At 47.5% G+C, this 81869-nt stretch carries 69 protein-coding genes, 5 tRNA genes and 1 pseudogene; 16 read left to right on the top strand and 59 right to left on the bottom strand.

Annotation, left to right across the window (positions count from 1 at the left end):
- From EHS89_RS19895 to EHS89_RS19920, 6 genes are all read right to left on the bottom strand, one after another.
- On the bottom strand, positions 1-2890 hold a 2890-nt coding region (locus EHS89_RS19895), incomplete at its 3' end, for a calcium-binding protein (RefSeq protein WP_148091907.1).
- Positions 2891-2893: 3 nt separating this feature from the next.
- Complete coding sequence (locus EHS89_RS19900) at positions 2894-3268, bottom strand: hypothetical protein (RefSeq protein WP_124927929.1); 375 nt, start codon at positions 3266-3268, stop codon at positions 2894-2896.
- Positions 3268-4659, bottom strand: a complete 1392-nt coding sequence (locus EHS89_RS19905) for an HlyD family type I secretion periplasmic adaptor subunit (protein ID WP_124927930.1) — start codon at positions 4657-4659, stop codon at positions 3268-3270. Before EHS89_RS19905 ends, EHS89_RS19900 begins: the two co-directional genes overlap by 1 nt.
- A gap of 32 nt (positions 4660-4691) precedes the next feature.
- Positions 4692-6887, bottom strand: a complete 2196-nt coding sequence (locus EHS89_RS19910; RefSeq protein ID WP_170167556.1) for a type I secretion system permease/ATPase — start codon at positions 6885-6887, stop codon at positions 4692-4694.
- Positions 6888-7288: 401 nt separating this feature from the next.
- Positions 7289-8530, bottom strand: coding sequence for an MFS transporter (locus tag EHS89_RS19915; protein WP_124927931.1), 1242 nt, complete (start codon positions 8528-8530; stop codon positions 7289-7291).
- Between the two features lie 123 nt (positions 8531-8653).
- Entirely contained in the window at positions 8654-11389 is a 2736-nt protein-coding gene (locus EHS89_RS19920) for a bifunctional acetate--CoA ligase family protein/GNAT family N-acetyltransferase (protein WP_124927932.1), read from the bottom strand.
- 433 nt (positions 11390-11822) lie between these two features.
- Between EHS89_RS19920 and EHS89_RS19925 the strand changes: the two genes are divergently transcribed.
- The 5 genes from EHS89_RS19925 to EHS89_RS19945 all read left to right on the top strand — a co-directional run bounded on the left by EHS89_RS19925 (position 11823) and on the right by EHS89_RS19945 (position 17676).
- Entirely contained in the window at positions 11823-12401 is a 579-nt protein-coding gene (locus EHS89_RS19925; RefSeq protein ID WP_124927933.1) for a HupE/UreJ family protein, read from the top strand.
- A gap of 445 nt (positions 12402-12846) precedes the next feature.
- Positions 12847-14421, top strand: coding sequence for an ABC transporter ATP-binding protein (locus EHS89_RS19930; protein ID WP_124927934.1), 1575 nt, complete (start codon positions 12847-12849; stop codon positions 14419-14421).
- Positions 14418-15518, top strand: coding sequence for an ABC transporter permease (locus EHS89_RS19935; protein ID WP_170167557.1), 1101 nt, complete (start codon positions 14418-14420; stop codon positions 15516-15518). The genes EHS89_RS19930 and EHS89_RS19935 overlap by 4 nt, the downstream gene beginning before the upstream one ends.
- Positions 15515-16447: an ABC transporter permease gene (locus EHS89_RS19940; RefSeq protein ID WP_229753539.1), complete on the top strand. Its 933-nt coding sequence runs from the start codon at positions 15515-15517 to the stop codon at positions 16445-16447. The genes EHS89_RS19935 and EHS89_RS19940 overlap by 4 nt, the downstream gene beginning before the upstream one ends.
- Positions 16448-16599: 152 nt before the next feature.
- Positions 16600-17676 carry a BMP family ABC transporter substrate-binding protein gene (locus EHS89_RS19945; RefSeq protein WP_124927935.1) on the top strand — a complete coding sequence of 359 codons (1077 nt, stop codon included), beginning with the start codon at positions 16600-16602 and terminating at the stop codon, positions 17674-17676.
- 75 nt (positions 17677-17751) lie between these two features.
- Here the strand turns inward: EHS89_RS19945 and EHS89_RS19950 are convergent, their stop codons facing one another.
- From EHS89_RS19950 to pdxB, 4 genes are all read right to left on the bottom strand, one after another.
- Positions 17752-18003, bottom strand: a complete 252-nt coding sequence (locus EHS89_RS19950) for a hypothetical protein (protein WP_124927936.1) — start codon at positions 18001-18003, stop codon at positions 17752-17754.
- An 87-nt stretch (positions 18004-18090) separates the two neighbouring features.
- Positions 18091-19203 (bottom strand): ATP-NAD kinase family protein, encoded by a 1113-nt coding sequence (locus EHS89_RS19955; protein ID WP_124927937.1) that lies wholly within the window; start codon positions 19201-19203, stop codon positions 18091-18093.
- On the bottom strand, positions 19204-19926 hold the full coding sequence (locus tag EHS89_RS19960) for a flagellar brake protein (RefSeq protein ID WP_124927938.1): 723 nt from the start codon (positions 19924-19926) through the stop codon (positions 19204-19206).
- Positions 19927-20058: 132 nt separating this feature from the next.
- Positions 20059-21201, bottom strand: coding sequence for a 4-phosphoerythronate dehydrogenase PdxB (gene pdxB, locus EHS89_RS19965; RefSeq protein WP_124927939.1), 1143 nt, complete (start codon positions 21199-21201; stop codon positions 20059-20061).
- A 106-nt stretch (positions 21202-21307) separates the two neighbouring features.
- Here pdxB and EHS89_RS19970 point away from each other — a divergent pair, with 106 nt between their 5' ends.
- On the top strand, positions 21308-21556 hold the full coding sequence (locus tag EHS89_RS19970) for a hypothetical protein (protein WP_124927940.1): 249 nt from the start codon (positions 21308-21310) through the stop codon (positions 21554-21556).
- Positions 21557-21742: 186 nt separating this feature from the next.
- Positions 21743-22945, top strand: coding sequence for a tryptophan synthase subunit beta (trpB, locus tag EHS89_RS19975; RefSeq protein WP_124927941.1), 1203 nt, complete (start codon positions 21743-21745; stop codon positions 22943-22945).
- A gap of 69 nt (positions 22946-23014) precedes the next feature.
- Here the strand turns inward: trpB and hpaD are convergent, their stop codons facing one another.
- Complete coding sequence (gene hpaD, locus EHS89_RS19980) at positions 23015-23902, bottom strand: 3,4-dihydroxyphenylacetate 2,3-dioxygenase (protein ID WP_124927942.1); 888 nt, start codon at positions 23900-23902, stop codon at positions 23015-23017.
- Between the two features lie 190 nt (positions 23903-24092).
- Complete coding sequence (locus tag EHS89_RS19985; RefSeq protein ID WP_124927943.1) at positions 24093-25148, bottom strand: AraC family transcriptional regulator; 1056 nt, start codon at positions 25146-25148, stop codon at positions 24093-24095.
- A gap of 321 nt (positions 25149-25469) precedes the next feature.
- On the opposite strand from EHS89_RS19985, the gene EHS89_RS19990 reads away from it, so the two are divergent.
- Positions 25470-29000: a putative bifunctional diguanylate cyclase/phosphodiesterase gene (locus EHS89_RS19990; protein ID WP_124927944.1), complete on the top strand. Its 3531-nt coding sequence runs from the start codon at positions 25470-25472 to the stop codon at positions 28998-29000.
- Positions 29001-29093: 93 nt separating this feature from the next.
- Complete coding sequence (locus tag EHS89_RS19995; protein ID WP_124927945.1) at positions 29094-29564, top strand: nucleoside triphosphate pyrophosphohydrolase family protein; 471 nt, start codon at positions 29094-29096, stop codon at positions 29562-29564.
- A gap of 94 nt (positions 29565-29658) precedes the next feature.
- Here the strand turns inward: EHS89_RS19995 and EHS89_RS20000 are convergent, their stop codons facing one another.
- Both EHS89_RS20000 and EHS89_RS20005 read right to left on the bottom strand, forming a co-directional pair.
- Positions 29659-31656 (bottom strand): DNA topoisomerase III, encoded by a 1998-nt coding sequence (locus tag EHS89_RS20000; RefSeq protein WP_124927946.1) that lies wholly within the window; start codon positions 31654-31656, stop codon positions 29659-29661.
- Positions 31657-31781: 125 nt separating this feature from the next.
- Positions 31782-32150 (bottom strand): glutathione S-transferase N-terminal domain-containing protein, encoded by a 369-nt coding sequence (locus EHS89_RS20005; protein WP_124927947.1) that lies wholly within the window; start codon positions 32148-32150, stop codon positions 31782-31784.
- Between the two features lie 603 nt (positions 32151-32753).
- On the opposite strand from EHS89_RS20005, the gene EHS89_RS20010 reads away from it, so the two are divergent.
- Complete coding sequence (locus EHS89_RS20010; RefSeq protein ID WP_124927948.1) at positions 32754-33356, top strand: TIGR04211 family SH3 domain-containing protein; 603 nt, start codon at positions 32754-32756, stop codon at positions 33354-33356.
- Between the two features lie 76 nt (positions 33357-33432).
- On the opposite strand, the gene EHS89_RS20015 is transcribed toward EHS89_RS20010, so the two are convergent.
- Positions 33433-33909, bottom strand: a complete 477-nt coding sequence (locus EHS89_RS20015) for a Crp/Fnr family transcriptional regulator (protein WP_124927949.1) — start codon at positions 33907-33909, stop codon at positions 33433-33435.
- Positions 33910-34060: 151 nt separating this feature from the next.
- On the opposite strand from EHS89_RS20015, the gene EHS89_RS20020 reads away from it, so the two are divergent.
- Entirely contained in the window at positions 34061-34309 is a 249-nt protein-coding gene (locus EHS89_RS20020) for a GrxA family glutaredoxin (protein WP_124927950.1), read from the top strand.
- A gap of 117 nt (positions 34310-34426) precedes the next feature.
- Here EHS89_RS20020 and recD read toward each other — a convergent pair whose 3' ends face one another.
- From recD to EHS89_RS20065, 9 genes are all read right to left on the bottom strand, one after another.
- A complete protein-coding gene (gene recD, locus EHS89_RS20025; protein WP_124927951.1) occupies positions 34427-36385 on the bottom strand; it encodes an exodeoxyribonuclease V subunit alpha in 1959 nt (652 codons plus the stop codon).
- On the bottom strand, positions 36385-39927 hold the full coding sequence (gene recB, locus EHS89_RS20030; protein ID WP_244937406.1) for an exodeoxyribonuclease V subunit beta: 3543 nt from the start codon (positions 39925-39927) through the stop codon (positions 36385-36387). Before recB ends, recD begins: the two co-directional genes overlap by 1 nt.
- Complete coding sequence (gene recC / locus EHS89_RS20035) at positions 39917-43180, bottom strand: exodeoxyribonuclease V subunit gamma (protein WP_124927953.1); 3264 nt, start codon at positions 43178-43180, stop codon at positions 39917-39919. The genes recB and recC overlap by 11 nt, the downstream gene beginning before the upstream one ends.
- Positions 43181-43263: 83 nt before the next feature.
- Positions 43264-43572, bottom strand: a complete 309-nt coding sequence (locus EHS89_RS20040; protein ID WP_124927954.1) for a hypothetical protein — start codon at positions 43570-43572, stop codon at positions 43264-43266.
- 37 nt (positions 43573-43609) lie between these two features.
- On the bottom strand, positions 43610-45223 hold the full coding sequence (locus tag EHS89_RS20045; RefSeq protein ID WP_124927955.1) for a methyl-accepting chemotaxis protein: 1614 nt from the start codon (positions 45221-45223) through the stop codon (positions 43610-43612).
- 571 nt (positions 45224-45794) lie between these two features.
- A complete protein-coding gene (locus EHS89_RS20050; RefSeq protein ID WP_124927956.1) occupies positions 45795-46973 on the bottom strand; it encodes an MFS transporter in 1179 nt (392 codons plus the stop codon).
- 55 nt (positions 46974-47028) lie between these two features.
- The gene (locus EHS89_RS20055) at positions 47029-47634 is read right to left on the bottom strand and encodes a hypothetical protein (protein ID WP_124927957.1); all 606 of its coding nucleotides are present in this window, start codon (positions 47632-47634) and stop codon (positions 47029-47031) included.
- A gap of 164 nt (positions 47635-47798) precedes the next feature.
- Positions 47799-48176 (bottom strand): hypothetical protein, encoded by a 378-nt coding sequence (locus tag EHS89_RS20060; RefSeq protein WP_124927958.1) that lies wholly within the window; start codon positions 48174-48176, stop codon positions 47799-47801.
- A 128-nt stretch (positions 48177-48304) separates the two neighbouring features.
- Entirely contained in the window at positions 48305-50095 is a 1791-nt protein-coding gene (locus EHS89_RS20065; RefSeq protein WP_124927959.1) for an acyl-CoA dehydrogenase, read from the bottom strand.
- A gap of 282 nt (positions 50096-50377) precedes the next feature.
- On the opposite strand from EHS89_RS20065, the gene EHS89_RS20070 reads away from it, so the two are divergent.
- The gene (locus EHS89_RS20070; RefSeq protein WP_124927960.1) at positions 50378-50809 is read left to right on the top strand and encodes a MaoC family dehydratase; all 432 of its coding nucleotides are present in this window, start codon (positions 50378-50380) and stop codon (positions 50807-50809) included.
- 78 nt (positions 50810-50887) lie between these two features.
- Here EHS89_RS20070 and nadA read toward each other — a convergent pair whose 3' ends face one another.
- The 17 genes from nadA to EHS89_RS20155 form a co-directional block, all read right to left on the bottom strand.
- Positions 50888-51937 carry a quinolinate synthase NadA gene (nadA, locus tag EHS89_RS20075; protein ID WP_124927961.1) on the bottom strand — a complete coding sequence of 350 codons (1050 nt, stop codon included), beginning with the start codon at positions 51935-51937 and terminating at the stop codon, positions 50888-50890.
- Between the two features lie 378 nt (positions 51938-52315).
- Positions 52316-52391, bottom strand: a tRNA-Lys gene (locus EHS89_RS20080).
- Between the two features lie 54 nt (positions 52392-52445).
- Positions 52446-53129 (bottom strand): 7-cyano-7-deazaguanine synthase QueC, encoded by a 684-nt coding sequence (queC, locus tag EHS89_RS20085; protein WP_124927962.1) that lies wholly within the window; start codon positions 53127-53129, stop codon positions 52446-52448.
- 31 nt (positions 53130-53160) lie between these two features.
- Complete coding sequence (ybgF, locus tag EHS89_RS20090; protein ID WP_124927963.1) at positions 53161-53928, bottom strand: tol-pal system protein YbgF; 768 nt, start codon at positions 53926-53928, stop codon at positions 53161-53163.
- A gap of 23 nt (positions 53929-53951) precedes the next feature.
- Positions 53952-54452, bottom strand: coding sequence for a peptidoglycan-associated lipoprotein Pal (gene pal, locus EHS89_RS20095; RefSeq protein WP_124927964.1), 501 nt, complete (start codon positions 54450-54452; stop codon positions 53952-53954).
- A 175-nt stretch (positions 54453-54627) separates the two neighbouring features.
- Positions 54628-55914, bottom strand: coding sequence for a Tol-Pal system beta propeller repeat protein TolB (tolB, locus tag EHS89_RS20100; RefSeq protein WP_124927965.1), 1287 nt, complete (start codon positions 55912-55914; stop codon positions 54628-54630).
- Positions 55915-55919: 5 nt separating this feature from the next.
- A complete protein-coding gene (gene tolA / locus EHS89_RS20105) occupies positions 55920-56837 on the bottom strand; it encodes a cell envelope integrity protein TolA (protein ID WP_170167558.1) in 918 nt (305 codons plus the stop codon).
- A 6-nt stretch (positions 56838-56843) separates the two neighbouring features.
- Complete coding sequence (gene tolR / locus EHS89_RS20110; RefSeq protein ID WP_124927967.1) at positions 56844-57260, bottom strand: protein TolR; 417 nt, start codon at positions 57258-57260, stop codon at positions 56844-56846.
- A 19-nt stretch (positions 57261-57279) separates the two neighbouring features.
- Positions 57280-57960, bottom strand: coding sequence for a protein TolQ (gene tolQ / locus EHS89_RS20115; protein ID WP_211340384.1), 681 nt, complete (start codon positions 57958-57960; stop codon positions 57280-57282).
- A gap of 260 nt (positions 57961-58220) precedes the next feature.
- The gene (locus EHS89_RS20120) at positions 58221-58619 is read right to left on the bottom strand and encodes a TraR/DksA family transcriptional regulator (protein ID WP_124927968.1); all 399 of its coding nucleotides are present in this window, start codon (positions 58617-58619) and stop codon (positions 58221-58223) included.
- A 106-nt stretch (positions 58620-58725) separates the two neighbouring features.
- Entirely contained in the window at positions 58726-59739 is a 1014-nt protein-coding gene (ruvB, locus tag EHS89_RS20125; protein WP_124927969.1) for a Holliday junction branch migration DNA helicase RuvB, read from the bottom strand.
- A gap of 80 nt (positions 59740-59819) precedes the next feature.
- A complete protein-coding gene (ruvA, locus tag EHS89_RS20130; RefSeq protein ID WP_124927970.1) occupies positions 59820-60449 on the bottom strand; it encodes a Holliday junction branch migration protein RuvA in 630 nt (209 codons plus the stop codon).
- The gene (locus tag EHS89_RS20135) at positions 60446-61117 is read right to left on the bottom strand and encodes a trimeric intracellular cation channel family protein (RefSeq protein ID WP_229753538.1); all 672 of its coding nucleotides are present in this window, start codon (positions 61115-61117) and stop codon (positions 60446-60448) included. The genes ruvA and EHS89_RS20135 overlap by 4 nt, the downstream gene beginning before the upstream one ends.
- Positions 61118-61125: 8 nt before the next feature.
- Positions 61126-61641: a crossover junction endodeoxyribonuclease RuvC gene (ruvC, locus tag EHS89_RS20140; RefSeq protein WP_124927972.1), complete on the bottom strand. Its 516-nt coding sequence runs from the start codon at positions 61639-61641 to the stop codon at positions 61126-61128.
- Positions 61642-61758: 117 nt separating this feature from the next.
- Positions 61759-63522: an aspartate--tRNA ligase gene (gene aspS / locus EHS89_RS20145; protein ID WP_124927973.1), complete on the bottom strand. Its 1764-nt coding sequence runs from the start codon at positions 63520-63522 to the stop codon at positions 61759-61761.
- Positions 63523-63587: 65 nt separating this feature from the next.
- A complete protein-coding gene (locus EHS89_RS20150) occupies positions 63588-63815 on the bottom strand; it encodes an FmdB family zinc ribbon protein (RefSeq protein WP_124927974.1) in 228 nt (75 codons plus the stop codon).
- A gap of 277 nt (positions 63816-64092) precedes the next feature.
- Positions 64093-64545: an HIT domain-containing protein gene (locus EHS89_RS20155; RefSeq protein ID WP_124927975.1), complete on the bottom strand. Its 453-nt coding sequence runs from the start codon at positions 64543-64545 to the stop codon at positions 64093-64095.
- Positions 64546-64631: 86 nt separating this feature from the next.
- On the opposite strand from EHS89_RS20155, the pseudogene EHS89_RS20160 reads away from it, so the two are divergent.
- Together EHS89_RS20160 and EHS89_RS20165 are read left to right on the top strand one after the other, a co-directional pair.
- Positions 64632-65791 (top strand): annotated as a pseudogene (locus EHS89_RS20160) (GNAT family N-acetyltransferase).
- Positions 65792-65964: 173 nt separating this feature from the next.
- Positions 65965-66336 carry a group I truncated hemoglobin gene (locus EHS89_RS20165; RefSeq protein ID WP_124927976.1) on the top strand — a complete coding sequence of 124 codons (372 nt, stop codon included), beginning with the start codon at positions 65965-65967 and terminating at the stop codon, positions 66334-66336.
- A gap of 194 nt (positions 66337-66530) precedes the next feature.
- Here the strand turns inward: EHS89_RS20165 and EHS89_RS20170 are convergent, their stop codons facing one another.
- A complete protein-coding gene (locus tag EHS89_RS20170; protein WP_124927977.1) occupies positions 66531-66869 on the bottom strand; it encodes a hypothetical protein in 339 nt (112 codons plus the stop codon).
- A gap of 268 nt (positions 66870-67137) precedes the next feature.
- Positions 67138-67704, bottom strand: a complete 567-nt coding sequence (locus EHS89_RS20175) for a flavin reductase family protein (protein WP_229753536.1) — start codon at positions 67702-67704, stop codon at positions 67138-67140.
- A 274-nt stretch (positions 67705-67978) separates the two neighbouring features.
- On the opposite strand from EHS89_RS20175, the gene EHS89_RS20180 reads away from it, so the two are divergent.
- Entirely contained in the window at positions 67979-68251 is a 273-nt protein-coding gene (locus EHS89_RS20180; RefSeq protein WP_124927979.1) for a hypothetical protein, read from the top strand.
- A gap of 213 nt (positions 68252-68464) precedes the next feature.
- On the top strand, positions 68465-69595 hold the full coding sequence (locus tag EHS89_RS20185; protein WP_124927980.1) for a sensor domain-containing diguanylate cyclase: 1131 nt from the start codon (positions 68465-68467) through the stop codon (positions 69593-69595).
- Positions 69596-69597: 2 nt separating this feature from the next.
- Here EHS89_RS20185 and EHS89_RS20190 read toward each other — a convergent pair whose 3' ends face one another.
- The 16 genes from EHS89_RS20190 to EHS89_RS20265 all read right to left on the bottom strand — a co-directional run bounded on the left by EHS89_RS20190 (position 69598) and on the right by EHS89_RS20265 (position 81861).
- Positions 69598-70146 (bottom strand): hemerythrin domain-containing protein, encoded by a 549-nt coding sequence (locus EHS89_RS20190; protein ID WP_124927981.1) that lies wholly within the window; start codon positions 70144-70146, stop codon positions 69598-69600.
- A gap of 73 nt (positions 70147-70219) precedes the next feature.
- A complete protein-coding gene (locus tag EHS89_RS20195; protein WP_124927982.1) occupies positions 70220-70822 on the bottom strand; it encodes an HAD family hydrolase in 603 nt (200 codons plus the stop codon).
- Positions 70819-71631 (bottom strand): AlbA family DNA-binding domain-containing protein, encoded by an 813-nt coding sequence (locus EHS89_RS20200; RefSeq protein WP_124927983.1) that lies wholly within the window; start codon positions 71629-71631, stop codon positions 70819-70821. Before EHS89_RS20200 ends, EHS89_RS20195 begins: the two co-directional genes overlap by 4 nt.
- Before the next feature lie 63 nt (positions 71632-71694).
- Positions 71695-72081, bottom strand: coding sequence for a hypothetical protein (locus EHS89_RS20205; protein ID WP_124927984.1), 387 nt, complete (start codon positions 72079-72081; stop codon positions 71695-71697).
- 54 nt (positions 72082-72135) lie between these two features.
- Positions 72136-74781, bottom strand: a complete 2646-nt coding sequence (gene pepN / locus EHS89_RS20210) for an aminopeptidase N (protein ID WP_124927985.1) — start codon at positions 74779-74781, stop codon at positions 72136-72138.
- A 106-nt stretch (positions 74782-74887) separates the two neighbouring features.
- A complete protein-coding gene (locus tag EHS89_RS20215) occupies positions 74888-75715 on the bottom strand; it encodes a DUF2797 domain-containing protein (RefSeq protein WP_124927995.1) in 828 nt (275 codons plus the stop codon).
- Positions 75715-75981, bottom strand: a complete 267-nt coding sequence (locus EHS89_RS20220; RefSeq protein ID WP_124927986.1) for a YeaC family protein — start codon at positions 75979-75981, stop codon at positions 75715-75717. Before EHS89_RS20220 ends, EHS89_RS20215 begins: the two co-directional genes overlap by 1 nt.
- Before the next feature lie 146 nt (positions 75982-76127).
- The gene (locus EHS89_RS20225; protein ID WP_229753535.1) at positions 76128-76982 is read right to left on the bottom strand and encodes a rhomboid family intramembrane serine protease; all 855 of its coding nucleotides are present in this window, start codon (positions 76980-76982) and stop codon (positions 76128-76130) included.
- Positions 76979-77953: a metallophosphoesterase gene (locus tag EHS89_RS20230; RefSeq protein WP_124927987.1), complete on the bottom strand. Its 975-nt coding sequence runs from the start codon at positions 77951-77953 to the stop codon at positions 76979-76981. The genes EHS89_RS20225 and EHS89_RS20230 overlap by 4 nt, the downstream gene beginning before the upstream one ends.
- A gap of 12 nt (positions 77954-77965) precedes the next feature.
- Positions 77966-78847 (bottom strand): NAD(+) kinase, encoded by an 882-nt coding sequence (locus EHS89_RS20235; protein WP_124927988.1) that lies wholly within the window; start codon positions 78845-78847, stop codon positions 77966-77968.
- A 55-nt stretch (positions 78848-78902) separates the two neighbouring features.
- Positions 78903-79862, bottom strand: a complete 960-nt coding sequence (locus EHS89_RS20240; protein WP_124927989.1) for a 1-aminocyclopropane-1-carboxylate deaminase/D-cysteine desulfhydrase — start codon at positions 79860-79862, stop codon at positions 78903-78905.
- 206 nt (positions 79863-80068) lie between these two features.
- Positions 80069-80959 carry a GGDEF domain-containing protein gene (locus tag EHS89_RS20245; protein WP_124927990.1) on the bottom strand — a complete coding sequence of 297 codons (891 nt, stop codon included), beginning with the start codon at positions 80957-80959 and terminating at the stop codon, positions 80069-80071.
- A 307-nt stretch (positions 80960-81266) separates the two neighbouring features.
- Positions 81267-81343, bottom strand: a tRNA-Asp gene (locus tag EHS89_RS20250).
- Between the two features lie 31 nt (positions 81344-81374).
- Positions 81375-81450 (bottom strand) — tRNA-Val (locus EHS89_RS20255).
- 130 nt (positions 81451-81580) lie between these two features.
- Positions 81581-81657: transfer RNA gene (locus EHS89_RS20260), tRNA-Asp, on the bottom strand.
- A 128-nt stretch (positions 81658-81785) separates the two neighbouring features.
- Positions 81786-81861, bottom strand: a tRNA-Val gene (locus tag EHS89_RS20265).
- Between the last annotated feature and the right edge of the window lie 8 nt (positions 81862-81869).

Below are 81869 nucleotides of genomic sequence, written 5' to 3' on the forward strand. Positions count from 1 at the left end.
TGGCATTCAGTACATCATTACCTGCACCGCCGCGCAGGGTATTACGCCCGGATGTGCCGATCAAGGTGTCATCGCCGGCGCCACCATCCAACAGATCGTTGCCGCCTTTGCCGTTCAGGGTATCATTACCAGCATAACCATAGATCTCATCATTAAGGCGTATGCCTGTTAGCTGATCATCCTGATCGGTGCCATGCAGCGTAGCTGAGCGTTGCATCATTTCCGCGAATGTCAGGGTTGTTTGATCACTAAACAGTACTGATTCAATTGCATAGACACTCTGTCCAACAGCACCTTTAATTCGGATCTCATCCCCTGTTGGAGTTTTCGATTCATCAATCAGTGTAAGGATCAGATCGGCATCGGTACGGGTAAAACGGATATTATCCTGGGTGATACCTGCGCCGAAGATGATCTGATCAGCACCGGCGGTATCGGAGATTACATCTTTGCCATCTCCGATATTAAAGCGGTAGGTATCATCACCTGCACCACCGTAGAGTGTATCGTTACCGGTTAAGCCGCTTAGCTCATTGCCAGTAGCATCTCCATAAAGATAGTCATCACCTACCGTTGCCTGATTGGATATCTGTTCAGTAACTAGGTTACTCAGGGTGATAGGCTGACCATCTTTAAACAGTAGCTGCTCAATCGCGTTTGCTGAGGTATTGCCATCGAAATCGAAGTAGTGCTGGATTTCAATGCGATCGTTCTGCTCGGGATTTGCTGGATCATTAATGGTAATGATCAGTGAGGTCTGGGTGCGGCTTAGTTGAATATGTTCAGGCAGAATGCCCTCAGCAAAGCTGATCTGATCACTGCCGGCTGTATCAAAAAGATTATCACTGCCGTCCCCTCGCTCAAACAGATAGGTATCGTTACCAGCCCCGCCATTAAGACTATCATCCCCTTGACCGCCAGCGATAAAGTCGTCCTGGGATGAGCCACTCAGCTGATCCGCGATATCGGTACCGATAATGGCACGGGTGTTAACATAGGCGCCTAGCTCGGCATCCCCCTTCAGGGTATTCAACGAAGTTTGCAGTAGGGTTGAGTAGCTTGCCACACCGTTGAAGGTATTAAAGATCTTTATAGCATCGGTTTCGGACAGGCTACCCTGCTCAAGGCCATCAAGAAGATATTGCTTGAAGTCACTGAGGTCCGGCTCGAACTGGTCGGTATCGAAATTATAGGCCAGCCCGATCTGATCAAACGCCTCGGCATAGAGAGTCTGGCTCTGTAGCTGGGCATAGATATAGCTTTTTACACGATTATATTCTGCCCCTAAAACCCCGGCGGCCTGTGGACCCTGTACGTAATTACCGCCAAAGCGGTTGATGTATTGTTGACCAATTAGCTGCTCCAAAGCGGCGACTTTGCGGCCGTCCAGATAGAAAGTACCGAACTCATCCCGGCTGCGGGGATCAACATCATCAACACCGGCCCAACGCCAGATCAGCGCATCCATCAGTCCCAGGCGTTCGCCTTCAGAATCGCTATCGGTAAACTGCTGTACCAGTTGGGTCAGCTCCTCATCCCGGACCATCGCCTGACGCAAGCTGCGGACATTACCGAAAGCTACAGCATCGGGTAGCGCTGCCACCTCATCTGAGAGTTCCAGCAAATCCTGTTCAACGGTACGGGTTTTATTAACAGCGAACCAGATATCGGCGGTATCTGCAGTTGAGCCATCGGCCATGGTAGCGGTGGAGGTCTGGCGGGTGATATTGCCATAACCATCATCGCTGTTACTATTCTGATAGTCGGTATTGAGGGAAGCGATACCGGCCTGTTCCAGGGTTAGCAGCTCATCGGTCTGGCTCAGCCCATCGCCGTTCAGATCCTGCCAAATACGCAGATCGGCAAAGCTCGCGTCGTTACTGTCGATGACACCATCACCGTTATCATCCAGTGCTTTAAGTGCTTCGTAGCCATTGGCTGCAAGGGTGCCGTCAGCCAGTTCAGTATTATTACCGAATAGCTCACCGCCGTTATTTATTTGCCCATCGGCATTGCGGTCCAGCACCAGTAAGCCATCATCAGCAGCTATCCAACCGCTGCGCTCAGCCATACCATTTTTATCGTGATCGAAGAATACGTTGCCGGTTTTGGAAAGGGTTTCGATACCATCGCCATCAAGGTCAATAGCGATTGGGGAGCCTTTGGCGGAGGCTATTGGGAATGAAGCGGAAGGGTCGTGATCAAAACCCCAATCATTCCAGTTAAAATCTTCTCCATTATTCCAATTCACCAACTGTTCATATATTTTTACCCACTCTGGAAAAAGCTGGGCAAAATCTACGGATACCTCATCACTAGCAAGTTCACTAAAAATATCAATCAAACCATCGTAAGCCTGGCCTGTTACTTCCGCTATTTCGTTAACAAGCCCTAAAGCAGCCGCTATAGTATTTGAAATAGATTCTTGAAAACCTACTGGTTTTTCATCACTTGCAATCACAGAACCTACAGCTAAGACAACACTTGTTGCTGTCGCTACAACAGCAACGCCCAATGCAATGGCAACGGCAGCAGTGCCAGTTACAGCAAGGGCAATTGCCCCAGCTGCTGATGCGACCAAGGCAGACAAATCCGATTCAATAGAAAGTAGTGTTTCATGATTGATATGTTGTTGACTTTTCAGTTGATTATCGGCTTTTTTAAGATTGTTACCCAAAGAAACTGTACTGATAGCAGTACCAGCTCCAGGTACTGTTTTTCCCACTCCACTTAAGGCAGATTCAGCTGTATCTATAACACCAATAGCTATATCGATTCGATCCCCATCACCAGTAACATCATCAATTACCTGAGCTGCACTCACTGGGCTTTCAACAGCACTTACCAGTGCATCTTTAATTATTTTAGCTTGCTTAGTTTTTGCACTCATAAATTAATCATCCATAATTAATTTTATAGAATATAAATACCTGAGACCTGTAAACATATAGTATTCGACTATAAAGCAGTCACCCTCATAAGCCTCATCAAACAAAAAATCATTTGGTGTATTTAATTGATAATGTTGAATTTGTCCTTTATGTAAAACATTTACACCTCCTCGCTTACCTTGATCAAATTCAAAAAAGCACCCTTCTTCATAGAACTTACTTTCAATAGAAACATTTAGCCTCCACCAATACATAATTGAAAATGAAAGCAGTATTAACGATCCCATTTTCAATACAGAATTTGTAAATCTTTTTTTAACAAAGACCATCGAAGCGACAAAAAAAGCCATTGTCAGAAATAGAAGAAAATTACTCATCACCTCTCCCTCACACTCTCATTCTTATATCGAAGCAGTGGTGTCAGGATAAACTCGATCAGATAGCGTTTTCCGGTTTTCATTTCAGCGGTGACGCTCATGCCGGGCACTAAATCGACCTCCCGACCATCCACCCAAAGCGATTTCTTATCCATTAACAGGCGTGTTTTGTATATCAGCCCTCGCTGTTCATCCGCAACGGCATCGCTGGAGACATTGTCGACCTGTGCGTCGATGATTCCGTATTTAGTAAAGGGAAAAGTGTGTATCTTTATTTCCGAGTTCTGCCCCTGGTGAACGAAGCCGATATCTTTATTTTCCAACCAGGCTTCAACCATCAGCTGCTGGTTTTCGGGAATTATCTTCATTAACTCCTGCGCGGGGGTAACGACACCACCAATGGTGTGTACCGCTAGTTCCTGAACTACACCATTAACCGGTGCATGTAGTACCTGTTTATGGTTCAGGTCGCGCGCTTTATTTAACTCTTCTGACATAGAAGCGAATTGACGATCATATTCGATCAACTGTTGTAAATTATCGCTGCGGGTTTGTGCCAGAAGTGAGTGCTGTTGTTGGCGTAACTCTTCCAGTTGCGCCGCCAACTGAGCAGCTCGTGCCTTGGCAGACACTAAGTCATGTTTTTGTTCAACCCGCTCCTGCTCCAGTTCCAGATACTGGACCCGGGCCGCCATTTTTTTCGCCATTAGTGAGCTGACAGCATCAACCCGTTGACTAATTAATGGCAGCGTTGATTGCAGCTTACTGATCACCGCTTTATTCATATTTCGTTCTGCGTCTTTATCCAGTATGCGCTGATCCAGGCGGTACATTTCAGCACGAAAAACAGCTACTTGCTGTTTTAGCAATGAGGTTTGTGTCGCCCTTTCAGCTTTAGTAATGCGCGCAGGCCAATTCACCTGGGGGATAGCATCAGCTTTAAACTGCTGATTAAGTAGCTCCACAAAATAGCGTGTACGCTCAGCATTCAAGCGATTCTGATGCACCTCCTGAGTCATACGGTGCAGATCAGCACCCGTCTGGGTGCGATCAAGCACAATAAGTGGATCGCCTTGTTTTACCAGCTGACCTTCAGTTACCAGAATTTCCGCCACAACGCCTCTTTCGTAGGGCTGAATCTGTTTTACCTGGCCATATGGAACGATCTTACCCTCCGCCGTTGCCACAATATTAACCTGACCAAAACAGGCCCAAATAACGGCAATCGTAAATAGTATGATCAGTAGCCAGGACGTTATACGGCCCAGTGGGTGGGGAGGCCTCTCCTGAATTTCTAATGCCGCTGGTAGAAAATCAAGTTCCTGAGTTTGCAGCTTTTCATCTCCCAGTGTTGACCGGGATTGCCATGCATGAATGAGTTTTTTGAACATCCTTATTCTCTTCTCTTTTCAGATGTAACCGGTTATTGGTGGCTATGCGCAGCTTCTTTTCGAATCGCCGGTACTCCAGACTGATAACCATGCAGAGTTGAGTAATAACCTTTCATTGCCAGTAACTGATCATGGGTCCCCGATTCAACAATCTGGCCTTTATCTACCACAACAATCCGGTCACACTGACGCACAGTTGAAAGGCGGTGAGCGATGATGAACACGGTTCGGTTTCGACAAATAGAGGTCATATTATTCTGGATTATGCGCTCTGATTCATAATCCAGAGCACTGGTTGCTTCATCAAAAATAAGTACACGGGGATCGGTAATCAACGCCCGGGCTATCGCTATTCGCTGCCGCTGACCGCCGGACAAGTTACATCCATGTTCTCCGACAGGGTTGTCATAGCCTTCTGGCAGTTCAAGAATAAATTCATGGGCGCCTGCCAATTTTGCAGCATGGACTACCGCGTCCATCGGCAAACCTGGATTAGCCAGTGCGATATTTTCTCTAATTGAACGGTTGAAGAGAAAGTTCTCTTGCAGAACAACACCGATATTACGGCGTAGCCATGCGGTATCAACCATCGCCAGATCAACGCCATCAACCATTACCCGGCCACTTTCGGGGACATACATTCGCTGAACCAGCTTAGTCAGTGTACTTTTACCTGAGCCTGATCTACCCACGATGCCTATCACTTCACCAGGTTTTATATCCAGTGATACGTTGTTTAGAATCTGCGGTCCGTCCGGGCGATAGCGAAAACTGGTATTTTCAAAACTGACCCGCCCTTTTAGTTCGGGCAGCGTACTGCGATTAGGGTTATAACCCGGCTCTTTTGGGGTATTCAGAATATCACCCAGACGCTTAACGGAGATGCCTGCTTGCTGAAAATCCTGCCAAAGTTGAACCAGCTTTAGAATCGGGCCTGATACCCTGCCGGCAATCATATTAAAGGCAACCAACTGACCGACTGATAAAGAGCCATCGATAACCAGATGTGCACCCCACCAGATAATCAGCAGCGTGGTTATTTTATTCACAAAACCGGCTATCTGATTAGCAACGTTGTTCAGGTTATTGGCCCGGAATGATGCAGTTACGTAACTGGATAATTGATTTTCCCATTTCCGTTGCATTTGAGGCTCAACGGACATCGCTTTGAGGGTTTCAATCCCGGTTACCGCTTCGACCAGAAACGCCTGATTCTCGGCTCCATGTTTGAACTTTTCATCCAGTCGATGACGCAGTATCGGCGTAATATAAACCGACAGCGCTATATAGAATGGCAACGTCCCTAGCACAATCAGCGTTAGTGTCGGGCTATAAAACCAGAGCACCGCAAAAAATACGAAGGTGAACAACAGATCAATCACCAGGGTTAACGCTGAACCCGTTATAAAATTACGTATCGTTTCCAGCTCCCGCACCCGGGCAACACTCTGGCCGACCTGACGCGATTCAAAATACGCCAGCGGCAGGGAAACAAGGTGGTTGAATAATTTAGCCCCTAGCTCTACATCCACCCGATTGGTTGTATGGGCAAAAATATAGGTTCGCAGGCCACCCAACACCGCGTCAAACAGTGCCACCACCACAAAACCGAATGCCAGCACATCCAGGGTCGTAAACCCCTTATGTACCAGCACTTTATCCATGACTACCTGAAAAAATAGCGGAGTAACCAGTGCAAATAGCTGCAGAAAGAAAGATATCAGTAAGACTTCACCAAATAACTTTCGGTATTTAACCAGCGAAGGAATAAACCAACTAAGATCAAATTCTTTAAAGCTATCCAGCAACCCTCCCCGTTTGGTCACTAAGATGAGCTGACCACTCCAGATTGATTCTAGCTCGGACCGGGACATGGCGACTGGCTGAGAAGCTCCCGCCCGTAAAATAAGCACTTTATCCGCATCAGCGCTCTTTTCGGTTCCAGCCTCATGGCTGGATACCCGTGCCAAAACAAAAAACTCACCATCATTATCGATACCAATCGCCGGCAGGCTGGCATTATTAAGACGGCTGAACGACGTTTCAAGTTGACGGGCTTTAAGACCCAGTTTTTTAGCCGCACGAAGAAGCTCCTGCGAACCAAGTGGTTGGCCGGGCTTTGCAAATTGATGTTGAAGTTGTTCAGGTTCGGCTGGCATACCTTGCACGCGCAAGATAGTTACAAGCGAAAAGAGGCCACTATCCATAGCGGTTGATGTCTGATCCATAGACAATTTAATCCCTAAATTTTTGTTGGGAGCGTACAGCTTCCTATGGCTTAACTTTAGCCTTCCCCGTCGCTAAACCGTTTGCGTTAGTGGTTTTCTCTTCGGGACAATACTTTTATCAATTTTTTCTTTACAAGTCAAAACCTTAGATAATATAACCTGGCTATTACACAGCTCTGACTAAACGATTGAGGAAATCAGCCCAATATAATTATTATCAGAGGGTTGCTGCTAGCTGCATGGGATTTAAAGCATTCTTTGACTTAGATAAGTACTGAATCCTTTACCTCCCCCTTGCTCATTTGCAATTATCGACATAAAAAAGGGCTTAATAATAAGCCCTTTTTAAATCCATTTTTTCTAGCCTTAATTGACTCTACTATTCAGTAGTTGACAGATGATTAACCGGTTCCCGGCCCCATAATCGGTGTTTTTCTGACTTCAATAACGTACATCCAGATCAGCGACACCCAGGTAACGCCAAACATCAGCATGAAGGCGGAAGAGCGCACCGCAGTCAGATCAAGTAACGCACCAAACATTATTGGCAATACAAAGCCACCCAGGCCTCCCGCCAGTCCAACAATACCGGATACGGCCCCCATGTTATCCGGATAATCATCTGCGATATATTTGTAGACTGATGCTTTACCGAAGGCCATTGCCACACCCACGATAAACAACAACACCGTAAACATGGTCGGGCTCAACGCGATATCGAAGGTTTTCGGCCCTTCTATGGTTTTAATAGTGAACTCGGTTTGCGGATAGGACATCAGGAACAGGCAGATCCAGCACACCCACATCACCCACCAGGTAACCGAATGCGCACCATATTTATCTGAGAACCAACCACCTAATGCCCGTAACACACCACCCGGAAGTGAAAAGCAGGCCGCCAGTAATGCTGCGGTTTTCAGATCAAAGCCATATTCACCGATATAATATTTGGTCATCCATAATGCCAACGCCACGTAACCGCCAAAAACAAATGAGTAGTACTGACAATAGCGCCACACTTGTGGGTCTTTCAGAACTTTCAACTGATCAGCAAAGGTCACATCGGAAGAGACTCGATGGGACTTATCTTCATAGCTGAAGAACCAGAATAAGATAGCCGTTATCAACATTATGACAGCGTAGGTTGTCGGTACCATCTGCCAGCCAAAGGCAACGACGATGGATGGTGCTATCAGTTTAGTCAGAGCTGAACCTGCATTACCTGCACCAAAAATACCCATGGCAAAACCCTGGTTCTTTTTCTCAAACCATTTAGCCACATAGGCGATACCCACGGAAAATGAGCCACCCGCCAGACCTACAAACAGGCCTAGCACGATAAAATGCCAGAATTCAGTCGCTAACGAGAGGCAGTAGATAGGTATTACGGTAGACAGCATCAACAGGAACAGAACAATGCGTCCGCCAAACTTATCCGCTAGCAACCCCAGCGGCAAACGCGTCAGTGAACCGGTCAGTACCGGCGTTGCCGCCAGTAAACCGAACTGTGTTTCATTAAGTCCCAGCTGTTCTTTGATTGGAATCCCGATGACAGCAAACATCATCCAGATCATAAAACATACGGTAAAAGAGATTGTGCTAGAGGTTAGCACTATCCCCTGTTTCATTTTTAAACTCGCCATCGCCAGGCTCCCTGTTAACTCATACTGCATAGTAAAGGAGCACAAAAACAAAATCTAAAACTATTAAGAGGTATTAAAAAAGGGCTAAATAGCCCTTTTTTAGAAGCAGATCATTAATACAAATCAGTGCTGTAGACGATAATTCTGCCAGTCTTCTGTCGGCTGATTCAGCATCATCTCCATCTCAATCACATCTTCTTCCATGTTGTAGTGGTTCTTAAAGCCCAGCTTAAGGGCCAGGCCCTGCATCCCCTTATTAGAGGTCAGGGTAGATCCCATTAACATTAATGTGCCTCTGGCTTTGCAATAATCAATCGCCTTCTGCATCAATACCACACCCAGACCTTCACCCTGTAGATCATCCCGGATGACAACTGAGAATTCCGCCCTAACATTATCGGCATCGGTTACCGCCCGTACGACGCCAAGGGTTTCCCAGCCTTTACCTTCCAACCGTGGCGAGGTAACAATGAAGGCCATCTCACGGTCGTAATCAATCTGAGTCCAGTTCGCCAACTCCTGATGGGTTGGAATACCCCGACTATAGAAATAGCGTAGGCGAATCGATTCCGGGCTCAACTGGTTATAGAACTCCAGATGATTCGGTTCATCTTCACCCCGAATAGCCCGCACGATACCCGGCCGGCCTGAACGACGTAATTTGATCTCTTCAGCCAGATATTCCGGATAAGGAGAAATAGCCAGCTGAGATGCTTCACCAAGAGAAACTGAGACATCGACAGCGAGTACACCACGGCGATTAATCAGCAAAGGATTAATTTCCAGCCCTTTCAGGTTAGGTAGCTCAACCACCATCTGCGAAAGCTTAATCAACAGTGTACTTAACTGCTCAAGATCCCTTTCTAGCTGTTCACTGTTTTCTTTAAGAACAGAGTACACATGGGAGTTTTTAATCAGCTGCTCTGCCAGACTCAGGTTCAGCGGCGGTAACATTACCTGACGATCAGCGAGAACATCCACGGTATATCCACCGCTACCAAATAACAGAATCGGACCAAACACCGGATCACGGGTGATTCCCATATTGATCTGCAGTGACTGAAAGCCCCGTTTCATCTGCTGAACACAGAAGCCATGCAGATCACCCAAAGGAAAACGTTCCTGAACCCGGTAGGCCAGTTGCGTCACCGCCTGATTAACTTCAGAGGCAGAAAACAGATCCAACGCCAGGTCTTTCCAGCGTAGCTGGCCCTTATTATCGTAATTAAACGGATAAACATTCTCCGGATGCATCGCTTTTACCGCGACGGCTCCCCCCAGCTTTTGTGCAATTTTCACCACCCCATCGACATCGGTCGCATAGTGGGTATTTGAAACCGGAATATCATACTGATCGAGCAGATCACAGGCCTCGTTATGGGTAAGGTAATCACGCCCTTCAGCCATCGCATCAGCAATCAGTTTTTTGGCCCGGATATGATTTTGTTCATTCTGGTCAATGAAAGGGGCCGGAGTCTGCTTCATCACTTCCTGATTGCGACGAAAATCGACCATGTGCATGAAGGCATCAACAGCCTCTTCCGGCGTGATAAAGGTGGTAACTCCGGAAGCATTAAAGCGATTTCGACATTCAATCGCCGTACTACGTCCCATCCAGCAGGTCAGTATATTTCGAGGGGTATTACGTACGACTTTAATAATCTCTTCAGCGGTGGCCAAACCAGGTGCCATTCGGGTTGGCGCATGGGTAACCAGCACCGCATCAACATTTTTATCTTTAGTCAGTATCTGGGTAACTTTTGCAAAACGCTCAGGTGTTGCATCAGCATGCAGATCGATTGGATTTTTTAGATTCCAGTGATCGGGTAATACCTGCCTTAGCGCCTCGATAGTCTCATCTGTCAGCTCAGACAGCTCCCCCCCACTACGCAGTAACTGATCAGTAGCCAGAGCATTCGGACCCATACCATTACAGACCAGTGCCAGCCGTTCCCCACGCATAGGCTTCATACGCGTCAGTGTTTCCAGCGCGTTATACAGCTGATCGATCGTTTCAACCCGCACCACGCCCGCCCGGCGTAAGGCAGCGTCATACACCATATCTTCATCTTTTATACCCGGAGCCAGCAAGTGTTCCTTATCTTCATCAAAGATAATGTCTGACTTTAATACCAGTACCAGTTTATTACGTGATGCAGCGCGTAATGCACTTAACAGATCCCGTGATGAGCCTTTCAGTTGATCCATCTGAATCAATATTGACTGGGTGTATGGATCCTGTGCCAAATAGTCAATAATCGACGGCAGATCCAAATCCACACCTTCCCCCAGCGTAAGGAAATGAGAGAAACCGATCTCCTGACCATTCGCCCAATCGATCATCGCTGTGCCCAGCAACCCTGACTGGCCGATATAACTGACTTTGCCTTTCTTAATATTGACGTGTGAATAGCTGGCATTCATATTATGGCCCGGCACCAGCATCCCCATGCAATCAGGGCCCAGAATACGAATACCGTAGGGTTTGGCAGCCTCACGTATATCATCACGCAGGCAGTTACCACGTTCCTCACTGGAGCGGGACAAACCGCCGGTCAGTATCATCGCAGCTTTAACCATATGCGCGCCCAGCTTTCGCACCAGCTCGGCAACACTCTCCGGTGGCGAACAGATAATGGCCAGTTCCGGCATCTCAGGCAGCTGTGCCATACTCTTGTAACAAGGCACCCCAAAAACAGAGTCATAACCGCGCTTATTAACCACCGCTAATTTACCCTGATAGCCTCCTTCGAGCAGATTCTGCAGCAGAATCCCCCCCATACTGTTCTCTTTTTCAGAGGCACCGAACACCACAATGGATTTGGGTTTAAAAAAACGTTTGAGATACTTTGTACTCAAGAGAAATACTCCACTGGCCAACAAGGCAAATTAACAGGCTCTAATATTACTACGTTAGTCTAATATTTCTACATTTCGCAGTTGCAGCATAGATATTATTACCTGTTTTATATGACTGAAGTCATAAAGAGCACTCAGTATGAGATGTCTTAAAAACACAGTCCCCTTCATCGGCCATTTTTCTGACTATTTATTCGGCGAACTGGAAAGCTGCTTTCCAGTTAGACCTTAACAACAAAGGATAGTAGAGCCCCGATTATTTGAACAACAACGATAACAACGGGGCCTGTCACCCGGGTATCACGAATCGTTTAATCTGGCCCCGGTTTTGCTACGTCTATTAGAAAGGTATTGGATATGTATCAGACAGCTGTATTCGTTTGACTGATTCATAAGTCATCTTTCAACAAACAGAACAACAAAGGTAGTACCGATGAAATTCAGCCCTATGATTTCTACGATTACAGCTGCAGCGCTGCTGGCATCAACACCGGCTTTTGCACATACCGGTGATGCTTTAACCAGCAGCACTCTGGCCGGCTTCCTGCACCCCCTGACTGGAATGGACCACCTGCTGGCCATGCTGGCGATCGGTGGCTGGGCAGCATGGCAAACTAAAAGCGCTCAAATCAAAGTGACACTGAGTCTGTTCCTGTTTCTGCTAGCCGGATTCGGGCTTGCACTGTCAGGCATTGTTTTGCCCATGATAGAAAGCACCATCGCACTCTCTGTACTCATTAGTGGCCTACTGCTCACGGTAGCGGTACGACTGCCAACGGGCATCGCCATTGCCATAACTGCCATATTTGCTCTGGCTCACGGTCAGGCGCACGGTTTAGGCGCCACAGGCTCCATACTACTGTTTATAGCAGGATTTATGAGTAGCTCAGCAGTTCTGTATTTTACCGGTATGTTGAGCTGCCAAAACCTGCGTCAGCAACTGCCTGCGCTGACCCGTATAGGCGGCTCTATCATCGCTATGATCGGTGGATACCTGTTATTAACTACATAAGCTGTTAACAGTCTAAACCGATTCCGTCATACAAATGACGACTTAAAGTTTTGTCGGTCTGGTTTTAAACCCTACCGACAATCTGTCTTGCATGTCCCTGCAAGGCTTCCGTTGTACTGTTCGATCACCCCGAACAGCACCAAGCACTTTTACCGGGCTCTGCCCGGTTTTTTTATATTTGAAAGACAAACTTAACAGCACGCAGAGCACGAGCTACAAACACAAAAAACAGCTTAATTTCAATAATAACGGGGCTTTATTCCATATAAAGACAGAGAAAACTTGACCTCTAGGTTCAGTTTTCTGTAAGTTTTAACAACGCTCAATTATAAAAACAACTTAGCGTGTCTTTCTTGAGGCTTATCAGGTATCTTCCGTCTGTTTTGGATTTAAGATGTCTCTTCTGCCAAACAGAAGGTCAGCGCCATAAATGGCGGGAGTGTTAATGAAGAATAATTTCGACGATCAGGAAATAGGCCAGCCTCGCCTGTTACTTCAGTCTGTCACTAAAGAATTTCCAGGCTGCCTGGCAAATGATTCTGTCGATCTGAGGATAGAGCCCGGAGAGATTCACGCCCTGCTGGGTGAGAATGGCGCGGGTAAAAGTACTCTGGTTAAAATGATTTACGGTATCCTGAAGCCCGATTCCGGCACCATGATCTGGGAAGGAAATAAAGTTCAGGTTGCCAATCCGGCCCATGCCAGAGATCTGGGTATCGGTATGGTATTTCAACATTTCTCCCTGTTTGAAGCGCTGACGGTTAAAGAGAATATCGCCCTGGGGATGACCAATCCCCCCGCGATGGATCAACTTGAACAACAAATTCTCGAAGTTGAAACCCGTTATGGCCTGCCACTGGACCCTAACCGCGCCGTTCACAGCCTGTCGGTTGGTGAAAAACAACGCATCGAAATTGTCCGCTGCCTACTCCAGGACCCGAGCCTGCTAATCATGGATGAACCGACTTCGGTTCTGACACCTCAGGAAGCCGAAACGCTGTTCGTTACCCTGCGTCAGCTGTCCGAAGAAGGTTGTTCAATACTTTATATCAGCCACAAACTGGACGAAGTTCGTCAACTCTGCCAATCAGCGACGATCCTGCGCCACGGCTGTAATGTTGGCAACTGTATCCCTGCCAATGAAACACCTGCCAGCATGGCAGCATTGATGATAGGTGAAGAGTTTGAAGTCGCCCAACGCGGCGAACACCCTGAAGCTGGCCCGGTCACCCTGGAAATCAGGTCCCTTAGTCGTAAATCGGAACAAAGTTTCGGGATAGACCTTCACGATATCAACCTCGAAGTTCACAGTGGTGAATTGATGGGTATCGCTGGTGTTGCGGGTAATGGTCAGGCTGAACTGCTGGAACTGCTCAGCGGTGAAGTATTAAGCGCCGCGGATGAGATTCTTATCGGTGGCGAATCGATCGGCCACCGCGGTTCGACTAAGCGACGGCAACAAGGTCTCTGCTTTGTTCCTGAAGAACGACTGGGACATGGATCGGTTCCAGACATGTCACTGAACGATAATTCACTATTAAGTGGTTTTGTCAGCCAGCCATTTCTGAACAAGGGTTTTATTGCCACAGAAACCGTTCGTAAATTTACCCGACAGGTTATCGATCTGTTTGATGTTCGCTGCCCTGGTCAGGATGCTCTTGCCGGAAGCCTTTCCGGCGGTAATCTACAGAAATTTATCGTCGGCCGTGAAATATTACAGCAACCAAAGGTATTGGTTGTCGCTCAACCCACCTGGGGCGTTGATGCCGGCGCTGCAGCACTGATACACCGCGCCCTGTTACAGCTGGCTGCCGAAGGCGCAGCCGTATTGGTCGTCTCTCAGGATCTGGATGAACTACTTACCATCAGTCATCGTATTGCGGCTATTTGTGGCGGCAGTATGTCTGAGTCTTACGATATTAATGAGGTCAGCGCTGAAGATGTTGGCCTGTTAATGACCGGTGTTAGCTTAGATAAATCCAGTACCAAACCTGGCCCGGCACAAGGAGCCCTACAATGAGTTTTTCTCTGGTTGCCAGACCACAACCTTCTAAGTTGATGGTTTACCTGTCTCCTTTGCTGGCGCTGATATTAACCCTTTTCAGTGGGTTCCTGATGTTCAGCCTGATGGGAATCGACGGACTGGATGCACTGTACGCCTTCTTTATTTTACCTATTAGTGACAGCTATGGTTTTAGTGAGCTGTTAGTTAAGGCAATACCTTTAATATTGATCGGAGTGGGCCTCTCCATCGGTTTCAAAGCCAACGTCTGGAATATCGGTGCCGAAGGGCAACTGGTTATGGGTGCAGTAGCCGCCGGGGGCGTTGCTCTCTTCGCCTATGAAAGCGAAAGCATCTGGGTTTTGCCCGCCATGATGATTGCAGGAATACTGGGAGGCATGGCCTGGGGCGCCGTACCAGCCTGGTTAAAAACCCGCTTCAATGCTAACGAAATTCTCACCAGCCTGATGCTGACCTATGTGGCAGGATTATTTCTGAGTTTTCTGGTGCATGGTCCCTGGCGCGATCCTGAAGGCTTTAACTTCCCTGAATCACGACTGTTCAGTGAATCCGCTCTGCTACCCATCATTCTGGAAGATACCCGCCTGCACATTGGGATGATTATCGCCTTACTGGTGGTTGCAACTATCTGGATCTTACTCAGCAAAACGTTGATCGGCTTTCAGGTTAAAGTCGTAGGTTCAGCTCCCAGGGCAGCCCGCTTTGCCGGCTTTAAAGAGAAAGGCCTGATCTGGTTTAGTCTGTTACTGGGTGGTGGTCTGGCTGGACTGGCTGGCATGATTGAAGTATCCGGACCTATCGGACAATTAGTGCCGCAGGTTTCACCGGGCTATGGCTTTACCGCCATTATCGTCGCCTTTGTCGGCCGGCTACACCCATTGGGTGTCACTATCGCGGGTCTTTTACTGGCTCTGTCTTATCTTGGCGGTGAAACCCTGCAGATCGAAATGGGACTACCTCAGGCAGTGACCGGCGTATTTCAGGGGATGTTACTGTTCTTTCTGCTGGCCTGTGATGTATTAATCAAATTCCGTATCAATATGACTCAGAAAGCCTCTAAAACAGAATCAGTGAAACAGGAGGCCAGCGCATGAGTGATTCTATGACTATCCTGTTGGCGGCCAGCCTGACTATTATCGGCGCCGCTACGCCTCTGCTATTTGCGGCATTGGGTGAACTAATCACTGAACGCTCAGGTGTATTGAATCTGGGTGTAGAAGGGATGATGCTGATCGGTGCTGTCTCCGCCTTCGCTGGTGCACTGATCACCGGCAATACTTATATCGGCGTATTATGCGGCGCTTTTGCCGGCATGCTGATGGCGTTGTTGCATGGTTATCTCACCCTGACTCTGATGACCAATCAGGTTGCTACCGGATTATCTATCACCATTTTCGGGGTCGGACTGAGCGCGCTTATCGGCCTGGAATTCGTCGGGGTTACCGTTGAACCTCTGTCTAACCTGCCCGTGCCATTACTGTCAGAGATACCTTTCTTCGGTACTTTGCTGTTTGATCATAACTTACTGGTCTACCTCTCAGTGGCGCTGGTATTCGGTCTGAGTTTCTTTATCTTTAAAACCCGGGGCGGTCTGATATTACGCGCAGTAGGCGACTCACCGGAGTCCAGCCATGCACTGGGCTATCCGGTTATTAAAATTCGTTATATGGCGCTGATGTTTGGCGGCCTGATGGCCGGCCTGGGTGGCGCATATCTGTCGCTTATTTATACTCCTATGTGGTCAGAAAATATGACCGCTGGCCGGGGCTGGGTTGCTTTAGCACTTGTGGTATTTGCTACCTGGAAGCCCTGGCGGGTTCTGCTCGGCGCTTATATGTTTGGCGGGGTAACTATACTGCAACTTCATGGGCAGGGATTCGGGCTGGATATACCCTCACAATTCCTATCGATGCTACCTTATCTGGCAACCATTCTGGTATTGGTTCTGATCTCACGGGATCGATTGAAACTGCGTGAAAATTCACCAGCATCACTGGGACGAACATTCAGACCTACCGCCTGATCAAACAATAAAGACTAAAGGCTCGCCGGTTCATTTGTCACCGGCGGCCGTGACTAATAATATTAGTGCTGGAAAATTACAAATTATTATCGGGATCAGCCCGTAAAGCTGCTCCTAGATGGCAACAGGAAGAAGACCTTCAGGAGAAACCTATGAAGCATCCGTTTAAGAAGATTGTCGGCATAGCTGCAACAGTGGCAGGTTTGGCTATTGCCGGACAGTCAATGGCTGAAACCAAAGTTGGCTTTGTTTATGTTGGCCCAGTGGGTGACCACGGCTGGACATATCGCCATGACATTGGTCGTCAGGCTATTGAAGATAAATTTGGCGATCAGGTAAAAACCACCTACGTCGAAAGCGTCAAGGAAGGCCCGGATGCAGAACGCGTAGTTCGGAAAATGGCCGCCAGTGGACATGACCTGATCTTTACAACGTCTTTTGGCTTCATGAACCCAACCCTTAAAGTTGCCAAAAAATTCCCTAAGGTAAAGTTTGAACACGCCACCGGTTATAAGCGCGTTAAAAACATGAGTACCTTTGCTGGCCGCTTTTACGAAGGTCGTTATGTTGTAGGTACTGCTGCCGGCCATATGACCAAGTCTAATATCATCGGTTATGTTGCGTCATTCCCAATCCCGGAAGTTGTACGTGGCATCAACGCAGTGGCTCGTTCCGCTCGCGCCGTTAACCCTGATGCAACCGTTAAAGTTGTCTGGGTGAACTCCTGGTACGATCCGGGCAAAGAAGCGGATGCGGCTAAGACTCTGATCGATCAGGGTGCTGATATCATCCTGCAACATACCGATAGCCCTGCGCCTCTTCAGGTAGCAGAGCAACGTGGTGTATGGGGTGTTGGCCAGGCATCAGATATGTCCAGCTATGCGCCTAACAACCAGTTGACAGCAATTATCGATAACTGGGATCAATACTACATTGAGCGTACTCAGGCAGTGATTGATGGTAACTGGAAGTCAGGTGATACCTGGGGCGGTATTAAGTCCGGTATGGTTGAGATGGCACCATGGAACGATGCGGTCCCTGCTGACGTAGTCGCTGCAGCTGAAAAAGTTCAGAAAGCGATTGTGGATGGATCTTTACACCCATTCCAGGGCCCGGTTATCAACCAGAACGGTGAACAGGTTATCCCTGCCGGTGAAGTACTTGATGATGGTGCTCTGTCAGGCATGAATTACTACGTTCAAGGCGTTGAAGGTAGTCTGCCTAAGTAACAACATTATTAAATGAAAAAACCGCCTTCTGGCGGTTTTTTATTATCCGGTCAGACTTAGTCACACCACAAAGCATTAACCCGCTTCATCCAGCAAAGAGAAAGAGATAAAGGTTGTAAATAATGCGGTGGTAATAATGAATGCTGGCACAGGGATCAGCAGCATCAACAGCCCGCTACCGCACCACAATAGAGTCACCAGCTGCTTTCGGGCACGATAAGCCCCGGTAAATTTGCGTCGATAGAAATGAGCCCGGTCGGGCTCACGATTCTGCATCCAGTCGGGCAATATCAGCCGGACTAAAAATTTTAACAGCTCAAATCCCATTACTGCCTCCCTCTTCCTTTCAGAATAACAGAGTATGGGATTTTTGCCGGATTGTACGAGGGGTATTTTAAGCCTTATTCAGACCTGTCAGTAATCAGCGATCCGATACAATATTGAGTCACGGTAGCCGGTATTTACTCGAATAAGACCGGACAACTTATGATTAAGTTCTGCATCTCCGCTATCAACAATCAGTGGCCGCCCTTCTAGCTCTTGAATTTTGCTCTTAGTAGCAACAACAATAATATTGTCACGGCCGATACGCCTTAACAGCTCGACACTCAACTGTTGATTCCCCCGCCCGATAATATGACCCTGACCTCCGATAACGGTAATTACTAACCGGGTCTCATAGCCCGAGGTCATTTCAAGCAACTGCTGTGCTGTCAGATCCTGACCTATCAGCTCACCGTTCTCAATCAGATCCACGCCTAAGAGTGTGTTTTCCAGTCCTAAAGAGTCCATCAGAGCCTGCACAGTTGAACCTGAGCCCATAATGTAGCGTACATCATCTTCCATAGATTCATTGAAGTCAGCGGCTATATCATCAAGTACAATCTCTTCTACTTCCTTACCACCTTCTTTGGTATGTTGTAGAAAGCGTGGTTCTTGCGGTACCAATAACTCGCCATAGTATTTTGCCCGCACCCGACCTTCGCGAAAGGCCACTTCGTCAATATCCCTGACCTCCTGATCACCCAGGGTTACTAACTCCCCTCTAACCAGCATGGCGACAATTTCGCCCGCCGCCTTTGGCGTAATGGCATAAACTCCGGAGTGAATTTTAACGCCGGCAGGAATGCCCAGCACCGGAACGCTGTCACTGATAGCGTGACATATATTACGCGCAGTACCATCGCCCCCCGCGAAGAGAATAAGATCGATACCCTCTTCTACCATCTGGCATGCAGCAGCCTCAGTATCTTTAGCACTGGTATTACCGGGATTGATTGAACCGATAACAACAGGTTCAAAGCCAGCCTCTCGGGCAACGTTTTCGCCCATCTCTCCCGGATAGGTGGTCAACTTAAGATCCAGGCCCCGAAGCGCATCCAGTGCAAGTAACGTTCTCAGGTTTGCTTTCGGTTCAGCCCCCATATCCAGTGCTTTACGGGCAATCTCTTCGCCATCGCTGCCTTTCAAGCCTACACTGCCACCGACGCCCGCCAGGGGATTCACGATTAAACCCAATCGAAACATCTATAACTCCTGTCCATTCTGATCGAGATTACCGGTCTCAACCAGAAACTGCTGATATACAAAGGCAGCTATAATCAATCGACTATCTTCATCCAGATCGACAAACTTTACCCCGTGGTTATATAAGCTACCTGAATCTACTGAACTGGTATGTACATTACGCAGTTCAACCGGTGCCAGTAATACCTGATCGATATCACCGATCTGAACCCGGGTAGTCAGATAGAACTTGTCCCCCACTTCACCCAAAGAGCGCGGCAGTTGCAGACAGGCGCCCCCCAGACTTATATCTATACATAGTGCACTGACCGGCAGATCCTGCCGCTCACTCATTTCATCATGATCATCAACCGAGCTCATTAAGCCAACGGGTACCCGGGTATGTTCTCTGATGCGCTGTTCATTAATCTGTTTTGGATATTCTAGTACCCAGTAGCCGAACGGCTGATCATACTGTTTCAGTATTTTACTGGTGAAACTACAGATCCGGTTACCACTAACCATGCGCAGATTAGCCAGATTACCCTCATTTATCAAAGATGAAACGTTGCTGTTAGCAGAAGGCGCGCTAATCATCACACCACCGTTGACAGAATAGCCCAATAACTTAGCCGTAAACCTGCCCCGGGGAGACCTGATCTCTACCCGTACCGGCTCGCCTATCTGCAACCTTAGTTCCGAGAGTTTTTTACTCTGTTCAAGCAAATCTTCCTGCACTGCCATTAAATCAGCATCCGTTCCTGAGTTTTCTGTTAAGCCCTGTTACCGGCTAACTAATTATCTAACAAAGCCGCTTATCTAACAAAGCCGCATATTTATCAAACCCGCTTATCTAAGCAAGTGCAATTTCGAAGATCAATCGCAGATGAAACCCGCAGCGACCAATTGACCTTTTAAATCAGACGCTAACTTAGCACCCGAAAACCCGGCGGCGGCAAATTCTCGCCGAACAGGATACTGCTTACGTAACTGGTCAAAGCGCTCAGGCTGCATTGCAGCATCATCAAGCGAACTCATAAAGCGAGCATGATCATCGGCCGGATCATAGATCATATGGATAATATCGGTCAGATCTTCCTTGCCGGTCAGCTTAACAACCGGCTGTACAATTTCGCTAAGACACTGCTTAAAATCCACATCGGGAACCAGCCCCCGGTGTTCGCAAAATGCGTTATAAAGCATCCATGTACCCCGAATCTTACCATCCAGACTATAGCCGGCAATGTGGGGAGTACCAATTCTTACCCGCTCTGCCAGTTCGCTTCCAACACGGGGCTCGTCTTCCCAGACATCAAGTAGCAAGGTGACATCTTCACGGATTAAGTGCCAATTGAGTAACGCTGTATTATCAATGACCGGCCCCCGCCCTGCATTCAGTAACACCGCCCCCTGCTTTACCAATGGCAAATTGTCCTGGTTCAGAAGATGGTGGCTGGGATACTTTCCATCTTTTACCAATGGTGTATGCAAACAGATGATATCTGCTTCTTTCAACAATTGATCCAATGGCACCATGCCTTCTGTTCCGGCACTTTGCCGGGGTGGATCATTCAGCAGTAGCTTAACGCCTAACCGTTCTAAGCGGCGCTGTAAACGACGGCCAACATTGCCGACACCAACAATACCTACCACTTTATCCAACAGATCAAAGCCCTGTTCACGGGCAACCAGCAACAAATTACTCAGCACATACTCTGCCACCGCATCGGCATTACAGCCCGGCGCACTACTAAAACCAATACCCTGCTCGTGTAACCAGTGCTGATCGATATGATCGGTGCCTATTGTTGCGGTACCTACAAAGCTGACCGGCGTGCCTTCAAGTAACGCCCGGTCGACCTTAGTTACCGAGCGAACCAATAGAATATCCGCCTCTTTAAGATCACTTTTTTTCATTGATCTACCCGGAATTCGGGTGATCTTACCGAAACAATCGAACAGGGATTCCAGCGCGGGAATATTCTCATCAGCGACGATGTTCAGACCTGATAAATTCAAACAACTCTCCAAAGAAAAAAATCAGTGGTTATGGGGCGAAACGCCGATTATAATTGCCCGCCTCGTGCTTTGATATCACCCCAGACAAATTAATTGTGGTACTTTTTTGATCATTCGTTGGCGTAAACATCAGGACTATTTCATAGTCCGACTCTATCAGGACCTGATGGGTGACTGGGTGTTAACAGAGTCATGGGGTAATTCTGTGCGCGACAGCGGTGCATTCAATCATACGGTGTTTCATTGCTATCACGAAGCCCGCAATAGATTACGTGAAATCAGTAAACAGCAGAAGTCGCTTGGCTTCAAAAAAACCGTTTCAAAAGAGCACCAGATCGAGCTGGACTTTGGCTAAAGAACCTTTGAACAAGTGCTAAATACAGTTCCCGATCAATATTCTTAAAATAAATCCTTCCGATAGTTGGCAACCGCCTCCTACAGCGATATATTTCTCTCTTTACTATACAAAATGCAGCGTCTGAACGCTGTTCGCAGTATCACTTAAAGGTTACTGCCGATATAACAAGATAAGAGAGGTCCCATGAGTAAGTTTGATTTTGCGCCAATGCCTGACAAAGAAGGATTTTTTGGTAGCTACGGCGGTCAGATCATCCCCCCTGAACTGAAAAAAGTGATGGATGATATCGATCAGGCTTACGAAGAGATCCGTCAGACTGAAGAATTTCAGAATGAACTAATGAGCCTGTTCCAGGACTACGTTGGTCGTCCAAGCCCTATTTACCATGCCAAACGCCTGAGTGAACAGCTGGGTGGTGCACAGATCTTCCTGAAACGTGAAGACCTGAACCACACCGGTGCGCATAAGATCAATCACTGTCTGGGTGAAGCGCTACTGGCCAAATTCATGGGTAAAAAGAAAGTTCTGGCTGAAACCGGTGCAGGACAGCACGGTGTTGCACTGGCGACTGCCTGCGCTTTAGTCGGTATCCCTTGTGAAATCCATATGGGTCAGGTGGATATCGAGAAAGAACACCCTAACGTTACTAAGATGAAGATTCTGGGCTGTAAGCTGGTCCCGGTTACCCGCGGCACCGCCACTCTAAAAGATGCTGTCGACAGTGCGTTTGAAGAGTATCTGAAGAATCCAGAAGAATATATTTATGCCATTGGCTCTGTTGTGGGCCCACATCCATTCCCGAAAATGGTACGTGACTTCCAGAGCATCATCGGCCGTGAAGCCCGTCAGCAGTTTAATGAAAAATTCGCCAAGAACCCTGATGTCATTACCGCTTGTGTCGGCGGTGGTTCTAACGCAATGGGGCTGTTCACCGCATTCCTGAACGATGACGATGTTAAAATCGTCGGAGTTGAGCCTGCAGGTAAAGGTCTGGATACACCGGATCACTCTGCAACTATGACCCTGGGTAAGCCAAGCCAGATCCACGGAATGAAGTGCTACGTACTGGAAACTGATGATGGCGAGCCGATGCCGGTTCACTCTATCGCATCCGGCCTGGACTACCCTGGCGTAGGCCCACAGCACTGCTACCTGAAAGACATTGACCGTGTTGAGTACGAAACAGCAACCGATGAAGAATGTCTGAACGCCTTTATGACCCTGTCTCGGGTTGAAGGTATTATCCCGGCACTGGAAAGTGCCCATGCCGTTGCCTGGGCGATGCGTGTTGCGCCAACGATGGGTAAAGATCAGCAAATCCTGATCAACCTGTCCGGCCGTGGTGATAAAGACGCTGATTACGTGGCAGAGAAACTGGGTCTGTAATTAGTTCATTTGAATACAGAATAGAAAAAGGGGCTTGAAGCCCCTTTTTTATTACCTGTTTAACTCTTACTAAACCGGGTGAACATCCTGTTGCGATTTCGCATTAGTAGAGACCGGGAATAGCACATTACACTGACCGGTACCGGAACTTGGGAAGTACTCGGTCATCATTTCGCCCTGGCCTTCATATTTGTCCCAACCCAACAGACCGAACAGCATAGCGGTATCATGCATGCCACCTTCACCAGCGCAGTCCTCTGCATATTTCGGCATGATCTCAAGGAAGTCCTTAATACGGCCCTGCTTCCACATATCCAATACCATCAGATCAGTTTGCTGATTCAATGGACGGCTGATCTTGAACAGATAATCACCCACATCTTTGTTCGGTGGTATACGGTGTGACAGAGAACCGCTGGCCAGAAAGGCAACTTTCTTACCCGACTTTCTCACCGCTTCAAGAATAGACTCACCAACAATTTTTGATTCTTCCAGTTCTGCGTCATACATCCAGCCAGCAACTGAAATAATTTTAATATCCGTACCTATGCCCATATAACGCAGTGGAACCAGGGTGCCATACTGAACTTCTAAAGTGTCCACTTCATGATGACAAAGCGTTGTCACACCGTTTTTAGTGGCTGTATCAGCGATCAGCTGGCCTAACTCCGGATCCCCAACATAGTTGTATTCCATATTATTCAGGAAGTGTGGAAACTCAGTACTGGTAAACAGGCCCGACATATCCGGCTTGGCATTAATATGATAACCGGCATTAACCAGCCAGTGAGTATCCGCCACAACGATAGTGTCGACTTCACGCTCACGACACAGATCGCCAATGCGTTTAAGACCTTCGATCGCCTCTTTGCGAATCCCGTTAAGCGGCCCTTCCTGCTCAGAAATAAACATAGAGGGAACATGCGTCACTTTCGCTGCCAGAACAACTTCACCCATAACAAACCTCACTTATTATTGTTAACTTGTTAATCAATATAGTGTCAGTATACGGGCGATTTGTTATCTGTCTTTGCCATTTAAAGCAAAGCTTTTACCATTTAAACCAAGGGGAAAACATCTATCAATCAGATCAGGACTAAGCCTGAAACCCGGCACTTAAACAAAACACTGAAATTAAGCACTTAAGCTAAGCGCTGAAACGTCGTCGAAACACTGTAGGACTCTCACCAGTCCAGCGCTTAAAAGCTCTGTTCAGATGCGCTGGATCTGAAAAACCCAGCGAGTAAGCTATCTCTGTAATCGTTTGGCGGGAATACTGCAAATACTGGCGAGCCAGCTCCTCACGTATCTGATCGCGAATTTTCTGTAAAGTAGTGCCATTCAATGTCAGTTGATACTGTAGCGTTCTGGCAACCATATTTAATTCGTCAGCCACATCATCAAGGGTTGTAAGACCTAAAGGCATAAGATTAATCAGCGTATTACGAACCTGACTACAGAGGTCATTCATCTGAAAGCGCTCCAGATACTCCTCAACAAGCTTATCGTTCTGCTCAGCCAGCATTCGGTTTCCGGTATGTAGCGCCTGATCAAGTTGGTTTGAATCTAATACCAAACAGTTTTCCGAGCTACCAAAACTAACCGGACAGTTAAAGTAGTCTTGCCATAGCTGAGGCTCTTCGGGTGTATCACGGGTAAAACTGACACTAACCGGGGAAAAGCCGTCTCCAGACATTTCCCGAAACATCTTCACCACGGCTCCGAGAAAGTAATCAACGCCTTCCGGAGTCACTAAAGCCACACTCTCAGCTTGCTTAATCTGCATGGTAAAACTATCGTAATCCCGGACCTCTGCAGGCTGAAGAGATAACCGGCAACCATCATTCAGCAATACCTCAAAGCGGACCATTCTCTGAAGCGCGTCCCTCAGGCTACTACTGGCCCAAAGCGAAAAACCAAGTGCATGAAAAGTCGTCGGACAGACATAACTGGCAACCTGAAGCCCTATATTCTCCTGACCGGTTTCAGCCAACGCGATCGCCCATAACCTTCGGGTATGGTCTGAGCTGAACCTGACATCGATATCATTTTTCTGAGACAGGTCCACCCCTGCCGCTTTAAGCAACCGGTCTCCATCGTAACCTAATGCATTAAGCGCCCGACCAACCGCAACAGACCAGCCACCGACAACCGTGGAGGATTGTTTGCTGGTTATACTGGACTGCTTATCCGTTTCTATCATATGTCCCGATGATACTTTTCTATTAATGATCCGTTTTTTAACCGTTCTTCAGCTTAGCAACAACCTTGATGCCACTGGCGATTTCAGACAGACATCATAAGGGCTAACCCTGATAAAGCTTATGACCTGCAACACAGTCAATAGAGATAATTTACACATTATATAATTCACCTCTATCCGGTGATAGATTGACGATATATGCTGCCCAAACTGGTTAATTACGTGCCACATGCCTTTTTTTGATTTCTATAATTCAATGTAAAACTTACAAAGATTTTCAAAGCCCCAGCAGTTAGAGGCGCTTAGAAAAAGGATTTTACTTTGAGCCTGCAATTCCTGAAAAGCATTCGCGGTAAGCTAATCAGCATCTTTATTCTGATAAAGATGGTTCCACTCATTGCGCTTGCCCTGTTTGCCTGGCATGCGGCTGTTCGCCTAAGCGAGGAAGTTACCGATCGCTCAGCAGCCATGGCTGATAATATGCTGGAAACTATTCAGGAGGTTGGCGACTCAGTAATAGAAGACAGCACCAATGCCCTGGATGACCGGTCCAGGGAATCCATAGAACGTCTTACCACTGACACTGCCCGGGCTATTGCTAATTTTCTCTATCAAAGGGATCAGGATATCCTGCTTGCCGCTCAGATCAGCAAAGATGAAAAAACCTTTGAAACCTTCATGGGTAACCGAACCCGAAGCCTCTATAAACATGGCGACTGGCAGCTTGCTGAAAATAAAACCTATTGGATGCCGGTTACTGAGCTAAAGACAAAAACGATAGCGGCTGAAACCTCTGAGCTAAAAGATAATGCCCGTAGCTTTCACTATCGACCTAAGGAACAGTACGGTATATGGAGCAACAAACAGCTCTATCGGGAAATGACACTCATCGGTCTGGATGGCAAAGAGCTGATCAAAGTCAGTGATCAGCCGGAGTCCCGGTTACAAGATATCACCAAGCCGATAAATACTTTCGCCAAAGCAGAAACATACTGGCCCGAACTTCAACAGTTGAAAGCCGGCGAGATCTATATTTCTGAGGTGATAGGCACTTACGTGGGTAGCCAAATAATCGGCCCCTACATTCCGGAAAGAACAGACGCCGCAGGCCTTCCTTTTAAACCCGAAGATTCTGCCTATGCAGGAACTGAAAACCCGTTAGGTAAACGCTTCGAAGGGATCATTCGCTGGGCTACCCCGCTGGTAAAAGATGGCGAAATCACCGGTTATATCACGCTGGCTCTGAATCACGATCATATTCGTCAATTCACAGACCGGATCATCCCCACCTCCCAACGCTATACACCTATAGCTGACGCCAGCCAGGGCAATTATGCCTTTATGTGGGATTACAAAAACCGGGCTATATCACACCCCAGAGACTATTTTATCCATGGCTATAACAACCAGACCGGACTGCCTGAAACGCCCTGGATGGATAACACCTTGTATCAGCAATGGCAGGCATCAGGCCAACCTTCCCATGAATTCCTGGCCGGCATACCTGAATTTGACCAGCCCTCTCTGGAAAAAAAACCAGCCATACAGCTTATCCATCAGGGCACCATCGCACTTGATTGTCGCTACCTCAACTTTTCGCCTCAGTGCCAGGGCTGGGACCAGCTAACCCGCAACGGCGGTTCAGGCTCTTTTAAAATCTATTTCAGCGGTCTGTGGAAATTAACTACTGCTGCAACCATACCTTACTATACTGGCCGTTATGGCAAGTCTGATAAAGGCTTTGGCTTCGTCACTATCGGCGCAAATATCGATGAATTCCATCAGGCTGCTGTTGATTCGAATTATAGAATTTCAGGTATTATAACTAGCCAGATTAACGAATACATGAAGCTTCAGGATGCTTTAACCCGGGAAATTAAGCGACAATTGAAGCAATCTACCGGCGGACTTATCGCGTCGACCCTGATACTGATGCTTATTGTGATCGCCATTGCTATCTGGATGGCCAATGCCCTTACCCGTCGCATCACCTCAATCAATGATGGCCTGCAAAAATTCCACAACGGCGAATATGAGAAGCGGTTAGAAGTTAGTAGTCAGGATGAGATGGGGCGTCTGGCAGGATCATTCAACAGCATGGCTGATAATGTCTCCAATGCCATTACAAACCTACGCCATGAAGTTAGGGTAAGACGAGAAAATGAAGAGCAGTTGCGTATCGCAGCGGTTGCCTTTGAAACTCAGGAAGGCATGTGTATTACCGATGCCGATAATATCATTCTCAGTGTCAATCAGGCGTTCTCTGAGATTACCGGATACAGCGAAACAGAAGCCATAGGCAAAACGCCAAGATTACTCCGTTCAGGCCAACACACTGATACATTCTATGCAGAGATCCGTCATCAGGTCAGGGCTACAGGGCAATGGCAAGGAGAGATACTTAGCAAACGCAAAAATGGAGAAGTATTCCCCGAGTGGTTAACCATCACCCAGGTGACCAATGAAGAAGGCGTCGTTACCCACTACGTCAGAGCTCTGACCGATATAAGCGAACGTAAAGCCTCTGAAGAGTTCATAAAAGAACTCGCCTACTATGACCCTCTGACCAAGCTGCCTAATCGCCAGATGTTATCGGAACGGCTTGAAACCGCAATTATGCAAACGGATCGGAATAAGAAAGAAGGCGCCCTGCTCTTTATTGACCTTGATAACTTTAAAACCCTGAATGATACTGCCGGACACCATCATGGCGATCTGTTACTACAACAAGTTGCAGATCGTATCTCCGAGCAGATCCGTAAAACAGACACCGTCGCCCGCTTTGGTGGAGACGAGTTCGTTATTATGTTGTCCGATCTGGATTCAAATCGTGACCGGGCAGTGTTCCAGATTCAAAGAATTACCAAGAAAATAATCGATCAACTGAATAAGCCTTATCTGTTTATCGGCTTTCAGCATCGTATAACGGTTAGTGTGGGTATCACCCTGTTTTCAGATGCTGAGCATAAGAGTATTGATCAGCTACTTCAAAGGGCTGATCTGGCGATGTATCAGGCTAAATCGAATGGCCGCAATGCGGTCTGTTTCTTTGATCCGGAAATGCAGGCCGCCGCGAATATACGCGCCGAACTTGAAACGGATCTTCACCGGGCAATACAGTTCAATCAATTTGAACTGTACTATCAACCACAGGTAAACCAGCAGGGCCATATACTGGGAGTTGAAGCGCTTATTCGCTGGCATCATCCAGAAAAAGGCCTGATCTCACCGTTAGATTTTATTCCCATCGCAGAAGAAACAGGTCAGATTCAGGCGATCGGGCTCTGGGTAATTGAACAGGCCTGCTTCCAGCTGAAACAGTGGCAGGACAAAATCGACAGTACATTCAGCATCTCGGTTAATGTCAGCAGTAAACAATACCAGAACGATAGCTTTGTTAATGACGTTGTAGAGATCATCCAGGGGTTAGCTATCGACCCTAAACAGCTGAAGATGGAACTGACTGAATCCGTGCTTTCTGACAATGTAGATACCATCATCGAAAAGATGTGGCAGCTACAGGAACTGGGCATAGGCTTCGCGCTGGATGATTTCGGCACCGGTTTTTCTTCCCTCAGCTATTTGAAGAAACTGCCTCTCAACTATCTGAAAATAGATAAATCATTTGTTCAGGATCTGCATCACAACACCAGTGATGCCGCCATAGCTAAAACAATAGTGGGCTTATCTCAAAGCATGAATATTGATGTTATTGCTGAAGGGGTAGAAACTGAGCTCCAGTTAAAGTTGCTTAACAGCTATGGGTGCAACATTTATCAGGGCTATTTGTTCAGCAAACCCGTACCCGCTGAAGATATCCAGTTTACAGTTTCTGAATTGCTACAGGATTAATCCGATCTGGCCGGGTTTAACGCTTGCAGCGTGGGCTAAAGAAGATCATTATATCTTCCTCTTTTTCAACCTGAATAGTTTAAGCGAATAATCATGAGTAACTTCACAGACGTTTCATACCTAAATACAGTATTCGGCAACCTACAGGGCAATACTGATAATCCAGAATGGGATAAAGCAGGCAAGCAGCTCCACCTGATTCAGGAAGAACTGGCTGAACTGGTTGAAGGCATTGATAAACGTGACATGTCAGAAGTTCGCGATGCGGTAGCAGATATTCTGGTAGTCACTTATGGTATGGCGCATATCCTTGGCATCGATGCTGATAAAGATATGTCTGCGGTTCAGGCAAGCAATCTGTCAAAGCTTTGCAAAACTGAAGATGAAGTAGAGCAAACACTGAACTATTACCGTGAAGAAGTTGGACTGAATGTCTATCGCGGCGGAGAACTGCCGGAAGCCTTTATTAAGTCCGGCGAAGATCAGACCGGTAAAGACGGTAAGTTTTATCCACAACACAAATTTCTGAAGTGCGTTAACTGGCACGAACCTAAGCTTGGCTAAGCTACATACAGCGTACAAGTACCTATAAAAACGGCGCCGATGAGCGCCGTTTTTGATTCTGATTTTTAATAACAAACCTCACTGACACAAAGCACTACCCGGCCCGGCTCTTTGCTCCCGTACGGGCCTGTTTCTTTTTAGCTGAGCCTGCCTTGCCTGAAGTTGCTTTACCTGAACCTGCTTTACCGGTTCGGCTTTTACGGTATTTTCCTGCTCCCGCTTTACGCCTGCCCGCAGGTGGCGACATCGCTTTTAACGATGCAGGAATTATGACCCTGCCGGACTGATCAATTAACTCTTTCAAACGTTCGGTAAGCGGCCCCATAAAGCTGTTGTAACTACTCTCTTTCTGGCTGACCTGAGTCAGTATCGACTCCCATAAAGCGGTCATATCCGGTGTGGATGCGCTCTCAGGTAAACAGTCTATTAACGCTGTACCGACCCCGGTTGCACGTATCGCTTTACCTTCCCGTCGTAAAAAGCCCCGGGTAAAGAGCAACTCAATTATTCCCGCCCGTGTCGCTTCCGTACCCAGACCATCGGTTTCGCGCAAAACTTTTCGAATCTCGGGATCAGTGACATAGCGGGCTATACCGGTCATCGCAGCCAATAAGGTTGCATCGGTAAAGTGCTTAGGCGGTTGAGTCTGTTTCTCTTCCAGAATGCCTTTAACACAGAGCAATGATTGCCCCTGATTTAGCTCCGGCAGCGTAGAGTTCTTTTCACTCTTGGAGTTAAGAAGTTGCTTCCAGCCCATCTCAATCGTTTGATGAGCTGAGGCAATAAACAGCCCCCCGCCGATCTCAATTTTTGCTTTGGTATCATAATACTCATAAGCCAGCATAAACTGCGCAAGGTAATACCGACTGATCAGATCATATAACTTGCGTTCATCTGCACTCAAACGGCTAACCGCCGTGGTTCGCGTGGTAGGGATAATGGCATGGTGGGCGGTTACTTTTTTATCATTCCAGGCGCTACTGCGACGTTTATGGTCAAGCCCATCTTTAAACTGCTGCAGGGATTCAATATTTGATAAAACCGAACTCATCACCTCATCTGCCTGCGAGAAATGCTGCTCAGGTAGATAGCGACAATCTGATCGAGGATAGGTGATAAGTTTGTGCCTTTCATACAGAGACTGACAGCAATCCAAAACCTGCTTGGCGCTCAGACCAAACTTCTTTGCTGCTTCTATCTGTAGCGATGACAAGTTAAAAGGCAGCGGCGCTTTTTGACGCTTTTTCTTCTGTTCAAGGTCAACAACACGGGCCTGCTGCCCCTGTATACGCGAGACCACATTTTCTGCCAGTTTACGAACCAGCACCCTACCCTCGTCATCCTGATAGGGCCGGCAATTCTCACTCGGCTGCCATTTAGCGCTAAAACATTCGCCTTTATCCGTTTCCAGCTGCGCCTGCACTTCATAGAAGGGCTTAGAGATAAACTCAGCAATCGCTTTGTCTCTTTGAACGACCAGCCCTAGCAAAGGAGTCTGTACCCGGCCAACCGACAACACACCGTTATAACCTGCCTGACGCCCCTTAATGGTATAGGCCCGGGTCATATTCATACCATACAGCCAGTCGGCCCGCGAACGCGCAAGCGCCGATATAGATAACGGTATAAATTCACTATTGCTTTTGAGGTTCAACAACGATTTTTTAACCGCTGCAGGGTTAAGGTCACTCACTAACAATCGTTGAGCGTTACGCTTTTTTGTTTCGCTGGCACCCAGATAGTTAATCACCTCATCCACCAGCAACTGCCCTTCACGGTCGGGATCTCCGGCATGAATCAGTTGATCAGACTGTTTGATCAGCTTTCTAAGTACCGTTAACTGGCTGCGGGTCTTACTGCGGGGCTTAAGCTTCCACTCATCGGGAATAATAGGCAGGTGTTCAAAACGCCAGGACTTAAAGTCAGGGTTGTAGGCATCCGGATCGACCTGTTCCAGCAGATGCCCAAGGCACCAGCTGACACAATCACCGTTTGCCAGCTCTATATAGCCCTCTCTCTTGCGGTGAGGCTTAGGCAGAACATCGGCAATTGCCCGCGCCAGACTAGGCTTCTCAGCTATATATAAATTCATCGATCAGACTAACGCAACTTAACTGGTTATTTATACAGCTAAACTATATTAAGCCGAACAGGAACGCCAGCATCAGGCAAAAAAAAGCAGCTTATAAGCTGCTTTTTAATAATACTTAACTCATTTCAGGCCTGAACATAGGTTTGTTCAAGATAATGAATAATGTCTGATGACTCATACATCCAACGTACTTCGCCGTCGGCATCGTCAATTCGCAAACAAGGTACTTTCACCCGGCCTCCGCCTTGTAACAGCTCGTCGCGGTGCAGCTCAACTTTCTTTGCATCCCGCAACTCAATATTCAGACCGTTGCGACGCATTGAGCGACGAACCTTGACACAAAATGGACAAGCTTCGAATTGGTACAGTGATAAATTTGCAGTACGCAAATCCAACTGACGCTGCACATCGGCTTCCCGCTTAACCGGGCGCGGACTAAACACAGCATTTAATAACAGAATAATCCGTCCAAGAAACCATCGGATAAAAGCCACAATTACTCTCCTCTGCTAAAATCAATCGAATGGCGCGGGAGTATAGCATCATTAGGGCAGGATATTTCCCTGCAAAATAAGGGGATATAAAAATAAATGAAATCGACCAACAAGTTCCTGAATCAAGCCCCTTAGTCTGCCTCTGGCTACAGAAAATAACGACTAATTCTAAAAAAGGCCGACAATGGCTACAAACTTTGATTCTCCGATACGAAATACGTACTATACCGCACTGAACTAATATACCTGATGCAGGTCTATCCTGTTCGGCTTTGCCTGAAAACTATTTTCAGTTTTATGGGGGGGGAAAGCTAAGGAACCTTCGCATAAGTTCGAGACGCCTCTGGCTATCAGAGCAATACGATATCAAGGCGGTGATTATAGGCATGCTGGTTGCCTGTCGAAAATTGCCAACGTAGAGATCGCATTGCTCTGAAAGCCCCGTAGGGCGAACGATAAAAAGCCTTCTGCATTGTCAGGTAGCTTGGAAAGGACCCGTCATTCCACTACGCTACCTTTCGCGCATAAGGACTGTTTTATCGTCCGCAGAGAAAGTTCCGAACGTATTCGCAGGTTCTCAACATATAATCACACAGGAACAACATGAACCCGTTAACGTTACTCCCTTCCAGATTTTTGATCTGTGTTATCGCCACTTTATCTCTGCTGACTGGCATGTCACAACAGGCCGTAGCTGCAAACTACATCAGTGATGACGTCTACACTTTTTACCACGGCGGCCCAAGTGATCAGTACCGCATCAGCGGACGAATTCGAAGCGGTACCCCCGTTACCGTATTAAGTCGTGACGAGAAAACTAAGTATATACAGATCAAAACGCCGAGTGGCAGAACCGGCTGGATAAGCGCAGATAAAGTCTCTTCAGGCACCAGTATGGCAACTCGCTTTCCTAAGCTACAAGAACTGATCAAAGTAAATGATGCCAAGCTGTCACAGCAGGAGGAAGCGATCTCCTCCCTTAAACAGCAAAGTGGTAGCCTGGGCCAGGAAAACAATAACTATGCTCAGCAGATTTCCACGCTGGAAGAGGAGATTGTCAGCCTTAACCGTAAAATTAACGGTATGGATGAAAGCAATCTGATGCGCTGGTTTACCTACGGTGGCCTGGTCGCTTTCGGCGGACTCATACTGGGTCTGATGATCCCTTATCTGCCGAAGCGTCGTAAACGTCATGATACCTGGTAACAGATAGAAAGCCGGGCTGATTAGTCCTGACAATAAAAAAGGGTGGCTATAAGCCACCCTTTTTTGTTACCTGTTTTTAATCCTGGCGCTGTTGTTCATCCAGGCATACAACCAGCTGATCGTCAGTGTCTCGCAACCGACGACTGAGGTCCCGCGCCATATTCATAAATATCAGGGTGTATTGTTCCGGGTCGACCTGATAAACAGAGAACAACTGATCGGCTTTTATCTCAACAACACGGCAGGTTTTCATTGCCCGCACTTCACCGCTACGCGGATACACACCTAATAAAGCCATAGCGCCGAAGCATTCGCCGGGCAAGAATGACCTTATCTTGTAAAACTCTCCGGATTCACCCCGCTTAAACAGGGCCGCGCTGCCTGACTCCACAATAAATGCCGAGTCTCCACGTTCACCTTCGCGGAAAAAGGTATTGCCAGGCTGCAATTCTACATAGTCGCAGCCTTCAAGAATCAGTTTGACAATATCTTCGCGTAATCCACCAAAAACCGGCATCTCTTTGAGCCGGTGGACCGGAATATTTTCTGGCACAATACTACCTGCTTGTATTAGTTCATGAGCATTCTAAACCAACTTTGTGCTGGCGATAACCTCTACCTATCTAAAACATTAAAAAAGGCAATTGGTGTTCCACTGTGAATACTGTTTCAATACATTCAAACAAATTTCTGGAGATGGATATATGCAACGAATTACTATATTTGGCCGTAAAGGTTGTGGTTTTTGTACCCGTGCCAAGCAACTGTGTGAAATGAAAAATCTGGAACATCGCTATATCGATATTCAGGAAGAAGGTATTACCAAAGAAGATCTGGAAAAAACAGTGGGTAAGCCTGTCGATACAGTGCCACAGATCTTCCACGGCCAGGAACATCTGGGTGGTTTCACTGAGTTTGCTGCTTTTGTTGATCAGCACGAAGCCAGCGCCTGATAAACCTGCATGTTGATACGGGAGCGTTTGCTATACTCGTTCCCGTTATCGCTTAACCAGCTTTTATTCCCTTCATACTTAGTATCACACTCACTTTAAGCCCAGAACAGAATCTAACTAGCGCCATAACCTCCAGCCCAAGCCGCTGGCACGCTCGGTTTGCCTGGCACAACCACTGATCAATGCCTGACTGGTGGTCAGCAGAGTAAAGGTTTTTCGTGCCCGGGTAATACCGGTATAGATCAGTTCACGACTTAACAGCGGTGTTTCCTGAGCCGGCAACAACATTACCACCTGATCGAACTCAGACCCCTGACTTTTATGTACCGTCATTGCATAAACAGTTTCATGCTCCGGCAAACGCCCCGGCAACACCCCTTTCATCTCACCGTCAGGCAGTTCAAACCAGACTCTTAAGCGACCATCCTGATCTTCGATTGCGATACCGATATCACCGTTATACAAACCTAGCTGATAGTCGTTGCGGGTAATCATAACCGGTCGGCCCGGATACCAATTGGTACTACTATTAATCAGGCGTGCCCGGTTTAAGTGCTGTTCAATGGCCAGATTAAGTCCTGTAACACCATAAACACCTTCGCGCAGCACTGCCAGCAGTTGGATACGGTTAAATGCCGTCAACACAGATTCAGGGCGGGCCCCCTGCGCTATTTCCTGCAGATACGCCTTATACCCCTGCGCTACCTGACTAACCATAGCCTGATAGCCTGTTTCAGTTAGCGGTAACAGCGCGATATCTTCCAGGCCCGCGCTAAACAGCTGTAACGCGACTTTCCCTTCACCACGATTAACAGCTTTTGCTAACTGACCAATGCCACTATGTTCATCAAAGCGATAACTATGACGTAACAGCGCCAACGCATTAGCCACCGTCCGGCTATCTGAACTGGCAGTAGCGTGCTGCCCTGATTCAGGCTCATCTGAGGCTAAACCACAGACATTTTGTAGATATTGATTCTGCTCATGGCTATAGGTCAGCTCACCTTCGGGACTGAATTGCTGCCAGGCACAGATATCGCCCAGCACACTACCCGCCTCGACCGAGGCCAACTGATCTTTATCGCCGATCATAATCAACTGGGCATGGGCAGGCAGCGCATCCAGCAAGCGCGAGATCATCGGCAGATCGATCATCGACGCTTCATCGACCACCAGCAGATCCAGATGTAATGGGTTATCCGCATTATGTCTGAAAGCTTTGCTATCAGGCCTTGGCCCCAATAAACGATGCAGTGTTTGTGCCTGATCGGGGATCAACTGTTTCAGCTCATCACTGATAGACAACCCTTGTCGGGCCTGCCCTAATGACTCGCTCAAGCGTGCCGCAGCTTTTCCGGTGGGGGCCGCCAGTTTAATCTCAGGGGCTCGGCCATGCTCAGCCAGAAACAGTCCGGTATATAAAGCCAACAGCCGCGCAACAGTTGTTGTCTTACCGGTTCCCGGCCCGCCACTGATCACACTAAAGCGGCAGCGGACAGCGATAGCCACTGCCACCTTCTGCCAGTCGGTTTTAGCCTCTGATGATGACGGCTCAGTAACCGGGCTGGGAAATAGCTGATCAAGCCCTGTTTTCACTTTCTGATAATCAAGTAAGAGAGGCTTTACCAGTCCGTTTATTCGACTCGCTACCCGGGTCTCGTAGAACCAGTAGCGGTACAGATATAAACGGTTTTGCTCTAATACCAGCGGCGCTTCGACTGTTTCAGAAGCAACAGAACCATCGGAGACAACAGTAAACTGCAGTAGCTGCTCTTCCGACAGGTTCCCGAGTCGCTGCCGGGCCTCATTCCGCAGAGCATCCGGCCAGTCCTGAATCAGATCCTGCCATCCATCAACAGGTAAACACACCTCTCCCCGGCCCAGCTGCAGGCTGACCAGTACAGATAAGAGTTGCAACGCCTCGGCACCAGACTCAGTTGCCAATGTAGCTCCACTTGCCTGAGCAGACGGATCCGACTGAATCTGTCCCGATTCAGCCTGAATAATAAAGCGGGCGAACTGGAGGTCCAGAGGGCGAATCAACTGTAGATCACGCAGCTGCTTTAACAGTTCCATTACGTCGACTCTCCATCAAACAAACTATCCAGCGCTTCAACAAGTTTTAGCTCAGGCTTACAGTGAAATACTCCACTGCCAGGCTGATCACTACGCATGCCGCGTAAGAACAGGTAAAACACGCCGCCCACATGCTGCTGATAGTCATAATCAGGCAGGCGACTTTTAAGCAGCCGGTGTAACGCCAGGGTATAGAGCTGATATTGCAGATCATAGCGGTGATCAATCATCGCCAGGGCTAACTGATCCGTACTGTAATCAGCAATCTCATCACCTAAGAAGTTAGATTTATAATCGAGAATATAATAGCGGCCCTGATACTCAAAGGTCAGATCAATAAAGCCCTTTAACATGCCTTGCAGATGATCAAAAACCAGTTCGCCTGCCTGAGCCGAGAGTGGATCATGTTCGGTAATAATCTTATTCAGGGACTGCGCACTTAATCCTTTCGAGGGCAGCATAAATTCCATCTCAACCAGGCGTTGATGTGGTGCCAGATCCGCCAGACAAAAGTCAGTAGCTACAGAGGTGCCTAAGCTCGACTTCAGGGCATCATCCAGCAGCTGTTCAAGTACCGGAATCCAACGCAAATCATAGCCCGCCAGCTGACACTTTTGCTCAAGCAGCGGCGTTAATTCAGTTCGATGATCGGTGAATTCGATCTCCTCAAACAATTCATGCAGGAAGGTGCCGGCCTGAGCCCCTTTAGGAAAACTAAAAATATTCTCTACCGGCGCTATTACCGGTGCGCTGTCCTGCTCATCCAGCACTTCCAGGTCCAACCCCGGCAGGGGTGGAGCGCTGCCATGATGACTGACCAGTGCAGAGTAACTTGAGATTCGCCAGTCCCGCTTGAGTTTACGTTGAAACAAACTGGCGCTGTATTCAACAACCTCAGGCTCTGGCAGATCAAACAGGTCCCGTTGTTGATCAGATTGTGGCGGCTGACAGACACTGATCCCATCATTCGCCGTTAGCGCATCTAACCTGGCTGGCAACTCATCATTATTATCTAAACCATCGAGCAACAGATAGCCCAATGCTGAACGATATAAGCCACTCTTTTTACGTGACTGACCATCAGGGATAGACGCCAGACCTATGTAACAGGCATGGACTGAACGTGTTACTGCCACATAGAGTAACCGCAGATCTTCAGCCAGACGTTCCCGGTCCGCCAGGGCCAGACTATCTTCGTCTTTTAACTTCAGACTGAAGCAGAACTGATCATCTTTATCATGGAACAGAGGCTGCTTGGTTTTAAAGTAGCTGCAGGCAAACGGTAGATAGACCAGCGGATACTCAAGCCCTTTACTCTTATGGATTGTAATAACCGTTACCAGGCCAGAGTCACTTTCCAACCGCACACGCTGCTCATCACTTTCACCGTTAGGCTGCAGCAACTGATCACTGAACCAGCGTAACAGAGCGGTAATACTCTCCTGCTCCAGACTAGCCCGCTGTAGTATCTCGCCCAGATGCAGCAGATCGGTTAAGCGCCGCTCGCCCTGAAACTGTTGCTGTAAAGATTCAGCTAACTGACGCCGCTGTATAAGGCGCCGTAGCATTGGCAGCAAGCCCAACTTGAGCCAACACTCCCTATAGTCACTAAATTCTGCGACCAGTTGCTCCCATAACTGCTCATCACTGCTCAGGCGTTCCAGATACCGGGCTGGATAGTTCAGTAATGAACTGGCTAAAGCCGCCCGTAAACGACGCTCATCCAGCGGCTCTGCTACCGCCAGAAGTAACAAATTCAGATCAAAGGCTTCTCTGCTACTAAAAACACTGTCACGGCCACTGAGATAAACGCTGGCGATACCCCGATCCGATAATGCGGTTCTTACTGCAGTAGCTTCCTGGCGGTTACGCACCAAGACAGCCAGATCACTAGCCTGCAACGGCTCATCGCCCAGCAAAGCCTCTCCAGCGGTACCTGCCTGTAACTTGCTATCGATATCACTGGCACAGGCTGTTGCCATGATTTGCAGGTAATCCGCCTTACTGATCAGCGGCTGATCGTCAAACCAGAACTGCATTGCCTGAGCCGGCTTACCGTATAAGGTAAAAGGTTTTTTATCCGCCTGACCACCAGCTACAACCGGAATAAAAGGGATATCAGTATCGTAGATAAAAGGCGCACCAGATTGCTGAAACAGTCGATTAACCGATTCCACCATCGCACCGGAGGAACGCCAGTTAGTGGCCAGTGTATAGTGATCAGTCACCTGACGCCGGGCTTTGATATAGGTAAAGATATCCGCGCCACGGAAACCATAGATCGCCTGCTTGGGATCACCGATCATAAACAGACCACGATCCCTACAGTCAAGATATAGCGTGGTAAATATTCGGTATTGCAGCAGATCCGTATCCTGAAATTCATCGATCATCGCGACCGGATACTGGTTAGCTATAGCGCTCGTCAGAGAGTCACCTGAGCGGCTTTGAAGCGCCGCATCTAACTGGCTGAGCAGGTCATCAAAGGAAAGCTGGCGCAGATCACTCTTTAACCCGGCAAAACGCTGTTCCAGAGCATGACGGGTTCGGGTTAGTAGCAGCTCACGCAACGGCAGCTTCTGTTCAAAGTACTGATCACAAAGCTCAAACAATGGATGACAGGGCGTATCCTTGTTAGCTGGAGTCTTGTCAGCCAGTGCCGACTGACACAATTTTGCCAGCTCAGTTTCTGGCACCTGTCTTATCTCTCCGGCAGCATAAGCGCTGATGGCTGCCAGCCACTTCGGCACTGAGGCTTTACGGTAACTGTTTTTGTTAACGCCGGAGTTCTGGATCAGCTCTGCCAGGTCTACATCGTTAGCCTGCCACTGCTGACAAAAGCTATTTAGCCATTGCTGACTTTTATGCCACTGCTGCTCGAGATCGGAGTAATCAAGCGCGGGAATCAGTTTTAGCTCACTGCGACCCAGCATCTGACGCAGATCATTCATCAGCATATCCGGGGTCGGCCAGATCTGCTGTATCGCTTCACTCAAATCCGGGGCCAGCGGATAGATCAGCTCGCGCCAGATATCCAGCAGCGCCTGCCGTTTTAAGCCGCCATCATCGGTAATCAGCTCGGTCTCAAACAAGCTACCACTTTCAAAAGCGTGCTGTTTTAGCATACGCTGGCAGAAACCATGAATGGTAAAAATGGCCGCTTCATCCATCTGCCGTACGGCGAGTTCCAGTAGCTTTGCCGCTTTTTCAGGGTCTGTTTGTGACTGTTTCAACTGCTGTAGGAATGGATCTGAAGTCGCGCTGCCACGAAACACCTGGCCCGCCTCCTGAATACGGTTGCGTATACGGTCACGTAGCTCTTCAGTAGCCGCTTCAGTAAAGGTTACCACCAGTATCTGATCGACCCGCAGCGGCTCTCCCTCAGCAATCATTTCGCCCTGACCCTGCCCTTGTCCAAGCAACAAGCGCAGATACAATGCGGTGATCGTATAGGTTTTACCGGTGCCGGCACTGGCTTCTATCAACCGGCGTCCATGCAGAGGAAATGTCAGAGGATCAAGTAGCTTTACATCACTCATCATCTTCCTCCGTATCAGAGTGTTGTAACTTTTCAGCCAGCGGCTGATAGAGCAGTTCAGTCAATTCAGTAAAACGAGGACCCAGCGTACTGAAATCCGGATAGACCCGGTCGAGATAGATATCTCTCGACTCACCTATTCGATAGTCATCGGTGTCATAACATTTCCGGGCTTCAATAAGCCCCTGATCAGGCCCCTTCTCTATGGTCTTAGCTACGAAGACCCAGGATGTATCCGCCGGTAGGGGGAGTGGCTCACAAAGCCCCTGGCGATAGGCATTAACCCAGTGTTGCAGATGCTCCAGTGCGAGTCCGGCATCAAGGGGATCAAACCAATGGCGACCGTTAAGGCCAAAGAAGCAGCTTTTCAGTGACACGCCACTGGCACAGAGCACCAGGTGCTCAAGCCAGAGTTGAATAATATCCCGCCCTTTAGCGTTAGCGGCGCGGTAACGAAGTAAACCGCGCGGATGAAGTTCGGTTAGCCAGCCATTTAATTTCAGCCCGGCAACCGATAACTGGCATTCAAACCTATCAGGCTGGCCCCGCCAGGGTCGAATCTTATCAGCCATCTCCTGACAATCCTGACGCAGCTTACCGGTTTGCAACTGCCCCGCCAGGCCAACAGGTAGCAGGCCACTGGCGCGGATGCGGTTAAAGGCCGTATCCAGCTCACCCAATTTCAGCGCCTGATCCAGTAATTGCTGTTTCAGTTGATAACCGGTTAAACCATCTACCTGAAACGGCTCTTCATCCTGTTGATCGATACTGTAATGATTAAAAAAGACTTTCAGGCGACGTTGAAAGAAGTGCTTTACCGGGTTCCGGGCAAATCCCATCAGATCGGTTAGCTCGAGTTCCTCTAAAGGCTCTGATCCCAGAGGGCTGGTAATAAAACTGGTCTCGCTCTGCCCTTCCCCCCGGACCACTGGCAACCATTCGGATGCATAACTAAACAGCGGGGAATCTGCAGCAAAATACTGTTCACTGAAGGGCTGTAGCGGATGCTCAGTCAACAATGCTGACTTGAGACCAGCCTCTTTAAACCGATAGTTCTGCTGACAATATTCCAACAGTTCGCTAATTAACACCGAAGGTACCTTAGGGGTGTTATCCTGCACACTGCGGCCAATATAACTTATATAGAGTTTTTCTCTGGCAGATAGCATCGCTTCAAGAAACAGATAGCGATCATCATCCCGGCGTGAGCGATCACCACGACGGGTGTTTATAGCCATAAGATCAAAGCCCACTGGCGGAATCGAGCGGGGATAAACCCCATCATTCATACCTAACAGACAGACCTGTTTAAACGGAATGGAGCGCATCGGCATTAAGGTACAGAAGTTTACCGCTCCCACCATAAAACGTTGACTGGAACGACTGCTACCCAGCTGATTAGACAAATAATCCCGCACAATTGCCCAGCTCAATGGTTGGTCGAAGTGACTGTCCTGTAGCTGTTGCTGTAACTGTTCCAGGGCTTTACGGATCTGACTCAGAGTAATTTCATCGTCTTCATCCGGCAGGTAAGCCCGCAACAATATTTCATTCAGCAGTTCCAGCCACTCGCCTATAGACTGATCCCGGTTGAGACGGGTAACACAGAGTTCAAGCAGTTCGACAAACTCAGCCAACTGCCCCAGGTCTTCAGCTTCAAGCCCCTCAATTTCAGGGTAGGGCTCGATCCCCTGCCATAAGGACTGCGTATCGCCCATCGCAAAGCCCGCCAACATACGCTGTAAGCCAAACCGCCAGCTGTTTTGTTCGAATGCCGGAACACCCTGCTGCTGCCTGTGCTCCGCATCAATCCCCCAACGTATTTGGCAGGCCTCTATCCAGCGACAAATTCGCTCAAAATGATCGAGTTCAAGGTTAAAACGGCGCAGTACTGCGGGCACTTCGAGTATTTCGAGTACCTCAGACACGGTGACACGACTATCAGGCAGCCCCAATAATCTTAGAAAACTCATCAACAGCGGGCTTTCCTGCTGCATAGTCCGGTCAGATATCGAAAAGGGAATGTAGCGGTCATATGGCGCATTACCAAATACGGCCTCTATATAAGGCGCATATTGAGCAACATCGGGCATCATAACGATGATATCCCGTGGTGATATGTCCTGCTGTTTGTCTAATATCGCCAGCAGCTGATCATAAAGAATCTCAACTTCACGCAGCGGGCTATGCGCACTATGCAGCACCAGTGAGCGATCATCACTTTGCAAAAGGTATCGCGCAGATTCTTCAGCACCGTTGAGTATTACTGGATCATCCAGCTGCAAAATATCCTGTTGTATCGATGACAACAAAGTATCGCGACCATAATCTTCAAATAGCTCTATCTCAGGCGCAGCCAACTCTTGTAATTGATACAGATAATCACGTCCCAACTTACCGAGCGATGAGAGCAGAGGATTGCCGTGAGTATAATAATTTTCACTGGTCATACCCGGTTTAGTCAGCCAACGCTGGTTCAGCCTTGCCAGGTATTTGGGGTCAACTACATCCCCCCAGAAATAGCGACATGGATTATTCACTAACAAGTGAACATCAATCTGTTGTCCCAATGCCTGGAGCGCTTCAATAAAGTTTTGCGGTAACGCAGAAATACCAAATACAAATAGTCTGGATGGCAGCGCTTTATCGCTAAACTGGCCCTGCTTTAGGGCGTCAACAAAGCCGTTGAACATATTCCCCCGGTGCCAGTGAGACTGACCCTGAGCAAGAATGTGCTGCTGTACTATCCGCCACAATACTGGCTGCCAGGGTTGAGATGCACTAATGTCGGGTAGATCATCACCGGCTTCCCAACTGGCGATCCAGTCGGGTCGATAAACCAGATACTGGTCAAAAATATCGGCCACCTTACCGCACAGCTGATACAGCTTAAACTGGGCCTTATCTTGTTCAAGATAACGCTTTAGCGGTATAAATTCAGGGCGTTCAAGCTGCTGCGGTAACAACTCCATCAGCGCCCAGGTCAGGCCATCTTTAGTAAAAGCCGAGCGCTCGGGTACCGCATCAAGTACCGTAGAGAAACTACGCCAGAGAAAGCTGGCAGGAAGAGGAAAATCAATATTGGCTGCAATCTTGAGCTTATCTGCCAGCTCAAGTTTAAGCCACTGAGCCATACCGGGGCTCTGCACCAGAATAGTTTCGGGTTGAAAAGGATCACTCAGCGGCTGACGACTAATCAGCTCTACCAGCAGATCCTTTTGCAGGTCAATTTTATTGGAATGATAAATCTGGAACATTCAGACAGCCCTGAGTAAGCCATTGATTTTGCTGTCTGTAAGAATACCTGAAGCGACTGATACTATGAAAGGATTTATCAGTTTTAGCCGAACAGGTCAGCTTCATTATTTGCTGGTTCTACATGGGGCTCTGGCTGCGATTCAGCTACAGTGCCTGCTACCGAACTCTGCTCCTGATTATCAGCTTGCTCAGTGTATGCTCCGGGAACAGAGGCAAAAGCTCTGGCAGGTTGCTTGCCAGCTTCAAGTTCCCATAACTGTTCACCCGCTTCAACACGCACTACCCCATCGAAACGATGACAAAGATATTTAACACCTTCATCAAAGTCATCGATATCGCAGAGCATTACTCCACCGCGATCTGTTTCAGTGGTAAACAGGTAACTTTTCATGCCGGGAATCCATCATCATTTGAAGCTGTGCATTGCACTACAATTTGAAGCGCTGCACAAGCCCTTCCAGCTCATCTGCACGCTTGGTCAACTGCTCAACCGCGGTTTTATTACTGGCTACGGCTGTTGCGGTCTCTCCAGATAATTGAAAAATATTATGAATATTACGATTCAGCTCATCTGTTACAGAAGATTGTTCATCGGAGGCACTTGAGATACTCAGGTTAAGCTCAGAAATACGACCGATCTCTGTAGCAATTTCCTGTAAGGAGTGCTCTGCATGTTTTACCAGTTCTACCGCATTATCACTGCGGCTTTCACTGTCATCCATTACCTGCACAGCTTGCGCAGTGCCCGCCTGCAGATCATCAATCATCTGTCGAATCTGCTCAGTGCTTTGCTGCGTTCGTCCTGCCAGGGTCCGTACCTCATCTGCAACAACAGCAAAACCTCTACCCTGCTCTCCCGCTCGCGCCGCTTCAATAGCAGCATTCAGTGCAAGCAGGTTGGTTTGCTCAGCAATACCACCAATCACCGTCACTATCTCACCAATCTCATCAGAACGGTGCTTCAATCTATCAATGACCTCAGAAGCGTTTTGAACATCACCCGATAACTGCACGATACTTTCCACAGACTTAGTCAGGGACTCAACCCCATTGGAAAATTCAGTCTGAGCATGACCCGCAGCATCAACCGCGGTACTGGTATTCTGAGCGACCATATGTGCAGTAGTCGCCATTTGCTCTACGGCAGCGGCAAGACTTTCAGTATCATCCTTCTGGCGCGCCGAACGATCAGCATTACCTAAGGCATTGTTATGGATTTCCTGCAAAGCGATAGTAAAGTTTTCAGATAACCCCCTGATACTTCCTACCAGTTCCGCCATACGTTTCATGAACAGATTAAGTTCATCCGCAACCTGAGCAAACTCATCACTGCCGCTGATCTCAATACGCTGCGACAGATCCGCTTCTCCCTGACTGATATTATGCACGGCATCATGTAGCTGAGTGGTACGGCTTACCACATATCGATACAAGGTAAGGGTTGCAATCAAAATACAGAGCAAAGCAAACGACACAGCCATCAAACTATAATTAAAAGTATCTTCTGCATCAGCTTCAAACATCTGGGTATATTGCTGACTCAGTTCAATATAATGCTTCTCAAGTACAGCAAAACCATCAATGGCTGTTTGATCCGAGATCCTTACAGATCGATCAATAACCGTTATCGGACTAGGCTTGGCTACCAGTTTTTGTACATTGTTAAGGGATTGAAGGTAGCTATCAGCAACCGACTGAATATCATTCAGCGCCTGAATTTCCTCTGCTGTAATACCACCTAAACTGCGATAGTAGCTGATCGATTCACTTAACTGAGCATGGTTATCACGGGTGCGCTTCTGATACTTATCCTGACCGCGCAAGACATAGTTCTTAAAGTTGTGAATCATGGCGCCATAGCCAATTTCTGAGCGCATTGTAAATAAAGTATTCTGACGCTCCAGTGCTTTCTCTTGCAGCGCCTGCCAGCTATCAGATTGACGCTGTTGCATAATAATCTGTAAGCAAAAGACCATCGCAAACGCGATTATTACAATAGCTATCACCAACAAGAAACGCTGTTTAAGACCAAATACTGACATGGACCTTCCTTTCAACTCTCAAGCTAGAACTTAAATTAACCCTGTAAAATATATAGTTACGCCACTTTTTTTCAGGGCCAAGCAAACCACAATCAAAATTCTTATGACCATTTAAAAACCATCTTAAAACAATAAACTGACTCTGTTTAAACTCAGATCACCAATACGGGCAATGAAAAACCGATAGCAAAAAAAAATTGCATCTATTTTCTTGACGGATTTAAGATCCCGGCCAATACTAAAAATCCCTGTTAGAAACAGCTTGGTAAATTCAACTCAGATTATTAGTTTTGTAGAACTGAATAACCTGCTCATCAAACGAATTACGCCAACTGAACAGAGACCTTTAGTAGAGCGATTCCAGCGAAGCTCGAACAAGGAAGAACTTATCTGCAGGATTAACCGGCAGTGAGTTCAAATCAGTAGTAATCTCGAGCGACTTGAGAAAGGTAGGAAGAAAAAAGAGCTAACTAGAAAGCTCATTAAGAAAATACGTCAGATAAGCTTCATCAACATACGTTAGGCCACTGATCCCCTTCTGTGGCCTTTTTTTTGCCTGCCAGAAAGACTTTTATAGAGTTGAAAGGTGTTGTCTTACCGGCGCCCTATAGAAGAAGATCACCAAAACTGACCAGGCCAGTACCGGTATCATCAGGCTATTCAATACTTGCCAACCTAATGTTGCTTCCAACCAACCGGAACTGAAAGCCGACACAGTCACCATACCAAACACTAAAAACTCATTAGCCGCCTGACTCTTAGCTTTCTCTTTAGGCAGATAAGCAGAGGTAACCAGCTGAGTGGCACTGATAAACATAAAATTCCACCCCAGCCCCAATAGTGCCAGCGCAGTCCAGAAGTGCCACTGGGTCTGACCGTGCAGGTTCAGCAGTATACACAGCAACATTATCACCGCACCCGTGACCATCATTTTTAGCAGACCGAATCGGGCTATCAGTTTGGGCGTGATAAACGAGGGTAAAAACATACCTAACACATGCCACTCAATAACCCAGGCGGCTGTATTAAAGTCAAAACCACAACGAGCCATCGCCACCGGCGTTACCGTCATAATAAGATTCATCACCGCATAACTCACCATGCCGACTGTCGCTGCGACAATAAATACCGGTTGCAACAGTATTTCGACAATAGAACGGGCGTCAGGAGAGGATGCACTCTGTGGTGGCTGGTGTTCAATGCGTATGAAAGAAAGCAGAATCAATGCAAATACATAAAGACCTGCCAAGCCGATAAAGGCACCGGTAAACACACTATCATCCAGCCAGTCACGGCTGCTGATCGCCAGATTAGGCCCGATTACAGCAGCCAGAACCCCACCGGCCATAACCAAAGATATCGCTTTTGATTTTTGTTCATCTGGACAAGCTTCAACCGCGGCAAAGCGGTATAAAGTGCCAAACCCGATACCAATACCTAACAAAAACGTACCCAGCGTGAAGATGAAGAACAGGCCCTGATTGAGCGCATAGATACAACACAAAGCACCAATAATTCCGATGCTATTACCAAGGTAGAAGCCGTTTTTGCGACCGATACGGTCCATCACTAGCGAGGCAGGAATGGTCGCTACCATCAGACCCACAAACTGTAGCGCAACAGGTAAGGTAATCAGCTCAGGCGCTGGTGCCAACTGTTGTCCGATGAGTGCATTCACCGAAATCAGCAGTACGTTGCCTGTGGTCAGCAGTGCCTGACACAGTGATAATAAAATTACATCACGATTCATAAATCATTCCTGATCAACTGGCTACATCAATGTAAAGAAGAGTTAGCCTGCAGGCTTATACTTCACCCTGCAAAACGCGCTTATCGATATAAATATCACCGCTTACCTCAAGTACCCCGCACTGACTTAACAAGTGCTTTACTCCAGGATTTCGTAAGGCAGCCTCTATCGGATCAAAAGCCCGTCCAATCAGAGGCAAGGACTCCAGCCAACTCCGTTTCCAGCGGCATTCATCAGAGTTAATCCATTCAAGCCCACTGAGACTAAGCCTGAGGTTGTCCAGATATGCCTGCTCATCTCCGGTCATCCAAAGGGCTGTAGCGTCCAGGTGAAGATAATCATCAGCATTATTTTTCAGATATTGATGCCAGTAATCAAAATAGGTGTCGCAACGCTGTCCCAATAAACTTTTCACTCTTTCAGACAAAGCGTCGTAGCGCTGCAGGGCTTGCTCTTTGGTGCATATCAAAGTCGTATATTCACAAGTTTGCTCGCCCTCGTGACTAAAGACTTTTTGTAGCTGAAGGTCTGACTCATCAAACAACATTAACCAGCACAACGGTAACTGGAAACCTGAATGAGCCAGCGTTTTGTACTGCCCGCCGCTATTGAAAGCAGATGGATGACTGTTATGACTATGGATACTGGTACGCTGAAACATGATATTCCCTGTAGTCCAGATTCTTTCCCTGAGAGTAAACCCAACAAGTTACAATTTTAACCTGCTTGATGGATCAGCAATAACGGAGTCAGAATAGACAACAATATTAAAAACGCGACTAATACTGTATAAAAATTGACTCAATACTAGGATGTTATGGCAAGTTAATTCTCAAGCCGCTTTATCTCAAGGCGCTCCTGAGCACTAATCCTGATGATCTGTCCATCAGTCGTGGTAAAGCTCCGCTCCTGCAGATCCGCTTTATAAACCCGGTAAACCAGCTCAGATCGATTGGGTTCAACCACTTTAACTTCAAGCAAACGTTGCCCGTCATACCAGCGATATGAAACAAAGCCCGCAGTCGCAATAAAAGAAGCCACCAGCAGAATGATCGCAATCATTTTAATTGGCAGATCTGCTTCAGAGGTAGTTGTCGGGGCAGGAACCTGTCTGACCGGCTTATTAGCCACCCCTTTTCTGCGTTTCAGATAAATGAAAGCAGCCGCGATGACGATCAGTGTAAGCAGAATTTTTGTGATCATGGACCAGATACAGAGTTATCGAAGAGAACGGCATTGTCTCCGCAGACAGATAAAACTGCAAGCGAATAAACCAAAAAACGGACACCCCGATAGGGGCATCCGCTTTCTTTCCGCTTATTTATCTTTATTTAACAAAAAGCCGCCTGTAATTGCTCATCACTAACACTAATAACCGGCTCAGCACCGTCTGAAACGGCTACTGCATATCCCAAATAGCGCGGCAAGATCTGGCTAATATAGAAGCGCGCTGTCATCTGTTTCGATGTCAGGAACAGTTGATCAGCACCTTCGGCTTCAAGCTCAGTTTCAGCCTGCAGCGCCTGACGAAGTAGCTGCCATGCGCCCACAACCGTGCCGGCCAACATCAGGAAGTTATAAGCAACCGTTGCCGCAAATTGCGGGTTATCGCCGCTGGCAAGCAACTGATCACGGCTCTGCTCAAGAGCAACCACAGCGTCCTGCAAACGCCCACCCTCAACCGCAAAGGCGCTGCCGGATGTCGCCGAGATCGTCTGTCTCATCTCTTCAATCAGGGCATTAAGTGCTTCACCCGAATCAAACATAGTTTTACGACCCACCAGATCCAACGCCTGGATTGAGTTCGTACCTTCATAAATTGGCAATATACGCGCATCGCGATAGAACTGCGCGGCACCTGTTTCTTCGATAAAGCCCATACCGCCATGAATCTGAACCCCTAACGAGGTTACCTCCATAGAGAACTCTGTACACCAGCCTTTGACGATTGGCGTCAACAGCGCAGCACGGGCGGACTGAAGCCTGGCTTGCTGCTTATCTTCCAGCCGATGAGCCCGGTCAAGGCTGGCACAAGCATCATAGGTAATAGCACGTCCGGCTTCTGTTAATGCCTTCATGGTGAGCAGCATGCGCCGTATATCCGCATGTCGAATAATCGGCCCGGCCTCAGCGTAACCAACGGCTTTGCCCTGAGTCCGCTCTCCGGCATATTCTAATGCATGCTGATAAGCCCTTTCAGAAATAGCCACTCCTTGCAGACCAACAGCCAGACGCGCGTTGTTCATCATCTTAAACATACAGGCAAGACCTTTACCCGGCTCACCTATCAGGTAACCAACTGCACCGCCATTATCGCCAAACGACATAACGCAGGTCGGGCTGGCATGGATACCCAGCTTATGTTCCAGCGATACCGCCGCACAGTCATTGCGCTCTCCCAGACTGCCATCGGCATTGACCAGGAATTTCGGCACCAGGAACAATGAAATACCGCGAACGCCCGGTTCGGCATCGGGTAAACGCGCCAGCACAAGGTGGACGATATTGTCAGCCATATCATGCTCGCCCCAGGTGATAAATATCTTCTGACCACTGACCAGATAATGATCTCCCTGCGGTACTGCTTTAGACCGAACTACTGACAGATCTGATCCTGCAGAAGGCTCAGTCAGATTCATAGTACCGGTCCACTCACCACTGATCATTCGGGGCAGATAGGTCTGCTTAAGTTCAGCACTAGCACTGGCATCAATCGCCTCAACAGCACCCTGAGATAATAAAGGACAAAGACCCCAGGACATATTGGCAGATTGCCACATCTCCATTACGGGTATTGATAGTGAATAAGGCAGCCCCTGCCCACCGAATTCGGGATCGAACTGCAAAGAGCCCCAGCCACCTTCCGAAAAGGCCTGATAAGCTTCCTTAAACCCTTCAGGTGTCGGCACATCTTTACCAACCAGCTTTACCCCGGTCTGATCACCCACAACATTAAGCGGTGACAACACTCCGTTTGCGACTTTACCCGCCTCCTCAAGAATAGCGGATACCATATCTTCAGAAGCGTCTTCGAAGCCTGGCAATTGCGACAATCCGGGCATATCAGCAATATGCTCAAGTACAAAATTCATATCTTTAACAGGGGCTTTATATTCTGCCATGATCACCTTCACTCTCTGTTTGGCCGGGCTCAAACACCCAACAAGGGCATTGCGTTAATTCAACCGACTATTCATACTTCGCACTGCAACAATTGATGCCTAACTCTTCACAACTCAGAAAAATGAGCACAAACAGAGTTAGCAGATGACAGGCTAGCGTCAGCTAATAAACTTGTATTAGGGTTTATACCTATACTAGCATAGAAAATCTAACAATTTAGGTCATCTAATTGCTACTTTCGGCCTAGCGATACGCAAAAACCCTGATGAGAGGAATGACAAATGGAAGAACTGCACGGCTACTACCTAGAAGACCTTGAAGTGGGCATGACCGCCTCTTACGCCAAGACTATCTCCGAGTCTGATGTGTACATGTTTGCTGGTATTTCAGGTGACAATAACCCTATCCATATTAACAGCGAGTACGCTGCAACAACGCCTTTTAAACAGCGTATCGTCCACGGTATGTTTTGTGCCGCTCTAATCTCTACAGTAGCCGGTACCCGCATGCCAGGTCCGGGTGCTATCTATATCGATCAGCAGATCAAGTTTAAAGCGCCGGTACATATTGGTGATACCGCTAAAGCGACGGGAACTATCGAAGAGATCGACGAACGCCGCGGCCGGGTTAAGATGCGCACTGATGTGCATGTTGGTGAAAAGCTGGTTGCCACGGGCTATGGCACTTACATGGTCAATAAACGTAACGGCTAAAACCTTAACGCTTAAGCAGATCAAATTAAGTTAAACACAAAAAAGCCTGCTCAATGCAGGCTTTTTAATTTACCGGATTCAGCCATTATTGGCTGAAAAATCCAACATTCGCTGTAAAGGCCTGCGTGCATCATCTAACAATGCATCATCAACCAGAATCTCATCAGCACCCTGCTCTAACGCAGTAAGTACATTTTCAAGACCATTCATCGCCATCCAGGGACAGTGAGCACAACTACGACAGGTAGCACCTGAACCACCCGTAGGCGCCTCGATAAACTCTTTATCCGGCGCAGCCTGACGCATTTTATAAAAAATCGCCCGGTCAGTCGCGACAATAAACTGCTTGTTAGGCATATCACGCGCAGCATTAATAATCTGAGTAGTGGAGCCAACCATATCCGCTAACTCTACTACCGGGTCAGGCGACTCAGGGTGCACCAGAATCGCTGCATCGGGATATACTTTTTTAAGATCCAGCAGCCCTTTCGCTTTAAACTCTTCATGCACGATGCAAGCGGCATCCCACATAAGCATCTCGATACCCGTTTGCTTCTGAACATATTCGCCCAAATGCTTATCCGGTGCCCAGATAATTTTCTTACCCTGGTCAGCAAGATGCTCTACCACCTTGAGCGCAATACCTGAAGTTACAACCCAGTCTGCACGGGCTTTAACAGCCGCTGATGTATTAGCATAGACAACTACTTCATGATCCGGGTGGGCATCACAAAACGCCGTAAACTCTTCATCAGGACAACCCAGATCAAGGGAACAGGTCGCCTCAAGAGTTGGCATCAGAACACGTTTTTCAGGATTCAGAATTTTTGCCGTTTCACCCATAAACTTAACCCCGGCAACAACCAGAGTTTTAGCCGGATGGTTATTACCAAAACGGGCCATTTCCAATGAATCAGAGACACAACCACCGGTCTCGTCTGCCAGTTCCTGCAACACTTCTTCAGTGTAGTAATGAGCTACAAGACAAGCATCTTTCTCTTTCAAAAGCTGCTTAATGCGCGATTTGTAATGATCCAGTTGTTGCTGATCCATTTCACCGGGCAGATGCTCTTTGGCAAAATGCTCCTGAATCAGGATACGGTCGGAAAGTTCTTCTTTGGTCTGCATGGGCAAAATTCTTAATTTGGTAAGACGTTAGTCGCAATTTTAAAACGCACACATATTATACCATTGATGCGTTTCAGGCTAACGCTCTGTCTTACTATTTATGTGCTATAAAAACAAAAAAGGAGCACGTTTAAGGTGCTCCTTTCTACAAAACATATTACAGCTGGCAGGTCTTATATGATTAGTATCTTTATGACCGCCGTACTCCAGCTTTATCTAACGTTGGCGGGTCGTATAGGATTACGTTACCCTCCAGGCCGCCGTCGCAAGCTTCGGCGCTGTCTCGCGGCATAGCCTCTCGGCTCGAACCTTAACGGTTCTCATCCTATTCCCTTATCTTTCAGCATATTAGGGCTATGCTGTAGATTTTGCTGAAGTTGGTGGGTCGTATAGGATTCGAACCTATGACCAATTGGTTAAAAGCCAACTGCTCTACCAACTGAGCTAACGACCCCAACGGGCTGGCATAATACGTAAGCCAGATAAAAAATCAAGGCTTAATTTAAGCCTAATCCCGATATAACGTCGGATCAGCAACACCCGCATCAGCAAAGCCTTTTGCCCGCAGACGACAACTGTCACATACCCGGCAAGCACGCCCTTCATCATCAGCCTGATAGCAGGATACCGTCAGGCCATAATCGACACCCAATTGAGTACCCGCCTGAATAATTTCAGCCTTAGTCAGATCAATCAAAGGAGTTTCTATCGTCAGACGTTCACCTTCAACACCGGTCTTGGTCGCTAGGTTTGCCATGGTCTCAAAAGCAGCAATATATTCAGGCCGACAATCCGGATAACCCGAGTAATCGACAGCATTAACACCGATAAAAACATGCTGTGCATGAAGCACTTCAGCCCAGGCCAGCGCCAACGACATAAAGACCGTATTTCGCGCCGGAACATAAGTAACAGGTATGCCTTCTTCTTCCGTTTCGGGCATTTCGATGCTGTCATCAGTCAACGCAGATCCGCCAAAATCTTCCAGATTAAGCCGCACAACCTTATGCTCTTTAACGTCTAACTGCGCAGCTATTTTACGCGCCGCATTTAATTCAGTCTGAGACAGCTGACCATAGTCAAAACTCAAAACATAACAATTAAAACCACGCTCTACAGCCATTGCCAGCGCAGTAGCTGAATCTAAGCCGCCAGATAACAACACTACCGCATTGTTTGAGGGAGTACTCATTCGAAAACCTTTCAGGAATTAATAATCAGATTTAACGCTTTAAATAATCCCGGGCCAGACCAGCCGCAGAACTATCAGGATATCGACTTACAGTATTCTTAAACATCTCATCAGCGTTAGCCTGATCACCCATCTGATGGTAGATCACACCTATCTTATAAGACGCATCAGAAGCCTTACGATGCTGAGGAAACTTGGTAAGCACATGCTCAAACGCGACTTTTGCCGGTTCCAGCTGCTGTTCTGCCAAGTTGACTTCGCCAACCCAGTAATAGGCATTCGCCAGGCGTGCGCTCTCAGGGTAAAGCTCAATAAATTTATCAAACGCCGCTAATGCCGCTGGAAAGTCTTTCTGTCGCACCAAAGCAAATGCCTGCTGGTACGCCTGACTATCGGTTGGCGTATTATCCGTTGCCGGAAGTGGCGTTGGAGGTGTGGCGACCTGATCAGAAGAAAGCCCGGACGGACTCAAAGCGGTGTTAGCGGGAGCTACACTGCCCTGTGATGCGATTCGTCGATCCAGGTCACGATAACGATCGCGCTGCTGCTGCTCCATTTTACGAATCTGGTGCTGCTGCTGCTCAACCATGCCTCGTAACGAACGAACTTCATCCTGAAGCTGCTGCAGTATCATCAACATTTCATTGCTGTTGTCGGCATAAGCGCCAGAGGACAGGTTTGACGTTGCTGAGGATCCTGAGTCTTCGATCTGCAATTCAATAACGGGGACGGGATCAGCCGCTACAGCACTAGCACTAATAAGTACCAGAGCTGCAGCTAAGCTACATGCTTTACGCATAGATACTAACAACCGGCCGGCAATTAGTATTTAAGTTCAACGCGACGATTCTGAGCCCAAGAACTAGCGTTATGGCCCATTACCGCAGGTTTTTCTTCACCAAAGCTAACCAGTTCAATCTGGCTGCTGGAAACACCGTTTACAGTCAGTACACGGGCAACAGCTTTAGCACGGCGCTCGCCCAGTGCGATGTTGTATTCACGAGTACCACGCTCATCAGCGTGACCTTCAAGAACAACAGATGCAGATGGGTTAGCAACCAGATACTTAGCGTGACCACGCAGAGCAACCACTGCTTCAGCTTTCAGTTGAGACTTATCAAAGTCAAAGTAGAAAACGTTAGCCAGGTTTTTAACGTCTGACATAGAAGTGCCGGACATAGTGGAACCAGAAGCTCCCTGAGTTGTAGCAGCGGAATCAGCGCCCATGCTACCAGAATCTGAAGTATTTGTTGTACTACAACCTGCAGCCCAAACCACGGTTAGAGCCAGAGCAGCAGCCTTGCCAATATTCATAGCACGCATTGATCACTCCTAATAATTACTAATAATGTGCAAATAGAACCTTAATCCTGCCTAAAGTAAAGCTTGCAGGGCATGAATGCAATAGCTCCAGAGCATTAAACAGCATTTCTAACTATTTGATTTAACTTTAGACCTTAAACAGTCGCACTCTAAAAACACTACTGTCTGCAATCACTTACTGAAACGGCGACCAGGCCGGTTCACGCACATCACCACTGCTTGATGGTAAGCGGAATTTAACCCGCCCATCTAACGACACTGCAGCCAACACTCCCCTGATACCTTCCTGAGTTGCGTACATAATAATACTGCCATTAGGCGCGATGGTTGGCGACTCATCCATAAAGGTTTCAGTTAACAACTCCATACGACCCGTTTTAAGATCCTGCACAGCGATATGAAATGAACCATTGGACTGATTCACCATCGCCAGGAAGCGACCGTCCTGGGTCAGACGACCACGGGCATTATATGAGCCTTCAAAAGTCAGCCGGGTTATATCCCGGGAAGGTAGATAGATAGAGTAGATTTGTGGCTGTCCGCCGCGATCCGAGGTAAAGATCAGTGACTGCCCATCCGGCGACCACGATGGCTCGGTATCGATACCAAAATGGTGGGTTACACGATTCAGTCGACGCTGAATCAGATCAAGAATATAGACTTCCGGATTGCCATCTTTAGACAGCACTAAGGCAAGTTTATTGCCATCGGGAGACCAGGCAGGTGCGCCATTAATACCCCGGAAAGACTGAACCTTTTCTCGCTTACCGGTCGCCAGATACTGAACGTAAACCGATGGACGCCCGGTTTCAAACGAGACATAAGCCAGCTTAGAACCGTCGCGGGACCAGGCCGGAGACATAATAGGCTCTTTCGATTCAAGAATCGTACGTGGGTTATGGCCATCAGAATCCGCTAGCATCAATCGATAACGATAAACCGAAGGCCTGGGCTGCTCTGCTGTCACATACACAATCTTAGTTGAGAACGCACCACGAACACCGGTCAGCGCTTCAAACACCTTATCACTTATATAGTGGCCAACGGCACGCAGGCTGGTTCGGCTAGCATTAACAACCTCACCCAACACCCGCTCCTCTTTAAGGATGTCATAGAGTTCAAACGCGACCGACAACTGATTATCAGCAGCTTCGGTTATTCGCCCTATCACAATGTAATCACTACCACTGATACGCCAGTCGCGAAAATAAAGAGAGTTACGGTCGGATGGGAAACTGAGCATATTATCCCGCGGCATCATTTTAAACATACCGCTGGTATAAAGATCATCGCTAACCACCTGAGCCACATCTTCAGGCAGAGTTTGAGCACCCTCCCAGGCAAATGGTACTACCGCCACAGGCGTTGGTTCATCAACGCCCTGAGTTATCTCAATGGTGAGGTCAGCCCTGACCAGCAAACTGAAACAAAACAATACCAAAAACACCAAGCTACGCTGCATCATAATCACCTGCGAAGATCTGTTGGAATAAACTCCAGATTAAACTTCCTGTAATACCGGTCAAATAGTACCGACTCCATCTTTTGCAGCTCGGAAAACCGCCCTACACGTTTAACTGCCCGAATAGCACTTTCATCAAAATGTCCGTTACCGCTACTCGTAACAATATAGACATTATCCACCTCACCGGTGGGCAAAAGATGTAGCGCTAACAAAACCTTCATACCATTTCTGGCACTGGGAGGCCGACGCCAGTTTCGCTCGATCTCATTCGCTATATAGTCGCGATAACCCGCTACGCTCTGCTGATCGGCTTCTGCCTGCAGCTCCTGCTCCTCAGCGGCTAACTGGGCGTCCAGCTCAGCATCACGGCGCGCCTGTTCCTTTCGTTCCTGCTCTTTCCTATCCTTTTCAGCCTGCAGCCTGGCTGCTTCTTTCTTTTCAGCTTCAGCTTTCTTTAGAGCTTCTTGCTTCTTTTGAGCTGCCGCTTTCTTCTGAGCTTCAGCCTTTTTACGCGCCTCCGCTTTCTTTTTTGCTTCAGCTTTTATACGCGCATCTTCTTTCTTTTTAGCTGCAGCTTTTTTACTGGCTTCAGCTTTCTTTCTGGCATCTTCTTTCTTACGCGCTTCAGCTTTCTTTCTGGCATCCTCTTTCTTTTTAGCATCAGCTTTCTTGCGCGCTTCAGCTTTCTTTTGCGCTTCTTGCTTACGCGCATCCTCTTTCTTACGCGCCTCAGCCTGCTTTTTCTGCTGCTGAGCCTTCAACTGGGTTTTAATATCAACAATCTGGGCTTTTACATGGCGCGGCGTTAATTGTCGCTGATCTTCAGCATAGCCAAACCAGCTGTAGAAAAGCGCACTGAATATCACCGAATGTAGAATCAGCGCTAACAGAGTGGGTAACAGATAACTTCGAAAATTCACTATTACTTACTCTGTTACCAGACCGACGCTATCTGCGCCGGCACGCTGCAATAGCGTCATTAACTGAACAACACTTTCGTAGTCCACCCCTTTATCACCACGCACTAACAGTAACTTCTTGGGGTTATTGTTGAGGATTTTACTGATCCGGGTTTCAATCTCATCGGCGCTGACCGGCGCCAGAGGGTCCCCGCCAACATCGATATAAAACTGCCCTTCTTTATCAACAGTCACAATAACAGGTTCATTATCCTGCGTATCAACAGGGTCTGACGAGGCCTGAGGCAGGTCGACATCCACCCCCTGAGTCAGCATGGGCGCGGTAATCATAAAGATAACCAACAGCACCATCATGACATCGATATAAGGGACAACATTGATCTCTGCGTTTAACTTCCGACGCTTCTTCGCTCTGCGTATCATAATATCAGTCCGTCAGAAATCAGCTGGACGTATGCACCCGGCGGTGCAGTACACTGGAGAACTCATCAGCAAAGGTTTCATAACTATTCATCAGCGTTTCTGTTTTAGCAGAAAAACGGTTATAGGCAATCACAGCAGGAATCGCAGCAAACAAGCCTATAGCCGTTGCAATAAGTGCTTCAGAGATACCTGGAGCAACCGATGCCAGCGTCGCCTGATGCACATTAGCAAGACCACGAAATGAGTTCATAATACCCCAGACAGTACCAAACAAGCCGATATAAGGACTGGTAGAACCGACCGTCGCAAGAAATGGCAGATGCATTTCGAGCTTCTCTTCCTCACGGGCCAGTGCAACCCGCATGCTCCGCTGAGCCCCATCCATAATCGCATCAGGATCTGTTCCTGATTGCTGGCTCAGACGGCTAAATTCTTTTAAACCAGAACGGAAAATATTTTCAGCACCACAGTCACCATCCGGATCACTGTTTACTTCGCGAAACAGCTGACTCAAATCGACACCTGACCAGAAACGATCTTCAAAGCCACGTAGTTTTTGCTGAGCCTGACGTAGAATAAAATGACGTTGAAAAATCATAACCCAGGAGATCATGGACGCCAGTAACAGTATCAGCATAACCAGCTGTACAACAAAACTGGCATTAACAACCAGACTCCAGATCGACATTTTATCCGGCACTTTATTAACCCCTTACTTATAAGCTCAAATCAGGTACTGATAGTAGCGATATCAGCGTTTAAAATCTGCATATTTTTACTTCGATCACTGCTTTTTATCTGACAAGTTTAAAAACACCAACCGGCTACACACAAGCTGGATGCTTTGAGGCTATAGGTGTGAATTAGTTCACTCAATTCAGCGCTGAAATAAATACAAACTGCCAGACAAAACAAAAAAAACCGTCAATGAATGACGGTTTTATTTAAAAGCAGAAACTCTTAAAAAGAGGCCGCCTGCCCATGTCGGGCAAATTCCTCCCGGGTCTGACAGCTGACACATAACACTGCAACGGGATTAGCCATCAAACGGTTCAACTCAATTTCATCGTCGCAGCTATCACACCAGCCGTAATCACCACTCTCAATTCGCTGCAGCGCGTGCTGACATTCCCGCACTTCTTCTGCTAACCGATTGATGTGAGAAAGATGACTGAACTGCTGACCAACCGTCACAGCCTCTTCACCCCGATCATGCACTTCACTGCAATCAACCAGACTCAACTCTATCTTCTGGTCACCCTGCTCAGCTTCTAAATCTTTTAACAACTGCTGCTGAAGAGTTTCAAGTTCACGCTTCAGGCCCTGCAACTGGGTTTTTGAAAGATAACCAGCTTTCATCACTTGTCCCTCTGAAATTATCTTTTGGTTTATCAATAAACCAAAACTAAACCATAAATTTCAAAAGCGTGATGATCTGAGTCAGTTACTAACAGTAGTTAAATAACTATTGATCCCGGTCAGGTAAATTAAGGCCAAAGTGGCGATATGCATTATCTGTGACTACACGCCCGCGCGGAGTTCGCATCATAAAACCCTGCTGAATAAGATAAGGCTCCAGCACATCTTCAATAGTATCCCGCTCTTCACTGATCGCAGCAGCCAGACTATCAACACCCACCGGCCCGCCGCCAAACTTTTCAATCATCGCCAACAGTAAACGACGATCCATATGATCAAAACCATGCTCATCAACATTCAGCATATTGAGTGCCAGATCAGCCATTGCCTGGGTAATATGCCCATCCCCTTTTACCTCGGCATAATCACGGGAACGACGCAGCAAGCGGTTAGCAATTCGTGGCGTACCCCGGGATCGACGGGCAACCTCAATCGCGCCTTCATGCTGAATCTCACTACCTGATAATCTGGCAGAACGTTCAACAATAGAGGTCAGGTCATCAATATTATAAAACTCCAGACGCTGCACAATGCCAAAGCGGTCGCGTAAAGGTGACGTCAGTAAGCCGGCTCGCGTAGTCGCGCCAACCAAGGTAAAAGGCGGCAACTCAAGCTTAATAGAACGCGCAGCAGGCCCCTCACCTATCATGATATCCAACTGATAATCTTCCATTGCCGGATACAGTACTTCTTCAACCGTCGCGCTGAGACGATGAATCTCATCGATAAACAACACATCACCTGGCTCTAGATTAGTTAGCAAAGCGGCCAGATCGCCGGCTTTCTCTAACACCGGACCAGAGGTCGTCTTAATATCACTACCCATTTCGTTAGCAATTATATTAGCCAGCGTTGTTTTCCCAAGTCCTGGGGGGCCAAATATCAACGTATGATCGAGCGCCTCTTCACGCTTCTTCGCCGCGCCAATAAAGATCTCCATCTGCTCGCATACCACAGGCTGTCCAACATAATCCTGCAACGTCTTAGGACGTATGGCACGATCATGAACCTCTTCCTGCGGCGTACTGACAGGCGCTACAAAGCGATCAGCTTCTATCATCGGTAACCCTTCTCATTTTTCTTAACACTTAACTCTCGAGTTCTTTAGCTCAAAATTGATCCGCCGCATCAAACAGAAGCTCAGCCCTGCACCATACTTTTAAGTGCCGCCCTGATCAGTTCCTCACTGGCAGCGCCCATACCCAAGGCTTTTTCCGCCTGACTAATAGCCTTAGTTGCCTGCACAGGCTTATAACCCAGTGCAACCAGTGCGCTTTCGGCTTCAGCCCTATTATCAGCCCCTGAAACCAGCGGAGCAGAGCCCAGGTCATCGGTTAATGTAAACTCATCCGCATCACTGATCTGAAAATCTTTCAACTTATCTTTCATCTCAATAATAAGCCGTTCAGCAGTTTTTTTACCTACCCCAGGCAGCCTGACCAGCGCAGCGGTATCCTGATGATTAACGCTCTGCACAAACTCATTCACACTGATACCAGACAATATAGTCAGCGCAAGTTTAGGGCCAACACCATTCACTTTGATCAGCGTTCGAAACAATGATCGCTCTGAGCGCTCATAAAAGCCATACAACAACTGCGCATCTTCACGCACAACCATATGCGTATGTAGCGTCACAGTAGCACCGGTCTTCGGCAAACGGTAAAAGGTATTCATAGAAGCATCCACTTCATAACCCACCCCATTAACATCTAATACTAACTGCGGCGGATGCTTTTCTAACAGCTCACCCTTTAATCGTCCGATCACTGTTTTTTACTCTCCGTATTAACCACATCACGGGGCTCCAGTTTATGCCCCTTCATAACAAATTCCGGCAACTCAAGCCCGGTATACATTGAAGCCAGGCGTACCACTAATGCGACGGTAATGGATATCATCATCAACATGCTGTCTTCAATCAGGCCACTCATTGCCACATAGACAATGGCGCCTAACATCGCACAAGTCGCGTACAGCTCACCGTTGCGCTGTAAAATAAGCGGGATCTGACGGGTTAGAATATCCCGAATCATGCCTCCAGCACAGCCGGTTATCATCGCCATCATGACGGCAATAACCGGTGGCATATTGAGCGCAATCGCTTTTTGGGCACCCAGCACCGCAAATAACGACATACCCAGCGCATCAAGAAGTAACATCAGTCGTCTCGGATAGGTCAGATAGCGACACAGAATAAATGCCGATACCGCTGAAACAATGGCGGTCCATAAGTAGGTAGTATCAGCAATCCAGATAACCGGATGTACATCCATGGTTATATCGCGAATAGTTCCACCACCCAATGCCGTTACTATTCCCAGCACCACCACACCCAGAATATCCAGTTTTTTACCTTGCGCAGCCAGCGCCCCGGTAATCGCAAAGACAGCAACACCCGCCACATCAAACAGATAAATCAGCTGCTCTGTGGACATCAACTCATTCAACGTAGACGGCCTCCACGGCTTTTTTTAGCACCCGCCATCATAATCAGACTGCTGCGAGTGTGCGCATGACAAAGCGCTATCGCCAGAGCATCTGCGGCATCTTCCTGCGGCAAGCCCGGCAATTTCAGAATTGAACTCACCATATGCTGGACCTGAGACTTATCCGCCCCGCCGTTTCCAACCACCGCCTGCTTTACCTTACGCGCCGCATATTCAGACACAGGAAGCCCTTGATTAACACTAGCAACAATAGCCACGCCACGAGCCTGCCCCAACTTCAACGCAGAATCAGCATTACGCGACATAAAAACCTGCTCAATCGCCATCTCCTGAGGACAATAAAGTTCAATTACTTCAGTTACACCTGCATACACCTGCTGCAAACGCTCTGGCAATTCATCGCCCTTTATACGGATACAGCCACTGGCAACATACTCATTTTTACTGCCAACCGTATTAATAATGCCGTAGCCGGTAATGCGTGAACCGGGGTCTATACCTAAAATTAGCATTGCTCTGTCAGGGCCTGATAAAGTACTGTTTATTTATACAGACAACCATACCTGAGTAGCTCCCATAAAAAAAGCCGTGCAGAGCACGGCTTTTTAAATACTTACGAAAAACGCCGGTTATGGTGTTTTACGTAGCTTAATGTTCAACTCTCGTAATTGCGCTGCACTAACGATACCCGGTGCTTCTGTCATCATACAAGAAGCACTCTGGGTTTTAGGGAATGCAATGACTTCACGAATTGAATCAGTACCGGTCATCAGCATAATCAGACGATCCAGACCAAATGCCAGACCACCATGCGGAGGCGCACCAAATTTAAGTGCATTCAGCAGGAAGCCAAACTTCTCTTCCGCTTCTTCGTCAGATATACCCAGTACTCCAAATACTGTTTTCTGCATTGCCTGATCGTGAATACGTACAGAACCACCACCCAGCTCACAACCGTTCAGTACCATATCGTAGGCACGCGACAGTGCATCCAGCGGGTTAGCCTTCAACTCTTCAGCTGAACAGCTTGGCGCAGTGAACGGGTGATGAAGCGCAGTCAGACTGCCTTTATCCGTCTCTTCAAACATCGGGAAATCAACAACCCACAGCGGTGCCCACTCGCACTGTGCCATGTTCATATCTTCACCGACCTTGATACGCAGAGCGCCCAGCGCTTCACTAACAACTTTCTCTTTGTCAGCACCAAAGAATATGATATCGCCGTTCTTAGCTTCCAGGCGCTCCATGATTGCCATAGCAACATCTGGTCCCAGGAATTTAACGATTGGAGACTGCAGACCTTCTACACCCTTCTCCAGCTCATTAACTTTAATCCAGGCCAGACCTTTTGCACCGTAGATACCGACAAACTTAGTGTACTCATCGATGATCTTACGGGTTAGCTGAGCACCACCAGGTACTTTCAGCGCGGCAACACGACCGTTAGGGTCTTTGGCAGGACCAGCAAATACCTTGAATTCGATCTCGGCCATCAGGTCAGCAACGTCGACCAATTCCATTGGGAAACGCAGATCAGGCTTATCAGAACCGTAACGCTGCATCGCCTCAGAATATGGCATACGAGGGAAGTCACCCAGATCCACATCCAGCATATCCAGGAACAGCTTGCGGATCATAGTTTCTGTCATACCCATGATCTCTTCCTCATCCATAAATGAGGTTTCGATATCAATCTGGGTGAATTCTGGCTGACGATCTGCACGCAGATCTTCATCACGGAAACATTTAGCAATCTGGTAGTAACGATCAAAGCCAGACACCATCAACAGCTGTTTGAAGAGCTGTGGAGACTGCGGCAGCGCAAAGAAAGAACCTTCGTGGGTACGGCTAGGCACCAGATAATCACGCGCACCTTCAGGTGTCGCACGGTTCAGGATCGGTGTTTCGATATCCAGAAAACCGTTATCGTCCATGAAGTTACGGATCGCATTGGTTACCTTGGAACGAAAACGCATCTTCTCCTGCATTTCAGGACGACGCAGATCGATATAACGATGACGCAAACGAACGTCCTCACCCACCTGCTGATGCTCATCAAGCTGGAACGGAGGCGTTTCTGACTTGTTCAGGATTACCAGCTCTTTACCCAGCACTTCGATCTCGCCGGTAGGCATCTCTGAATTGATAGTCCCTTCAGGACGACCACGCACCAGACCATGAACTTCTATAACAAATTCATTGCGTACGCTGTCAGCCAGATTGAAGCTCTCTTCACGATCAGGATCAAATACGACCTGAGCAACACCATCACGGTCCCGCACGTCCAGGAAGATAACACCACCGTGGTCACGACGACGATGTACCCAGCCTTTCAGGACTACTTCTTCGCCGATATGAGTTTTATTTAAACCGCCGCAATAATGGCTGCGCATAGTTACAAATTCCTGTTACTTAGCTTTCAGGATGAAAAATCACCCTGCTTTATTAATATTAAAAATCAGCTTCCGGATTCATTCTGGCTGCCCGCCAGATTTTTCTTCTTCCCGGTTTTGAAATCAGTCTCATACCAGCCATTACCAGACAATCGAAAGCCCGGTGCTGATATCTTCTTCACTACATCTGCCGATTCACAGGCAGTGCAGCCAGGAGCCGGGGCATCTGATTTGAGCACCAGCTTTTCAAATTCATTACCGCAGCTACGGCATTCAAAATCAAAGATAGGCATAATCTACCGATTTTCCTTAAAACACACATGATAAGGCAGCACTCTGAGCCTACCCTATTCAGAAAAGCGCAAATTATACCTGAATTATCAGTCACTGACAGGGGGTTATAAAAGGGAATTTTCAATCAGATATAACAATCACTCAATTAGAATGACTGGACATTGAATTAGCTGCGATGAATATTCAAACAAAAACGGGTCCAGGGCTATTTTATAATCTTCACAACCTGCTCAGACCCAGCTTTAGCTACTAAAAAAACAACTCGAGTGAAACGGGTTAGCCACGCTGCTCTGGCACAAAGTCCACTTCATCATTCAGCATCAGCTCCAGCTTCTGATATATACTGTGGATCTGTTCATTGGTATAAGGTATTGCCGGCTTTGCCCCCCATACCGGAGCTGGCCAGGCGACATCGCCCTGATAGCGCACCACATGATGCAAGTGCAGCTGCTTAACCATATTACCAATGGCTGCAATATTCATTTTATCGCCATCGAACACATCATGGAGATTTTCCGCAAGAAAAGAGGACTCGTGTAACAATTGCACCTGATCTTCGGCCGATAGATGATAAATCTCGCTGGCCTCTGCACGACGAGGCACCAGGATAAACCAGGGGTAATTAGCATCATTCATTAACAGTAATCTGGACAGAGGAAAGTTGCCCAAAGTGATGCAATCATTCTCCAGACGGGAATCCAGTTCAAACTCCAATTCCAGCTCATCCATTATCGCTCTCCAAACATAAATAAAATTTTGGCTTTATTATCGGGTAGTTAGATAATAAACACAGGCTCTGAAAAGTATAGGACATTATGCTGCAATTCAATTTTTACAGTGCAATTGAGCAGATAGATCAACAACAGTGGAATAACCTGTGCGGCACTCAGTATCCATTTATCCGCTATGAATTCCTCCACTGCCTGGAACAGTCTGGCAGCGTCAGCGCAATAACCGGCTGGCAACCCTGCCACCTTCTGATCACCGACAATGATCTTCCCATTGCCGCCATGCCCCTTTATCTCAAGAACCATTCTTATGGTGAATATGTGTTTGACTGGGCCTGGGCTGATGCATACCAGCGCCATGGACTTGATTACTACCCAAAACTTCTGACGGCCATCCCCTTCACCCCCTGCTATGGCTCAGACTCTGCTTCAGTAATTCATTAAATCAAACCCGGATTCAACAAATAACAAAGCAAGTTATCAGTACCCTGCAAGAATTCGCTCAACAACATAACGCAAGCGGATGGCATACCCTGTTTATTGAAAATCATCAATTCATTAATGCCGAAAACCAAACACTGATCAAACGACTTGGTTGCCAGTATCATTGGTTCAATCGCGACTACCATAGTTTTGAGGATTTTCTGGCAGGCTTTAGCTCCCGTAAACGTAAGAATCTTAAGAAGGAACGGACCAAGATACTCAATCAGAATATCGAGCACCGGTTTGTAAAAGGTCCGGAGCTTAGTGATGAGTTGCTTGAATCATTTTATCGTTTTTATCAAATCACCTACCTTAAGCGTGGTCGACAGGGCTACCTGAAAAAGAACTTCTTCCACCTGCTCAGGGACCTGCTACCCGAACAACTGCTCATCTGCTTCGCTTTCGATACCGGATTCAGCAAGGATGAGCCCGTTGCAGGGGCACTCTTTATGCAGGGCGAGGATACTCTGTATGGCCGCTACTGGGGAGCACTCGAAGAGTATGACAGCCTGCATTTTGAAACCTGTTACTACCAGGGCATCGAATACTGTATCGCTAATCAGATTTCTCGCTTTGACCCAGGCGCGCAGGGCGAGCATAAAATTCAGCGCGGCTTTGAGCCAATAGAAACCTGGTCAACACACTGGCTGGCCCGTCCGGAATTCAGGAGTGCAGTACAGCGTTTTACCGAGGAAGAAGAACAGATGGTGCGGCAAGATATCAACTTCCTGAAACAGCGACTACCATTTAAAAAACCATCCTAAATTTTGCCGACCCGTTACAGCCTGTATCACATGCTTGCCAAACATCCGCAACTCACTCTCAAATCACCTATACTTTGGCGCTCAATGATAAGTTCGTTTCTTTTTTAACTACACTTATCCTTAACGACAGACAAAAAGAAATACCAACATACAGCAAGGTAACGGAGTAAGTCATGACCGACAAATCACTATATGAACGCCTTGGTGGTTATGATGGGATAACCGCATTTGTTAACAATTTATTACCCCGCCTTCAAAGCGACAGCCAGTTAGGTCGTTTTTGGCAAAATCGTGGTGATGATGGCATTGCAAGAGAGAAACAACTGTTGATTGATTACCTGTGCTCAAATGCAGGCGGGCCAGTTTATTATACTGGACGAGATATGAAGCTATCGCACAAAGGAATGAAAATAAGCCAAAGCGATTGGGAGCTTTTCTTTGAGCATGCAGCTGCCACCATGGAAGATTTGCAAGTTCCTCAACAGGAGTGCAACGATGTAGTTGCATTTGTATCCGGCTTAAAGAACGACATAGTCGAGGCGTAGCGATCTGCGGGACCTAACAGCATTACTGGCAAGGCCTGTTAAGCCCTGCTTCGCTCGACCACTTTTGGTCGAGCTATTTCTGTCAGCATCCACTTTGAATTGCCAGACTTTCAACTAACTTCTACATTGTTAATCAAAGATCTGGCAGCCTGAATAAAGCTAAGAGAAGCCCTGAATACGAGAAGAAGCCACGACTACTCTTCCGAATTATCGTCTACCTCCCTTCTTAGTTCCTCTTCAATATAGCGTTGAATATATTTGTGACCGTTGCTGGTAACTTTATTAACCCAAAAACAAAAAAGTGCGCCCAGAGGAATAATAATAATTCTGGACTCGGGAAACACCACCGATAGCACAATAGTCGCAACTAAAGCGACCAGAATAGACCACCGACCTCGTTTTCGGGCACTAACTTGTATGGCTTCAGCCTCTGCAGGACTGGTGATCCCCGCTTCTACTAATGAAGCACGAAGAGACTCATATTCTTTTTGTCGGCGGGCCTTCGTGCGTCCAAAGGGATCAAGCAGATTCATTTAGTCGTTCCTGAATTAATTTAAAAAAGATTGCTCGTACAGATTCTGTAGCTTTAGTTACCCAGAACTGCAGTAGTACCAGAATAATTTTCGCTTTACTCAAAGCATCATTCAAGTAATTTGGCCTCAATCCCGAAATACATCCACCCTGCAAAGCAGCTAAGCCTAAAAACAACCCAGCCTAAAAATACCTCAGCCTACAAAGCACCAGGATGAAGGCACTAGCCACAAGAGCATCAATTTAACGCGACCTCTGACCACTTAAGCCTCAGAGTTCCCTTGAAATACTCAAAATATCGCCAAAAGTCACATACTCAACGCCACCCAAACGCCCCAGAGGGTCAATCTTCTTAGCATCAACCTTCATACGCCCTTTAGCATCAACAGCCACAGCAACATCATCAATAAATAAATTACGTACCCGCCCAAAAATAAGATACTGCGGTTTATTGCCTATCTCCTGCACGTCATAAAGCTCACAATCCATCGCGATTCGCGCACCTTCAACACGCGGCAGAGGCGCATTAGCAAAAGGCAGTAAGTTCAATTCGGCATCCTCAACTTCAGACACCCCCTGCGGTAACGTTTTTGCCGTCCGGGTTACTTGTTGCGCCTGACCCGAGTGAGCCAGATGAACTACAAAATTTTTACGCTCAAGGATATTTCGATAGGTATCTTTAAGCTCGCCATCAGGCTTATGTCCGACTGATATCATCAGCAAAGGCGGATCACTACAGACCGCTGTAAAATAGGAAAACGGTGCCAGATTATATTTACCATTTTCATGCTCGCTCAACACCCAGGCTACAGGCCGGGGCAGAATCGTCTGAGTCATTGTGAAATAAGCCTGATTCGAAGACAATTCTGAAAAATTAATATCCATATTTTTATCTCAAAAAATAGAAAGTTACGCCGATATATCGGGTATCAGCATGCAATTGAGTAACTATATAGCGAAATAGCATTGTACCGCATAAAGTTATAAGAAAATGTTTTCTAAATAAGATAGAGAAATAAGGATCCCCTGACTAGAATTTAGGTCAGAAGGCTGCTGTATATTCCTTTTAGCCTTTCTGCCAACAGCATAAGAAGAACAAGGGGATACCAAAATGCTGACCTACGAAGAGTGCCTTGATATGAGCGATCTGACTCAGGATGAAGTTGAGGCGATTGCTGAGCATGAGCACACGGACCCAATCATCGCCATGGCAATGGGTAATTATTTATGCAGCCACCAGGGCGAGAATAAAGTCAAAAAGATCATCCTCGATGACATTGCTAAAGCGCAACGTAAAGGGGATACAGCACACGAAGAGGTTCTGCGCAGAGTACTGAATCATTTCATCAGCACCCATCCAGAACATACAGGCTCAACAGCCTAACTGCTTAAGATCTATAAGTTTTCAGGAACCCGCTACCCATAATGGGTAGCGGGTTCTTTTGTTGAGAACTCAACAATAACGGGGCTTTGCTGTAGATTTGCTCTACAGATTTATGGCCAAAGCATATTTCAACTATTTCTGCTTCAGCATTTTCCTTTATAGTTAACCATAATTGCCGATAAGCCTTTAACAACATAGGTAAAAAGGCCTTGTATGGGACCCTTTGATAAGGAAAACAAAGAACTACGCAGGGCGTTGCACCTGCTAACCAGTAAGGCTGAACGCAATCAGTCTATACTGCAGTCGTTCTTTGAAATGGAGATTCGTCTGCTGGGCTGTAATAAGCTCGACGAACTGCTTGACCTTATCCTGATAGAATTCCGTGAATATTTCCGCCTGACCGCCGTAAACCTGGTTCTTTTCGACCCGGAAAATGCCGCCAGAGACCTACTGGAAGATTACGTCCCCCCAGAGCCTGGGCACAGCCTTCGCTTCGTCAATAATCAGCGACTACTAAAGAGCATATTTCCCACACCCGAATTACGTGCAGGAGAGCTAAGCTCACCGCTTAAAAAGCTGGCATTCCCCAGTACACCTTTTGTTTTGAGCAGTGCCCTGCTCCCCCTGGTAAGACAGAACTGTCTGATAGGCAGCCTGCATCTGGGCAGCAATGATCCGGGCCGATACAGCCAACACCTTGATTACAACTATATAAGCCACATGGCGTCTGTTATCGCAGTCTGTATTGAGAACTGCATTAACCAGCAAAACCTTAAGCGCTTAAGCATTATCGATATGCTGACCAAGGTACATAATCGTCGCTCATTTGATCAGGAGATCATTAAAGAGCTATCCCGCTCAAGTCGCCACCAGACTCCGTTGAGCTGCCTTTTCATCGATCTCGATTATTTCAAACTGGTTAATGATAAGTATGGCCACCAGATCGGTGATAAAGTCTTAAGCTCGATCGGCCAGCTACTTAAAAAGAATCTGCGCAAAACAGACCTGATTGCACGCTATGGCGGAGAAGAGTTTGCCGTTCTGCTACCCAACTGCAACAGCGAGAAAGCGATAGAGATAGGCAATAACTTACGTCAGAAAATCCTGCAAATGATCATTCACAATAGTGATAGCAAACCATTCAGGATTAGCGCCTCAATCGGCATTACCTATTGCAGCAGTGAACAGCTACTTCAGGCCGACCTTGACCAGGTCGCCCATAATATATTGAAAGCGGCAGATGACGGGGTTTACCTTGCCAAGCAAAATGGCCGTAACCGGGTTGAATATCAACCACTGCCTGACACTCAACCCCGATTAACAGAATCCTTACACAGCGCTTAGACCTAGCGCAACTCTTGCAGCAATTCAGTATAAAGACCGATATAACGCTGTTTTTGTTTCTCGCTGAATAGCGGATCATCCATTTTCGGTAACAGCTTCTCAACTTCCTGCCACTGCTGCTCGGTGGCTATTTCATCAAGCAGAGGAAACAGCGTGCCCTCTTCCAGATTAAGGTGCTCAATCTGGTGTTCCAGAAAATGCTCTAGCCTGGCAGTAAACTGATCCATTGGTACCACTGAGTCATGAAGAATACTGTCGACCGATTCGATTAATTCATCGCTAAGCCGCTTGAGATTCTTATGTTCGGCCGAGCATAACTCAATCGCTTCCACCAACTCTGGACAGTCCGTTTCTTTAAAATAACTATAGAGTTTATCTTCACGGGGGTGGTGATACGCATCGGCATAATTACTAATATAATCAACCGCGTCACCTAACAGAACAAAATTAGGCATCTCCCCTTGCTTCAGCTGATCCAGCTTATTCCCCAGTACCGCCAATAGCTTATTCAGATTCAGATGATCCTGATGTAATTCGCTTAATACAGTCATAATATCCTCCAACGAAAGCCCACTATAGCCGAGCCTCTCAAAACGATCTTGACGAACATCAAACAACTGCCAATCAGGAATTTAACAACTCATGCAACTGCGCCATAGAACGAACCTTCAGGTCCGTTAGTTCGGGCCAGTCACGCCCCGATCGATCATCGACATGAATCGTCGCCATTCCTGCAGCACGCCCTACCTCCAAATCATAACGAAAATCACCTACCATCACACTTTGCCCTGATGATATACGCCACATATCTAACAACATATGAAGCCCCTGTGGATCCGGCTTAGCTAACGCCTCATCTCGCCCGAGCACCGCCTCAGGTAAAAAATACCCCTGTGCACCAATCGCTTTAAGCGAGATTAATGCAACATCCTTTTTATTACGGGTAAGAATACCGAACTGACAACCGCGTTCAGCCAATAACTCGAGCAAATTAAGTACACCTTCAGCGGCCTCAGCCTGGCCTGCATAGAAATATTCCAGCTCATCCAGACGTTCATTTAGTCGCTTACGTTCAGCAACAGGCTTAGCGGCAATGGCCGACAAAATATCAGCATTTTCAGGCAATGAAAGTTCAGACCGGATGTGAGCAAAATCATGTACCGGACGGGTCAGGGTGCCATCCAGATCAAACACCCAGTGACGGGTATTTCTTAGTTGAGTAATCACTCGTCAGGTCCGGTCTGGTTGAGGTTTTCTGTTAACTGGTCAAGACGGGTACGGATATCCCGCATCATCTCCAAACGACCAGCAGGATTACCATTTTGCGCAATTAAAAGCGCCTCAAGACCAGCAATACTATCCTGAGAGTCCCGCACTGCCTGTAACATATTCCGGGATCGCTTTTTGGCACTATCAGTCATCTGGTCCACCCGGTTCAAAGTACGACGTACCTGACCGTCAAGCTCATCAAGATGACTAACTAACTGCAACATCCCATTACCAAAGGCATGATCCATCACCCCTAAGCGATGCTCCAGCTGCGTCACAGCTTCACGGAATCGCGACAGAAACAGCTCACCTTCACGATCCATAAACATCGCCAGTAATTCTTCGGGGAATAAAGCCCGGGAACGGGCGTCGGCTCTGATCGAGTATTCACCACGCTGAGTGCAGTAAGGCCGTTTCGAGCCGGAAGGAATTTCAATACGGAAAAAAGGTTTGCGCGAAATATTCTCGACGATGAGTTCGATTTCAACAATAGGATAACAATCCGTTGCTTTATTAATCAGACTCAGACGGGCGCTATCATCAACATCACAACCGACTATGCGCCCTCGCTGTAAACCATCATCACTGGTGTACTCATCGACACCAACCAGAATAGCGCCTCCCTGAGCAGAGTTGGCGAAAGAGACAAGATCACGACTTTTAATACCATTACTTTCCCGCTTGAAATCGACATCGATCCCCTCAGGATTGCTTAGCAGGCTGCGGGCCCGCTGACTTATGCCACGGTACTCTCGTTTAACGCTCATCGCTCAGATCCCTGCCTTCTGACGCCTACTCCTCAGTATTCAGCGCTGTTGAGTTCACAGCTTTCAAACATAGATCTCATCGGCAAAAGGATCCAGCGGGTTTTCAAGCAGCTGATCCTCACGAAAATAAAGGATACGCCCTTCAAACCTCAAATCGTTAGTCGCAAACCAGCGCAACAGCTCCTCCCGCCCCTCATCGATCTGGAAACTGTCATACCAGGCTGTAGCTATACGGTAAAAATAGAGAGCAAACAGCGCAAAAGACGCTCCCAGGAAAAATTCTGAGCCAAAACTAAACAACAAAGAGGCTAAACCGGCCAACCAGACACGGCTGGCTTTCGCTCCTTTGAGCGTAGTATTAGCAGCATCATACTTATCCTGAAATTTCAGGTAGCGTCGATAATTCTGTTGCAGATCAAATTTATCCTGCTCCGGAATGGTTCTTTCCATCTTCATATCCTTTTACTGAAAAAGGGCCAGTTTTTAAACCAACCTTTATCATAACTACTGAGCAAGACTCTTACTCAGCACCTCATATACATCCTTTGACAGATCACCACTATTACCAATGCGCTCCAACTCTGCCTTCATCAAAGACTGCCGCGCTTCAGAGTATTGCTTCCAACGGGTTAACGGCGTTAATAACCGGGAAGCTATCTGTGGATTCTGCTTATTTAATACAATAATCTGATCGGCAAGAAAACGATAGCCACTACCATCCAGATTATGAAAATTTGGTAAATTCTGAGCACAAAATACCGCCACCAGAGAGCGGATTTTATTAGGATTGCTGGCATCATAAGCCGGATGCGTCAACAGTTTCTCTACCCGCTGCAATCCGGCTTCCCGAGTATTCGCAGCCTGAATAGCCAACCACTGATTAACAACCAGGGATTCATTTTGCCAGCGTTGATAGAATTGTTCTAACAACTCATCCGCCGCCTGTTCATGAACCGAATGCGCAACCAGACTCAAAGCGGCCTGACTATCAGTCATATTATCTGCCTGAGCAAACTGATCACGGGCCAACGCCAGATATTCAGTCCGTTCAGTTGCCATCAGATATGACAACGCCAGGTTTTTAAGACTGCGACGCGCCACTGAAGCGGCGTCCGGAGAGTAGCTATCACCGGAGCAGTTACTCTGATAGAGGGATAAAAATTCGCTCTCAAGCGCTTTAGCTAACGTCTGACGTACAAACTTACGCACCTGATAAATCGCATCAACATCAATCTCATCGGATAACTCGCTCAGATAAGCCTCAGATGGCAATGAAAGTACCTTAGCCACCATCGCCTTATCCAGGCTTACATCGCTCATTACCAACCGATACGCATCGATCAGTGCATTATCCAGTACCAGAGGGCTACCCTGCTGATAATCGGTAATTAGCTTTTGTAAAATACTCACCGCTAACTGCTGAGCAGCATCCCAGCGATTAAAACCATCGCTATCGTGCTGCATCAGGAACACCAGCTGCTCCTGATCATAAGGGAAACTTAATTTGACCGGTGCAGAGAACCCCCGCAGCAATGAAGGAACCGGTTCCACCGGAATATTCTCAAACACGAAACTCTGCTCAGTAGACACCAGTTCAAGCACTTCCGTCGTGTTACCGCTGGCCAGCGTAATATCTCTGCCATGCTGGTCCAATAACCCCATAGCAACAGGAATCAGGAAGGGCTGCTTGGTTTCCATCTCAGGGGTTGGCGAACAACTCTGGCGCATATGCAGGGTGTAACGCTGAGAAGCGGCATCATACTCCCCGCTAACAGCAACGCGCGGTGTTCCTGCCTGGCTATACCATAATTTAAAACGCGTCATATCCCGGCCACTGACATCTGCCATCGCCTGAACAAAATCGTCGGTTGTGACAGCCTGACCATCGTGTCGTTTAAAATACAGATCAGAGCCTTGACGAAACTTGTGTTCCCCTAACAAGGTATGAAGCATGCGTACAATTTCCGCACCTTTTTCATAGACTGTCAGCGTATAAAAATTTGAAATCTCAATAAATGAAGCGGGCCGTACCGCGTGCGCCATTGGACCACTGTCTTCAGCAAATTGCGCTGTCCGAAGCAGCGTCACATCCTCAATCCGCTTGACCGTACGGGAGTTCATATCTGCCGAAAACTCAGCATCCCGAAAAACGGTAAAACCCTCTTTCAGACTCAGCTGAAACCAGTCTCGACAGGTAACCCGGTTACCCGACCAGTTATGGAAATACTCATGACCTACAACTCCCTCAACGCGCTGAAAACCCGTATCAACGGTTGTTTCAGGGTGAGCCAGCACACAGGAGGTATTAAAGATATTCAGACCTTTATTTTCCATCGCTCCCATATTAAAGAAATCGACCGCCACCACCATAAAGATATCAAGATCGTATTCGCGCCCATATACCTGCTCATCCCACTGCATAGAGCGTTTGAGAGAGAGCATGGCATGATCCAGCTTATCCAGATCTTTTGCCTCGGCAAAAATACGCAGCACCACGTCTCGCCCTGATGCAGTAGTGTACTGATCCTCGATAAACTCCAGGTTACCGGCAACCAAAGCAAACAGATAAGCAGGCTTAGGAAAGGGGTCTTGCCAACGCACCCAATGACGACCATCATCCTCTTCACCGGAGTCAACATTGTTACCGTTTGACAGCAGTACCGGGTAGCTTTGTTTATCCGCAACCACCGTGGTTTCAAAAACGGCCATCACATCAGGTCGGTCCTGATAGAAAGTAATACGACGAAAGCCTTCCGCCTCACACTGGGTGCAAAACATACCATCCGATTTATACAAGCCTTCCAGGGCCGTATTATTCTGAGGTTCAATACGGGTCACGCATTCCAGAACAAAGCTATCCGGGAGTTCACTGATAATCAGTTGTTCACCCTGACGCCGATAATCCTGCTCATTCAGCACCTCACCATCGATACTCAGCCGATGCAATTCGAGAGATTCATGACCATCAAGAATTAAAGGACGAAGTCGGTCTGCACTGTCAGGATTACGTGTATATTGCACCTGAGAACGCACCAGAGCCTGCTCCTCTTCCAGTTCGAATCTTAACGCTGTGGATTCGACAAGAAATGCGGGCGTTTGATAATCCTTCAGATAGATAACACTAGGTTGTTCAGTGACAGACTGACTCATTCATATCCCCTGTAAATATTAAAAAATAAAATATTACTGTTAACTCTAGCTCATCGATGCTGGATATTGTTCTGAATTTAGACGCTTCAAAACGATAGTCCGAATATCAGGCGCTGAATTCAACCTGATAAGAACTAAATTTTCGTATATTGATAACCCCGGTATCCAGAATAAGATACTGGCCTTTTATACCCTGCAGCTCACCTTCAACAACTGGATTTTTATCAAAGTTCAGACTACTGACCTTTTGTGGAAAGTTTAATACCGGGAAATTCAGTTCGACTACTTCGGCATTATTCAGGCGCTGTATCGCCTGCAAGCCAAAACGTTCTTCAAGCTCTGACAACTCGGCCTGACAAAGTTCAAATAGCCGCTCTCTTTCCGCCGCCAGATCAAGAGGATCAACCTGCCCTTTCAACATGGCACGCCAATTTGTTTTATCCGTAATATGTTGAGCAAATATCCGTTCGACCAACCCGGATTGAAATCGGGTATCTACCTTTAAAATAGGCAATGCCTGAATCGCACCCTGATCAATCCAGCGAGTCGGAACCTGCGTTCCCCGGGTAATACCCACTTTTATACCCGATGAGTTCGCCAGATAGACATAATGACTTTGAAAGCAGAACTCTTCACCCCACGCAGGATCGCGACAGGTGCCCTGGTCATAGTGACACTTCTCGGGACTCATGATACATAAATCACACTGCGGTAATTTCTTAAAACAGGGATAGCAGTACCCCTGAGCAAAGCTTTTATTCGTTTTGCGACCGCAATGGCTACAGTTTATCTGGCCAGTATAGGTCAGCTTTATGGTCTTACCGATGTATGGATTTAACGGCACCAGATGATCATCAAGCTTCAGCTGGTAGCTAATTTCATCGCCTAACTCTGCCGGCATTTTTGACAATGCCCCCTGCGCTACAACCTGCATCATTTGTCGTTCAGGATAGTGACGATCTGCGGCGCTGACGGATCATCCGCTTCGGCTTTGGCAGTCTTTTTCTTAGGGGGAATATAACCGGTCCGCTCATGCTCTGGCAGCTTAGTCTGATCATAAGCAATAACTGCACGTAAACAGGTTTGCCGCTGCTCATCAGTCAGTCGCTGACCATTAGGCCACTTACCCAACTCCACTGCTAATTTAAGACTCTGATAAACATCAGGCGTCATCGTCTGAATCATCGTTTCAAAATTCATTCATTTTCCTCCGCAATCGGTGGATTATAGTATCACAGGGCTTGGAATCACAGGGGCTGGCACCTTAGATGACGACATCACAGGAACAGCTTTGCTAGAGTTAAAACGTCAGAGTAAACATCAAAAATCAGCCTTTAGCATAGCATTCACCTTCGTCGCACCAACCCCACCAAAGGTACTAACAACAAACCGGAAATAAGTCCGATCAAATGCGCAGTGTTGGCTATTGCCCCCATACCTACAGACTCTAATACCCCGGTAAACCCAAGCGCCAACCAAAATAACATAAAGCCCATCAATGCAGGCGGCAAACCTATTTTTACGCTGCTATTGCGACGATCCCAAAGCCAGGCAAAACCCAATAGTGCAAACACAAATCCCGACATTCCACCAAACATTGGTCCACTCACCCAGAACTGAGCTAGATTTGAAGCCACAGCAGAAACAATAAACAGCGCTAGCAATGAGGGCCAGCCTAACATCATCTCTATACGGCGGCCGGCAACCCAGACCCAGAGCAAGTTAAAAATAATATGGGGGAAATTAAAGTGCATAAAGGCAGGTGTAACCAAACGCCAGACCTGCCCTGACTTAAAGCTATCCAGCAATGACGGAAAGAAAACCTGCTGGCCCTGAACCCGAAAATCAACCAGCGTAAACCATCGCATCATCTGAATATTTTCACCCAGCGCGATCAGCAAAGTAACGCCGGCACTCAGTCCGATTAACAACAGAGTCAGCCAGATGCTCTTTATTGAGGCTGAAGTATTAGCTGAGCTCTGCCTGACCTTTAGTCCGCTTAAATCAACCCCCTGTTGCCACATATCAAACAGCTGAGCAATCTGCTCAGCGTTAACATTATGTGGCACCAGAACAAGCTGCTCGTCATCCTGCTCCAGCACCCGGTGCGGAATTTTATGCTGCCATAAAATAGCCGTAAAGCCACTCAGATCCTGACTTAGTGGAACCCGAATCACCTCAACCATAGAACCCGGCCTCAAACCTCTTCCTGAAGTTCTTTTAAAACATCAACCCAGATAAACTTTGTCGGATCGATCCGATTTTCCTGATCTAATCGATAAGCGACCAATTTGCCATATTTAACAGCACTATAGTCCAGACAGGCAACATTGGGCGCCACCGGCTGAGGCTCTCCATCACACCAATAGTGACCGATAAACAACAGAGGATCTTCCAGCGGATAATGCAACAGATCACACTGGTCTTGCTCGGTCAGAGTCATACGGGCAACATGTTCGGGTAATGGATCGGGCTGAAATACAACATCGATGTAACGCTGTGGCTGTTGCGCCCAGAATTTAGTCCGGAAAAAGCGCCGCTTATAACCATCCTTACTCACCATCACCTCACCGTTAGGCATCTTCAGGTGAGTCCCTCTGAGCAGACGATCCATGGTTTCCCATTCACGGGTGCCGTAATGAGCCGAACGGTGCAGATAATCATCATCCAGGCAATTACCACCCTGCCTCTGCACAAAGTCATCTATATGATCTTTAGACCAGCAAGCGTGTACCACCCTGAATTGATCCTGCTCTACAAACAACGGCATCTCCATTATCCAGCCCAGAAAATCATTCTGATCCTGTGGATGGTTAGCAAATTGTTCCAGTGTCTCATTGAGAATACGCAGGTGACGACGATTATGGGTTCTAAGATACTCCATCCCTGAGCCAGGCCGGCCCGGCGTGAGGTAAGACAGATAATTAAACTCATGATTACCCATTACAATCTGAGCATGACCCGCATCAACCATATCCCGAACAATGTGCAGAGCCTCTCTGATCCTTGGACCACGATCAACAATATCACCCAGGAATATCACCTGCCGACGGGGATGCTGATAGATCCCGGCTTTTCGGCTGTAACCCATTTTAACCAGCAACAACTCCAACGACCGCGCACAGCCATGTACATCACCAATCAGATCAAAGCCTTCAAACGAATGACTCATAGCGGCCTCCAATCAGTCACCTAGTTTTGTAGCCCAGCCCAGTTTCTCACGACAGGTCTGGTAGAAATTATGACTTAAAGGATGCAACAGTTTTAGCTTATGGGGCTTTTTATGGATAGTAATAGTATCGCCAGGGGCGCAGTTAATATGTTTCTGACCATCGCAACTAATGGTTGGATAGGTTTCATTATTGTCACTGATAACCAGCTTCAGCTCACTATTACCATCGACCACAATCGGACGACTTGAAAGGGTATGCGGGAACATCGGCACCAGCACTAACGCATCGAGACGAGGATGCATAATAGGTCCCCCGCCGGATAATGCATAAGCAGTTGATCCGGTCGGTGTTGCAACGATCAAACCATCAGAACGCTGGGTATAAACAAACTGACCTTCAATATAAAGCTCAAACTGAATCATTCGGGCAGACTTACCCGGATGGAGAACACATTCATTCAACCCGGTTGATTCGCCGATTGGCTCACCATTACGCTTAACCACAACATCGATAAGAAAGCGCCGATCGACGGTATATTTTCCCTCAAGGACCTCGGCAACCTTTTGCTCAATTTCCGAAGGCGAGATATCGGTCAGGAATCCCAAACTGCCCCGGTTAACCCCAAGTACAGGCACATTAGACTGAGCCAGATTTCGTGCCGCCCCCAGCAGACTACCATCACCACCGACAACAATAACCAGATCACAGATTTCGCCCATCAACTTTTGCGTACTGGTCTGCTGTCGATGACCCGGCATTACACCAGCGATTCTCTCATCCAGTATTGGCGTCAACCCCTGTTCATCAAGAAATCTAATCAGATTCTTTAAAGTGTCGATGACCTTGGTACTACCCAGACGGCCAATCAAACCAATATTTCTAAAATTATCCATTACAGCTCCGTGAGAGACTTACTATCAGATTGCGAACTGAGCTATGCACTTGTTTTCAAACATTATACTCATATTCGGAACGCTTTAGCTGCTTCAGCATAATTTCTTTCATGCCTCTGGCCCCTTGCATCCCGCCGGTATGAATAAGCAGAATCCGCTGCCCAGCTCTTAGCTCACCCCGCCTCAACGCCCGCAACAGTGCAAGATAAGCCTTACCTGTGTACACAGGCTCTAACTCAATACCCGTCTGATCAGTAAAGCGAGCTATTTCCAACGCCAGCTCCGGTGTAATTTTAGCGTACCCTCCCTCATGATCATCAAGCGCAAGCCGCCAACCACCGGGATCGGATACTGAGGCACGCTGCAACAATCCCCGTATATCCTCATACAGAAAGCCCCCACCCTTCAGCGCAGACACGCCCAATAACTGAGCGCCATCGGGCTTTGCTGCAATCAACCCTGCCAGAGTTCCGCCAGTGCCGCAGGCACAGCAGATCAGATCATAACCGACAGTATCAAACAGTGAGACAATGTCACGACATCCCGCGACAACCCAGCCCCCGGAGCCCCCTTCAGGTAACAGATGAAATCGACCAAACTGCTGTTCTAACTGAGCAATAAACGACGGACTGCTTTTATCCCGATACGCTGCACGCGAAACAAAATGCAACTCCATCCCCCAGCTAACAGCATCTTCAAGAGTGGCTGATAGCTGTTGCGGCCTTTCACCCCGAATAACCCCGATGGTTTTGATACCTAAACAAAAACCCGCATAAGCCAGCGCATGAATATGATTAGACCAGGCCCCACCAAAGCTAAGCACCGTATGACAATCCGATAGCAATATTGCCTGAACGGCATACTTCAGTTTAAACCATTTATTACCGCTGATTTGCGGATGAACCTGATCAAGCCGTAGCAGATCAAGATCCACCCCAGCCGTCACAAACTCGGAAAGCTCTAGCGCGTCAATTGCTATCGACGGCGCTTCATTCAACAGATTGCCATTCGTCATAAAACGTACATCAAATCGTCATATTAAAGTCATCAGCAACCACTAAGATCACCGAACAACCCAAGGAGATAGAAAGATGGAAGATTATACTGAAGAATTGCTGCTAGAAAACATACCAGAAGAGTATGACGACGACCCTGACTACGATGACGGTTTTGAAATGTAATAACTAAAAAAAGACAAAGCAACGCACAGCAATAATAAAACTACTCTGAAGCCCCCTGAAACTGCATCCCGCAGTTTCCACCGGACTGCTTTGCGGCATACATAGCCATATCAGCCCGCTGAATTAAACGATCGACAGGCTCCTCTCCACGACTGGCTGCCAACCCCATACTCATAGATACAACAACATCAGTCTCATTAGAGTATTCGGGTGATAACAGGCATTCCGCATTAAATGTCTTTCGCAAACGATCAGCCAACACCTCAGCATGCTCCGGCGAAGTATCAGGTAACAACACCATAAACTCATCTCCACCATAACGAAAAGCCTGATCAGAATCACGTAAACCGTTACGCAGTAGCTCACCGATAAGGCGCACAACCTTATCACCTTCAAGATGCCCCAGCAGATCATTGACTCGCTTAAAGCCATCAAGATCGATACAAACCAGCCCAAGCTGATTTCCATAGCGTCTCGCCCTGGCCATCTCCTTACCCAGCTGCTCATAAAAATAACGCTGGTTGAACAAGCCACTCAGATCATCAGTAATCGATAAGTGCTTCAGGCTTTTTTCCAGCCGTTTTTGCTGGGTCATATCATGAAAGAAACCGATACTACCTTTCGACTGACCCTCCAGCAACGCAGCAGACAAACGAATAGGTACCGCCCGACCATCACTGGCAATAACCGTTGTTTCATAACCCTCAATACACCCATGCTCTGAAAGCATTAACCGCATGATCGCTCGCGCTTCCTCTTCACTGGGATATAACTGAAAGATACTCATTTGCCCCAGCACACCCTCCGCAGAATAAGCCAACAAGCGCTCAGCAGCAGGATTAAAGGTTGTGATAATACCTTCGTGATTGACAGCAATGACCGGATCCGGGCAGATCGCAAGAAACTCCGATTGTGGAAAATCACTTTGCATATGGCTTTGCCTGCTGTTTTGAAGAAGAAATATCTTAGATAATTTCTGAAGCACGTGCTTACATCAAAAATCACCGCCAGAGATATAACATACAAGACAAAGCATCACAGTATTGAAGATACTCAAAGTGAGGTTTCACACTCCAAACAAACTGGAAAAACGAATCACGAGAAGGAAAACAACAAAGGACAACAACAAAGGACAACAACAAAGGACAACACAATCATTTAACCGAATAAGGGGAGGTTAAAACTATCAGTGCGATTATTTAAGACAGAAACAGAGAAAATAAGTAAAAAAAGAAAAGTGGCGGAATGGACGGGACTCGAACCCGCGACCCCCTGCGTGACAGGCAGGTATTCTAACCAACTGAACTACCACTCCGCAGTGGCTGAAGCTTTCGCTTCATACTTAGTGGTGGGCGTGGAGAGGCTCGAACTCCCGACATTCGCCTTGTAAGGGCGACGCTCTCCCAACTGAGCTACACGCCCACTAAGTAGATGGCTTGTATACGATCTTTTCAGCACTTCGAAAAGAAAATAGCGGTATGGTCGGGCTTTCACCGCGAGCCGTTACCTAAATAGATGACAGGCAGATAATCTAACCGTTCATCTAAAATAGTGGCGGAATGGACGGGACTCGAACCCGCGACCCCCTGCGTGACAGGCAGGTATTCTAACCAACTGAACTACCACTCCGCAGTGGCTGAGGTTTTCACCTCGAGTACGGGACTCGAACCCGCGACCTCTCATTGCCGAAACAGTGACAGGCCCCAACCACGAAACTTAACACTCCGCAGTGGCTGAAGCTTTCGCTTCATACTTAGTGGTGGGCGTGGAGAGGCTCGAACTCCCGACATTCGCCTTGTAAGGGCGACGCTCTCCCAACTGAGCTACACGCCCACTAAGTA

The organism is Amphritea balenae (assembly GCF_003858655.1).
Lineage (GTDB): Bacteria > Pseudomonadota > Gammaproteobacteria > Pseudomonadales > Balneatricaceae > Amphritea > Amphritea balenae.

Coding starts and splice junctions, on each gene's coding strand:
- EHS89_RS20165 (WP_124927976.1), top strand. CDS start 65,965: ATGACCGACAAATCACTATATGAACGCCTTGGTGGTTATGATGGGATA.
- EHS89_RS20235 (WP_124927988.1), bottom strand. CDS start 78,847: ATGGATAATTTTAGAAATATTGGTTTGATTGGCCGTCTGGGTAGTACC.
- EHS89_RS19950 (WP_124927936.1), bottom strand. CDS start 18,003: ATGGGATTTGAGCTGTTAAAATTTTTAGTCCGGCTGATATTGCCCGAC.
- ruvC (WP_124927972.1), bottom strand. CDS start 61,641: ATGCTAATTTTAGGTATAGACCCCGGTTCACGCATTACCGGCTACGGC.
- EHS89_RS19900 (WP_124927929.1), bottom strand. CDS start 3,268: ATGAGTAATTTTCTTCTATTTCTGACAATGGCTTTTTTTGTCGCTTCG.
- EHS89_RS19930 (WP_124927934.1), top strand. CDS start 12,847: ATGAAGAATAATTTCGACGATCAGGAAATAGGCCAGCCTCGCCTGTTA.
- trpB (WP_124927941.1), top strand. CDS start 21,743: ATGAGTAAGTTTGATTTTGCGCCAATGCCTGACAAAGAAGGATTTTTT.
- EHS89_RS20205 (WP_124927984.1), bottom strand. CDS start 72,081: ATGGAAAGAACCATTCCGGAGCAGGATAAATTTGATCTGCAACAGAAT.
- pal (WP_124927964.1), bottom strand. CDS start 54,452: ATGCGTGCTATGAATATTGGCAAGGCTGCTGCTCTGGCTCTAACCGTG.
- EHS89_RS20050 (WP_124927956.1), bottom strand. CDS start 46,973: ATGAATCGTGATGTAATTTTATTATCACTGTGTCAGGCACTGCTGACC.
- EHS89_RS20170 (WP_124927977.1), bottom strand. CDS start 66,869: ATGAATCTGCTTGATCCCTTTGGACGCACGAAGGCCCGCCGACAAAAA.
- aspS (WP_124927973.1), bottom strand. CDS start 63,522: ATGCGCAGCCATTATTGCGGCGGTTTAAATAAAACTCATATCGGCGAA.
- EHS89_RS20220 (WP_124927986.1), bottom strand. CDS start 75,981: ATGAATTTTGAAACGATGATTCAGACGATGACGCCTGATGTTTATCAG.
- EHS89_RS20010 (WP_124927948.1), top strand. CDS start 32,754: ATGAACCCGTTAACGTTACTCCCTTCCAGATTTTTGATCTGTGTTATC.
- EHS89_RS19955 (WP_124927937.1), bottom strand. CDS start 19,203: ATGTTTCGATTGGGTTTAATCGTGAATCCCCTGGCGGGCGTCGGTGGC.
- EHS89_RS20180 (WP_124927979.1), top strand. CDS start 67,979: ATGCTGACCTACGAAGAGTGCCTTGATATGAGCGATCTGACTCAGGAT.
- EHS89_RS20245 (WP_124927990.1), bottom strand. CDS start 80,959: ATGCAAAGTGATTTTCCACAATCGGAGTTTCTTGCGATCTGCCCGGAT.
- EHS89_RS19915 (WP_124927931.1), bottom strand. CDS start 8,530: ATGGCGAGTTTAAAAATGAAACAGGGGATAGTGCTAACCTCTAGCACA.
- EHS89_RS20060 (WP_124927958.1), bottom strand. CDS start 48,176: ATGATCACAAAAATTCTGCTTACACTGATCGTCATCGCGGCTGCTTTC.
- ruvB (WP_124927969.1), bottom strand. CDS start 59,739: ATGATAGAAGCTGATCGCTTTGTAGCGCCTGTCAGTACGCCGCAGGAA.
- EHS89_RS19905 (WP_124927930.1), bottom strand. CDS start 4,659: ATGTTCAAAAAACTCATTCATGCATGGCAATCCCGGTCAACACTGGGA.
- recC (WP_124927953.1), bottom strand. CDS start 43,180: ATGTTCCAGATTTATCATTCCAATAAAATTGACCTGCAAAAGGATCTG.
- EHS89_RS20155 (WP_124927975.1), bottom strand. CDS start 64,545: ATGGATGAGCTGGAATTGGAGTTTGAACTGGATTCCCGTCTGGAGAAT.
- EHS89_RS20055 (WP_124927957.1), bottom strand. CDS start 47,634: ATGTTTCAGCGTACCAGTATCCATAGTCATAACAGTCATCCATCTGCT.
- recB (WP_244937406.1), bottom strand. CDS start 39,927: ATGATGAGTGATGTAAAGCTACTTGATCCTCTGACATTTCCTCTGCAT.
- EHS89_RS19940 (WP_229753539.1), top strand. CDS start 15,515: ATGAGTGATTCTATGACTATCCTGTTGGCGGCCAGCCTGACTATTATC.
- queC (WP_124927962.1), bottom strand. CDS start 53,129: ATGAGTACTCCCTCAAACAATGCGGTAGTGTTGTTATCTGGCGGCTTA.
- EHS89_RS19960 (WP_124927938.1), bottom strand. CDS start 19,926: ATGGCAGTGCAGGAAGATTTGCTTGAACAGAGTAAAAAACTCTCGGAA.
- EHS89_RS20120 (WP_124927968.1), bottom strand. CDS start 58,619: ATGAAAGCTGGTTATCTTTCAAAAACCCAGTTGCAGGGCCTGAAGCGT.
- EHS89_RS20185 (WP_124927980.1), top strand. CDS start 68,465: ATGGGACCCTTTGATAAGGAAAACAAAGAACTACGCAGGGCGTTGCAC.
- EHS89_RS20135 (WP_229753538.1), bottom strand. CDS start 61,117: ATGTCCACAGAGCAGCTGATTTATCTGTTTGATGTGGCGGGTGTTGCT.
- EHS89_RS20190 (WP_124927981.1), bottom strand. CDS start 70,146: ATGACTGTATTAAGCGAATTACATCAGGATCATCTGAATCTGAATAAG.
- nadA (WP_124927961.1), bottom strand. CDS start 51,937: ATGCAGACCAAAGAAGAACTTTCCGACCGTATCCTGATTCAGGAGCAT.
- EHS89_RS20040 (WP_124927954.1), bottom strand. CDS start 43,572: ATGAAAAGTTACCTGTTTACCACTGAAACAGATCGCGGTGGAGTAATG.
- EHS89_RS20215 (WP_124927995.1), bottom strand. CDS start 75,715: ATGCAGGTTGTAGCGCAGGGGGCATTGTCAAAAATGCCGGCAGAGTTA.
- EHS89_RS19910 (WP_170167556.1), bottom strand. CDS start 6,887: ATGGATCAGACATCAACCGCTATGGATAGTGGCCTCTTTTCGCTTGTA.
- EHS89_RS20070 (WP_124927960.1), top strand. CDS start 50,378: ATGGAAGAACTGCACGGCTACTACCTAGAAGACCTTGAAGTGGGCATG.
- EHS89_RS20045 (WP_124927955.1), bottom strand. CDS start 45,223: ATGTCAGTATTTGGTCTTAAACAGCGTTTCTTGTTGGTGATAGCTATT.
- EHS89_RS19925 (WP_124927933.1), top strand. CDS start 11,823: ATGAAATTCAGCCCTATGATTTCTACGATTACAGCTGCAGCGCTGCTG.
- EHS89_RS19945 (WP_124927935.1), top strand. CDS start 16,600: ATGAAGCATCCGTTTAAGAAGATTGTCGGCATAGCTGCAACAGTGGCA.
- tolR (WP_124927967.1), bottom strand. CDS start 57,260: ATGATACGCAGAGCGAAGAAGCGTCGGAAGTTAAACGCAGAGATCAAT.
- EHS89_RS20240 (WP_124927989.1), bottom strand. CDS start 79,862: ATGACGAATGGCAATCTGTTGAATGAAGCGCCGTCGATAGCAATTGAC.
- tolB (WP_124927965.1), bottom strand. CDS start 55,914: ATGCAGCGTAGCTTGGTGTTTTTGGTATTGTTTTGTTTCAGTTTGCTG.
- recD (WP_124927951.1), bottom strand. CDS start 36,385: ATGGAACTGTTAAAGCAGCTGCGTGATCTACAGTTGATTCGCCCTCTG.
- EHS89_RS20150 (WP_124927974.1), bottom strand. CDS start 63,815: ATGCCTATCTTTGATTTTGAATGCCGTAGCTGCGGTAATGAATTTGAA.
- EHS89_RS19935 (WP_170167557.1), top strand. CDS start 14,418: ATGAGTTTTTCTCTGGTTGCCAGACCACAACCTTCTAAGTTGATGGTT.
- pepN (WP_124927985.1), bottom strand. CDS start 74,781: ATGAGTCAGTCTGTCACTGAACAACCTAGTGTTATCTATCTGAAGGAT.
- EHS89_RS20065 (WP_124927959.1), bottom strand. CDS start 50,095: ATGGCAGAATATAAAGCCCCTGTTAAAGATATGAATTTTGTACTTGAG.
- EHS89_RS20175 (WP_229753536.1), bottom strand. CDS start 67,704: ATGACTCAGACGATTCTGCCCCGGCCTGTAGCCTGGGTGTTGAGCGAG.
- EHS89_RS19995 (WP_124927945.1), top strand. CDS start 29,094: ATGAGTAACTTCACAGACGTTTCATACCTAAATACAGTATTCGGCAAC.
- EHS89_RS20000 (WP_124927946.1), bottom strand. CDS start 31,656: ATGAATTTATATATAGCTGAGAAGCCTAGTCTGGCGCGGGCAATTGCC.
- EHS89_RS20020 (WP_124927950.1), top strand. CDS start 34,061: ATGCAACGAATTACTATATTTGGCCGTAAAGGTTGTGGTTTTTGTACC.
- EHS89_RS19985 (WP_124927943.1), bottom strand. CDS start 25,148: ATGATAGAAACGGATAAGCAGTCCAGTATAACCAGCAAACAATCCTCC.
- ybgF (WP_124927963.1), bottom strand. CDS start 53,928: ATGCGTAAAGCATGTAGCTTAGCTGCAGCTCTGGTACTTATTAGTGCT.
- EHS89_RS20230 (WP_124927987.1), bottom strand. CDS start 77,953: ATGAGTCATTCGTTTGAAGGCTTTGATCTGATTGGTGATGTACATGGC.
- hpaD (WP_124927942.1), bottom strand. CDS start 23,902: ATGGGTGAAGTTGTTCTGGCAGCGAAAGTGACGCATGTTCCCTCTATG.
- EHS89_RS20200 (WP_124927983.1), bottom strand. CDS start 71,631: ATGAGCGTTAAACGAGAGTACCGTGGCATAAGTCAGCGGGCCCGCAGC.